This is a genomic window from Streptomyces sp. NPDC046727 (genome assembly GCF_040645635.1).
Taxonomy (GTDB): domain Bacteria; phylum Actinomycetota; class Actinomycetes; order Streptomycetales; family Streptomycetaceae; genus Streptomyces.
Window position 1 is genome coordinate 112966 of record NZ_JBEYYR010000007.1, and the last position, 109343, is coordinate 222308.

The following is a 109343-nucleotide window of genomic DNA, read 5'->3' on the forward strand; positions in this document are numbered from 1 at the left end:
TCCGCCGTCCGGGGAGAAGGCCGCGTCGGTGGCCCAGAGGTCGACGGGCGCGACCTGCTTGAAGACGTTCGCGCCGGACGTGGAGAGGGTGGCCGGGCCTTCGTACAGGTGCCCGCCGTCCTCCTTCTTGTCGATGATGTAGACGCGCCCGGTCTTCGGGTGGACCAGCAGCGACTCGGCGTCCCGCGGCCCGTCCGCGTACTTCACGACGTACTGCGTGGCCGTGACCGTCTGGTCCGTCAGCCGCTTCGGCTCGGGCAGCCGGTACAGCCACACGTACGGCCACTTGCCGCCGAAGTTGTCGCCGATGTCGCCGACGTAGATCTCGTTGTGCGGCCCGATGGAGATGGCCTCGACGTCGCGCGGGGAGCCGATGCCGCGCAGGGTGATCCGGGCGACCGTCCTGCCGGTGGCGCTGTCCACGGCGTACAGGTACGGCCCGTCGTCGCTGTCGTTGTGCGTCCAGTAGATACCGGGGTGCAGCCGGGAGGCGGCCAGGCCGCTGGACTCTGTGATCCGGGGGTCCTTGATGGTGAACCCCTGATCACCGGCACGGTCACCTCCGGCGGCGAAGGCGGGCAGCGCGCAGGCGCCGGTGAGCAGCACCCCGGCGAGGACGGCGAACGATCGACGCATGCCCCAAGCCTGCCATCCCCGCGGGCGGTTCAGCGGGCGTGGCGGGCTTCACACCCCACACGCGCGCGTGATCGTCCATCATGAGCGGATGCTCAGGTTCATGCCCGTAGGTGACTCCATGACGATCGGGAGCGCGGGCGAACACACCTGGCGTCACCGACTGTGGCGACACCTGTGCGAGACGTACGGCGGCCCGTTCACCTTCGTCGGCCCGCGCGAGGAACTGTACGACAAGGCCGCCGGGGCACCGACCTCGTACGCCTACGCCGACCCCGACTTCCCCCGCCGCCACCTGGCCGGCTGGGGCGAGGGCTGGCTGCACATGGCCCCACTGATCGGGGAGGCGGTGCGCGAGCACCGCGCGGACGTCCTGCTGGTCTCCCTCGGCCTGATCGACCTGGGCTTCTACACGAACGCCGAGCAGACGGCGGAGAACGTGCGGGCCTTCGTCGCCGGCGCCCGGGAGACCCGCCCGCGCATCCGCATGGTGCTGCTGCCGGTCATCCCGAACGTCCGGGCGGAGTCGGACGCGGCGTTCGCCGAGCAGGTGGACCGCTTCAACGTCCTGCTCGCCAAGGCGGTCGCCGACCTGGACGAACCCCGCTCGCCGATCCTGCTGGCCTCGCCGCCGGAGTCGTACGACATCCACCTCGACACCTACGACGGGACGCACCCCAACGCGAGCGGCGAGCACCGGATCGCGGGGGCGTTCGCGGGGGCGATGTGGGAGGCGTGGGGGATCGGACAGGCGTACGCGGCTGGAACAAGTTGACCGAAATCCGGCGTCTCCCGGCCGCGGTGCCTATCGTTGTACTGCGCGGCTGCACCTGTGCGTGGGGCAGCCGGGGAGGAGCGCCAAGTGACCGTCCTTGAAGACAGGATCGCGATGGCCGAGTACGACAACGAGAGCATGCTCGACGAGATGTTCGACCGGCTTGAGCCCGACCCCGAGGGATACAAGGTAGAGATCGTCGAGGGGACCGTCTACATGTCGCCGCAGCGGGATACCCACTGGGAAATCACCCTGGACATCATCCTGCAGTTGGGTTCCAAGTACCGCCGGCAACAGCTGAAGTCCGACGTCCGGATCGATTATCCGGGTCGCCTCAACGGTTTCGCCACAGATGTGACGCTCATCAGGGAGGGTGCGGTCAAGACCGAGAAGGGTCGCTGGCGCCACGAAGACGTCGAGTTCGTCGCCGAGGTCATCTCCAAGGGCACCGCTGCTAATGACTATGGTCCGAAGAAGGCCGCCTACGCCACCGCCGAAGTCCCCGTCTATGTCATCGCCGATCCGTACAAGGGCATGTGCTACGTCTACACCCAGCCCAAGGAAGGCGACTACATCACCAGGACAAAGGTCGAGTTCGGCACCGACATCGACCTCACCGGCACCGTCGTCGACCTCGTCCTCAAGACCGACGGCTTCCCCCGCGACTAGCCGCCCCCTCACCTGGACAGCGCCGTCTCCCGCCCGACCCGGGACAGCTTCTCCGGGTTGCGTACGGCGTACAGGCCGGTGACGCGGCCGTCGTCGATGCGCATCGCCACCACCGTGTCGATCTCGCCGTCGAGCCGGAGGATCAGCGCCGGGTAGCCGTTGACCTCGGCCGGCTCCAGCACCCCCGCGGCCCCGAACCGGGTCAGTCCGGCGGCCAGCGAGGCCACCCGCCCGGCCCCCACGATGGGCACCGGCGCCGCCTGGGCGAGACCACCGCCGTCCCCCAGGAACACCACGTCCGGCGCGAGGATGTCGAGCAGACGTTGCAGATCGCCCGTCTCGACCGCCCGGTGGAACGCGTCCAGCGCGGCCCGGGTCTCGGCCGGGGAAGCGCTCCCCCGCGGCCGGCGCGCGGCGACGTGGGACCGCGCCCGGTGGGCGATCTGGCGGACCGCGGCCGGGGCCTTGTCGACGGCCTCCGCGATCTCGTCGTAGCCGAGGTCGAACACCTCGCGCAGCACGAACACCGCCCGCTCCGTCGGCGTGAGCGTCTCCAGCACCAGCAGCATCGCCATCGACACGCTGTCCGCCAGCTCGACGTCCTCGGCCACGTCGGGCGAGGTCAGCAGCGGCTCGGGCAGCCACGGGCCGACGTAGGACTCCTTGCGCCGGGCGAGTGTGCGCAGCCGGGTCAGCGCCTGGCGGGTGGTGATCCGGACCAGATAGGCGCGCCGCTCCCGCACGGTGCCGAGGTCGACGCCCGACCAGCGCAGCCAGGTCTCCTGGAGGACGTCCTCCGCGTCCGCCGCCGAGCCGAGCATCTCGTAGGCGACCGTGAACAGCAGATCGCGGTGGGCCACGAACACCTCGGTGGCCGGGTCCGTACGGCCGTCCGGAGCGTGTGGCTCCGCCGTGTCCCGCGCCTGCTCACTCATCATCGGCTCCCGTCCGTCCTCGACCGTCCCTCACGCACAGGACGCCGGTCCCCGCCTCCTTGTGACACCCGGGGCGGGTGGCGCAGGTCACACGGACACGGCTGTCACACCGGCGGGCCGGCCGGCATCTCGTGGTCGTCACTCCGCGCCGGCGACCGGCGCGGGCACCGACTCCACGAATGAGGACCACGGCATGGAACCCCGTATCAACCTGATGACCAACGAACTCGGCGCCAAGCTCGGCAAGCGGTTCGGCAACCTCAGCCTGGCGATCGCGCAGTCGAGCCTGCCCAGGACCGTCCAGGAACTGGTGATGCTGCGCGCCAGCCAGATCAACGGCTGCGGCTTCTGCACCGACCTGCACACCAAGGAGGCGACGGCGGCCGGCGAGACCGCGGTCCGCCTCCATCTGGTGGCCACCTGGCGCCACACCACGGTGTTCACCGAGGCCGAGCGGGCCGCGCTGGCGCTCGCCGAGGAGGGCACCCGGCTCGCCGACGCCCAGCACGGCGTGTCCGACGAGACCTGGGACCTGGTGCGCAAGCACTACGACGACGACCAGACCGCGGCGCTGGTCTACCTGGTCGCCGTGATCAACGCGGCCAACCGGCTCGGCGTGATCGCGCGCAACCAGGGCGGCTCCTACGAGCCCGGCATGTTCGGCGATCTGTCGAGCTGACCGGCGTCACCCGCGCGCGCCCGGCCCGGCGCATCCGGCCGGCGCCGGGCGCGCAGGGCCGAAAGCCCTTGCCTGGAGCGCACTCCAAGCCGTTGGCTTGTGGACCATGGAGTACACGCAGCTCGGACGCACGGGACTCAAGGTCGGCCGCCTCGTCCTCGGGACGATGAACTTCGGCCCGCAGACCGACGAAGCCGACAGCCACGCGATCATGGACGCGGCGCTGGACGCCGGCATCAACTTCTTCGACACCGCCAACGTGTACGGCTGGGGCGAGAACAAGGGCCGGACCGAGTCCATCATCGGCAACTGGTTCGCCCAGGGCGGCGGCCGCCGCGACAAGGTCGTCATCGCCACCAAGGTGTACGGAAACATGGGCGCCGACGGCCAGGCCGCCTGGCCCAACGACGACAAGCTCTCCGCGCTGAACATCCGGCGCGCGGTGGACGCCAGCCTGAAGCGGCTGCAGACCGACCACATCGACCTCTACCAGTTCCACCACATCGACCGGAACACCCCGTTCGAGGAGATCTGGCAGGCGATCGACGTCCTCGTCCAGCAGGGCAAGATCCTCTACGCCGGCTCCAGCAACTTCCCCGGCTACAAGATCGCCCAGGCCAACGAGATCGCCGCCCGCCGCGGCGGCACGCTCGGCCTGGTCAGCGAGCAGTGCCTGTACAACCTGGCCGAGCGCCGCGCCGAGATGGAGGTCCTACCGGCCGCGCGGGAGTACGGCCTCGGGGTCATCCCCTGGTCGCCGCTGCACGGCGGTCTGCTCGGCGGGATCATCAAGAAGGAGGTCCAGGGCGGTCGCCGCGCCTCCGGCCGGGCCGCCGACGCCCTGAACGACCCGACGGCCCGCGCGCAGATCCAGGCGTACGAGGACCTGCTCGACAAGCACGGCCTGGAGCCCGGCGAGGTCGCGCTGGCCTGGCTGCTGACCCGCCCCGGCGTGACCGGCCCGATCGTCGGCCCGCGCACCGCCGAGCAGCTGGAGTCGGCGCTCAGGGCGATGGAACTGGAGCTGGGCGAGGAACTGCTGGGCGCCCTGGACGAGATCTTCCCGGGCCCGGGGCCGTCCCCGGAGGCCTTCGCCTGGTAGCCGAAGCCGCACGTGTCGGCGGCGGCCTACTTTCCGACCGCCGCCGACACGGCAACCACCACGAACATCAGCACAAGCACACCGGCCATGATCCGGTTCCGGGTTTTCGGTTCCACGTACCCGAGCCTAACCGGCCCCGCCGAACGCCCACCGCTCGACCGTCTCGTACCGGGGCTGCTCCCCGGGCGCGCCGGACTTCGGAAGGTGGCTGCGCACCAGAGCGAGGTCGGACACGGTCCAGGTCCGGCTGACGAACGAATCGAGCAGGTGGACGTACGGCCGTACGTTCACCGAGTCCCGACCGCGCGCCACGGTCAGATGGGCCAGATAGCGACGGTGCTCCGCCATCGCGACGCCGGACTTGCGCGCCGCCGCCTCCGTGCGGTCGGCCAGCAGCCGCATGGCCGGCAGGTCCCCGTCCGCGCCGACCCACAGCACCTGCCCGCGCCCGAACTGCCCGCCGCCCCGCAAGGCCAGCGGGAAAGGGGGCGTGCGACGGGCGGCGCGGCCCAGGCGGGCCGACAGGTCCGGTACGACGCCCTCGTCGACCTCCCCGTAGAACGCGAGCGTGAAGTGCCAGCCGGGACGGTTGGTCCAGCGCAGCCGCTCCGCGCCGGGCAGCTGCTTCAACTTCGCGACCTCGGCTGCCAGTTCATGGACGACGTCCTCCGGTGGCAGCACGGCGACGAAGAGTCTCATGCCTCCAGCTTGGCAGAACCTCGGCAGGCATGATGGGGCCATGACGATCACCATCCGAGAGGGCGGCCCCGCCGACCTCCCCGCGATACTCGGCATGCTCGACAGCAGTGTGGAGTGGCTGGTCTCACAGGGCCGCACCGTGCAGTGGGGCACCGAGCCGCTGTCGAAGCACGAGAAGGCGGTGGAGGCGGTCGGGCGTGCCATGGCCGAGGGCACCACGTACATCGCCGAGATCGACGGCGTGCCGGCCGCCACCCTCACCCTCACCGAAGGGCCCGGCTCCTACCTGTCCCACCTTCCGGCGCCCGGCGAGCCCGAGCGGTACATCCACTGGCTCGCCTCCGACCGCCGCTTCAAGGGGCGGGGCGCGGGCGCCGCGCTGCTCGCCCACGCCGCCGAGGTGACCCGGCGGGCGGGCGTCGGCCTGCTGCGGGTGGACTGCTACGCGGGCGGCGACCGCAGGCTGGTCGCCTACTACGAGGCCAATGGCTTCACCCCGACGCACACCTACACCCACGGCCCGGACGACTGGCCGGGGCAGGTGCTGGCCCGGAGGGTCGATTAGAACCCTCCGGGGACGCTCAGGCGGCCGTGGCCAGCTGCTCCCGCTCGCGCGGGACGAAGCGGACCCGCGGATGGCCGTGGTGCCAGCCCACCGACAGCCGCAGGCCGCCGATGCGGGCCAGGACCAGGCCGATCGCACCGGCCGCGAGCGCCGACACCACACCGCCGGCCGCGAAGCCCATCCGGGCGCCGTAGGTGTCGGTGATCCAGCCGACCACCGGGGCGCCCAGCGGCGTACCGCCCATGAACACCATCATGAACAGGGCCATCACCCGGCCGCGCATGGCCGGGTCGGTGCCCATCTGCACGGCGGTGTTCGCGGTGACGTTCACCGTCAGGCCGAAGATCCCGATCGGGACCATGAGCAGCGCGAACAGCCAGTACGACGGCGCCGCCGCGGCCACGGTCTCCAGCGCGCCGAAGGCGAACGCGGCGGCGATCAGGACCCGCAGCCGGGCCGTGCCGCGCCGGGCGGCCAGCAGGGCGCCGACCAGGGAGCCGACGGCCATCAGCGTGTTGAAGAGACTGTAGGCGCCGGCACCGGCGTCGAAGACGTCGTCCGCGTAGGCCGACAGCCACACCGGGAAGTTGAAGCCGAAGGTGCCGATGAAGCCGACCAGGACGATCGGCCAGATCAGCTCCGGCCGCTTCGCCACATAGCCGAGCCCCTCCCGCAGCTGGCCCTTGCCGCGCGGCGCGCGCTCGACCACGTGCAGTTCGCGGGCGCGCATCAGCAGCAGGCCGGCGATCGGCGCGGCGAAGGACAGGCCGTTGGCGAGGAACGCCCAGCCGGTGCCCACGCCGGTGATCATGAGGCCCGCGACGGCGGGGCCGACCAGCCGGGCGGACTGGAAGTTCGCCGAGTTCAGGCTGACCGCGTTCTGCAGCTGGTCGGGGCCGACCATCTCGGAGACGAAGGACTGCCGGGCCGGGTTGTCGATCACCGTGGCGAGGCCGACGGCGAACGCGGCGACGTAGACGTGCCAGACCTGGACATGGCCGGTGAGGGTCAGCGCGGCGAGCACGAGACCGGTGACGGCCATCGAGGACTGGGTGACCAGCAGGGCGGGCCGCTTGGGCAGGCGGTCCACGAGGACGCCGCCGTACAGGCCGAACAGCAGCATCGGCAGGAACTGCAGGGCCGTCGTGATGCCGACGGCCGCGGAGGAGCCGGTGAGGCCGAGGACCAGCCAGTCCTGGGCGATGCGTTGCATCCAGGTGCCGGTGTTGGAGACGGCCTGGCCGAGGAAGAAGAGGCGGTAGTTCCTGATCCTCAGCGAGCTGAACATCGAGGACCTACGGGAAACGGGGGTGGTAGGAGTGGTCGGTGCGGGGGCGGAAGGTATTCCGGGTCCCGTACTCAAAGGGGTTCGCCTCCTCGGTCAGCGGCTTACAGATGTGCGAGCTTCTCCAGCACGGGGGCGGCGGCGCGCAGGGCGGCCCACTCGTCCTCGTCGAGGCCCTCGACCAGGCCGGCCAGGAACGCGTTGCGCTTGCGGCGGCTCTCCTCGAGCATCGCCTCGGCCTGCTCGGTCTGCCTGACGACCTTCTGGCGCCGGTCCTCGGGGTGCGGCTCCAGCCGGACCAGCCCCTTGGCCTCGAGCAGCGCGACGATGCGGGTCATCGACGGCGGCTGGACGTGCTCCTTGCGGGCCAGTTCGCCCGGGGTGGCGGAGCCGCAGCGGAAGAGGGTGCCGAGCACCGACATCTCGGTGGGGCTCAGCGACTCGTCGACCCGCTGGTGCTTGAGCCGACGGGACAGCCGCATCACGGCGGAGCGGAGAGCGTTCACGGCGGCAGCGTCGTCGCCATGGGTAAGGTCCGGCATGTTCTTTAGAATAACTCATTACCCTGGCTAAAGACCACCGCGACGCGCCGCTTTGCCCGTGACGCCCGCCACTGAACCCTCCGATCACCCATATGAGTGAGACAGTTCCGGAATGTGACGCATGGGGCGGCCGGATATGACGACCCTCTAGCCATGGGGACCAGTGTGCTCAGCCTGCGGATAGACCGGGAACTGCTCGAAAGGCTCCGGCTCCACGCGGCGAAAAGAGGAATGAGCGTCCAGGACTATGTCGTCCGGACGCTCATTCGGGATGACTTCGACGAACGGTTCCAGACCGCCGTCGAGGAGACGGAGAAGTTCTACGGGGTCACGTGACGGCTCACGTGAGGCCCAGGGCCGGCATCAGGTAGTAGAAGGCGAAGACGGCCGAGACCACGTACATCGGCACCGGGATCTCCCGGGCCCGCCCGGCGGCCAGGCGCAGGATCACGAAGGTGATGAAGCCCATGCCGATGCCGTTCGTGATCGAGTAGGTGAACGGCATCATCAGCATCGTCACGAACGCCGGGATCGCGATCGTGTAGTCCGCCCAGTCGATCTCCTTGACGGAGTTCGACAGGATCAGGAAGCCGACCGCGACCAGCGCCGGGGTGGCCGCCTGGGACGGGACCATCGTGGCGACCGGGGTGAGGAACAGCGCCACGACGAAGAGGCCGCCCGTGACGACGTTCGCGAGACCGGTGCGGGCGCCCTCGCCGACGCCCGCCGTGGACTCCACGAAGGCGGTGGTGGCCGAGGAGGAGGTGGCACCGCCCGCGGCGACCGCGAGGCCGTCGACGAGCAGGACCTTGTTGATGCCGGGCATGTAGCCCTGGGCGTCGGTCAGCTTCGCCTCGTCGCTGATGCCCATGATCGTGCCCATCGCGTCGAAGAAGCACGACAGCAGGACCGTGAAGACGAAGAGGATGCCGGTCAGCACGCCGACCTTGGAGAAGCCGCCGAACAGGCTGACCTGGCCGACCAGGCCGAAGTCGGGGGTGGCGACCGGGTTGCCCGGCCACTTCGGGACGGTCAGGCCCCAGGACGGGATCGTGGCGACCGCGTTGACGATCACCGCGAGGACGGTCATGCCGACGATGGAGATGAGGATCGCGCCCGGCACCTTGCGGACGATCAGCGCGAAGGTGAGCAGCGCGCCCAGGATGAAGACCAGCACCGGCCAGCCGGTGAGGTGACCGCCGGTGCCCAGCTGGACCGGGACGGTGGTCTGGGCGACGTCCGGCATCCGGGTGACGAAGCCGGAGTCGACCAGGCCGATCAGCATGATGAACAGGCCGATACCGATCGAGATCGCCTTGCGCAGGCCGAACGGCACGGCGTTCATCACGCGCTCGCGCAGACCCGTGGCGACCAGCAGCATGACCACGAAACCGGCCAGCACGACCATGCCCATGGCGTCCGGCCAGGACATGCGCGGCGCGAGCTGGAGCGCGACGACCGAGTTCACGCCGAGGCCGGCGGCGAGCGCGATCGGCACGTTGCCGATGACACCCATCAGCAGCGTGGCGAACGCGGCCGTCAGCGCCGTCGCCGTCACCAGCTGACCGTTGTCCAGATGGTGTCCGTACATGTCCTTCGCGCTGCCGAGGATGATCGGGTTCAGCACGATGATGTACGCCATCGCGAAGAAGGTGGCGAAACCGCCGCGGACCTCACGAGCGAGGGAGCTGCCGCGCTCGGAGATCCTGAAGTAGCGGTCGAGAGGGCCGTAGGCGGGCGAACCGCCCGGCTTTTCGGGGGTGACCTTGGCGGGTGCCGAGGTGGACATGCGGGACCTCATCACCAACGGGGGTCCCCCGAGCCTCGTTGGAGTTTCGTACGAGCGGAAGTGGTCAGAGACAAACGGTTTCAGTATGAACGTATGAGACCGAGTTCGCTATCTCCGCGCGTAGAACTGATCAGGGTCCGATCGACTCGTAAGCTGTGCCCCATGGCTAAGTGGACCCCCAAGCACGAGGCGCCGGAGCCCCTGGAGGGCCCCGTGGTCGCCACCATCACCGGCGGCACGATCGTGTGGTTCGTCCTCTTCCTGGTCCAGCTCCCCTTCTACGGCTGGTTCGACGACCACGGCCACACCTGGTGGCTGTGGACCTGCCTGGCCGGCGGCGGGCTCGGGCTCATCGGCGTCTGGTACGTCCGCAAGCGGGACGCGGCGATCAAGCGGGACGCGGCGCTGCGGGCGGCCGGGGCGAAGTAGCCCGTACCGCCTCCGGAGGACCCCTCTCCTCCTCAGGTCGGACATCGGCTCCGCTCGGCAGGTGAACGGGCAGATCCGCACGTACCGTCGAATGCATGAGCCATATAGACGCGGGCGCCGAGCTCGACCCCGTCCACCCGGCGGCCCCGCCGGGAATCCGGCCGGCGGGGCTGACCGGCGCCGAAGTGGCCGAGCGGCGCTCGCGCGGGCAGGTCAACGACGTGCCGGTGCGCAACAGCCGGTCGCTGGGGGAGATCGTCCGGGCCAACGTCTTCACCCGGTTCAACGCGATCATCGGCGTGCTCTGGCTGATCATGCTGTTCGTCGCGCCGATCCAGGACAGCCTCTTCGGCTTCGTGATCCTCGCCAACACCGGCATCGGCATCGTCCAGGAATGGCGGGCCAAACAGACCCTGGACTCGCTCGCCGTCATCGGCGAGGCCCGGCCGACGGTACGGCGGGACGGCGTGGCCGCCGAGGTGGCCACCCACGAGATCGTCCTGGACGACCTCATCGAGATCGGCCCCGGCGACAAGATCGTGGTCGACGGGGTGTGCGCCGAGGCGGACGGGCTGGAGATCGACGAGTCGCTGCTCACCGGCGAGGCCGACCCCGTCGTCAAACGCCCCGGCGACCCGGTCATGTCCGGCAGCTTCGTCGTCGCGGGCGGCGGCGCCTTCCAGGCCACCAAGGTCGGCCGCGAGGCCTACGCCGCCCAGCTCGCCGAGGAGGCGTCCCGCTTCACGCTCGTCCACTCCGAGCTGCGCTCCGGCATCTCCACGATCCTCAAGTACGTCACCTGGATGATGGTCCCGGCGGCCGTCGGGCTCGTCATCACCCAGCTCGTCGTCAAGAACAACGACCTCAAGGACGCGGTGGCCCGCACGGTCGGCGGGATCGTGCCGATGGTCCCCGAGGGGCTGGTGCTGCTCACCTCCGTGGCCTTCGCGATCGGGGTGATCCGGCTGGGCCGCAAGCAGTGCCTGGTGCAGGAGCTGCCGGCCATCGAGGGCCTGGCCCGCGTCGACACCGTCTGCCTGGACAAGACCGGCACGCTCACCGAGGGCGGCATGGACGTCACCGAGCTACGGGCGCTGGACGGGGCGGACGAGACGTACATCCGCAAGGTGCTCGGCTCGCTCGGCGAGTCCGACCCGCGCCCGAACGCCTCCCTCCAGGCGATCATCGACGCCTACCCGGACAGCGTGGACTGGCGCTGCGTCGAGTCGCTGCCCTTCTCCTCCGCCCGCAAGTACAGCGGGGCCGCGTTCAGCGAGGGCGACGGCGAGACCAGCACCTGGCTGCTGGGCGCCCCGGACGTGCTCCTCGCCCCCGAGGACCCGGCCCTGGCCGAGACGGAGCGCCTCAACGAGCAGGGCCTGCGGGTCCTGCTGCTCGCCCGTGCGCGCCGCGACCTGGACGACGCCGAGCCGGCTCGCGGCGCCCGGCCCACCGCGCTCGTCGTCCTGGAGCAGCGGCTGCGGCCGGACGCCTCCGACACCCTGCGCTACTTCGCCGAGCAGGACGTCCGCGCCAAGGTCATCTCCGGGGACAACGCGGTGTCGGTCGGCGCGGTCGCCACGAAGCTGGGCCTGGAGGGCACGGCGGTGGACGCGCGGCAGCTGCCCGCCGACCGGTCCGGGATGGCGCGGGCCCTGGACGCGGGCACCGTCTTCGGGCGGGTCACCCCGCAGCAGAAGCGGGACATGGTCGGCGCGCTCCAGTCGCACGGGCACACGGTCGCGATGACCGGCGACGGTGTGAACGACGTGCTGGCGCTGAAGGACGCGGACATCGGGGTCGCCATGGGCTCCGGTTCGGAGGCGACCCGGGCGGTGGCCCAGATCGTGCTGCTGGACAACAGCTTCGCGAGCCTGCCCTCGGTGGTCGGCGAGGGCCGCCGGGTGATCGGCAACATCACGCGCGTGGCGACGCTGTTCCTGGTGAAGACGGTCTACTCGGTGCTGCTGGCGGTGCTGGTGGTGTGCTGGCAGGTGGAGTACCCGTTCCTGCCCCGGCACCTGACCCTGCTGTCCACGCTGACCATCGGCGTCCCGGCCTTCTTCCTGGCCCTCGCGCCCAACAAGGAGCGGGCGAAACCGCACTTCGTGCGCCGGGTGATGCGGTACTCGGTCCCCGGTGGCGTGGTGGCCGGCGCCGCGACCTTCGTGACGTATCTCCTCGCCCGGCACCAGTACACCGGGTCCGGCGCGCTGGCCGCCGAGACGAGTGCGGCCACCCTGACCCTGTTCCTGATCTCCATGTGGGTCCTGGCGATCATCGCCCGCCCCTACACCTGGTGGCGGGTGACCCTGGTGGCCGCGATGGGCGTGGCCTTCCTGCTCGTCCTGGCCGTGCCCGCGCTGCAGCGGTTCTTCGCGCTGAGGCTGGTCGGCATGACCATGCCGTGGACGGCGGTCGGCGTGGCGGCGGTGGCGGCGGCCGCCCTGGAGTTCCTGTGGAGAGGGGTCGACCGCCGCTTCCCGGACTAGGAGCTACTGCACGTCGACGTAGTCACCCGTGGCGCTGACGGCCGGGGTGGTCGAGGTGCCCGCGAAGCTGAAGCGCCAGTAGCCGTCGTAGTTCGCGGTGGTGGTGGTCTTCAGGTTGCCGGACGAGTCCGTGTACACGGTCTTCACGGTGGTGTAGGTGGTCGTGCCCGCCTTGCGGAACTGGAGCTTGACCGGCTGGCCGGAGTAGCCGTGGTACAGGTTGTCCTCCCAGTTGGCGCGGGTCAGCTTGCCGGTCACCGTGAGGGTCTTGCCCTTGCCGACCGGCTCGGGGCCGGCGTTGACCGTGAGCTGGGAGGCGCGCTGCACGAGGGTGCTGCCCAGGCCGCTCTGGTCCTTGTAGCCGACCTTGCTCATGTCGGCGGGGTTGCTCTGGTCCTGGCCGTTGAAGGCCACCGCCTCGGCGGCCACGTCCCAGGAGCCGGCCCAGGCGTTCTTGAGGTCGCCGTCGGCCGGGTAGATGTCGACGGTGCCCTTGCAGGTGGCCGTCGTCGCGGAGGTGGCCGTGCAGGTCGCCGGGTTGTCGCCGTACAGCTCGGCGGTCGAGTCGTCGTACGAGCCCTTGTAGAGGAAGGCGTCGGTGTAGAAGTCACTCGCGGTGATGTCCACGGCGGAGCCGTGCGTCAGCGTGTAGGTGTACGAGGCACTGACCTTGCTGGTGGTGCCGACCTTGATCGCCTTGGCGAGGGTGACGTTCGAGAAGCTGACGTCCAGGGTGTACGGCGTGCCCGAGTCACCGGTGGCGTGTGCGGCCGGGACTGCGAGGGCGGAGAGGGCCAGGGCGCCGGAGACGGCGGCCACGGTGGCACGAATGCGCATGTGGGTTCCCTTGGAGGGAGAAGTGATCGTGGAGTCGGTCGACTCACGCGATCAGATCCACGAGGCACACGGCGGGTTGTACGGCAAGAGCGCTTCCCGGCCAGATTTGGAGCGTGGATTACCAGCGCATGACACAAACGAGAGGAAACGTTCCGCTACTTCCCATGGCCGCCGTTGACCTCGGTGTGGGAGGAGGTGACGTCCAGGGCGCAGGGATCGCCGTGGCGGACCCGGGGTCCGGTACTCGTCCGGACCCCGGGTGGAGCGAGTGGGCTCAGCGCACGTCGACGAAGTCACCCGCGGCGCTGACCGCCGGGGTGGTCGTGGTGCCCGCGAAGGAGAAGCGGTAGTAGCCGTCGACCGTGGCCTTGGTCGTCGTCTTCAGGTTGCCCGTGGAGTCCGTCGTGACGGTCTTCAGCGTGGTGTAGCTGCTGGAGCCCTTCTTGCGGAACTGGAGCTTCACGGACTGGCCGGTGTAGCCGTGGTACTTGTGGTCCTCCCAGTTGGCGCGGGAGAGCTTGCCCGTCACGGTGAGGGTCTTGCCCTTCGCCACCGGCTCCGGGGAGGCGTTGACCGTCAGCGTGGAGTTGCGCTGGACCAGGGTGGTGCCCAGGTCGAACTGGACGGCGGTCTTCTCGCTGTCGAAGTCGATGGCGAGGGCCGCGCCGTGCCAGGTGCCGGCCTGGGAGTTGCGCAGCTTCGCCTCGGCGTCGGTCGTGCGCGGGTCGATGTCGATCGGGCCCTTGCAGGTGGCCGTCGTCGCCGAGGTGTCGACGCAGGTGGCCGGGTCCTGGCCGCCCTGGACGTTGTCCGGGTTCTCGGAGGAGCCGCGGTAGATGAGCGGGCCGGTCAGGACGTTGCTGTCGGTGACGTCCACGTCGGCGCCGTGGGTCAGCTTGTAGGTGACCCAGGTGGTGACCTTGCTGGTCGTACCGACCTTGATCGCCTTGGTGATCTTGAAGTCGGAGAAGGAGACGTTCAGGTCACCGATCGGCGCCGAGGTCGCGGTGAAGGCCGCCTTGCCCGAGCTGTGCTGGGCGAGGACCTTGGCGATGTCGGCGCGGAAGGACGAGCCCCCGTCCGCCGCGTGCGCGGCCGGCAGGGCGAGGGCGGAGAGGGCCAGGGCGCCGGAGACGGCGGCCACGGTGGCACGGATGCGCATGTGTTGTCCCTGAGTGGTGAGGGTGCTGTGGTTCGGGCCGCTTACTGCACGTCGATGGCGTCACCGGCGGCGCTGACCGCCGAGGTGCTCGTGTTGCCCGCGAAGGAGAAGCGGTAGGAGCCGTCGGCCGTGGCGGTCGTGGTGGTCTTCAGGTTGCCCTTGGAGTCCGCCTTGACGGTCTTCAGCGTGGTGTAGGCGCTGGCGCCCTTCTTCTTGAACTGGAGCTGCACGGACTGCGAGCCGTAGCCGCCGTACTTCAGCGACTCCCAGTTGGCGCGGGTGAGGGCACCGGTGACCGTGATGGTCCTGCCCTTCTTCACCGGCTCCGGGGAGGCGTTGACGGTGAGCTTGCCGGCGCGCTGGAAGGAGAAGGAGCCGGCCTTCTCCTTCCACAGGTAGTCGTCGTCGTTGGCGTTGACCCACGCGTCCACGTACCAGGTGCCGGCGCTCTTGTTGGTGAGGTAGTCCGTCTTCGGGTCGATCTTCACCGAGGCGGTGCAGGTGGACGTGGTGGCGTTGACCTTCGTGCAGGTGGGCTTGCCGGTCGTCGCGTACCCGTTGTCGGGGCCGTAGAGGTCGAACTCGTCGGCGCTCTTGATGCCCGAGTTGTCCGTGGCGGTCACGCTGACCTTGACGGTCACGGCGCTGCTGGTGCCGATGGACACCTTGTTGTCCCCGTCCACGACCACCTTGGTGATCTTGGTGTCGCCCTGGCTGCCGTCGGCCTGCGCGGCCGGAACGGCGAGAGCGGACAGGGCCAGAGCGCCGCCCACGACGGCGACAGAGGCACGGATGCGCATGTGTGGTCCCCACGTTGAGTTCAGGGGAGTCGGGTGACTCCGCAGATGTGACGTGGGGGCAAGGTGAAAGGTTGTACTACTGGTGAGATTTTCGTAGGAATCTCGCCGTGACGGGAACGGCCCTTGCGGAAATCCCGTCAGGGGGTCCGCAAGGGCCGTCCGGCGTCAGTCGAACCAGCGGTCCCGCGCCAGTTCCCCCGTCCGCGACGGGTCCTCCAGCAGCGCGGCCACCTCGAACCGCCGCGGCCACTGCCCCGCCGCCCAGGCCAGCCCCGCGGCCACGCCCTCCAGCGTCGCCGCGTGCAGCACCCCGTCGTCGGTCAGCCGCCAGTCGATCTCCACGCCGTCCACGACCAGTTCCTCGTGCTCGACGTACGTCCCGGGCGTCCGCGGCCCGAGCAGCACCCGCACCGGGTCCGGTACGTCGTGCTCGGCGCCGGCGGAGTGCACCTCGCCGGTGACGGACTCGCTCAGCCGCCGCACCTGGAACAGCTCGGCCAGCTCGGCGGCCCGCGCGGGCCGGACCGGCAGCAGCGGCACCCCGGAGGTGAACGGCAGCAGGTCCGGCGAGTCGACGACCACGGCCGCACCGGCGTCCACGACCTCCACCCGCCCGTCGACCACGGCCCGCAGCTCGTCCGGCAGGGTCACCTGCTCGGGATCCACCTCCGCCAACGCCCCGTACAGCCCGTGCAGTTGGGCCGACGTGACCGGGCGGTCCGGGTCGGCGAGCCGGTCCAGCAGCTCGGCGGCGCCACCGGGCTCGTCCAGCAGCGAGCCGACCGAGGTGCGCACGCCGAGCGCCCGCAGCACCTGCTCGTCCTCGAAGCCGGTGGCGTCGGCCTCGTCGTACAGCCCGCGCAGCAGCGGGTCCCCGCCGGCCACGAGCAGCCCGGCCGGGCGCCGGCCGTCGAGCACCGGGTGCCCGCGCAGCCACCACGCCGTGTACGGCCGTACGACCTCATGGGTGCCGTCGGGCAGCAGGATCCGGAGCGGCTGGGTGAGCGCGTCCCGCAGCGGCGGCCGGGCCAGCATGGCGAGCGCCTCGGGCCAGTGGTCGTCGTCCACCAGGTCCAGGTCGCGGACGGCGACGAGTTCGGTGGCGACGGGCGGCACCGGGCTGTCCGGGAACCGGTCGAGGATGTCCTCGCACCACACGTCCACGGCGTCCAGCAGCCCCGCGTCGTCGGGCTCGGCGTAGTCGCCCTCGCGGGGCTCCAGCTCGTCCGGATCGAGGACGACGTCCGTGGCGCGGACCAGCGCGAAGTCGGCGAGCACCCCGCACGCGGCGAGCGGCTGCTCCCCCCACCTCTCGGCCAGGTCCGCGTCCACCGCCGCCAGTTCACCCTCACGGATGACCCGGGCGAAGGGACTGCCCGGAAGCACCAGTTCACCGGCGGGGGCGAGTTCCCCGTCCTCGTCGGGCAGCGCGAGGGCGCCCAGCCAGGGCTCGTCCCCCGGCTCCAGACCCGCGTCCCGGACCAGGGCGAGCACCGTGTCGGCCAGCTCCTCGGCGTCCAGCGCGTCCTCCTCCCAGCCGAGGCCGCCGTCCTCTTCGAGGGAGCCCGCGACGGCCGCCCGCACCTGCGGAGTGGTCAGCACCGCGCGCGGGGCGGCCGGCAGCGCGCCCAGCTTCTCCAGCAGCGGATGCGCGGCATCGCCGTGGGCGACCTTCAGCCCGAGCCGGCCGAGCACGTCCGGATCGATCCGGGCCGCGTCCGGCGTGGGCAGCAGCACCTGCCGGGGCCCGATCGTGGTCCGCCCGTCGGCGAGCGGAACCGGCAGCCCGGACAGCCGCTCGGGATCGACCCCGGCGAGGCTGTCGTACAGCCGCCACCACCACTCCGGCTCCTTCTCCAGCCCCGCGAGCCGGTCGACGGCGTCGGCCAGCGGCAACCGGGCCACGCCGAGGGTCCGCAGCTCGACGCGCCGCTCCAGTCCCGCCGGGAGCAGGGTGGGCAGCACCTCGGCGAGCACCCGCACGGTCTCGGTCCCGGCGCCCTCCACGACCTCGGCCTCCCGGGGCCGCAGGGCCTCCGGCAGCTCGTCGTCGCCCTTCGCCTCCACGGCGGGCGGCAGGAAGGCGGTACGCGGCAGCCGCTCCAGCACGGCCTGCCGCAACGCCCCGTCCAGCTCCCCCTTGCCCAGCGGCCCGGGAACGAGATCGATGAGCCCCTCCGTGACGGGCCGCCAGGCGGCGAGCAGCTCGGCGTAGGCGTCGGCCGCCCGCTGCACCAGGAAGTCGGTGAGCGGCCCCCGCGCCGCGTGCCGGCGGGTGGTGTCGAGCGGGAAGGAGGCGATGAGCAGCGCGGGCACGCCGAGGGGCTCGTCGCTCGGGGTCGGAGCGTGCACGACGGCACTCGTACGGGGACGGACCGGGGCGCCGTACGCGTCGACGGGCACCGCCCACGTCACCGACCAGTGGGGACGCAGCCGCTCCTCCACCGGCCGGTCCGCGAGCAGGTCGGGCGTCAGCGGCCCGTACGCGGACGAGGTACGCCAGTTCGTGATGCCGTCCCGGGAGTCCTCCACGACCGTGAAGGGACCGTCGGTACGCCGGCTGAGGGTGCGCGGCGCCTCGCCATTGACCTCCACGACGACCTCGGCCAGCCCCGGCAGGGCCAGCAGCAGCGCGTCATCGATCCCGTCGAGCAGCCGCTCGGCGAGATCGGCGGCGGCGGTGTCGCGCAGGGGCAGGATGACGGCGGTGTCGTACGGCTCCGGAGCGGTGCCCTCGGCGGCGAAGGGCAACCGCAGCAACGGCACATGCCCGTCCCGGCGCCGCACCTCATCACCGAGCCCCGGGCTGTGCCGGGCGGTGTCGGCGGCCAGCTCCCGAGCCTCGGCCAGCGACCAGCGCACGCCGCCGTGCCGCCCCACGATCGCCGGCTCGTCGGTCACGGCGAGTACGGCGGCGAACCCGACCCCGAACCGGCCGACGGCACCGTGCGTCGCCTCGACGTCCCGTTTCGCCGAGGCCCGCAGCGTGGACAGCGACTCGACACCGGCCGCGTCCAGGGGGGCGCCGGTGTTCGCGGCGACGAGAACCCCGTCGCGGAGGGTGAGCCGCAACCGCCCCGGCACCTTCGCCCGCGCGGCGGCATCGGCGGCGTTCTGGGCCAACTCGACGACGAGCCGGTCCCGGTACCCACCGAGGACGAGATCCTCCTCCGCGTTGGCGTCCTCCCGGAACCGGGCGGGGCTGGTCGCCCAGGCGTCGAGAACCCCACGCCGCAGACGGGCGGTACCGAAGGGGTCGGCGCCCTCGGCCGCCGGCCGCACGAACTTGCTCACGTTCACTCTCCTCCTCCGCGTGATGACGAAGGTACAGCGCGAGGGGGGCGGGGGCCGAAGGGAGAGGTGGGGACGGGGAGAGGGCGTGGCCGTCGGCGGTGATGATTGCGTGACCGTCGGGACCGGAGAGGGCGGGGCGGTTGCCGGTGCGATGAAGTGACCGTTGGGCCGCTCGCTTCTCGGCCAGTGTCGGGCTTCCGCGAGGTGAGTCAAGGGCGCTCCCGTTCCGCTGCGCTCCACTCCCGCGTCGGCTCCGCCGATGGCCCTCCGGGCCACCCTTGACACACCTCGCTCCACCCCGGGCAAGAAGCGAGCGAGCGGCCCGAAAGAGCGGTGGCCCAGCCCGGCACCGGGCCCTGGGGTGGGCTGAGTGCGTGCCCTGGGCTGGGGGTGCGCGGTCGCGCCTCGCATGGACGCCGGGTCGACTCAGCGGCGAGCGATGGGTGGGTGGTGCGCGGTCTCGCCTCGCATGGACGCCGGGCCGGTTTGGCGGCGAGCGGCGGGTGGGTGGTGCGCGGTCGCGCCTCGCATGGACGCCGGGTCGACTCAGCGGCGAGCGGCGGGTGGTGGGTGCGCGGTCGCGCCTCGCCAGCACGCCGGGCCGGTTTGGCGGCTTACGGCCGTCGGGTGGGGCGCGGTCGCGCCTCGCCAGCACGCCGGGCCGGTTTGGCGGCTTACGGCCGTCGGGTGGGGCGCGGTCGGGCCTCGCATGGACGCCGGGCCGGTTTGGCGGCGAGCGGCGGGTGGTGGGTGCGCAGTCGCGCCTCGCATGGACGCCGGGCCGGTTTGGCGGCTTACGGCCGTCGGGTGGGGCGCGGTCGGGCCTCGCATGGACGCCGGGTGGGATCGGCGGCTCTCCCTCGTCGTCATGGGGCCTCACTGGCGCCTCCCATGGAGGGATTGGCGGATCTGGGCCAGCCGGGGGCGGCAATGTCCAAGGCAGGCGAGGAGGGATAGCCGATGAAGGTGGCCCAAGTCCGCCAATCACTGCTGTCGTGTGACGTGAGGGGCTGATGGGACGCCCCAAACAGGCCGCCAAGCCCGCCCGGCGTCCGTGCGAGGCGCGGTGGCGCACCCGCCCACCGGCCGCATGCCGCTAAGCCGACCCGGCGTGCAGGCCACCCGCGACCGCGCCCCACCCGCAGCCCGCAGCCGCCAAACCCACCCGGCGTGCTGGCGAGGCGCGAGCGCGCACCACCCACCGGCCGCATGCCGCTGAGCCGACCCGGCGTCCATGCGAGGCGCGGACGCGCCCCCTCCCCACGATGCGAACGCAGCCGACCCAAGGGGCCAACGGACCTCAGCCGGCCACTTTCCCCGGGCTGCCCGCTCGCTTCTCACCCGGGCTGGAGCGAGGTGTGTCAAGGGTGGCCCGGAGGGCCATCGCCGAAGGCGACGCGTAGCGCCCTTGACTCACCTCGCGGAAGCCCGACAATCGCGGAGAAGCGGGCGGCCCCACGGTCACCTATCAGCGCCGGGCGGCGTACGACACGAACTCCGTCCACGTTGAAGGGGCGACAGTGAGACGGGGGCCGTTGTTCTGCTTCGAGTCCCTGACGTGGATGGTGGAGGGGGTGGCAACGCCCCAGTCCAGGCCCACTTCGACGCAGGAGTCGCCTTCACTGCTGCTGCTGTAGCTGCTCTTGAACCAGCGGATCATGTTGCCCCCAGCAGGTGATCAATGAAGGTCGTCGACTCACGGGGAGTGAGTGCCTGCGCCCGGATGATGCCGTAGCGCAGCTCAAGGATACGGAGGTGCCTCAGGTCCTCGACCGGTCGGCCGTTGGCCACGGCAGGCGAGCGCCCAACAGCCGAGCCGTCCGCAAACTTCAGCACCTCGATGCCACCGGCCAACCCGGCATGTTCCTCGCGGTCCATCGGCATCACCTGCAGCTCGACGTTGCGCAACTGCCCTGTTGTAAGGAGGTGTTCCAACTGACGACGCAGCACTTCCCTGCCTCCGAGCGGTCGTCGTAGCGTCCACTCCTCCAGGACGAAGCTGATCTCGGGCGCCGGATCGCGTTCGAACACGACCTTACGGGCTACCCGCGCCGCGAGGTAACGCTCCACCTCTTCGTCACTGTACGCAGGGCGGCGCATCAGCAGCAGGGCGCGTGCGTACTCGGGCGTCTGCAACAGGCCATGGACGTTCAGCGGATCGTAGAGCTGAATCTCGACCGCCTTGGCCTCCCTGTCCGCCAAGTCCCGAACCTTCTTCGGATACCGAACCTTCTCCACGTCCTCCTTCATCGCGGAGAGCAACCCATCCGCGTCCAGAACCTTGTCCGCCTTGTCGAGGTACTCCGGCCTCGGGATCCGCTTCCCGGACTCGACTTTGTAGACCATGTCCTCGCTGTACCCGACGGTCTTGCCGAAGTCGGCCGCGCGCATCCCCCGTGCCTCGCGTCGCAGCTTCAACTGGCGTCCCACCGTGGCAATGACGGCCAAGCCCCACTCGTCATCCGGATCCACCTCCCACCCCGGCTCCTCCTCCTCACTCACACCGCACCCCCTTTCGTACAGCCCGGACACCACCGGACAGCCCCAAGACAGTGACCCTACGCAACCGCGCCGTCACTGTTCACAGGTAGCAGGCGTGGCCACTCTGAGTGATGTGAACCAGGAAATCTCCACCCCCATCCCGAACTTCACGGTGAAGCTGTCGCCGACACCTCGCGGGGCGCGGCTCGCCCGGCTGCTCGCTGTGGAGCAACTGCGGTCCTGGGGTGTCCCGTTGGATCCGGCGGCGCTGGTCGTGGCCGAACTCGCCGCGAACGCGGCCACGCACGGCCGGGTGGCCGGACGGGACTTCCGGCTGACCCTCTACGTCGTCGGGGACACCCTCCGTATCGAGGTGACCGACACCCGCGGTGACCGGCTGCCCCAGTGCACGCAGGCCGGCCTCGAGTGCGACGGTGGCCGGGGGCTGCTGCTCGTGGACGCGTTGGCCGAGCGGTGGGGTACCGCTGCGGGGCCCTCGCCGAAGAAGACCGTGTGGGCCGAGGTGCGGGTCGGGTCAGGGGACCTGAACGCGGTAGGTCTGGCGGGAGCCGCCCTCGGGGCCGGGGTCGGTCATCTCGGCGGGGGTGAAGCCGAGGCTCTCGTAGAACGCCCGCGCCCCGCTGGTCGTCGCGCCGGGGTGGTCCGGGCCGAAGGTGACCACCTCGATGGTGCCGGGGGCGTGGACGAAGCGGTGGATCGCGTCGGCCAGCAGGGCGCGGCCGACGCCTCGGCCGCGCGCCTGCTCCGCGACCACGAGCCAGTGGACGTGGTGGACCGGTGCCGTGGGCCCGAAGAGCAGGGCACCGAGCAGCTCGGACGGCTGCTCGTGCTCCTCCGCGACCAGTGCCGTGGCGCGGCGGACGGCGTCCAGCACGGCCTGGCTGAAGCCGGGGTCGTCCACCATCGGGCCGAACCAGTGCTCCACCTGGGCCGCCAGCCCGAGGAAGCCGGGGAGGTCCCGCTCCTGCGCCACTCTGACGATCATGGGGGCAGTGTGGCAGCGGAGGCCGGGGTTCAGGAGTGGCCCAGTTCCGCCGTCTCGTCGTCGCCCGTCTCCGGGACCGAGCCCGAGTCGCGGGCCGGGCGGAGCGGGAAGGGGTCGACCCGGGTCTCGTCGATGACCGGCGCGGCCGGCTGCGGGGGCTTCGGCATGACCGCCGCCTCCGAGTGGCCGCCGCAGCCGTAGGAGAGGGAGACCACCCGGCCGTCCGCGGGGGAGAACTCGTTGGCGCAGACGCCGAAGGCCTGGCCCAGGGAGCCGCCGATGGGGGCGAGGAAGCCGCAGCTCAGGCAGGTCGCGGGGGCCGCCTGGGCCATGGGGGTCTTCGCGCCGTACGCCTCTTCCCAGCGGTCGGCGGCGAGGTGCAGGCCGTAGCGGGACAGGACGCGGGCGCGGCGCATGCCGAGTTCCTCGGCGAGCGAGGCGATCGAGCCGCGGGACGGGGTCGTCGGCTGGGTGGCGGGGGCGCCGGGGGTGACGTCGGCGTCCTCGGCCTCCGCCAGTTCGCGCACCGGCTCGGACACCACCGAGTTCGGCGGCGGCTCCTCCTCGCCCGTGTAGCCGGGCTCCAGGCGCAGGTCGTCCTGGTCGGTGGGGAGGAGGTCGCCGGGGCCGAGGTCGCCGGGGCGCAGGCGTTCGCTCCAGGGGACCCACTCGGGGGCGAGGAGGGCGTCGGGGCCGGGGAGGAGGACGGCCTCGTCGAGGGTGACGATCTTGGCGCGGGAGGCGCGGGCCACTGTCACGGCCCAGCGCCAGCCGCGGTAGCCGAGTTCCTTGCACTCGAAGAAGTGCGTGACAACGCGGTCGCCCTCCGACACCAGGCCGGTGTGCTCGCCGACCACGCCGGGGGCGGCGGCCTCCTCGGCGGCGGACCGGGCGAGGTCGACGGCCTCGGCGCACAGGCGGTCGGGGGTGCGGCTTCGCGTTGTCGCTGCGCTCACGGGTATCGCTTCTCTCCTACGCCGTCTCGTCGAGTGCGGCTGCCTCCGGCGGTTTCGCCGACGGAGCGGACCTGGGGACCGCATCGACGTCTGCATCCGCGCGCCCGGGCGCACCTCTGCCATCCATTCTGCGTTATGGCTGAGATAGGCACGCTACACCGGACGGGATTCGTCGATTTTCCCACCTGCCTCCCACCGGCCCTCTCACCCGCCCACCTGCCCCGCCCGGCCGGAGGACGAAGCCCTGGTGAGGGGCGGTCGTACGCGGCCATACGCGCCGGTTCCGCACTAACCGGCCGGTTCTCGGGGCACTATGAACGTCGTGGCAGCCGCGGGCAAGGCGAGTGGTCGGGGCGGCGGTTCGGGCCGGGTGGGTGGTGCCGTCCGCGCGGTCGGCCGTGCCCTGCACTTTCCGGTCACCGGTACGGCGCGGGGCATCCGCAAGGCCACGCACGCGCACGGCGCGGGCGAGTCGGGTCTGGGCAAGCTGATCGAGTTGCACGCGGTGAACGGCGCCGGGGATGTCATGGTCACCGTGGCGCTCGCGTCCACGGTGTTCTTCTCCGTGCCGACCGACGAGGCGCGGGGGCGGGTCGCGCTCTACCTCGCCATCACCATGGCGCCCTTCACCGTCCTCGCCCCCGTGATCGGTCCGCTGCTCGACCGGCTGCCGCACGGGCGGCGCGCGGCGATGGCCGGGGCGATGCTGGCGCGGGCGCTGCTGGCGCTGATCATCTCGGGGGCGGTGGCGGGCGGCGGGCTGGAGCTGTATCCGGCCGCGCTGGGCGTGCTGGTGGCGTCGAAGGCGTACGGCGTGGTCCGCAGTGCCGTCGTGCCGCGGCTGCTGCCGCCGCGGTTCTCGCTCGTGAAGGCCAATTCCCGGGTGACCCTGGCGGGGCTGCTGGCCACCGGGGCCGCCGCGCCGGTCGCGGCGGGGCTGCACGCCCTCGGCGACCCGTGGCCGCTCTACGGCGCCTTCGTGATCTTCGTTGCCGGGACGTTTCTGTCGTTCTCCCTGCCGCCCAAGGTGGACTCGGCCAAGGGTGAGGACGTGGCGCTGCTCGCGGCCGACGAACAGCATCTGCACGGGCCGTACCGCAAGCAGGCCAAGCGGCCGGGGCTGCGCACGGTCGGGCCCGCGGTCACGCACGCGCTCGGCGCCAACGCCGCCCTGCGCTGCCTGTCCGGGTTCCTGATCTTCTTCCTCGCCTTCCTGCTGCGCGAGCACCCGCTGACCGGGCAGAGCGCGGTGGTGTCGCTGGGGATAGTGGGGGTCGCGGCGGGCGTGGGCAACGCCCTGGGGACGGCGGTGGGGTCCTGGCTGAGATCACGCGCTCCGGAGGTGATCATCGTGACCGTCGTGGCGGTGGTGCTCGGTGTCGCGGTGGTCGCCGGCGTGTTCTTCGGGGCGTTCCTGGTGGCCTGTCTGGCGGCGGTCGCCGGGTTCGCGCAGGCGCTGGCCAAGCTGGCGCTGGACGCGCTGATCCAGCGGGACGTGCCGGAGCTGGTGCGCACCTCGGCGTTCGCCCGCTCGGAGACGCTGCTCCAGATGGCGTGGGTGTTCGGCGGTGCGGTCGGCATCGTGATGCCGCTCAACGGCACGGTCGGGCTGCTGGTCGGCGCCGCGTTCGTGGCCGTCGGCTGGCTGACCACCCTGAGGGGGCTGCTCGCCTCGGCCCGGCACGGCGGCCGTACCCGCCCCAGGGTGGCGTAGGAGGGGTGCTCCGGGGCCGCGTGGCGTAACGAACCGGGCACGCCGCACCCCACGTGGGCGGAGGGCTCCGGGCGCCCGATAGCCTTCGGCCATGACCACGCTGCATTCCGTTGTGCGACGCCGCCGCGCCGTCGCCGTCGCCGGCGCCGTTTCCGCCGGACTGCTCGTCCTGTCGGCCTGCGACAAGCCGACGCCCGTCGCGACGATCACCGTCGGCGGAGACTCGGTCAACTCCGAGGCCATCTGCTACAACGACGGCAAGGCGCTGGACGCCAAGTCGCTGGAGGGATGCGTCAAGAAGGCCGCCGAGGCCGAGTCGATCAAGGTCGGCCAGGACGAGACCGTCCGTATCGGCGTCGACCCGAAGATCGCGGACGCGGGCTGGGTCGTGCTGGTCAACGGCCGCCAGTTCACGGACTCCAGCAAGGAGACCTACCGCACGATCCCGAGCAGCGCGTTCTTCAACGTCCAGTACGGCACGCAGGGCGAGAGCAACACGCTCACGATCCAGATGGGTGAGAAGGCCAAGAAGGGTTATTGGTCCTTCAAGCTGAAGAAGGCCTGATCACGCCTTCCGTGCCGGTCCTGGTCGCCACCGCGGTCCCCGTCGAGCGGGACGCGGTGGCCCGGGCGTTGCCCGCGCCGGCCGAGGAGGTACGGCTGCCGGGCGCGACCCTGAGCCGTACGGCCGCGGGCTGGGACCTGCTCGCCGCCGGTGTCGGACCGGCGCTCGCCGCGGCCTCCACCGCCACGGCTCTCACCGCCGCCGCGCTGGCCGGCCGCCCCTACGGCCTGGTCGTCTCGGCCGGGATCGGCGGCGGCTTCCTGCCCGGGGCGCCGGTCGGCTCGCTCGTGGTCGCCGACGCGATCACGGTGGCCGACCTGGGCGCCGAGACCGCCGACGGCTTTCTCCCGGTCACCGAACTCGGCTTCGGGACCGTCACGCACCGCCCGCCGGATTCACTCGTACGAGTCGTGTCCGAGGCCACCGGCGCCCCCGCCGGCACGATCCTGACCGTGTCCACGGTGACCGGCACCGCCGGCCGCGCCGCCGCCCTGCGTGCCCGGCATCCCGGCGCGCTCGCCGAGGGCATGGAGGGGTTCGGGGTGGCCGAGGCGGCCGCCGCGCACGGCGTGCCCGTGCTGGAGATCCGCGCGGTCTCCAACCCGGTCGGCCCCCGCGACCGCGCCGCCTGGCGCATCGGCGACGCCCTGGCCGCCCTCACCGAGGGCTTCGGGAAGCTCGCGCCCGCATTGGAGAGTTGGAACCCGCATGACAGTTGAGCCGCTGCAGATCGCGTACTCCCCCTGCCCGAACGACACCTTCGTCTTCGACGCCCTCGCCCACGGCCGCGTCCCCGGCGCGCCCGCGCTGGACGTGACCTTCGCCGACATCGACATCACCAACGGCATGGCCGAGCGCGGCGAGTTCGACGTGCTGAAGGTGTCGTACGCCGTGCTGCCGTACGTCCTCGACGAGTACGCGCTGCTGCCGTGCGGCGGTGCGCTGGGGCGGGGCTGCGGTCCGCTGGTGCTCACGCGGGAGCCGGGCACGGACTTGACGGGGCGTACGGTCGCGGTGCCGAGCGAGAAGTCGACGGCCTACCTGCTGTTCCGCCTCTGGGCGGCGGACACCCTGCCCGGCGGGGTCGGCGAGATCGTGGTCATGCCGTTCCACGAGATCATGCCGGCCGTGCGGGACGGCAGGGTGGACGCGGGCCTGGTCATCCACGAGGCCCGGTTCACCTACCAGAACTACGGGCTGCACAAGCTCGCCGACATGGGCGAGCACTGGGAGCGGACCACAGGGCTGCCGATCCCGCTGGGCGCGATCATCGCCAAGCGGTCGCTGGGCGCGGAGGCGCTGAAGCTGCTCGCCGACTCCGTCCGTACGTCGGTGAAGGCCGCCTGGGACGACCCGGAGGCCTCCCGGCCGTATGTCATGGCGCACGCCCAGGAGATGGATCCGGCCGTCGCCGACCAGCACATCGGGCTGTACGTCAACGAGTTCACCGCCGACCTGGGCGAGGACGGCTTCGCGGCGATCCGGGGGCTGCTCGCCCGTGCGGCGGCCGAGGGGCTCGTACCGCCCCTCGGCCCGGACGCTCTCGCGTTTCCCTGACGGATTCCCGGATTCCGGGCTCCGGTCGGGCCGCTCAGACGTCCAGTTGGTCGGCGACCGCGCGGAGCAGACCGGCGATCTTCTTGCCGGATGCCTTGTCCGGGTAGCGGCCCTTCTCCAGCATCGGCGTGATGTTCTCAAGAAGAGTCGTCAAATCCTGCACGATCGACGCCAACTCGTCCGGCTTCTTGCGCTGGGCGGCGGCGACCGACGGCGTCGGGTCGAGCACGATCACCGAGAGTGCCTGGTCACCGCGCTGACCGGCGACGACCCCGAACTCCACGCGCTGTCCCGGCTTGAGCGAATCGACTCCGGCGGGGAGAACCGAGGAATGGACGAAGACGTCACCGCCGTCGTCGCGGGAGAGAAAGCCGAAGCCCTTCTCGCTGTTGAACCACTTGACCTTGCCGGTAGGCACGTCTGTCCTCGTCCTCGTACTCGTTGGGAAAACTACTTCGGAAACGGCTCTTGATAGCACTAGAGCGGGTCGACCATGACCCGCCGATACCAAGCGCTCACAAGGCTAATGCTCTTCGGGCGGGTGACAAGACGTCCCCCGGTTGTTCTCTCGGGCAGGGAACTACCCTGGTCCGGTGCGTGACAAAACCCAAACGAATTCCGCCGCGCCCGGTGACCGACTGATCCGCGCCGGTGCCGTCGTCTTCTTCCTCGGGGCCGTGGCCACCCTCGTCACGGTCGCCCCGTTGTTCCTCGGCGCGAAGCCATTTCCGACGTACATGTTCGGACTGAGCATGCTCATGGGCGTCGGATTCCTCGTGGCCGGCGCCGGTGTGCTGCGGTCCGTCGCCGCCGGACGGCGTCAGGCGCGGGGCGCGGCGCCGGGCGCCTCGCGGTAGCCGCCGAGCCACTGCGGGAAGGCGGCCAGGTCGGCCAGGACGACGTCCGCGCCGGCCGCGCGCAGCTCGTCCGGCGGGCAGGGGCCGGTGGCCACGGCGACCGAAAACGCACCCGCCGCGCGGGCTCCGCGGACGTCTCCGACGTGGTCGCCGACGTACACGCCCGCGGCGTACTCGCGCAGTGCCGCCGCCTTCTGCTCGGCCCACAGGTCGCCGACGACCACGTCCGGCTCGATGCCGAGGTGGGCCAGGTGCAGCTTGGCGTTCGGTTCGTACTTGGCGGTCACCACCATCGTCCGCCCGCCGGCCGCCCGCACCGCGTCGATCGCCTCCCGGGCGCCGGCCATGGCGGGCGTCGCGGCGATGGCTATGGAGGGGTACATCTCCCGGTACAGATCGGCCATCGCCGGCACGTGCTCTGCCGGGAACCAGTGGATCAGCTCCTCCGCGAGCGGCGGCCCGAGCCGGGTCACCGCCAGGTCGGCGTCGATGAACGTCCCCGTCCGCTCGGCCAGGGCCACGTAGCAGGCGTGGATGCCGGGCCGGGAGTCGATGAGGGTCATGTCGAGGTCGAAACCGACGGTGAGGGTGGTGGAGGCCATGGGGGACATTCTGCCGGGTGACTGTGATCGTCCGGGTGCGGGTGGTGGTGGTGGGCTGGTCCCACCAGGGGCGCGGGGAACTGCGCGACCAGCCCACCACGGACCCGCGGCCGGACGCGGAGCGCGAGCGGCCCTCATCTGCTCCGCTGTGAGCGCCAGACCAGGTACGCGGCCGAGGCCAGTGCCGCTCCCCTGACGACCCACGGCCAGGTCTCGGACAGGGCCTCGTTCATGTGGCCCTCGGTGATCGGGGTGCCCCAGCGGCCCTCGTTGCGGCCCCACAGCCAGACCAGGCCGGCCGCGACCGCCGTGCCGGGCAGCACCATCACCGCCCACTTGGTCTCGGCGGGGGTCAGCCGCCGGGAGCCGTAGGCGATGGCCCAGCCCAGCAGGAGCGCGAACCAGTTGCCGAGCACGGCACCGGCGGTCAGCGCGGCGGCGGCCAGCAGCAGGAGCGGGTTGGACCAGCCGGAGAGGAGCCCGCGGGCCGGGGCGGCGGCCGGCGCGGCTTTCCGGGCCGGCCGCAGTCCGAGGAGGCGGCGGCGCGGCGCGGGCGCCGGAGCGGTGGGCTCGGCGGGGGCCGGGGCGGGCTCGGCCGGCTGGGCGGCAGCCTCCTGCGGGGGGCGTTTGAGCAGCTCGGGGATCTCCACGCCGCCGACGAACCCCGGCACCGGGTCGACGTCCGCCAGCGGGCTGCCGCCGGTGCTCACCCGCCACCAGTCCGGCGGTGTCGCGGCGTCCCCGAGTTCGTGTGCGGGGGCCAGGTGGGGCGGGGACGGCGTGTCCCGGGGGGCCGGCGGTTCGGGCTCGGCGGAGCGCGGGCGCGGTACGACCCGGCGCAGCCCCTTCGGCCGTTCCTGATCCGCCGGCTCCGGCCGCTGGGCGGGCGAGGGCTGGGCCGGTACCGCCGCGGCCCGCGGCTGCGGGGCACCGCCGGTGCCGCCCGCCGCCGCGACCACCTCGTCCGGGCTGCCCAGGCTCTCCAGGATGCGGCGGACGGCCGCGGGCGAGTCCACCGTCGCCTTCGCCCTGCTCCGGTCGATCTCGTTGCGCAGCTCCGACACGAGCCGCATCCGCGTCGCCGACGGCAGCTGCCGCTGCTGGGCGATGTCTCCGACGCGGCTCAGATACTCGTAGACGACCTGGTCGCTCTCGATCCCCACGGAACCCCTCCGGGGTGCGCCGACTGAAACCCCGTGAGGGACGGTACCGCTTCTTTCCGGCTGCCCCAGGCTCATTGATGTCCGCTACCGTTGGCCGGATGAGCCCCGAGGCCCACCCAGCCCCTCGGTCCCTCGCGGAGGCGCTCCGCGCGCGGGACGACGCCTCCCTGGCCGCGCTGCTGCGCAGCCGCCCGGACCTCATCACCCCCGTCCCCACCGATCTCACCCAGCTCGCCACCCGGGCCGGCACCCGGGCGTCGGTGCTGCGCGCCCTGGAGCGGCTGGACCGGTTCGCGCTGCAGACCGCGGAGGCGCTGGCCGTGGCCCCGGACCCGGCGTCGTACGACACCCTGCTCGGCCTGATGGCCGGGGACGCCGGGGACGAGACCGTCGCCGGGGCGCTGCCGCGGGCCGTCGGCACGCTGCGCGAGCAGGCGCTGGTGTGGGGCGCGGACGACCGGCTGCGGCTGGTGCGCACCGCCCGTGAGCTGCTCGCGCCCTCGGCGCAGCATCCGTCCCCGACCGGGCTCGGGCCCACCGTGCAGGAGGCCACCTCGGGCATGTCGCCGGGGCGGATCCAGGAGATCGTGACGACGGCCGGGCTGCCGTCGACCCACGACTCGGTGTCCGCCGTGGCCGCGCTGACGACGCTGTTCACGCACCGCAGGAAGATGGCGAAGCTGCTCGCCGGGGCCCCGGAGGCCGCCCGGGAGGTGCTGGCCAGGCTGGTGTGGGGGCCGCCGTACGGGCAGGTCACCGCGGATCCGGCGGCGCATCTGCGCTGGCTGCTGGACCGCGGCCTGCTGCTGCCGACCACCCCGGGCACGGTCGTGCTGCCCCGCGAGGTCGCCCTGCACCTGCGCGGGGGCCGCGCCCACCGCACGCCCGAGCCGCTGCCGCCCGCCGTGACACCGGCCGCGGCCCACAGCCCGCAGGTGGTGGACGCCACCGCGGCCGGGCAGGCGTACACCGCCCTCGCCACCGTGGAGGAGCTGCTGAAGGACTGGGACGAGGGCGGTCCCGCCGTGCTGCGGGCCGGCGGGCTGAGCGTCCGTGACCTGAAGCGGACCGCCGTCGCGCTGGACGTGTCCGAGCCGGTCGCCGCGTTCTGGACCGAGCTGGCCTACGCCGCCGGGCTGATCGCCTCCGACGGGGAGGCCGACGAGCGGTACGCGGCCACCCCCGCCTATGACGAGTGGCTGGAGCAGCCTCCCGCCGAGCGCTGGGCCCGCCTCGCCCAGGCGTGGCTGGCGGTCACCCGTACGCCGGGGCTGGTCGGCGGGCGGGACGCGAAGGACCGGACCCTGTCGGCGCTGGGCCCGGGGCTCGACCGGTCCGCCGCGCCCGAGGTACGGCACCGGGTGCTGTCCCTGCTGGCCGGGCTGCCGCAGGGCTCGGCCCCGGACCCCGAGTCGGTACTGGCCCGGCTGCACTGGGAACGGCCGCTGCGGGGCGCCCAGCGGGACGTGCAGCGGGAGGACGATCTGCGGTCCCGGCTGGCCCGCTGGACCCTGTCGGAGGCGGAGCAGCTGGGCGTGACCGGGCGGGGCGCGCTGTCGGCCCACGGGCGCGCGCTGCTCGGGGCACCCTCGTCCGCCGCCGGATCCGGCTCCGCACCGGCCGCCTCCGCCGGCCCCGGCGACAAGCTCCCGGTGCACCACCACCGCGCGCCCGAGCGGCTCGTGCCGCTCTCCGCCCCCGAGCAGGCCGTCGCGACCGCCGCCGCGGCCCGGCTGCTCGCTCCGCTGCTGCCCGAGCCGCTGGACCACGTGCTGCTCCAGGCCGACCTGACGGCGGTCGCGCCCGGCCCGCTGCGGCGCCCGCTCGCGGACATGCTGGGCGTGCTCGCGGACGTGGAGTCCAAGGGCGGCGCGACCGTGTACCGGTTCACGCCGGCCTCCGTCCGCCGTGCCCTGGACGCCGGCCGGACCGCGGCCGACCTGCACGCCTTCCTCACCGAGCACTCCCGCACCCCGGTGCCGCAGCCGCTCGCCTACCTGATCGACGACGTGGCCCGCAAACACGGCCACCTGCGGGTCGGCGCGGCCTCGGCGTACGTCCGCTGCGACGACGACACCCTGCTGAACGAGATCCTCGCCGACCGGCGCGCCGCCGCGCTGCGCCTGCGCCGGCTGGCCCCGACCGTGCTGGCCGCCCCGACCGATCCGGCGACGCTGCTGGAGGGGCTGCGCGCGATGGGGTACGCGCCCGCCGCCGAGTCCGCCGAGGGCGATGTGCTGATCACCCGCGCCCACGCCCACCGCACCCCGCCGCGCACCGCGCCCGAGCCGGTGCCGGACGGGCCGCCGGCGCCCGACGCCACGCTGCTCGCGGCGGCGATCCGCGCGATCCGGGCCGGTGACCTGGCCGCCACCGCCCCGCGCAAGCCCGCCGGCGAGCCCCTGGCGGGCGGCGAGCTGCCCCGGACCTCCTCCGCCGAGACCCTGGCCACCATGCAGGCCGCCGTCCTGACCGGCGACTCCGTGTGGATCGGCTACGTCAACGCCGAGGGCGCCGCCAGCCAGCGGGTCATCGCCCCCGTCCGGGTGGAGGGCGGTTACGTGACGGCGTACGACCACACGGCGGACGAGGTACGGACGTATCCGCTGCACCGGATCACGGGGGTCGCCGAACTGGCGGACGACTGACCGGGCGACCGGGTCGCGTTGGCCGGAAAGGGTTTTGATCCGTGGCAGGCCCACAACAACGATGGCTGTCATGGATCGGAGAGCGCTTGCGCTGAGGGAGTTACGGACCGCGGCGGATCTGAACACCGCGCTGCGTGAGCTGAAGGCGCGCTCCCGGCTGACCTACCGGCAACTGGAGGCGCGAGCGGCCCGGCAGGGCGAGCTGCTGCCGCGCAGCACGCTGGCCGACGTCCTGCGCAACGGCTCCCTGCCCCGGCAGGAGCTGCTGACGGCGTTCGTCCGCGCGTGCGGCGAGGGCGCCTACGTGGACGACTGGCTGGCCGCCCGCCAACGAGCCGCCCAGGCCCCGGCTCCGGGAGAGGGGCCGAGTGCACCCCAGGGCTCCCCGAGCCCGCTGACGAGCCTGATCCTCCGAATCCCGCCGATCCCCAGCTCCTGCGCTCCGGTGGCTCCGGGGAACCGCAGGCGGTCGCCTTCCCGTGGGGATCGTTGTGGCGGCTCGTGCGGGGGCGGCGTGGGCGGGTGGTCGGCGGGGTGGTTCTCGTCGTCGCGCTGGTCGTCGTCACCTGGTCCCTGCGGGGCTCCGGTGGCTCGGGGGAGGCGGAGGACTCGGCCTCCTCCGGGCCGGCTGCCGCGGTCACGCCGCTGCCGAGCGGGGCGGTGCTCCTGAGGCCGCTCGGCTCGCCCGGCCTGTGCGTGACGGACGGCAGGGTCGCGGACGGGCGGTACCGGTCCCTCGTCGCCGTACAGCGTCCCTGCGACGAGACGGCCCCGCAGACCACCGCCCTGGACCCGCTGGGCAAGGACGCCTACCGGATCGCCTGGCACCACCCCGACGAGGGCAAGGGCTGTCTGAAGGTGCTCGGCTCGGGGCCCGGCGCGGGGCTGCTCGAACCGTGGAACGCGTGCGCGCGGACCACCGTCTTCCACTTCGTCCCCACCGAGCCCGCGAAGGCCGGGAAGACCGGGAAATCCCGGAAGTCCGTCGGCCGGACCTATCTGATCAAGGCCGGCGCAGGGAAGTGCGTGGGGATCAGGGCCGCGAGCAGCGCCGTCGGCGCGGAAGCCGTGGTGGAGTCCTGCACCGGCGCGGACTCCCAGCTCTTCCTCGTGGAAGCCGCGCTGTGAGCCCGCTCCCAGGACCTCCTGGCAATCCACCTGGATGAGGCACACTGGACGTTTGGCCGTTGTGGAAAGGGTGTGCCGCGCGTGAATGGTCCTCTGATCGTCCAGTCCGACAAGACCCTGCTCCTGGAAGTGGACCACGAGCGGGCCGACGACTGCCGGCGCGCCATCGCGCCGTTCGCCGAGCTGGAGCGGGCGCCCGAGCACATCCACACGTACCGGGTGACCCCGCTCGGCCTGTGGAACGCGCGCGCCGCGGGGCACGACGCCGAGCAGGTCGTGGACGCCCTGGTGCAGTACAGCCGCTACCCCGTGCCGCACGCGCTGCTCGTGGACATCGCCGACACGATGGACCGCTACGGCCGCCTCACCCTCTCGAAGCACCCCGCGCACGGGCTGGTCCTCACCACCACCGACCGGCCGGTGCTGGAGGAGGTGCTGAAGTCCAAGCGGATCGCCCCGCTGGTCGGCGCGCGGATCGACCCGGACACGGTCGTCGTGCACCCCTCCGAGCGCGGGCAGATCAAGCAGACACTGCTCAAGCTGGGCTGGCCGGCCGAGGACCTCGCCGGGTACGTCGACGGCGAGGCGCACCCGATCGAGCTGCGGGAGGACGGCTGGACGCTCAGGCCGTACCAGAAGCAGGCCGTGGAGAACTTCTGGCACGGCGGCAGCGGTGTCGTCGTGCTGCCCTGCGGCGCCGGGAAGACGCTGGTCGGCGCCGGGTCCATGGCCCAGGCGAAGTCGACCACGCTGATCCTCGTCACCAACACCGTCTCCGCCCGGCAGTGGAAGCACGAGCTGGTGAAGCGGACCTCGCTGACCGAGGACGAGATCGGCGAGTACAGCGGGACGCGGAAGGAGATCCGCCCGGTCACCATCGCCACCTACCAGGTGCTGACGACCAAGCGGAAGGGCGTCTACCCGCACCTGGAGCTGTTCGACTCGCGGGACTGGGGGCTGATCGTCTACGACGAGGTGCATCTGCTGCCCGCGCCGGTCTTCAAGTTCACCGCCGACCTTCAGGCGCGCCGCCGGCTGGGGCTCACGGCCACCCTCGTGCGCGAGGACGGCCGGGAGTCGGACGTGTTCTCCCTCATCGGGCCCAAGCGGTTCGACGCGCCCTGGAAGGAGATCGAGGCGCAGGGCTACATCGCGCCCGCCGACTGCGTCGAGGTCCGGGTGAACCTGACCGAGTCCGAGCGGCTCGCGTACGCGACGGCCGAGACGGAGGAGAAGTACCGGTTCTGCGCGACGACGGACACCAAGCGGAAGGTGACCGAGGCGATCGTCCGCCGGTTCGCCGGGCAGCAGGTCCTCGTCATCGGGCAGTACATCGACCAGCTGGACGAGCTGGGCGAGCATCTGAACGCCCCGGTGATCAAGGGCGAGACGTCGAACGCGCAGCGGGAGAAGCTCTTCGACGCCTTCCGGCAGGGCGAGATCAGCGTGCTGGTGGTGTCGAAGGTCGCGAACTTCTCCATCGACCTGCCCGAGGCGACGGTCGCCATCCAGGTGTCCGGCACCTTCGGCTCCCGGCAGGAGGAGGCCCAGCGGCTCGGCCGGGTGCTGCGCCCCAAGGCCGACGGCCACCAGGCCCACTTCTACTCGGTCGTCGCCCGCGACACCATCGACCAGGACTTCGCCGCCCACCGGCAGCGCTTCCTGGCCGAGCAGGGCTACGCCTACCGCATCATGGACGCGGACGAGATCCTGGCCGACGGCTAGGCCGGTGCGGCCGGTCTAGAAGAACGCGTGGTACTCCATCCAGCCCTTGGTCCGGCCGGACTTGCCGTAGTACCAGTCGCCGCCCTTCGCGGTGCAGTACACGCGCACGCTGCTGCCCGCGAACACGGACTTCTTCACCTTGGACCGGAAGCTGGGGCTGGTGTACATGTCGGCGTGGTCCCACTGGACCACCTGCAGGGTCTGGTCCTTGATGTTCTTGGTGCACGCGGAGGAGCCGACGGCCGAGGCGCTGGGCGCGGCCAGGACGGTGGCGCCGAGGGCGAGCGCGGTGGCGGCGGTCAGTCCGCTCACCGCCTTGCGGAACGGAAGCTTCGAGATGGGCATGCTGGTGTCCCCGTTTGCTCGGTCGAAAGGATCGGACATCGGCTGATCATGCTGTCATACGAGATGAGCAGCCCGAGCGGCAGGAGCGGGTAAGCGGCTGCCAACGGCTGTTGCCACCACGGCAGTTCCAGGTCCAGGGCGCCCTCGTGGGGCACCAGCCACATCGTGCGGGCGGTGAAGACGAGGGCCGCCAGCACGGCCGTACGGGTGCGGCCCTCGGCCCACAGCACCGCGAGCAGCGGGACGCACCACACCCAGTGGTGGGTCCAGCTGATCGGGCAGACCAGCAGGGCCGTGAACGCGGTCAGCAGGATGCCGTGGCTCTCCCGGCGGGCCCGGCCGGCCAGCCCGAGGCCCGCCACCGCGACCACCGCCGCCGGGAGCGCCCAGGCGAGGCCCGGCGCGGGCTCGTGCAGCGCTCGTGCGACCAGCCCCTGGAGGGACTGGTTGTCCACGATCCACGCCTTGCCCACCCGGCCGGTCTCGTACAGCCGCCGGGTCCAGAAGTCCGTGCTCGCGGCGGGGAGCGGCAGGAACCCGGCCAGGACCGTGGCGGCGAAGCCGGCCGCCGCCGTGGCCGCCTGCCGGGTGCGTCCGCGCAGGAGCAGATAGACCACGAAGACGGCCGGGGTGAGCTTGATGCCGGTCGCGACGCCGACGGCCAGCCCCTTGGCGCGGGCGCCGGCCGGCCGGGTCAGGTCCCACAGGACCAGGCAGGCGACGGCCAGGTTGATCTGCCCGAACAGCAGCGTCTGGAAGACCGGCTCCAGCCAGAGGGCGAGGGCGGTGGCCGCGCAGAGCGCGGGCAGGGACAGGGTGCGGGACGCCAGGCGGGCGGAGAGGGCGACGAGCGCGGCGAGCAGGAGCGCGTTGCCCGCCAGGAACGCCGCTTTCAGGGCCGGTACGGGGAGCCAGGTCGCCGGGACGAACAGGATCGCCGCGAACGGCGGGTAGGTCGCCGGGAGGTGCCACTCGGTGACGGTGAAGCCGTACAGGTCGGTGCCGTGGGCCACGGCCTCGCCCTCGGCGCGGTAGACGAGGAGATCGGCCATGGGTGCGCCGCGCAGGGCGCACAGCGTGACGAAGGAGGCGAGGGAGAGGGCGAGGAGGAGCAGGGCTGGCAGGGAGGGCGGCACCGTCCGTTCGCGCACGGAGCGACCCTATGCCGCTACCTGCGGTGCACGCCCGTTTCCTCGCCGTACTCGCCGAGGATGACGACGCCGAAGGCCGCCTCCACGAACACCTTCACCGCCCGGAGGGCGTTGCCCAGCGGGTGGTGGTGGGCGCCACCGAGAGCCGTGGCGCCGGAGGGGGGCCGGACGGGGGCTGGTGTGAGGGACGCTGTGCTCATAAGTCCAGGGTCGCTCTCGCCGCCCTCATGTCCACCCCCTCCGGTGACCGGATTCGGATGCGCGGCCCCGTGACGCACAACGCCCGGCGGCGCCCCCGCCGCCCCTTGTCCCCGCCCGGCATCCGCTCGTTCGGTTGCTGAACAGAACACCAAGCGCGCATTTTTTCAGACAATACGACTGTCCTTTCTCCTCTTGTCGCGCCATCCGGATCCCGGGCTTCCTGGTGACAGCCGCCCTCGACGGGCGGACGACACGCACGACACCCCCGTAAGGAGAACAGGTCATGAAGAAGGCATACGAAGCGCCGACCCTGGTCCGTCTTGGTTCCTTCCGCAAGGAAACCGGGCTCCTGCAGCGCTCCGGCAACGACCGGCTCATCCTGAGCAAGAACTGAACAGGCGGACGAGCGACGGTCGCTGACATCACGTCATGACTGATCTGCACAGGAGTGCGGGGACGGGCCCCGGCAGCGCGCACTTCGCGGTCTTCACCGACCGCGCGGACGCGGCTGCCGTGGCCCGCTCCTTCGCCCGCCCCGGCACGCGCACCCTCGACCACGCCTCGGGCCGGCCGTGGCTCGTCGGCCACTGGGACGACCAGGAGATCGTCAGCGCACGTGTCGGCCCCGCCGCCCTCGCCCTCATCGGCTGCGTTCCCGTCGAGGCCGCGGAACTGGAGCGGGTGGCCCGCTCGCTGCGCGACCTCGCCGCCCTGGACGCGTGGGCGCGCTCCCTGCCCGGCAGCTTCCACCTCGTTGCCGCCCTCGACGGACGGATCCGGGTGCAGGGCACGGCCTCCGGGCTCCGGCTGGTCTTCCACGCCCGGCTCGACGGCGTCCGGGTCGCCGCGACCCGCGCCGACGTGCTCGCCGCCGCGCTCGGCGCCGAACCCGACCCGCGGCAGCTGGCGGTACGACTGCTGTGGCCGGTCCCGAACGCTCTGCTCGACGAGCCGCTGTGGCCCGGTGTCACCGCCGTGGCCCCGCACGACGCGCTGATCCTCGCACCGGACAGAGACGGCGTACGCCACTCCCGCTGGTGGACGCCCCCGGAACCCGTCGTCCCGCTGCGCACCGGCGCCCCCGTGGTCCGCGAGGTCCTCGCCGACGCCGTCGCCGCGCGCACCCGGCACGGCGGCGCGGTCAGCTGCGATCTCTCCGGCGGCCTGGACTCCACCTCGATCTGCTTCCTCGCCGACCGCTCACCGGCCCGGGTCATCGCCTCCACCTGGCCGGGACGCGACCCGGCCGACACCGACCTGCAGTGGGCGAAGCGGGCCGCCGCCGCGCTGCCCGACGTCGAGCACGTGGTCTGGGACGCCGAGGAGTCCCCCCTCGTCTACGACGGACTGCTCGGCATCGATGACGTACTGGACGAGCCCACCATCGGCGTCATGGACCGCGCCCGGGTCCTGCACCACCTGCCGGCCATGGCCCGGCGGGGCAGCCGGGTGCATCTGACGGGCATCGGCGGCGACCACGTGGCCTGGTGCTCCGAGGCGTACTACCACCGGCTGGCCCGGCGGCGCCCGCTGTTCGCCCTGGGCCGGCTGCGCGGTTTCAAGGCGCTGTGGCAGTGGCCGCTGCTGCCGATGCTGGGCGCCCTCGCGGACTCCCGGTCCTACGGCAGCTGGCTCGCCGACGCCGAGCACCGGCTGCGCGACCCGCTGCCCCCGACGGTGACCACCAGCCTCGGCTGGGGCATGACCCCCCGGCTGTTCGAGTGGGTGACCCCGGAGGCCGAGGACATGGCCCGTACGGCACTGCGCGCGGCCGGCCGGCAGGCGCGCCCCCTGCACCCCGACCGCGGCCTGCACGCCGACCTGGAGCAGATCCGCGACTGCACACGCATCATCCGGCAGTGGGACCACATGGCCGCCCGCCACGGGCTGCCGGTGGCGTCGCCGTTCCTGGACGACCGGGTCATCCAGACCTGCCTCGCCGTCCGCCCCGAGGACCGCGTCTCCCCCTGGCGGTACAAACCGCTGCTGACCGCGGCCATGCGCGGCGTCGTGCCCGAGGACTGCCTGCGGCGGGCCGACAAGGCGGCCGCCTCCATGGACGCGGCCGACGGACTGCGCCGGCACCGCGGCGACCTCATGGCGCTGTGGGAGGACTCGCGGCTGGCGCGGCTGGGGCTGGTCGACGGCGACGTCCTGCGCCGCCTGGCGGAGCGGCCCGCCACCCGCCACCTGCGGGAGGCCGTCCTCTACTCGACGATCGCCGTCGAGGTGTGGCTGCGCGCGCTCGACCGTACGCGGCACGAACTCCGCAAGTGAACACGTGAAGCCAGACGAAAGGAAAGCCGCCATGGCACTGCGGTTCGGAGCCGATGTCTGCACCGCGAAGACCGACTACGGCACCGTCCTGCTCGATCAGCGCTCCGGTGAGTACTGGGAGCTGAACCCCACCGCGACCCTGGTGATCGACACCCTCATGGCGGGCGGCGACGAGGCGGCCGCGGCGGCGGCGGTCACGGAGGTGTTCGACGTCACCGCGGACCAGGCGCGCGCCGACGTCGGCGCCCTGGTCGAGCAGCTGCGCGCCGGCGGGCTGGCCGTATGAGCACGCCCAGCGCCCTGGAGCGGCCGTCCGGTGTCCCGCTCGGCCGGCGGCTCGCCGCCCGCCTGGTCCTCCTGCCGGCCTTCGTCCTCTCCCTGCTGCCCCCGCACCGCATCCGCGCCGTCCTGCGGCTGCTGCGCCGGGGCGCCGCCCCCGCCACCGCGGCCCAGGCCCGGCTGGCTCGGGACGCCCTGTGCGCGGTGAGTCTGCGCTGCGCGGGCCCCAAGGGCTGCCTGCCCCGTTCCCTCGGCGCCGCCCTGCTCTGCCGGCTGGGCGGCAGCTGGCCGACCTGGTGCGCGGGAGCGAGCGTCGTACCGCCCTTCTCCGCGCACGCCTGGGTGGAGGCGGAGGGCCGCCCGGTGGGCGAGGACCTGCCCGACGGCTACTTCGCCCCGTTGATCTCCATCGGCCCGGTCCCCCGATGACGACAGGCCCGGAGGACACCGGCGGCGACCGGTCCACGCGTGCCACGGTGCTCGCCCTCTACCGGCTCACCGCCCGGCACCGCGGCGCGATGGCCCTGGCCGCCGTGCTGAGCCTGGCAGCCGCCGCGCTGGGGCTGGCGCAGCCGCTGCTGGCCAGGCGCGTGGTGGAGGCGAGCGGCGGGCAGCAGCCGCTGTGGCCGCCGCTGCTGCTGCTCACCGCCCTGTTCGCCGCGGAGGCGGCCACCGGCGCCGTCGGCCGCTTCCTGCTGGAGTGGACGGGCGAAGGTGTCGTACGGCGACTGCGCCACGACCTGGTGGGGCGGCTGCTGCGCCTGGAGATGCGGGAGTACGACCAGCAGCGCATCGGCGACCTGATCGCGCGCGTCACCGCCGACACCACCCTGTTGCGCGAGATGGTCGCCCAGGCGCTCGTGGATCTGGTCACCGGCGCCCTGGTGTCCGTGGGCGCGCTGGCCCTGATGGCATGGCTGGACCCGCTGCTGCTCCTGCTCGTCGTGGCGACCGTGGCCGCCGCGGCGGCCGTGGTCGCCCTCCTGCTCCGGGGCATCCGCGCCGCCGCCGAACGCATGCAGACCTCTGTCGGCGCCCTCGCCGCCGACCTGGAGCGCGCCCTGGGTGCCCTGCCCATGGTCCGGGTGTACCGGGCCGAGCAGCGGGAGGCGGAGCGTATCGGGGCGCGGGCGGACGGCGCCTGCGCCGCCGGTGTGCGCACCGCGGGGTTCGCCGCGGTCATGAGCAGCGCGGTCGAACTGGCCGTGCAGGGCTCCTTCCTCCTGGTCCTCGTCGTCGGCGGCCTGCGCGTGCACGCCCCGGGGCACTCCCTGGGCGACCTGGTCGCCTTCCTCCTGTACGCCTCCTACCTCGTCGTGCCCCTGTCCTCGGTGTTCCGCGCCGCCGGCCTGATCCAGCGGGGCATGGGTGCCCATCTGCGGGTCGAGCAGACCCTGGGCCTGCCGGTGGAGCCGAGCGGCCCGCCCGCCCTGCCCGCGGAGCCCGACGACCCGCCGGCCCCCGCCGCCGGCGTACCCGCCCTCGCGCTGCACGACGTCCACTTCGCCTACCGGCCCGGCCGGCCGGTGCTGCGGGGCGTCTCCTTCACCGTGCCGCAGCGGGGTCTGGTCGCCCTCGTCGGCCTCTCCGGCGCGGGCAAGAGCACGGTGTTCGCGCTGATCTCGCGGTTCTACGAGCCCGATGCCGGGGTCATCGGCTTCCACGGGCGCCCCGCCACGGAACTCGGCCGCGACGCCTGCCGGGCCCGGCTCGCCATCGTGGACCAGAGCAGTCATGTCGTGGCGGGCACGCTGCGCGACAACATCACCTACAGCCGTCCGGACGCCACGGACGACGAGGTGCGCCGGGCCGTCCGGCTGGCCCGCCTCGGCCGGGTGGCCGAGCGGCTGCCCGGTGGTCTGCACGGCGCCGTCGGCGAGCACGGCTCGCTGCTCTCTGGCGGTGAACGGCAGCGTGTCGCCCTGGCCCGGGCCCTGCTCGCCCGGCCCGCGCTGCTGCTGCTCGACGAGCCCACCTCCCACCTCGACGCCCTGAACGAGGCCGCGCTCACGGCCGCCCTGCGGGGCGTCGCCCGGGAGTGCGCGGTCCTCGTCATCGCGCACCGGCTGTCCACGGTCCAGCACGCCGACCGGATCGTCGTCCTGGAGGAGGGGCGGGTCACGGCGCAGGCGCGCCACGAGGACCTCCTGGCGACCAGTCCGGTGTACCGGCGGCTGGCGACCGCACAGATGCTCCGGCCGGCGAACCCGTCCGCGGACGGCGCCGGCAATTCGTTGGCCCGTCCCTGAGTGCCTCCTCTAGAATCTCCGCTCTTGCCCGCCTCCTCCGCGGAGAGCCGCCGCCCGGCCGGTAACCGGACGGCATCGTCGTCGTAGCCACGCAGCAGGCCCACCGGAGGCACCCCCTTGTCCACGCCCGCCCACGACCCGCTCGCCGACCCCCTCTCCCGAGAGCGCTCCCACCTCGCCGCGTCCCGGTCCGCCCTGCGGGCCATGCGCGAGGACGTGGAGGCCCTGGACATCCGTGACGTCACCGCGAACTGGGTCAACGCCGCGGTGCTCGCCCACCAGATCGACGAGCGGATCAAGGCGCTGGCCGACCTCAGCGACACCCCGCTGTTCTTCGGCCGCCTCGACTACCTGCACGCGCCGGGCGCGGAGCAGGCCGAGGGCGCCGAGGGCGAGCGGTTCTACATCGGGCGTCGGCACGTGCACGACCACGACGGCGACCCCATGGTCATCGACTGGCGTGCGCCGGTCTCGCAGCCGTTCTACCGGGCGTCCAAGAAGGACCCGATGGACATCGGGCTGCGCCGCCGCTTCGGCTACACCGGCGGGGACCTGACCGCGTACGAGGACGAGCACCTGTCCGACCCCGCCGAGACGGCCGCCACCAGCAAGCTCCTCCAGCAGGAGATCGAACGGCCGCGTGTCGGCCCGATGCGGGACATCGTCGCCACCATCCAGCCCGAGCAGGACGAGATCGTCCGGTCCGGCCTGTCCGGCACGGTCTGTGTCCAGGGAGGTCCGGGGACCGGGAAGACCGCCGTCGGTCTGCACCGGGTGGCGTATCTGCTCTACGCCCACCGGGAGCGGCTCGCCCGCACCGGCACGCTCGTCATCGGTCCGAACAAGTCCTTCCTCCACTACATCGAGCAGGTCCTCCCGGCCCTCGGCGAGCTGACCGTGCGGCAGGCGACTGTGGACGACCTGGTCGCGCACGTGGAGGTGCGCGGCGTGGACGAGGCCGCCGCCGCGATCGTCAAGGGCGACGCCCGGATGGCCGAGATCCTCAGGCGCGCCCTGTACTCCCACGTGACCATGCCCACCGAGCCGGTGGTCGTGGTGCGCGGCTCCCGGCGCTGGCGGGTGCCCGCGTACGAACTGGAGGAGCTGGTCGGCGAGTTGCTCGCCCGGGACATCCGCTACGGCGCGGCCCGCGAGGCCCTGCCGCAGCGCATCGCGCACGCGGTGCTGGTGCAGATGGAGCGGGCCGGGGAGGCCCCGGACGACCGGGTGCAGGACGCGGTCGCCCGCAACAGCGCGGTGAAGGCGGCCGTGAAGGAGGTCTGGCCGGCCGTGGACCCGGCCAAGCTCGTGCTGCGGCTGCTCACCGACGCCGGCTTCCTCGCCGAGCACGCCGACGGGATCCTGGACGAGGACGAGCAGAAGACGATCCTGTGGGCCAGGCCGGTGCGCAGCGTGAAGTCGGCGAAGTGGTCGGCGGCGGACACCGTGCTGATCGACGAGGCGGCCGACCTGATCCAGCGCACCCACTCGCTCGGCCATGTCGTCCTGGACGAGGCGCAGGACCTCTCCCCCATGCAGTACCGGGCCGTCGGCCGCCGCTGCACCACCGGCAGCGCGACCGTGCTGGGCGACCTCGCGCAGGGCACCACGCCGTGGGCGACCCGGAGCTGGGCCGAGGCGCTGGGTCATCTCGGCAAACCGGAGGGGGCCGTCGAGGAGCTGACCGCCGGTTTCCGCGTGCCGACGGACGTCATCACGTACGCCTCCCGCCTGCTGCCGCACATCGCCCCCGGCCTCACCCCGGTCGCCTCCGTCCGGGAGAACCCCGGCTTCTTCGAGGTCCGTCCGGCCACGGAGGCGGCCGAGGTCGTCGCCGCCTGCTCGGAGTTGCTGCGCAACGAGGGCTCGACCGGCCTGATCGCCGCCGACGCCCGCGTCCCGGCCCTCGCTGAAGCCCTGGCGGCGGCGGGCATCTCCTACCTGGCCCCGGGTGAGGAGACCACCCGCGAGACCCGCCTGACCCTCGTCCCGGCCTCGCTCGCCAAGGGCCTGGAGTACGACTACGTGGTCCTGGACGAGCCGCAGGCCGTGGTGGACGGCGAGCCGGACGAACGCACGGGCCTGCGGCGCCTGTACGTGGCACTGACCCGTGCGGTGTCGGGCCTGATCGTGACGCACGCGGCACCGCTGCCCGCGCAGCTCGCCCCGTAGGAAGGACCAGGGCCGGTCCCCGGACGCAGGCCGCCACCGGCCAGGATCCGCCGCTCGTACCCGGGCTCGCCGTCGTACCGTTCCGGCCCGTCCCGGAACGGCAGGCAGGAAACGTCGCCGCGCCCGCGCCCCGGGAAGGGCTAGGGCCGGTCCACCGCCGTGCGCCACTGGGCGACCGCGGCCGCCGAGACCGGTCCCCGCCAGCCGTCGGGACGGGCCGCCCCGCCGATGTGGAACGCGTCGACCCGACCGGCCCCCGCAGCCGCGGCACATGACCCAGACGCAGGCCGGAAACGTCGCCGCGCCCGCGCCCCGGGAAGGGCTAGGGCCGGTCCACCGCCGTGCGCCACTGGGCGACCGCGGCCGCCGAGACCGGCCCCCGCCAACCGTCGGGACGGGCCGCCCCGCCGATGTGGAACGCGTCGATCCGACCGGCCCGGAGGCGGGGTACATGGTCGAGACGCAGGCCGCCGCCGACGAGGATCCGCTGCTCGTACCCGGGCTCGCCGTCGTGTGCCGCCTCGGCGAGGAGCACGGGCAGGCCGTCGTCCACGCCCGCGGCGGAGCCGGCGGTGAGGTAGGTGTCCAGGCCGGGCAGGTCGGCGAGCTGCTTGCGCAGGGCGTCCCGGTCGGCGGCCCGGTCGATCGCCCGGTGGAAGGTCCACCGGCAGCCGCCGAGCGCGTCGACGACCCGCTCCACCGCGGCCAGGTCGACCTCGCCGTCCGCGGTGAGGAACCCGAGCACGAACTGGTCGGCGCCGGCCTGCCGCAGTTCGCCGGCCACGCCGACCAGCCGGTCCACGTCACCGGCCGCGAACCCGTCCGCGAGGCGGAGCATCACGCGCAGGTCGATGTCGACGGCGGCACGGATCGCGGCGACGGTGGCGGGCGCGGGGGTGAGCCCGTCGGCCGCCATCTCGGTGACCAGCTCCAGCCGGTCCGCGCCTCCGGCCTGGGCGGCGACCGCGTCCTCGACGTCGAGGGCGATCACCTCCAGGACTGCACGCTTGCTCATGGCACCCCATTCATCGGACGAGTACAGGTCTAGTCCAATTCAAGAGTACGCCGGTACCGGAGCGCCACAGGGCCACCACTCATCCGAAGATGTTCAGCTCACCCTCCCGCGCCCCGGCCAGCTCATAAGCCGCCCCCGTCACCGGCCGGCCCGCGTACAGCCGGACGAGCGTGGCGGCGTCGCCGATGTACCGGGCGGGCGGACCGCTCGGGACCGTCGCCCCGAACCGCAGCGGCTCGTCCAGGTCGTCGAGGTCGGCGTGCAGCGGAACGTGCCCCTTCTCCCGCGTGACCCGCGCCAGCAGGGTCAGCGCGTCCGGCAGCCCGGCCCCCGCGTACGCCCCCGGCGCCCCCAGGACGTCCCGCACATCCCCGGCGTGCACCCACTCCCCCAAGGCGAGGATGTCCAGCCGCCCGTCGCCCCGGGCGATCACCGGCCCGGCCTCGGTCATCCCGCGCTCCAGCTCGTCCACGACCCGCGCGTTCGTCCAGCCGGCCCGCTCGGCGATGTCCCGGTCGTTCGACTCGGGCGAGAACACGCCCTTCTCGAACCGGCTCTCCACCACCCGCATCAGCGCGGCGGAGCAGTGCGCCAGCACGTCCCGCACCGTCCACCCCGGACACGCGGCCGTCGGCAGCGCGAAGTCGGCGTCGGGCCGGGACCGCAGCAGCGGTACGAGGGCGTCGCGCTCCATGGCCAGCAGCCGTCCGGGGAGTTCGGGGTCGCGCGCTTCCAGGATGTCCGTCATGGGGGTCACGCTAGGGGCGCCACCGGGCGGCGTCACGCGGGAAGGCGACGGGCAGTTGCCACGGGGAGGACGGCACGAGGAAGGCCGGCCGGCGGTCGGCGCGGAAGAATGGGCCCATGGCCGATCTCGACGCCCTGCGCCTCCGTTTCGCCCGTGCCCTGGAAGCGGCCCGTGCCCCCGGCGGCGGCCCCGACCCCGCGCCCTACGCCGACAACCTGCTCGCCCGCTGGCAGGAGCCGCAGCGCCGGTACCACACGGTGGCCCACCTCACCGCCGTACTCGACCACGTCGACGTGCTGGAGCAGTACGCGGCCGACCCGGACGTGGTCCGCCTCGCGGCCTGGTTCCACGACGCCGTCTACCTTCCCGAGCGGTCCGAGAACGAGGAGCGGTCCGCGCGGCTGGCCGAGCGCGCCCTGCCCGAGGCCGGCGTACCGGACGCCAGGACGGCCGAGGTGGCCCGGCTGGTCCGGCTCACCGTCGGCCACGACCCGGCCGACGACGACCGCGACGGCCAGGTGCTGTGCGACGCCGACCTCGCGATCCTGGCCGCGCCCCCGTCGGCGTACGCCGTCTACACCGCCGAGGTCCGCGAGGAGTACCACTTCGTGCCGGGCGACGCCTTCCGCGAGGGCCGTTCGGCGATCCTGCGTCAGCTCCTCGGCCTGCCCCGCCTGTTCCACACCCCGTACGGCCGGGAGCACTGGGAGGCCACCGCCCGCTACAACCTCGCGAGCGAGCTGGAAATGCTGTCGACCTGAGGCGCGGCGCGCCCGTACTGTGCGCGCATGCGGACGATGAGCGGGGACCAGGTGGAGGCGGCCGTCGCGAGCTGCACGGCGACACTGCGCGCGGCACTGGACCGCGACTGGGACCAGGCCGACGCCGCCGGCCTGGACTGGAGCTGCCGCACCACGGCGTTCCACATCGCCGAGGACTTCCTCGCGTACGCGAGCCGCCTGGCCGGCCGCGCCCAGGCCCGCCTGCCGCTGGGCCTCACCCTCCCCGAGGGAACCGACAACGCCGGTCTGCTCCAGGTGATCGAGGCGACCGGCGCCCTGCTGGCCGCCGCCGTCCGCACCGCACCGCCCGGTGTGCGCGCCTTCCACGCCGAACCCTTCGGCAGCGCCGACCGCGAGGGCACCGCCGCCATGGGCGTCGCCGAGGCGCTGCTGCACACCCACGACATCGCCCAGGGCCTCGGCATCCCCCACGACCCGCCCGCCGACCTCGCCGAGTCCGTCCTGGCCTGGCTCTTCCCGCACGTCCAGCCCGGCCCCGCGCCCTGGCCGACCCTGCTGTGGGCGACCGGCCGCGGCGCGCTGCCCGGCCGCGCCCCGGTCACCGAGTGGACCTGGTACAACAACCTCGTCATCCCCGCCGAGCGCGTCACCCTCACCGGCATCCGTCCGGCCGCCGCCGACGATCTGCGCCTGGGCGGCACGGGCGGCTTCGACTGGATCGAGGACGGCCCGTTCGAGGGGACCCGCGAGGCCTGCAGCTATCTGATGAAGGCGTACGAAGCGGGTGTGCACCGCCCGGAGTTCGGCGTCTTCGCCCTCGTACGGCACGAGGACGGCCGGGCGGTCGGCGGCATCGGTTTCCACGGCGTCCCGGACGAGGAGCGCCGGGTGGAGATCGGCTACGACCTCGTCGCGGGCGCCCGCGGCAACGGCTACGCGACCGAGGCGCTGCGCACCCTGACCGAGTGGGCGCTGGCCCGGGACGACGTCGACACGGTCATCGCCACGATCGAGGGCGGCAACCTGCCCTCGCAGCGCGTGGTGTCCCGGGCGGGCTTCACCCGGGCGACCGTGGAGGAGGAGCGGCTCGCCCACGACGAGTACGACATGGACGCCGGGCTCCTGCTCTACGTCCGCCGCGGCTGACGCCCCTTGGGCCTGCGCAGTCCGGAGGCCGTCAGCAGCCGCACCACCTCGCGGCTGCTGACCTCCACCGCTCCCGCGGCCACCGCGTCCGCGTACCGGTGGGACGGCAGGTCGTAGTGGTCGCTGTCGAAGGCCCGCCGGGGCATGCCCAACGTCTCGGCGAACCGGTGCAGTTCGTCGTACGACACGTCGCTCACCAGGTGCGACCACATGCGCCCGTGACCGGGCCAGGTCGGCGGGTCGATGTACAGCGTCACGGGCGCCTCACGAGGTCGCCGCCCCGCCCGTGGAGGACCCCAGCGAGCCGACCGACGCGACCTTCACGCCCGCCTTGTGGCACACCCAGTGGGGATCGGGGCCCAGTTCCGGCTCCACGTCCAGCGCGTGCGGGTCGCCGGAGCCGCACACCGGGCACAGCGGCCAGCGGCCGTACCGCTCCAGCAGGGCGTCCTGCACGTCCTGGGCGACGAGACCGGCGACGAAGGCCATGCCGTCCGGCCACTGCTCGACCCACCAGCGCCGCTGGGCGATGGAGTCCTCCACCAGCGAGACCACGTCCGCCTCCGCGACCTCGCCGGCGACCAGATCGGCGAGCACCAGGGCGCGGGCCGCGTGCAACGCCTGCTCAAGGGGGCTGATGGGGTCCATAGTCCTTATTGTGCGCACTCTTGACCGCAACACCGAACCGAAAATATCTTTCACTCGTGACCCAGGACGTGAAGGAAATTTTCGGCGGTCCGGGCGGCTCGCTCGCCGCCAAGGTGCGCACCCTCGCCCCGTCCATGACCCGCTCCATGCAGCGCGTCGCCGAGGCCGTCGCGGGTGACCCGGCGGGCTGCGCCGCCCTCACGGTCACCGGGCTCGCCGAACTCACCGGCACCAGCGAGGCGACGGTCGTCCGGACCGCCCGGCTGCTCGGCTATCCGGGCTACCGCGACCTGCGCCTCGCCCTCGCCGGGCTCGCCGCCCAGCAGCAGTCCGGGCGCGCGCCCGTGATCACCACCGACATCGCGGTGGACGACCCCATCGCCGACGTCGTCACCAAGCTGGCCTACGAGGAGCAGCAGACCCTCGCCGACACGGCGGCCGGACTCGACACCGCCCAGCTGGGCGCGGCCGTCACCGCGCTGGCCGGCGCCCGGCGCACCGACGTGTACGGCATAGGGGCGTCCGGGCTGGTCGCCCAGGACCTCACCCAGAAGCTCCTGCGCATAGGCCTGATAGCCCACGCCCACAGCGATCCGCACCTCGCCGTGACCAACGCGGTGCAGCTCCGTTCGGGTGACGTGGCGATCGCCATCACCCATTCCGGGTCGACGGGGGACGTCATCGAGCCGCTGCGGGTCGCGTTCGAGCGCGGGGCGACGACGGTGGCCATCACCGGCCGCCCCGACTCACCGGTGACGCAGTACGCCGACCACGTCCTGACGACGTCCACCTCCCGGGAGACCGAGCTGCGGCCCGCCGCGATGTCCTCCCGGACGAGTCAGCTGCTGGTGGTGGACTGTCTGTTCGTGGGGGTGGCGCAGCAGACGTACGAGACCGCGGCGCCGGCGCTGGCCGCGTCCTACGAGGCGTTGGCCCATCGGCACCGGAGCGCCTCGCGCTAGACCGCAGGACCGCAGAACCCCCCACCGGAAAGAGCCACCCCCCTCATGACCTCTCACGACCTCCGCGCTCAGCTGGCCTCGCTGACCACCGAGGCATTCCGGCCCGAACTCGCCGAGATCGACCGGCTGCCCACCCTCGACATCGCCCGCCTGATGAACGGTGAGGACGCGGGTGTCCCCGCCGCCGTGGCACGCCAGTTGCCCCGCATCGCCGCCGCCGTCGACGCCACGGCCGAGCGGATGGGCCGTGGCGGACGGCTCGTCTACGCCGGTGCCGGTACCGCCGGACGGCTGGGCGTGCTGGACGCCTCCGAGTGCCCGCCCACCTTCAACACCGACCCCGACCAGGTCGTCGGCCTGATCGCAGGCGGCCCCGCGGCCATGGTCACCTCGGTGGAGGGCGCGGAGGACTCGGCGGAACTGGCCCGCCGGGACCTGGACGCGCTGAAACTCACCCCCGACGACACGGTGGTCGGCGTCTCCGCCTCCGGCCGCACCCCGTACGCCGTCGGGGCCGTCGAACACGCCCGCTCCCTCGGCGCGCTGACCGTCGGTCTGGCGTGCAACGAGCACAGCGCGCTGGCCGCGGCGGCCGAGCACGGCATCGAGGTCGTCGTCGGCCCGGAGCTGATCACCGGTTCGACGCGGCTGAAGGCGGGCACGGCGCAGAAGCTGGTGCTCAACATGCTGTCGACGATCACGATGATCCGGCTCGGCAAGACGTACGGGAACCTGATGGTCGACGTGCGCGCCTCCAACGACAAGCTCCGGGCCCGCTCCCACCGGATCGTCTCCCTGGCCACGGGCGCGGACGACCCCGAGATCGAGAAGGCCCTCACGGAGACCGGCGGCGAGGTGAAGCAAGCGATCCTGGTCCTGCTCGCCGGCATCGACGGCCCGACGGCCACCCGCCTCCTGGAGCAGTCCGACGGCCACCTGCGCGCCGCTCTGGAACACGCACGCCACTGACGGCCTGTGCGGGCGGGGCGTTCGTCGGCTTCCTCGCCATGCCGGGCGCCCGACCCGACCGGCTGAAGGCGCGTGACGCACCGCCGCGGACGGTCGTTTCCCGGGCATGACGAAGAAGCTCTTCCCCGGCACGCTGGTCACGGTCCTCGGTGCGGCCGTCCTCGGTGCCGCCCTGGCCGCGCCCGCGCACGCCGACGACCGCTGGACGGCCACCGACACCGCGGCCTGCGCCGCCGACCTCGCCGTACGCGTCGCCGACAAGGCCGTGTCGACACTGCCCCTGAAGGGCGCCCCCGCCGCGTGCGGCAAGCGCAGCCTCATCCAGCGCGGTCACTGACAGCGGTCCAGACGAGGGTGTAGCGCCAGAAGAGCCGGCGCCGCAGCCGGGCGCCGGGCAGCAGACGGCGGGCCTCCCGGGAGATCTCCGCGTAGGTCATCCCGGGGTCACGGGTCGGGGCGGTCATGGACTCCGGCCTGCGCGGTGCCCGTCGGCCCCGGTTCCTCACCCATCCCGTGAGCGCGTTGAGCGGTACGGCGACCAGGCCGAGCGCGTGGTCGGCGGGGCTCGCGGCCCGCGCACAGCCGACGACGACGAGGGTGCCGCCCGGCGCGAGTTCCCGCCGCAGACGGGTGAGGGTCTCGGCGAAGGGGAGGTGGTGGAGCACCGCGACACAGGTGATCACGTCGTAGGGGCCGGCGGGCAGCCCGTCGGGCGCGGCGGCGAGGGTGTAGGTGACGGGCGTGCCGGGGCCGGTCGACGCCCGCGCCCGCGCGAGGATACGGCGGTCGGCGTCCACCCCGAGGACCGACTCCGCCCGGACGGCCAGCCGCCGGGCCAGCTCGCCGCTGCCGCAGCCGACGTCCAGGGCCGCGCCGAAGCGGCGGGGCAACTGCCGCAGCAGCCATGGGTGGTAGTGCGCGTTGTGGTCCCAGGGGTGGGCCGCGTTGAAGCGGTCGAGGGCGGCGAGCAGGCGGTCCGTGAAGGTCGTCGTCACGCACCCCACTCCACCACGAGCCCGCCGGGCCCCCGTTCGCCCGGGCAGGGCACCATGGAGGGGAGGAGGCAACCGATCGCCATGAACCACGCCCAGCTCACCGCCCTCGGACGGGCTCTCCGGCTGCTCGGGGAGCACGGGGAGGCCCTGACCGCCGACACGCCGGACGCCCGGCTGCACGAGATCAGGGACGATCTGCGACGGGCCCTCGATCTGCTGGACGAGAGCGTCACCACCGGTGCGCCCGCCACCCGCTGCCCCGAGCACCCGCAGGGGCCCGTGGACGAGAGCGCCCCCGATCTGTGTCTGCTGTGCGAGACCCGGCGCCGGGCCGCCCGGCGCTCGGAGTTCCAGGGCAGCAGGCCCCGCCCGGGCGAACCGGCCCCCACCGCCCCCTCCCGGTACGGCGTCCGCGGTGACCGGCCGCAGCCCCAGCAGCGCTGGCTGCCGGAGCTGTGGAACGGCCAGGAGTGGCAGCTGTGCGGCACGCCCCGCCGGGACCGGCGCGAGGCCGAGGCGTATCTCGCCGCCCAGCGCCGCGGGTCCCGGCCCGCGATGGCGTACCGGCTCGTCCACGAGTTCACCGACTACGAGGTGCTCCGGGTGTGGGGGACACCGGTGCGGATCGACATCGAACCCATGGGCAACCTCTAGGCCGGTTCCGCCCGGTCAGCTGAGGGTGTTCACCGCCGACGCGTCGTACGGCTTCAGCTCGTCGAAGCGGTCGGCGAGCACCTTGGCCGCCCACTCGGGGTCCTGGAGCAGCGCGCGGCCGATGGCGACCATGTCGAACTCGTCGGACTCCAGCCGGTCCAGGAGGTTGTCGATGCCCTTGACCGGGGAGCCCTCGCCCGCGAAGGCGTTGATGAAGTCGCCGTCCAGGCCGACCGAGCCGACGGTGATGGTCTGCTTGCCGGTGAGCTTCTTCGTCCAGCCGGCCAGGTTGAGGTCGGAGCCGTCGAACTCGGGGAGCCAGTAGCGGCGCGTCGAGGCGTGGAAGACGTCGACGCCGGCCGCCGCGAGCGGGGTGAGGATGGCCTCCAGCTCCTCGGGGGTCTCGGCGAGGCGTGCGGTGTAGTCCTGCTGCTTCCACTGCGAGTAGCGGAAGAGGATCGGGAACTCGGGGGAGACGGCCGCGCGGACCGCGGCGACTATCTCCGCGGAGAATCTGGTGCGGGCCACCGGGTCGCCGCCGTAGGCGTCGGTGCGGCGGTTGGTGCCCGCCCACAGGAACTGGTCGAGCAGGTAGCCGTGGGCGCCGTGGATCTCCACGCCGTCGAAGCCGATGCGCTCGGCCGCGGCGGCGGCCTCGGCGAACGCGGCGATGACGTCGTCCAGGTCCTTCTGCGTCATCGTCTTGCCGGTGGGCTCGGCGCCGGCGGTGGCCAGGCCGGAGGGGCCGACGGCGGGGGCGTCCGCGAAGGGCGGCTGGCCCTGCTCGCGGACCATGCCGATGTGCCACAGCTGCGGGACGATCGTGCCGCCGGCCGCGTGCACGTCCTCGGCGACCTTCGCCCAGCCCGCCAGCTGCTCGTCGCCGTGGAAGCGCGGGACGCGGTTGCTCTGGCCGGCCGACTCGTGGCCCACGTAGGTGCCCTCGGTGACGATGAGGCCGACGCCGGCGGCGGCGCGGCGCGCGTAGTACGAGCGCACGTCCTCACCGGGAACGCCGCCCGGGGAGAACATGCGGGTCATCGGCGCCATCACGATCCGGTTCGGGACGGTGAGTCCGTTCAGCGTGATCGGGCGGGAGAGGACGCGGGCCGCGCGGGAGGCGGAGGGCGGGGGGACGGTCACGTGGGGGCTCCTCGCAACTTGACAGGGTCAACCGGCTGGTATGTGCGTGCGCATTGTTGCAGCTACTTAAGCAAATGTCCGCACGCGGCCCCGCATTCCCCGGTCCGGCCACGGGATCCGCGTGATGCCGGACACGCCCGAGGGCGGCACCCCCCGCCAGAGACAGGGGGTACCGCCCTCGGAAAGGACAGGTGATCCGCGAAGGATCAGAAGTCCATGTCACCGCCCGGCATGCCGCCGCCGGCCGGCGCGGCGGCCTTCTCCGGCTTGTCGGCGATGACGGCCTCGGTGGTGAGGAACAGCGCGGCGATGGAGGCGGCGTTCTGCAGCGCGGAACGGGTCACCTTCGCCGGGTCGATGATGCCCTCGGCGACCAGGTCGACGTACTCGCCGGTCGCGGCGTTCAGGCCGTGGCCCGGGGTCAGGTTGCGCACCTTCTCCACCACGACACCGCCCTCGAGGCCGGCGTTGACGGCGATCTGCTTCAGCGGGGCCTCCAGGGCGATGCGCACGGCGTTGGCGCCGGTCGCCTCGTCACCCTCCAGCTCCAGCTTCTCGAAGACCTGGGAGGCCTGCAGCAGGGCCACGCCACCACCGGCGACGATGCCCTCCTCGACGGCCGCCTTCGCGTTGCGGACGGCGTCCTCGATGCGGTGCTTGCGCTCCTTGAGCTCCACCTCGGTGGCGGCACCGGCCTTGATGACCGCGACACCGCCGGCGAGCTTCGCCAGGCGCTCCTGCAGCTTCTCGCGGTCGTAGTCCGAGTCGCTGTTCTCGATCTCGGCGCGGATCTGGTTGACCCGGCCGCCCACCTGCTCCGAGGAGCCGGCGCCGTCGACGATGGTGGTCTCGTCCTTGGTGATGACGACCTTGCGGGCGCGGCCCAGGAGGTCCAGGGTCGCGTTCTCCAGCTTGAGGCCGACCTCCTCGGAGATGACCTCGCCGCCCGTGAGGATGGCGATGTCGCCGAGCATGGCCTTGCGGCGGTCACCGAAGCCCGGGGCCTTGACGGCGACGGACTTGAAGGTGCCACGGATCTTGTTGACGACCAGGGTCGACAGGGCCTCGCCCTCGACGTCCTCGGCGATGATCAGCAGCGGCTTGCCCGACTGCATGACCTTCTCCAGCAGCGGGAGCAGGTCCTTGACCGAGGAGATCTTGGAGTTCGCGATGAGGATGTACGGGTCCTCCAGCGACGCCTCCATGCGCTCCATGTCGGTGGCGAAGTAGGCGGAGATGTAGCCCTTGTCGAAGCGCATGCCCTCGGTGAGCTCAAGCTCCAGACCGAAGGTGTTGCTCTCCTCGACGGTGATGACGCCTTCCTTGCCGACCTTGTCCATGGCCTCGGCGATCAGCTCGCCGATCTGGGTGTCGGCGGCGGAGATGGACGCGGTGGAGGCGATCTGCTCCTTGGTCTCGACGTCCTTCGCCTGCTCCAGCAGGGCGGCGGAGACGGCCTCGACGGCCTTCTCGATACCGCGCTTCAGGGCCATCGGGTTGGCGCCGGCGGCAACGTTGCGCAGGCCTTCCTTGACCAGGGCCTGGGCGAGGACGGTCGCGGTGGTCGTACCGTCGCCGGCGACGTCGTCCGTCTTCTTGGCGACTTCCTTGACCAGCTCGGCGCCGATCTTCTCGTACGGGTCCTCGAGCTCGATCTCCTTGGCGATGGAGACACCATCGTTGGTGATCGTGGGGGCGCCCCACTTCTTCTCGAGGACGACGTTGCGACCCTTGGGGCCGAGCGTCACCTTGACGGCGTCCGCGAGCTGGTTCATGCCGCGCTCGAGGCCGCGCCGCGCCTCCTCGTCGAACGCGATGATCTTGGCCATGTGAAGTGGTCCCTCCAGGACTGGGGGTGATTCCTTCGGACCGCGCCCGCGCCCGCGACGGACGGCTCGCGGACCCCGTGGTTCCTTGCCCCACTTGGCCTGCGGGCCTCACCGACCCGGTCCTTCGCTGTCACTCTCACCTTCAGAGTGCTAACGCCAATGATTAGCACTCGGCATGCTCGAGTGCAAGCGCCCCGACGGGTGTGGAGCGCCCGTCAGCCGCCCGCGAACACCGGAACCCGGACACGGCGAAGGGCCCGCACCCTCTGCGAGGTGCGGGCCCTTCGTACAAGAAACGTTCAGGCGGTGACGCGAACCATGTCGGCCTGCGGGCCCTTCTGGCCCTGCGAGATCTCGAACTCGACCCGCTGGCCCTCTTCCAGGGTGCGGTAGCCGTCCATCTGAATCGCGCTGTAGTGGACGAAGACGTCCGCACCACCGTCGACCGCGATGAAGCCGTACCCCTTCTCCGCGTTGAACCACTTGACGGTGCCCTGAGCCATGCCTAACTCCCCTATTACTGGCCCTTGCACAGATCCACACTTCGCGGACCCGGGTCAGACCTCACCCCCCATTGATCGGGGGCGTGCGCCGGAACGCGTCGACCGCGGCTGAATGTATCTGTCCAACTGCCGTCTGCAACAGGTCAATCGGACGAGAATTCTGGACGCAAGAGGTCCGGAAAGTGGTGAGGATTCACCCGACTTCAGGGCAAGTCGGGCCCCATAAAGGCCACAAAAGCCGCAAAGAACCCGCACACTTTGGCTACTTCTTGTCGGGCGTGCGGCATGAATGCAGGGCCCACGACCCGAGAGCCGCGACCGTGTTCCCCAACTCTACCGCGCTCAATCACGCAGAATTGCCCCCTCCGCTTCTCTCACGGAGGGGGCAATCGGTTGAACAATCGGTAACCGAAGTTACCGACGGTAATGAAGGGGCCGGATCAGCCGCCGGCGACCGCCGGGATGATCGAGACGCCGGCGCCGTCCGGGGTCGCCGTCTCAAGGCCCTGCTCGAAGCGCACGTCGTCGTCGTTCACGTACACGTTGACGAACCGGCGCAGCTTGCCCTGGTCGTCCAGGACGCGGGCGGCGATCCCGGTGTGGTTCTTCTCCAGGTCGGCGATGACCTCGCCGAGGGTCGCGCCGGCGGCGGTGACCTCGGCCTGCCCGCCGGTGTAGGTGCGCAGGATGGTGGGGATGCGAACGGTCACGCTCATGCGAGGCCAGCCTCTCGGAAGGAGTCCAGGGTCGGGCGGATGGTGGCGGTGAGGCCGGTCCCGGCCACCGCGTCGAGGGTCTTCAGGCCGTCTCCGGTGTTGAGGACGACCGTGGTCAGCGACGGGTCGAGCACGCCGTTCTCGATCAGCTTGCGCGTCACGCCGACCGTCACACCGCCCGCCGTCTCGGCGAAGATGCCCTCGGTGCGCGCGAGCAGCTTGATGGCGTCCACGACCTCCTCGTCCGTCACGTCCTCCACGGCACCGCCGGTGCGGCGCGCGATGTCCAGGACGTACGGCCCGTCGGCCGGGTTGCCGATGGCCAGGGACTTGGCGATGGTGTTCGGCTTCTGCGGGCGGACCACGTCGTGCCCGGCCTTGAAGGCGGTGGACACCGGGGAGCAGCCCTCGGCCTGCGCACCGAAGATCTTGTACGGCTTGTCCTCGACCAGACCGAGCTTGATCAGCTCCTGCAGACCCTTGTCGATCTTGGTGAGCTGGGAGCCGGAGGCGATCGGGATGACGATCTGGTCGGGCAGCCGCCAGCCGAGCTGCTCGCAGATCTCGTACGCCAGGGTCTTGGAGCCCTCCGCGTAGTACGGCCGGAGGTTGACGTTGACGAAGCCCCAGCCCTCGCCGGCCGGGTCGCCGATCAGCTCGGAGCAGAAGCGGTTCACGTCGTCGTAGTTGCCCTCGATGCCGACGAGTTCGCCGCCGTAGACCGCGGCCATGACGACCTTGCCCTGCTCCAGGTCGTGCGGGATGAACACGCAGGAGCGGAAGCCGGCGCGGGCGGCGGCGGCGCCGACGGCGCCGGCCAGGTTGCCGGTGGAGGAGCAGGAGAGCGTGGTGAAGCCGAAGGCGCGCGCGGCCTCCAGCGCCTGGGCGACCACGCGGTCCTTGAAGGAGTGCGTCGGGTTGCCGGAGTCGTCCTTCACGTACAAACCGCCGGTCACGCCCAGTTCGCGCGCCAGGTTGTCGGCCTTGACGAGCTTGGTCCAGCCCGGGTTGATGTTGGGCTTGCCGGCGACGTCCGCCGGGACCGGCAGCAGTGGCGCGTACCGCCAGATGTTCGCGGGGCCGGCCTCGATGCGGCGGCGCAGTTCCTCGGTGTCGTAGGCGGAGAAGTCGTAGGCGATCTCCAGCGGGCCGAAGCACTCCTCGCAGGCGAAGAGCGGGCCGAGCGGTACCCGGTGACCGCACTCGCGACAGCTCAGAGCGGCGGCGGGACCGAGATCGACGGTGGAGTCAGTGGTGGTTGCAACTGTCTGCACAGCCATGGAGGCGAGGCCCTTTCTCCTCATCTTCCTCACGACGCACTTCGCCGTGAGACGGATTTGGCACCTTCCCTAGCCGGGAGCCTCGCGGAGACGATCAGGACTGATCTACGAGTGCCGACTGGAGGGTTGCCGGGGCTTCATCGGGCCGTGTCCCTCTGCCCCTCTGGATGAGCGGTATTCGGTTGTGGACGCGCGCGACCCCCGACATGCGATGGTCATCGGCGTTGTTCAAGACTGTAACCGAAGGCCAGGACAGTTGAGATAGTCGTCCGAACCGCGAGATGGGTCACACGGTGACGTGTGGTCGTGACAGTGAGGAGCCGCAGACCGTGCTGCAAGAAGTCGAGCGCTGGCTGAGCACCCGCTCCTGGTCCGTGGCCGATCGCCCGCTGCACCAGGTCGTGGCCGCCAAGCAGCGCACCGGCCGGACGATCAGCGTCGTCCTGCCCGCGCTCAACGAGGAGGAGACGGTCGGCGACATCGTGGCGGTCATCCGGCACGACCTCGTGGAGCAGGTCCCGCTCGTCGACGAGATCGTGGTCGTGGACTCCGGCTCCACCGACCGCACCTCCGAGGTCGCCGCGCGCGCGGGCGCCCGGGTCGTCCACCGTGACGACATCCTGCCCCGCATCCCGGCCGTCCCCGGCAAGGGTGAAGTCCTGTGGCGTTCGCTGCTGGTCACCGGCGGGGACATCCTCTGCTTCGTCGACGCGGACCTGAAGGAGTTCTCCTCCGACTTCGTCACCGGGATCGTCGGCCCGCTGCTCACCGAGCCGGACGTCGACCTGGTCAAGGCCATGTACGACCGCCCCCTCGCCGGCGCTGCCGGGCAGGGCGGCCGGGTCACCGAGCTGATGGCGCGCCCGCTGCTGAACATGCACTGGCCGCAGCTGGCCGGGTTCGTGCAACCGCTGGGCGGCGAGTACGCGGCCCGCCGCTCCCTGCTGGAGCAGCTGCCGTTCCCCGTCGGCTACGGCGTGGAGCTGGGCATGCTGGTGGACGCGCTGCACCTGGTCGGCCTGGACGCGCTGGCCCAGGTCGACGTGGGCGTGCGCAGGCACCGGCACCAGGACGGGCAGGCCCTCGGCCGGATGGCCGCCGCCATCTACCGCACGGCCCAGCTCCGGCTGGCCCGCGGCCATCTGATCCGGCCCGCGCTGACCCAGTTCGAGCGGGGCGAGGACGGTTTCGAGCCGCGCACCTACTCGGTGGACACCGAGGAGCGCCCGCCCATGGTGGAGATCGCGGAGTACGCCGACCGGAAGGTGGCGTGAACCGGCCGTATACGGTCCCCTCCTGCGGCGGACCGTACGTTTGAGCGTTTCCGGGCCGGGCTAGGTTGAGGACCATGGCTTCCACGCAGGGTGCTGCCGAGAAGGCTCAGGTGCTGGTCGCGTCCAACCGCGGCCCGGTTTCGTATCAGGTGGGCGAGGACGGCGCGCTGACCGCCAGGCGGGGCGGCGGCGGGCTGGTCTCGGGACTGTCCGCCATCGGGTCGGACGCGGGCTCGGTGTGGGTGTGCGCCGCGCTGGGCGACGGCGACCGGGCGGCGGTCCGGCGGGCGGACGGCGGGCTGCTGCCGGCCGAGGAGACCGGCGGGCAGCGGGTGCGGATGCTCGACATCGACGCGTCCGTGCACGCCGAGGCGTACAACGGCATCGCGAACTCGGTGCTCTGGTTCGTCCACCACATGCTGTACCAGACCCCGTTGGAGCCCGTCTTCGACCGGGAGTTCCGGCGGCAGTGGGCGTCGTACGAGGCGTACAACCGCGCCTTCGCCGAGGCGCTGGCCCAGGAGGCGGCCGAGGGCGCGGCGGTGCTGATCCAGGACTACCACCTGGCGCTGGCCCCCCGGATGCTCCGGCAGCTCCGTCCCGACCTGCGCATCGGCCACTTCTCGCACACCCCGTGGGCCCCGCCGGACTACTTCCGTCTGCTGCCCGACGACATCGCGGCCGAGCTGCTCGGCGGCATCCTGGGCGCGGACCGGGCGGCGTTCCTCACCCGGCGGTGGGCGGACGCGTTCGTCGACTGCTGTCACGCGGTGCTCGGGCCCGGCATCCCGTCCGGCACCCGGATCGGGGTGCACGGGCTGGGCGCGGACGCGGACTTCCTGCGCGAGCGGGCGCACAAGCCGGACGTGGACACGTGGATGGCGGCGCTGCGCGAGGAGATCGGCCCGGGGCGGAAGGCGATCGTCCGGGTGGACCGCACCGAGCTGTCCAAGAACATCGCGCGCGGGCTGCTGGCGTACGAGCAGCTGCTGGAGGACCACCCGGAGTGGCGGGAGCGGGTCGTCCACGTGGCGTTCGCGTACCCGTCGCGGCAGGACCTCGCCGTGTACCGGGAGTACACCGCCGAGGTGCAGCGGGTCGCGGACGAGATCAACGAGCGGTACGGCACGGCGGACTGGACGCCGGTGGTGCTGCACGTGAAGGACGACTTCGCGCGGTCCCTGGCCGCGTACCGGCTGGCCGACGTGGCGCTGGTGAACCCCATCCGGGACGGCATGAACCTGGTCGCCAAGGAGGTCCCGGTCGTCTCGGACGAGGGCTGCGCGCTGGTGCTGTCCCGGGAGGCCGGGGCGTACGAGGAGCTGGGCGAGGACGCGTTCGTGGTGAACCCGTACGACATCGCGGGGACGGCGCGGGCGCTGCACGAGGCGCTGAGCCTGCAGGCGGGAGAACGCGCGGAGCGGTCGAAGCGGCTGGCCGCCGCCGCGACCGCGCTGCCGCCGGCCCGGTGGTTCCTGGATCAGCTGGAGGCGCTGACCGGTCAGCCGAGCTGAGCCGCCAGTGCCCTGAGCAGTTCCACGACCCCCTGCGGGCCGTCCACCACCAGGTCGGCCCGTTCCGCCAGTTCGGTGACCTCCGTGCTGCCGCTGCAGATCAGCAGGCCGGGGGTGCCGTTGGTGCGGAGCTTGTCGATCGCGGCGAAGGCGGGGAGGTCGCCCAGGTCGTCGCCGGCGTAGACGACGCATCCGGCGCCGGTGGCGCGGGCGTGGTCGAGCAGGGCCGCGCCCTTGTCCATGCCCGGCGGGCGGAGTTCCAGGACCAGCCGGCCGGGTTCGACGATGAGGCCGTGCCGGGTGGCGAGGTCGGCGAGAGGGGTGCGCAGGGACTCGAACGCGGCCTGCGGGTCGGCGGCGCGGCGGGTGTGGACCGCGAGGGCCCGGCCCTTCTCCTCGATCCACGTGCCCGGCCCGGCGCCGACGCGCTCCAGCAGGCGCGGCAGCTCGGCGCGGACGGCGGCCACGCCGGGGTGCGGGGGCGGCGCGGTGACCGTGCCGGTGGCCGCGTCCCAGCGTTCGGCGCCGTAGTGGCCGAGGACGGTGAGGTGCTCCAGGCCGGGGACGCCGGCGAAGCCGCCGTAGCGGACCGCGACCTCGGGCGGGCGGCCGGTGATCACGGCGACGGAGGCCACCTTCGGGGCGAGCGCGGCGAGCGCGGGTACGGCCTCGGGGTGGGCGCGGGCCTGCTCGGGGTCGTCGACGATCGGGGCCAGTGTGCCGTCGAAGTCCAGGCCGATCAGCGCGGTGCGGGGCCGGGCGAGCAGGGCGGCGAGTCCGTCACGGCCGGCCGGCGTCTGCGGGGTGGGCAGCGGGTGTGCGGGGTCCGTCGAGTCCGGTGTCTGGGTACCCATACGGCGACCCTATCCATGCGGGCAACCGTCCACTCCTCAGCGCTCGGAGCGCCGCGCCTGGCGGACCCGGCGCAGCCGGTTCACCGTCACCGGGTCGTGGGCCAGGGCCCGCTCGTCGTCCAGCAGGGCGTTGAGGAGCTGGTAGTAGCGGACCGGGGCCAGGCCCAGCTCCTCGCGGATCGCCCGTTCCTTCGCGCCGGCGCCGGCAAAGCCCCGGCGCTCCAGCGCGAGGATGGCCTTCTCCCGGCTGCCCAGTTCCATGCGAACCACCGTAGCGCCGCGCACCGACAGCCGGGTCAGCCGGCGCTGCTGCTGTCCGCCGCCGTGGCCGTCGCCTGGAGGCGGGTCAGGACGCCGGAGGGGCTGCCGCCGGGGGCGACCGCCTGGCCGATGTTCTGCTTCACGGCCGCGCTGACCGCCGCCCAGGAGGTCTTGCCGACCGGGTACAGCTCGGAGGTGGCCAGCTGGTCCAGGAAGGGGTGCAGGGCCTTGTCGGCGGGGGCGTCCGACGCGCTCATGGCGTTGGAGGCGGAGCCGGTGACCGGCAGCAGCCCGTACGTCCGGGAGAAGTCGAGGACGTTGTCCCGGGCGTAGACGAAGTCGAGGAAGTCGCCGATCTGGTCGGCGTGCCCGTTCTGCTTGAAGGCCATCATCCAGTCGGCGACGCCCATGGAGGCCCTGGCCTTGCCGGTGCGGCCCGGCATCGGCACCATGCCGAACTTCACGCCCTTCTTGGCGGCCTGCTGGATCAGCGTGGGGTGGCCGTTGACCATGCCGACCTGGCCGTCGGCGAAGGCGGCGAAGGCGTCGGCGCGGTTGAGCTTGCCGGGGGCGACCGGGCCGGTCAGGTCCTTGCCGACGAGGTCGTCCTTGAGCCAGGTGAAGGTCTCGACGTTCGCCGCGGAATCGATGGTGTAGGTGCCGACGTCGTCGGTGTAGCCGCTGCCGCCGTTGCCGCCGCTGAGCAGCCACTGCATGGTCTCGGCCTGGGCCTCCTCGGGGCCGAGCGGCAGCGCGTAGGGGTACTTCACGCCCTTGTCCTTGAGCGCCCTGGCGTCGGCGGCCAGCTCGTCCCAGGTGGTGGGCGGGGTGATGCCGGCCTTGGCGAAGAGGGTCTTGTTGTAGAAGAGCACGCGGGTGGAGGCGGCGAACGGGATGCCGTACTGCGTGTGCTTCCACTGGCCGGCGTCGGAGAGCTGGGAGAGGAAGTCGGCCTGGGTGCGGATGGAGAGCAGGTCCGAGGCCGGGTAGAGCTTGCCGGCGGCGGCGTAGTCGGCGTAGGCGCCGATCTGGGCCATGTCGGGGGCGTGGCCGGCGTCGACCATCTCCTTGACCTTGCGGTCGACGTCGTTCCAGGAGTAGACGCTGACCTCGACCTTCACCCCGGAGTGTTGCTTCTCGTACTCCTCGACCAGGGTGTCCCAGTACTTCTTGGAGCTGTGGGCGGCGGAGTCGCCGTAGTCGGCGGCGACGAGTCTGAGGGTCACGTCGGAGGAGCCCGTACTCCCGCAGCCGCCGAGGACCGCCGTCATGCCCAGTGCGGACACCACCGCGATCGTTCCTGCCGTACGCCGACGCACCCTCAAAACCCCAACCCTGCTGTCTGACCGTTCAACATATGGACACATAAGGTCTACACCACGCGAGTGGACTAGACCTCTCGCGGGTGGGAGGGTCACACTAGGCCCCGTGGTGAGACATGTCATCGCCCTCGACGTGGGCGGTACCGGGATGAAGGCCGCACTGGTCGGCGACGACGGTGCGCTCCTGCACCGCGCCCGCCGTGCCACCGGCCGCGAGCGCGGCCCCGAGGCGGTGCTCGCGGGCATCCTCGACTTCGCCGCCGAGCTGCGCGCGTACGGCGTCGAGCACTGCGGCGAGCCCGCCGGCGCGGCCGGCATCGCGGTCCCCGGCATCGTCGACGAGGCGACCGGCACCGCCGTCTACGCGGCCAACCTCGGCTGGCGGGACGTACCCCTGCGCGCCCTGCTCGCCGACCGGCTCGGGGTGCCCGTCGCCCTCGGACACGACGTCCGCACCGGCGGGCTCGCCGAGGGCCGGATCGGCGCGGGCCGGGGCGCGGACCGGTTCCTGTTCGTGCCGCTGGGCACCGGGATCGCCGGCGCCATCGGCCTGGACGGGCGGGTGGAGTCCGGCGCGCACGGCTTCGCGGGCGAGATCGGCCACATCGTCGTACGGCCCGGCGGCGTCCCCTGCCCCTGCGGGCAGCGCGGCTGTCTGGAGCGGTACGCCTCCGCGTCCGCCGTCAGCGAGGCCTGGGCGGCGGCGGGCGGGAAACCCGACGCGGCCGACTGCGCCGAAGCCGTCGCGTCCGGTGACCCGAACGCCGTCCGGGTCTGGCGGGACGCGGTGGACGCGCTCGCCGACGGACTGGTCACCGCGATCACCCTGCTGGACCCCCGCACCCTGATCATCGGTGGCGGGCTGGCCGAGGCGGGGGAAGTGTTGTTCCAACCGCTGCGGGACGCCGTCCGGCGGCGGGTCACCTTCCAGAAACTGCCCACCATCGTCCCCGCCGCCCTCGGCGACACGGCCGGCTGCCTGGGAGCGGGGCTCCTGGCCCGCGATCTCCTCGACACCACTGACCCCTCGGAGGTAACCGCCTGATGGCTTCCAGCTTGGTTCTCGCAGGTGCCCGGGTGGTCCTGCCCGGCGGAGTGAGGGACGACGGCCGGGTGTCCGTCGAGGGTACGAAGATCACGGCCGCGCCCGCCGAGGGCGCCGAGGTCGTCGACGTCACCGGCCACTGGCTGGTGCCCGGCTTCGTGGACATCCACAACCACGGCGGCGGCGGAGCCTCCTTCTCCGGCACCCAGGAGGAGATCCTCACCGCGGTCCGCACCCACCGCCTGCACGGCACCACCACGCTCGTCGCCTCCACCGTCACCGACGAGATGGACCTCCTGGTCCGTCAGGCCGGACTGCTGAGCGAGCTGGCCGAGCAGGGCGACATCGCCGGCATCCACTTCGAGGGGCCGTTCATCTCGCCGTGCCGCAAGGGCGCGCACTCCGAGGAGCTGCTGCGCGACCCGGAACCGGCCGAGGTCCGCAAGCTGATCGACGCCGCACGCGGCAAGGCGAAGATGGTCACCCTCGCGGCCGAGCTGCCGGGCGGCATCGACTCCGTACGGCTGCTCGCCGAGCACGGCGTGATCGCGGCGATCGGGCACACGGACGCCAGCTACGAGCAGACGGTGGAGGCGATCGACGCCGGCGCCACGGTCGCCACCCACCTCTTCAACGCCATGCCCGCCCTCGGCCACCGCGCCCCCGGCCCGATCGCCGCGCTCCTGGAGGACGAGCGGGTCACGGTCGAGCTGATCAACGACGGCACCCACCTGCACCCCGCCGCGCTGGAGCTGGCGTTCCATCACGCGGGCGCGGACCGGGTCGCGTTCATCACCGACGCGATGGACGCGGCCGGCATCGGCGACGGCCGCTACATGCTCGGCCCGCTGGAGGTCGAGGTCAGCGAGGGCGTGGCCCGGCTGGTGCACGGCGGTTCGATCGCGGGCTCCACGCTCACCCAGGACCGCGCGTTCCAGCGGGCCGTGACGGTCGACGGACTGTCGGTCGAGGACACGGTCGCCGCCCTCTCCGCCAACCCGGCCCGCCTGCTCGGCCTCTCCGACCGCATCGGTTCCCTGGAGCCCGGCAAGGACGCCGACCTCGTCCTGCTGGACGCCGACTTCGCACTGAAGGGCGTGATGCGGCACGGCGAGTGGGTCGTCGCGCCCCAACTGGCCTGATCCGTCCGGGTTTTCCCCACACGGCGGCCGACCCGAGACTGGGCCGGCCGCCGTCTCTTTGGCATGATCGAGGCCCCGGAAACCGATGACAGGCGCAGGGACTTCGAGGGAGGTCGGCCCGGGTGATCCTCACGGTCACGCTGAACACCGCTCTCGACATCACCTATCGCGTGCGGTCACTACGGCCGCACGCCTCGCACCGCGTCTCGGAGGTCGTCGAGCGGCCCGGCGGCAAGGGCGTGAACGTGGCCCGGGTGCTGGCCGCCCTCGGGCACGAGGTGACGGTCACCGGCTTCGCGGGCGGCCCGACCGGCCGGGTACTGCGGGAGCGGCTCGCGGACGGGATGCCGGGTGAGCGGTCCGCGGTCGGCGCCGGGGAGGTGGTGGACGCGCTGGTGCCGGTCTTCGGGGCGACCCGGCGCACCATCGCGGTCGTGGACGAGCTGACCGGCGACACCACCCAGCTGAACGAGCCGGGCCCGCAGATCACCCCGGCCGAGTGGGCCCTCTTCCTGGGCCGGTACACGGAGCTGGTGGCCGGCGCGTCCGCGGTGGCGCTGTGCGGCAGCCTGCCGCCGGGGGTGCCGGTGGGGGCGTACGCGAACCTGGTCCGCGCCGCCCGGTCGGCGGGCGTGCCGGTCCTGCTGGACACCAGCGGCGAGCCGCTGCGCCGGGGCGTCGCCGCCCGCCCGGACATCATCAAGCCGAACACCGACGAACTGGCCGAACTCACCGGCTCCCACGAGCCGTTGCGCGCCACCCAGGACGCCCGTCGGCGCGGGGCCCACGCGGTGGTCGCCTCGCTCGGCGCCGACGGCCTCCTCGCCGTCACCCCGGAGGGCCGCTGGCGCGCCGCCCCGCCGGCCCCCGTGCGCGGCAACCCGACCGGCGCGGGCGACTCGGCGGTGGCCGGCCTGCTGTCGGGCCTGGTGGAGCGCCTCCCCTGGCCGGCCCGCCTGACCCGCGCGGTCGCGCTGTCGACGGCAACCGTCCGGTCCACCACCGCGGGCGAGTTCGACCGCACGACGTACGAGGAGCTACTGAGCCGGGTGGCGGTGTCCGGGGAGTTCAGCGCCGCCTAGCTGTCCCGCTTGACGTGGCCCGGCTTGATGTAGAGCTTCTCGATCAGGACGTTGCACTTGTCGCCGGACTGGCAGGAGAGCGAGACCGTGTTGGAGCCCTTCTTCAGGGTCGGATACACGTAGGACGTGGTCCAGCCGTTGGCGAAGTCACCGTCGGCGGCGTGCCGGTAGTTCTCCAGACCCATCTTGCTGCCGAACTCGGTGCCGTTGACGGTCACCGACATCGACTGGTCCTCACCGGCCACGCTGTAGTCCGCGAACAGCGTGTACGGGCCGTCGGAGGGGATGTCGACCGTCCAGGTGACCGAGGCGCCGGCCTGGTTCAGCCCGCCGACATAGCTGCCGTCGGAGGAGTGCGCCCCCTTGACGTCCGACGCCTTCGTCGCGCCGCCCGCCAGCTGGAGGGCGTTCGAGGTCGTGTCGGCCTGCAGCGCACCGCCCGCCGGCGAGCTGCTGCCCGACGGGCTCGGGGAGTGGTCCTGGGTCTTGGTGGGGGCCGTCTGGACCTGGTCGCTGGGCTTGTCGTCGTCCGAGTCGCCGTTGAGCATCGCGACGCCGATACCGACGACGACGGCGGCGACCACCGCGATCGCGCCGATCAGCAGGCCCTTGGTGTTCGGGCCGCGGCGGCCGGTGTTCCCGGCGGGCGACGCCGGCCGGCGGGCGGACGGGGCGCCGCCGGGCAGCGTCTCCGGCGCCTGGTAGTGCGTGTTCGGCTGGCCGAAGGCGCCCTGCTGCTGCGGGACGGTGGGCTGCTGACCGTACGGCGCCTGCGGCTGGCCGTACTGGCGCTCGCCGACCGTGCGCACCCTGCTGACCGAGTTCGGGTAGCCGTAGCCACCGGACGGCGGCTGGGCTCCTCTGGCCTGGCCGTCTGCGTACAGGTAGCCGAACGGGTCGTCGTCCTCGGGCGTGCTCGCGCCGTTGTCGCCGGGCGTCATCCCTTGGTACTCCTCAACAGGTGCGGGCGGATGCGGTACGGGTTGGAATGGCGAGCCTACCCGCTCTCACTCGTCCAAACGGGTGACTCGGACCGCATCAACTCGCTGACCTGCGGATCAACCGGCGCGCCGGTGCTGTTTGGGACGAGATCGTTTCTCTACGTACATCCGCTCGTCAGCGGACTTCAACACCTCGTCCGCCGTCATCCCGCAGTGTGCCCAGCCGATGCCGAAGCTCGCGCCCACCCGGACGGCCCGGCCCTCGGCGCGGATCGGCTGGATGATCTCGTTCCGCAGCCGTACGGCGAGGTCCTGCGCGTCGGCCCGGCCGAGGCCGTCGGCGAGGATCACGAACTCGTCGCCACCGAGCCGGGCGACCGTGTCGCCGTCCCGGACACCGCGGGAGAGCCGGCCGGCGACCTCGATGAGGACCGCGTCGCCCGCGTTGTGCCCGAAGCGGTCGTTGATCGACTTGAAGCCGTCGAGGTCGCAGAAGAGGACCGCGAGGCCCTTGGTGCCGTCGTCGCGCTCGCCCTCGGGGGCGACGGTGTGGACGTGGTGGTCGTAGGCGTCGAAGCCCTCCGCGCCCGGCGTGAAGTCGAAGCCGTGGGCGTTGGGCGCGTCGAAGGCGGGGTGGCCGTAGGCCGCGTCCAGGGAGTCCGGGGTGCCGGCGTGGGCGGGGCGCTGACAGAGCCGGGCCGAGAGGCGCGAGCGCAGCTCGGCGGAGTTCGGCAGGCCGGTCAGCGAGTCGTGCGAGGCGCGGTGGGCGAGCTGCAGCTCGCGCCGCTTGCGCTCCTCTATGTCCTCGACGTGGGTGAGCAGGAAGCGGGGGCCGTCGGCGGCGTCCGCGACGACCGAGTTGCGCAGCGACACCCAGACGTAGCTGCCGTCGCGGCGGCCGAGGCGGAGTTCCGCGCGCCCGCCCTCCGCCGAGGTGCGCAGCAGGGTGCCGATGTCCTCGGGGTGGACGAGGTCGGCGAAGGAGTACCGGCGCATCGCGGAGGCGGGCCGGCCGAGCAGCCGGCACAGGGCGTCGTTGGTGCGCAGGATGCGGCCGTGCTGGTCGCCGCCCATCTCGGCGATGGCCATGCCGGAGGGCGCGTACTCGAAGGCCTGCCGGAAGGATTCCTCGCTGGCGCGCAGGACCTGCTGCTCGCGCTCCAGACGGACCAGGGCGCGCTGCATGTTCGCCCGCAGATGCGCGTTGCTGATCGCGATGGCGGCCTGGAAGGCGTACATCTGGAGGGCCTCGCGGCCCCAGGCGCCGGGGTGCCGGCCGTTGCGCGGCCGGTCGACGGATATGACGCCGAGCAGCTCGCCGGAGGAGCCGCCCTGTATGCCGGGCGTGTACATGGGCGCGAAGAGCCGGTCGGAGGGGTGCCACTCGTCCTCGAAGCGCGGCGCGGGCCCCTCCGTGAACCACTGCGGGACGTCGTCGTCGTCGAGGACCCAGCCCTCGGTGTGCGGTATGAAGACGAGGTCGCCCCAGCGCTCGCCCATGCCCAGCCGCCGCTCCCAGGACTCGCGGGAGCCGACCCGGCCGGTGATCAGGGCCTCGGCCGCGGAGTTGCCGGAGAAGGCGGCGACCACGAGATCGCCGTCGGGGCGTACGAGGTTGACGGCCGCCATCTCGTATCCGAGGGCGTTCACGGCGCCGTCGGCGACGGTCTGCAGTGTGTCCGCCAGGCTGCGTGCCGTGTTCATGTCGGCCATGACCTGGTGCAGCTGCCGCAGGGACGCAAGGCGGACATACGGCTCCGACTCGGTCTCCATGCTCGCCCTCCCCCCGAGATCTCGCAGCGAATGAAGGGTTGTCCCGCCACTGAATCACAGCGCGCTGCCCACTCGGTACACAGGGTCAACAATTCCTGCCTCTTGTGACTCAAGTCACAGGAGAACGTGAACAATTGAGTGGAGTTTCAGCGTTTTGCCTGTGCGTTTACTGAACACAAGGCGTATGACTGCGGCCCTGGTCCTAGGACCCGGCTCGGGCGGAGGGCCGATGCGGCCCGCGCCCGGCGAAGACTAGCGTTTCCGGCGTGCTGAAGACTCCCTCCCCCACCACCCCCCTGCCTTCCGGGCATGCTGAGGGGGTGAGCAACGACGAGTTCCGGGCCGCGATGTCCCGGCTGGCCGCGGGCGTGGTCCTGGTCACCGCGCAGGAACCGCCGCTGGCCCCGGACGACCCCGAGGCGCCCGGCGTGGAGGACGTCGGCATGACCGCCACCGCCTTCATGTCGGTCTCCCTCGACCCGCCGCTGGTGCTGGTCAGCCTGCGCGAGGGCGCCCGCATGGACGACCTGCTCGCCGAGCAGCCGCTGTGGGCGGTGTCGGTCCTCACCGAGAGCCAGCGGCACATCGCGGGCCGCTTCGCCATGAAGGGCCGCATCAGCGACCGGCTGCTGTTCGAGGACATCCCCTACGTCCGCGGCGAGGCCACCGGTGCCCCGCTGGTGGGGGGCGCGCTGGCCACCCTGGAGTGCCGCACCGAGCAGCGGGTGGCGGCCGGGGACCACACGCTGGTCATCGGCCGCGTCCTCACCGCGCGCGTGCCGAGCGCGGAAGGCGGCCCCCTGCTGTATTTCCGCGGCAGATACCGGCAGTTGGGCTGACCGGAACGGCGGGCGCGCCGAGCCGGGAATTCCTTGGCCCGGACGGGGCCCGCGTGCTTACCGTGCGCGAATGACACCTCGTCTGGAAGAAATCACCGCGGAGAACTTCGACACCGCCGTCGGCATTCGCGTCCGCCCCGAACAGGAACACACCGTCAGACCCGTCGTACGGTCCCTCGCCGAGGCCTATGTCCATCCCGGTGTCGCCTGGCCCCGCCTGATCGTCGACGACGATCGCGCGGTCGGCTTCCTGATGGCCTTCTTCGACATCGACTGGCACGGCGACGGCAGCGTGCACCGCTGTGGCCTGTGGCGGCTGAACATCGCCGCCGGCGAGCAGGGCAGGGGCTACGGCCGGTTCGCCGTCGACGCCGTGGCCGCCGAGATCCGCCGCCGTGGCGGCAAGGAGCTGTACGTCAGCTGGCACCCCGGCCCGCACGGACCCGAGGAGTTCTACCTCAGGCTGGGCTTCCGCCGGACCGGGGAGACGAGCGGGGACCAGACGGTGGGCGTGCTGGACCTGTGACCGCGCCGCGCCCGGTCAGACCTCCTCGACGGTGAGGTCCGCCAGGCGGGACGGGTCGGAGACGATGTCGATCACCGAGATGCGGTCGGCGACGAAGGCGAAGGCCAGGGCCCGCTCCAAGCGGCCGTCGGCGAACACGGCCAGGCCGGTCGCGCCGTCGATCAGCACCGGACGCGCGATGCCCGCCACGTGGGCGAAGCTCGCGGCACCGGCGGCGACCCGGGCCGCACCGCTGTTCACGCCGGCCTCGCTGCGGGCCACGACGTCCGGGTCGAGCACCGCGAGCAGCCCGTCGAAGTCGCCGCCCCGTGCCGCGGCCAGGAAGGCGTCCACCACCTCCCGCTGCCGGGCCAGGTCGGCCTCCGGCGCCTCGACGCCCCGCACCCGGCGCCTGGCCCGGCTGGCGAGCTGCCGGGCGGCGGCCGGGTTGCGCCCGAGGATGCCGCCGACCTCGTCGAAGGGCACCCCGAACAGGTCGTGCAGCACGAACGCCAGCCGCTCGGCCGGCGACAGCGTGTCCAGGACGACCAGGAGGGCCAGTCCGACGGAGTCGGCGAGCAGGGCGTTCTGCGCGGGGTCCGGTTCGGCGGACGGCGCCGGCTGCCAGGTCTCCAGCGGCTCCTCGCCCCGGGTACGGCGGGAGCGGAGCATGTCGAGGCAGACCCGGCCGACGACGGTGGTGAGCCAGCCGCCGAGGTTCTCCACCTCCCGGGTGTCGGACCGGCTCAGCCGGACCCACGCCTCCTGTACGGCGTCCTCGGCCTCGGCGGCGGAGCCGAGCATCCGGTAGGCGACGGCCCGCAGGTGCCCCCGGTACGTCTCGAACCGCTCGGCGAGAAACTCGTTGTCGGTCATGGGTGGATCCGGCCTCTCCGTCGTCATCCGCTGCACTCCTGCATCACCCTGACGACAGGGAACCCGGAGATGTGACAGTGCCCTCACCCGGCCTAACCCCAGTCGCGGCCCGTGCGCCCCCGCTTCGTCTCGGAGCGCTGCTTCTTCTCCCGCAGCCGGCGTTCGTTGATGCCGCGCGGGATGCGGGTCGGCTTGCGGGGCCTGGGCGGCGGCGCGGTGGCCTCCGCGAGGAGCGCGGCGAGGCGTACGGCGGCGGCCTCGCGGTTGCGCCACTGGGAACGGTGCTCGGAGGCCCGTACGGACACGACCCCGTCGGTGAGGCGGCCGGCCAGCCGCTGAAGCGCCCGCTCCTTCCACACCGGCGGGAGCGCCTCGGTGCGGGCGAGGTCGAAGCGCAGCTCCACCTGCGAGTCGCTGGTGTTGACGTGCTGTCCGCCGGGCCCGGACGACCTGGAGAAACGCCACATCAGCTCGGCCTCGGGAAGCGAGACCGAGCCACGGATGAGATAGGGCCCGGACATGCCTTTCATGTTCCCGGCCCGGCCCGCCTCACGTCACCTGGATTTCCGGTTGGTAAAAAAGGTAAAGGGATCCGGAACCATCGGGGCCCCCCTCGACGTTGTCCCGGGTGACGGTAGCTTCGTCGGCACAGATACCCAAAAGGGAAGGGACTCCCAATCATGGCTGTAAGCCTGTCCAAGGGTGGCAACGTCTCGCTCACCAAGGAGGCTCCGGGCCTGACCGCCGTCACCGTGGGCCTCGGCTGGGACGTCCGCACCACGACCGGCACGGACTTCGACCTGGACGCCTCCGCCATCGCGGTGAACACGCAGGGCAAGGTCTACTCGGACGCCCACTTCGTCTTCTTCAACAACAAGCAGACCCCGGACAACACGATCGTCCACACGGGCGACAACCGCACGGGCGAGGGCGCCGGCGACGACGAGGCGATCAACGTCAACCTGGCGGCGCTCCCGGCCGACATCGAGAAGGTCGTCTTCCCGGTCTCGATCTACGACGCGGAGAACCGCGGCCAGAACTTCGGCCAGGTCCGCAACGCCTACATCCGCATCGTCAACCAGGCCGGCGGCGCCGAGATCGCGCGCTACGACCTGTCGGAGGACGCGGCCACCGAGACGGCCATGATCTTCGGCGAGCTGTACCGCAACGGCGCGGAGTGGAAGTTCCGCGCGGTCGGCCAGGGCTACGCCTCGGGCCTGGTGGGCATCGCCCAGGACTTCGGCGTGAACGTCTGACAGGCACCACGGCGAGAACAGCGGACCCGCGCGAGAAGACCCCGGCTCACGTCCGGGGGGCTTCTCGCGTGGGCGTCCGTTACGGCACCCGCGGGAAGCGGGCCTGAAGCGTCCAGATCGCCGGGTTCTCCGCCAGGTCGTCGTGCAGGTCGGTGAGGTCCGCGAGCAGGTCGTGGAGGAAGTCGCGGGCCTCGCGGCGGAGTTCGGTGTGGGCGAAGGAGAGCGGGGGCTCCTCGGCCGGGCTCCAGTCGGAGGTGATGTCGACCCAGCCGAAGCGGCGCTCGAAGAGCATCCGGTCGGTGGACTCGGTGAAGTCCAGCTCCGCTCGCTGCGGCCGGGCGGCGCGGGAGCCCATCGGGTCGCGGTCCAGCCGTTCCACGATGTCGCACAGCGCCCACGCGAAGTCCAGCACCGGCACCCATCCCCAGGATGTGGACAGCTCCCGGTCGGTCTCGGTGTCCGCGAGATAGACGTCCCCGCAGAACAGGTCGTGCCGCAGCGCGTGCACGTCCGCGCGGCGGTAGTCGGTCTGCGGGGGGTCCGGGAACCGGTTGGAGAGGGCGTAGCCGATGTCGAGCACGGGGAGATGGTGTCACGCGGCCCTCCTCCGGTGCGCCGCGCCCGCCTAGGATCGCTGACATGTCCAGATCCGCGCGCCTTGTCCCGGCCGTCGCCGCGCTCCTCGCCCTCGCCCTCACCGCCACCGCGTGCGACGGCGGTGTGCGGGGCACCCCGGGCGGCTCCGGTGTGCGCGATCCGTACTTCCCGAAGGCGGGCAACGGCGGCTACGACGTCACGCACTACGCGCTGACCCTCGACTACACCCCGGCCACCCGCCACCTCACCGCCAAGGCGGTCATCACCGCCCGCGCCACCCAGGACCTGTCCGCCTTCGACCTCGACCTCGCCGGGCTGCACGTCGAGAAGGTCACCGTGGAGGGCAGGCAGGCCCGCTGGAACCGCGCCGGACAGGAACTCACCGTCCGCCCGCACGACGACCTCGGCAAGGGCGAGACCTTCAGCACGACCGTCCGCTACTCCGGCACCCCGCGCACCCTCACCGACCCCGACGGCTCCGAGGAGGGCTGGCTGCGCACCGCCGACGGCGCGCTCGGCCTCGGCGAGCCCGTCGGCTCCATGGCCTGGTTCCCCGGCAGCAACCACCCCTCGGACAAGGCGACGTACGACATCACCGTCACCGTCCCGAAGGGCCTCCAGGCCGTCTCCAACGGCGAGCTGACGGAGCAGACCGACAAGGGCGGCCGTACGGCCTACCACTGGCACACCGGCCAGCCCATGGCGAGCTACGTCGCCACCGTCGCCATCGGCCACTACGACATCACGCGCACCACCGGCCCGCACGGCCTGCCGGTCATCACCGCCGTCGATCCCACCCGGGCCAAGGCCAGTGCCAAGGCGCTCGCGAAGATCCCCGAGATCATCGACTGGGAGGAGACCAACTTCGGGCCGTACCCCTTCTCCTCCACCGGCGCGATCGTCGACCGCCCGGGCGATGCCGGCTACGCGCTGGAGACCCAGAACCGGCCCGTCTTCCCCGCCGACCAGTTCGACACCTCGACCCTCGTGCACGAACTCGCCCACCAGTGGTACGGCGACTCGGTCACCCCTCGGTCCTGGCGGGACATGTGGCTCAACGAGGGCTTCGCGACGTACGCGGAGTGGCTGTACGAGGAGGACTTCGGCGACAAGAGCGCCCAGGAGACCTTCACCGAGCTGTACGAGGACGACGACGAGGCCGTGTGGGCCTTCCCGCCGGCGAAGCCGTCCAGCGCCGCGCACATCTCCGACAGCCCCGTCTACCAGCGCGGCGCGATGGTTCTGCAGAAGATCCGCCAGAAGGTCGGCGACGACACCTTCTACGAGATCATCCAGGGCTGGGCCGCGGCCCACCGCCACTCCACCGCGAGCACCGCCGACTTCACCGCGTACGTGGAGAAGAAGGCCCCCGACAAGGACTTCTCCGGGATCTGGAAGGACTGGCTGTACGGCGACGGAAGGCCGGACCACCCGTGAGACGGGCGGCCCGGCCGGTGTACTGCCGCAGGGGTGCGCCTACTTGACGTTGACCGCCGTCCAGGCCGCCGCCACCGCGTTGTACTCCGCGCTGCCCGAGCCGTACAGGTCGGCCGCGGCCTGCAGGGTGCCGGCGCGGGCGCCCGCGTAGTTCGTGGTCGACGTGAAGTACGTGCTCAGCGCCTTGTACCAGATCTGGTCGGCCTTGGCCCGGCCGATGCCGGTGACCGTGGAGCCGTCGTAGGTCGGGGAGTTGTAGGAGACCCCGTTGATCGTCTTCGCGCCGCTGCCCTCGCTCAGCAGGTAGAAGAAGTGGTTCGCGACGCCCGACGAGTAGTGCACGTCCAGGCGGCCGACCGTCTTCGACCAGTAGTCGGCCGAGCCGCCGTCCTTGCTGGGCTTGTCCATGTAGCGCAGCGGGGTGCCGTCGCCGTTGATGTCGATCTTCTCGCCGATGAGGTAGTCACCGACATCGGAGGAGTTGTTCGCGAAGAACTCCACCGAGGTGCCGAAGATGTCGGAGGTGGCCTCGTTCAGGCCGCCGGACTCACGGCTGTAGTTGAGCTTCGCCGTGGCCGCGGTCAGGCCGTGGCTCATCTCGTGGCCGGCGACGTCGAGCGAGGTCAGCGGGTCGGCGTTGTTCGCGCCGTCGCCGTACGTCATGCAGAAGCAGCTGTCGTTCCAGAAGGCGTTGACGTAGGCGTTGCCGTAGTGGACCCGGGAGTAGGCGGCCTTGCCGTCGCCCGCGATGCCGTTGCGGTTGAACGCGGACTTGTAGAAGTCCCAGGTGACGGCGGCGCCGTAGGCGGCGTCGACACCGGCGGTCTGGCGGTTGTTCACGGTGCCGTCGCCCCAGGCGTCGTCGGCGTCGTGGAGGAGGGCGCCGGTGCCGCTGGTGCCGCCGTTCAGGTCGTACGTCTTGTGGCCGCCGCGGCCGCCGTCGACCAGGTCGTAGCCGCCCGAGGCGGAGGCGGTGGTGCCGAGGGGGACGGTGCCGCTGTACTGGCTGGTGCCCGTGCCGGTGTCGATCCCCTCGTAGGAGTAGATCTCCTTGCCGGTCCGCGCGTCGGTGATGACGTGCAGCTCGCTCGGGGTGCCGTCGTGCTGGAGGCCCTTGACGACGGACTCGTAGGCCAGGACCGGCTTGGCGCCGGCCGCCCAGACGACCTTGCGGGAGGTCGAGGCGGTGGCCCCGGCGGTGCCGGCGGCCTTGAGTGCCGTCTTCTTCGCGGCGGCCGCGGAGACGGCCGCGGTGGTGGTCGGCACGGATATCCGGGCCTTGTTCGCCTTGCTGACGCCCTTGAGCGAGCCGTTCTTCGCCACGTGGGTGACCAGGTCGCCGCCGAGGACGGGCAGACCGGCGTACGTGCGCTCGTAGCGGGTGTGGACGGTGCCGTCCGCGTCCTTGACCACGTCCCGGGCGATCAGCTTCTCCTTGGCGCCGAGCCCCAGCTCACGGGCCGCCGCGGCCGAGTGCTCCTGGGCCGTCCGCAGCGCGGCGGCGCGGGCCGGGGCGCTGAGCGCCACGGCCTGGGCGCCGGAGGGGTGCGGCGCGGGCGCGGCGGTCGCGGAGCCGTTCTGCAGGGCGAGGACGACCATCGCCGCCGAGCCGGCCAGGGCGGCGGCGCGCACGGCGGTGCTGCGGGGAGTACGGGAGGCGCCGGCGGTGTGGGGCTGCTGTCTCACTCGATCTCCTTCTGACTGGTCTCGTGGGGTGGAGACACAGGTGGGTCACAGGGGATGTGCAGAGTTGCGGCGGGCGAGGAGAGAGTGACACCGGAAGGGCGCCGTTTGACAGAGTGCCGTCAAGACTTTACGTGTTCGTATCCGAAAGCCGTACTACGAAATCCGTTATGCGGACGGGAGTGCAAGAATCAACTCCCCCTCTTTGCAGCGCACTTGAGACGTACGGCGTCACACCTCGCGTGTCCGCTCCGCCAGCACCTTGCGCAGCACGGCACAGGGCCGGCCGAGGGCGCGATCACGACGGTGGCCGATGACCTCGTAGCCGAGGGCGGTCCAGAAGGCCAGTCCCTTGGGGTTGCTCTCGAGAACGGCCAGCCGTACGGCCTGCCGCCCGGCACCCCGGAACCGCTCCTCGACCATCCCGGCGGCCCGCCTGCCGTACCCCTTGCCCTGCTCGGCCGCGTGGACCATCAGCAGCCCGATCCACGGGTCCGGGTCGTCCGGGTCGGGGTGACGGGCCAACGTGATCACCACGGCCACGAGCCGCCCCCCGGCGCGAGCCGGCAGCGTTTCGGTGCCCGGCTGACCCAGCCCGGCCGCCACCTGCTCGGGACGCACGTCATCCGGATCGGGGAAGTCCCCGCTGAGCGCGTGGAACGTCGTCACGGTGCTCACCCCCCTCATACATGGAGATCTCCTCAGCCCGCTCACACCACCCTGATGCCCAGTTCCGCCGCCAGCACCGGAGCCAGGTCCAGTAGCTGTCCGGTGCTGATCACCGCCCCGGACATGCGGTCCAGGCCCCGCGTGATCTCCAGCGGGGCGGCACCCCGCAGGTCCACGTCCTTCAACGTGGCGCCGCCGAAATCCGCCCCCTTCAGGGCGCAGTCGGTGAACTCGACGCGCTCCAGATGCGCGCCCGCGAAGTCCGGCTCGACCAGGACGCAGGACTCGAAGACGACGTCCTTGAGGCGGGCCTCGCGGAGGTTCAGGTAGTCGATCTTGCCGCCGCGGATCACGACCCGCTCCAGCACGGCACCGTGCATCTGGGTGCCGCCCAGGCGCGGGTCGACCAGCTCGACGTCCCGGAACGTGGACTCGGCGAGCCGGGTGCCGACGCCGCGCAGCCCGGTCAGGACCGAGTCCAGCACCCGGGCACGGCCCAGCGCCGTCTCGTCCACGGCGCAGCCCGTCAGCGCGCAGTCCATGAACCGGGCGCCCGCGCCGTCCTGCCCGGCCAGGTCCAGCTCCCGGAACTCCAGACCGTCGTAGTCCCCGTCCGGCTCCAACTCCCCCTCGGCCCAGGGTTCCAGGGGCGGCAGCCGCACCTCCGGCCGCCGCGCGCTCTTCACCGCCGCCCGGCCCTCCGGCCGGCTTCCCGTCGCTCGCCTCACCATGCGCCCATGCTGCACCCCGCCACTGACAATCCGTCCTGAGCTGGGAGGACGCCGGGATGTCACATTCCGCGGGGCCCGGTCCGTCGTAGTCGCGGAGCAGGTGAACCGACCCCAGGGAGACTCCATGCACCGCATCACCGTCATCGGCGGCGGCTTCGCCGGACTCACCGCCGCGATCACCGCCGCCGAGGCCGGCGCCAAGGTCACCGTGTACGAGGCCCACCACACCCTGGGCGGGCGGGCGCGGACGGCGCAGGGCCCGTACCGCACCAACGAGGGCCCGCACGCGCTCTACTCCGGCGGACCGCACTGGGCCTGGCTCCGGCAGCGGGACCTGATCGGCCCCCTCGCTCCCCTGCCGCCCCTGGAGGCCGCCCGGCTGCGGCTGCGCCACCACGGCGTGCTGCGCCGCACCCCGCCCTTCGCCCTGCTCAAGCTGCTCCGCCCGCGGCTCGGCCCGGCCCCCGTCGACGCCGACTTCCTCGGCTGGGCCACCGGCGTCGCCGGGGAGGAGGCCGCCCGCGCCGCGGCCAACTACGCGGCCGTGGCCCTCTTCCACCACGACCCGGGCAGCCTGTCCGCCGCCTTCGTGCAGGAGCGTCTGCGCCGGGCCACCAAGCTGCCTCCGGAGGCGCACTACCCGCGCGGCGGCTGGGGATCCGTCATCGACCGGATGGCCGCGCGGGCCTGGAACCTCGGCGTCCGGGTCGAGACCACGTCCCGTGTCGACACCCTGCCCACCGACACCCCCGTCGTCGTCGCCACCTCCCTGTCCGCCGCCCGGCGGCTGCTCCGCGACGACTCGCTGACCTGGCCCGGCGGCCGTACCGTCCTCGTCGACCTCGCGCTGCGCACCCGGCGCGGTGACGCCTTCGCCGTCTCCGACCTGGACGCCCCGGGCTGGATCGAGCGGTTCACCGCGCAGGATCCGTCCCTCGCACCCGCCGGGGAGCAGCTGATCCAGGGCCAGATCCCGGTCGGGCCCGGCGAGAGCCGGGCCGACGGCCTCGCCCGCGCCGAGCAGCTGCTCGACCTGGCGTTCCGCGGGTGGCGGGAGCGGGTGACCTGGCGGCGGGAGGCCGTGGCGGACGGCCGTACCGGGGCCGTGGACCTGCCGGGCCGCAGCTGGCGGGACCGGCCGGCCGTGGACCGCGGCGACGGGGTCTACCTCGCGGGCGACCACGTGGCGGCCCCGGGCGTGCTGTCGGAGGTGTCCTTCAACAGCGCGGTCACCGCCGTCTCCCTGATCCTCGGCCGGCCCGCCCTTGACCTCAAGCACGCTTGAGGTCGGAGGGTGGGGCACGAAGTGTCCGTCGGCGACGAGCCACCGCTCGGCGCCGTAGCCCCGGGGGGTCCCATGCACGCCGTCCGCCTGTACGCCTTCGGCCCGGCCGAGAACCTGACCTACGAGGAGGTGCCGGACCCGGTCCCGGGCCCCGGCCAGGTGCGGATCGCGGTCGCCGCCGCCGGGGTCCACCTGCTCGACGCGGCCCTGCGGGAGGGGCACCAGGGCCCGCTGCCCGAGCCGCCGAGCCTGCCGACCGTGCCCGGCCGGGAGGTCGCCGGGGTCGTCGACGCGCTCGGCGACGGCGTGCCCGGGAACTGGCTCGGCCGGCGGGTGGTGGCCCATCTCGGCACCGCGCCCGGCGGGTACGCCGAACGCGCCGTCACCGAGGTCGAGCGCCTGCACGACGTCCCGGAGACCCTGGACCTCGCCGCGGCCGTCGCCATGATCGGCACGGGCCGTACGACCCTCGGCATCACGCAGTTCGCCGAGCCGGGACCGGACGACGTGGTGGTCGTACCGGCCGCGGCGGGCGGCATCGGCACGCTCCTCGTGCAGTACGCCAAGAACGCCGGCGCGGCCGTGATCGGACTCGCGGGCGGCCCGGAGAAGACCGCCCGCGTGCGCGCGAACGGCGCCGACCTCGCCGTCGACTACACCGGCCCCGACTGGCCCGCCGAGGTCCGCGCCCACCTCGGCGGCCGGGCGGCCACGATCGTCTACGACGGCGTCGGCGGCGACGTCGCCCGGCAGGCCGTGGCCCTCCTCGGCCCCGGCGGCCGGCACCTCGTCTTCGGCTGGTCGGCGGAGGGCATCGGAGAGGGCCGGGCGTACCTCGTCGAAGGCGTCTCCGAGTCGGTGCTCGGCCCGGAGATGCTGCGGAGGGCGGGCGGCCTGCGCGCGCTGGAACTGCGCGCCCTCGCCGAGGCCGCCCGAGGCCGGCTGCGCCCCGCCGTCACCCGCTTCCCGCTCGCCCGGGCAGCCGACGCGCACCGGGCGCTGGAGCGGCGCGGCACGGTCGGCAAGGTGGTGCTGGAGCCGTGAGCGACCGGGTACCGGGTCAGTGCCGGCCCGCCACCCGGTCCGCCGCCTTCGCCAGCCGTGAGGACTCCGTGCCGGGGTGGAGGCGTTCGCGCCGGTCGGCGGTGCGGTAGGTGGCGTACATGGCCTGGACGCCCAGCCAGCGGAAGGGCTCCGGCTCCCACTTGCGGACCTTGTGGCCGACCCACGGCAGGCCGGTCAGCTCGGTCCGCCCGCCCTGGCCGGAGTCCTGCTGGACCAGGTCGCGCAGGGTGCGGGCGGCCAGGTTGGCGGTGGCGACACCGGAGCCGACGTAGCCGCCGGCCCAGCCGAGACCCGTGGAACGGTCGAGCGTCACCGTGGCGCACCAGTCGCGCGGGACGCCCAGCACACCCGACCAGGCGTGCTCCACCCGCACCCCCGCCAGGGACGGGAAGAAGCGGGTCAGGATCTCCCGGAGCGCCTCGACGGTCGCCTGCTGGGTGCGGCCGTCGTTGTCGGTGCGCGAGCCGAAGCGGTACGGCACCCCGCGCCCGCCGAGCGCGATCCGGCCGTCGGCCGTGCGCTGGGCGTACATGTAGGCGTGCGCCATGTCGCCGAGGGTCTCCCGGCCCGCCCAGCCGATCGCCGCCCACTGCTCCTCGGTGAGCGGCTCGGTGGCGATCATCGAGGAGTTCATCGGCAGCCAGGTCCGCTTCTGGCCCTTCAGGGACGCGGTGAAGCCCTCCGTGCAGCGCAGGACGTAGGGGGCGCGGACGGTGCCATAGGGGGTGACCGCGCGCTTGGGGCCGATCTCCGTCACCGGCGTCGACTCGTGGAGGGTGACGCCGAGTGCCTCCACGGCCGCCGCGAGCCCCTTGACCAGCTTCACCGGGTGCAGCCGGGCCCCGTGCGGGGTCCAGGTCGAGCCGACCGCGTCCGCGATCCGGATCCGCTCGGCCGTCTCCCGGGCGCCGTACAGCTCCCGGTCCTTCTCGCCGTACGCCAGCTCGTGCTCGTGGAACGCCTTCAGGCGGGACAGCTGGGCGGGTGTGGTGGCGACCTCCAGGACACCGCCGCGGTGGACGTCGGCGTCGATGCCCTCGGCCTCGGCGACCGCGATGACCTCGGCCACGGTGTCGTTCATCGCCTTCTGCAGCCGTACGGCGGCCTCGTGGCCGTGCAGTTTCGCGTACCGGTCCCGGCCCGCGATCCCGTTGTACAGCCAGCCGCCGTTGCGGCCCGAGGCGCCGTACCCGCAGAACTTCTGCTCCAGCACCGTGATCCGGAGGAAGGGCGCCGCCTTCTTCAGGTAGTACGCCGTCCACAGGCCCGTGTATCCGCCGCCGACGATGACGACATCGGCGGACGCGTCCCCGGACAGCGGCTCCCGCACCGCCGGAAGACCGTCGTCCGCGTACCAGTACGAGATGCCACCGTTGACGACACCGCTTGCCCAGCTGCTCATGGCCGGGACGTTAACCCCTGAGCCCGGCCAGTGTCTCCTTCGGATTCCATGCTTTTCCGCGCCCCCTGACCAGCGGATAGCAGGCGAGGCCGAGCAGCATGGCGACGAAGTGCCCGAAGTCGGTGAAGGCCGGTCCGGCGGCCAGCGGCAGCGCGAACACGGCCAGCACCACCAGCAGATACGCGTACCGCCAGGGTGCCGCGATCCGGTACCCGAGCACCGCGATCACCCCGGCCAGCGCGTAACTCACCCCGATGTCCAGGGTGTTGGCCGCCGCGTGCGGGGCCATGCCCTTGCGGATCGCCGCCAGCAGCATCGCCTCGCTGATCAGCGAGGCCAGGACATGGGCGAGCGCGCACACCGCCAGCCAGCGGGCCGTGCCCAGCCAGCGCTCGGCCCGTGCGTGGAACACCGAGTACAGGAAGGCGTACGGCACCCAGTGCCCGCCGTCGATCCACATCGCGCTCGCCACCAGCACCCGCACCGGGTTGCGGGACAGCTCGTGGATGTTCGTGGACCGCCGCAGCAGAAAGTGCTGCTCGAACTCCGGCGACATGTGGTGCAGCGCCACCGTCGTCACGAACAGGATCCCCAGCCACACGTAGGTGCCGGGAGCACGGCGGACGTACGCCCACACCCCGCTCGGACCCCGGACAATTCGCATGATCCGATTCACGCACGCGGGTATCGTCCGACGCGTGATCGACATCCCCGACGAGCTGGCCGAGGCACAGGAGACGTACAACGGCGCGGCGGGCCGGGCGTTCATCGCCGCGCTGCCGGACCTCGCGACGGGCTTCCTGGACCGCTGGCGGCTACGGCTCGACGGGCCGTCGATGAACGGCGTCAGCGCCCTGGTCCTGCCCGTCGTCCGCGCCGACGGCCTCCGCGCGGTCCTCAAGCTCCAGCTGCGGGACGAGGAGAGCGAGGGCGAACCCGTCGCCCTGCGGACCTGGGACGGCGACGGAGCGGTACGCCTCCTGGACCACGACCCGGACACCGGCACCATGCTCCTGGAGCGCCTGGACGAGTCCCGGATGCTGTCCGGCCTCGCCGACACCCGCGAGGCGGTCCTGGTCATCGCCCGGCTCCTGGCCCATCTGACCTCCTTCCCGGCCCCGCCCGGACTGCGCCGGCTCGGCGACATCGCCCAGGCCATGCTGGAGCGGACCCCCTGGGCACTGAAGCGCATCCCCGACCCCGCGACCCGCCGGACCGTCGCCGACTGCGCCGCCGCCGTCCGCGAGGTCGCGCACGAGCCCGGCGACCGGCTCCTGCACTGGGATCTGCACGACGAGAACGTCCTCGCCGCCGGCCGCGCCGACTGGCTCGCCATCGACCCCAAGCCGCTGGCCGGCGACCCCGGCTTCGAACTGTGGCCCGCCCTGGACAACCGCTTCGACGCGGCCGAGGTCCGCTGGCGCTTCGACGCGATGACCGACGTCCTCGGCCTGGACCGGGACCGGGCCCGCGCCTGGACCCTCGGCCGGCTGCTGCAGAACGCCCTGTGGGACGCGGAGGACGGCCGCCCGATCGAGGCCCGCCAGCTGGAGATCGCCCACAGGCTGGCATGAGAAAGCCCGGGCGGGACACGGTCCCGCCCGGGCGGCACGAGCCCCCTGTCGGATTCGAACCGACGACCTTCGCTTTACAAGAGCGGCGCTCTGACCAGCTGAGCTAAGGAGGCCTGTACGCGCGTGACGCGTACGTGCCTGTGCAGTGTACCCACGTCCCGGCGCGGCCCTGTCGAAAATTTCCGCGAAGTTCACCGTCGTCCAAGTGCTGACAGACGGGCTGAACGGCAGGTAGCGTCCTGACCCAGTTCACTCCGGTGGACTACACCAACCACCTTCCTACAACGGATCGTCCGGCACGTTCCTGCCGGTAGAAGGGGGCCCATTCACCATGGCCACTGTCACGTTCGACAAGGCGACCCGGATCTACCCGGGTTCCGACAAGCCCGCCGTCGACCAGCTCGACATCGCGATCGAGGACGGCGAGTTCCTCGTCCTGGTCGGCCCGTCCGGTTGCGGAAAGTCCACCTCCCTGCGGATGCTCGCGGGCCTGGAGGACGTCAACGGCGGCGCCATCCGCATCGGTGACCGCGACGTCACCCACCTGCCGCCCAAGGACCGGGACATCGCCATGGTGTTCCAGAACTACGCGCTCTACCCGCACATGACGGTCGCCGACAACATGGGCTTCGCGCTCAAGATCGCCGGCGTGCCGAAGGCGGAGATCCGGCAGAAGGTCGAGGAGGCCGCGAAGATCCTCGACCTCACCCCGTACCTGGACCGCAAGCCGAAGGCGCTCTCCGGCGGTCAGCGCCAGCGGGTCGCCATGGGCCGCGCGATCGTCCGTGAGCCGCAGGTCTTCCTCATGGACGAGCCGCTGTCCAACCTGGACGCCAAGCTCCGCGTGTCGACCCGTACGCAGATCGCGTCCCTCCAGCGCCGCCTCGGCATCACCACCGTCTACGTCACCCACGACCAGGTCGAGGCCATGACGATGGGCGACCGGGTGGCGGTCCTGAAGGACGGCCTGCTCCAGCAGGTCGACTCGCCGCGCAACATGTACGACAAGCCCGCGAACCTCTTCGTCGCCGGCTTCATCGGCTCCCCCGCCATGAACCTGGTGGAGGTCCCGATCACCGACGGCGGCGTGAAGTTCGGCAACAGCGTCGTCCCGGTCAACCGGGAGGCCCTGTCGGCCGCCGCCGACAAGGGTGACCGCACGGTGACGGTCGGCGTCCGGCCCGAGCACTTCGACGTGGTCGAGCTGGGCGGGGGTGCCGCCGCCTCCCTCACCAAGGACAGCGCGGACGCCCCGGCCGGTCTCGCCGTCTCCGTGAACGTCGTCGAGGAGCTGGGCGCCGACGGCTACGTCTACGGCACCGCCGAGGTCGGCGGCGAGGTCAAGGACCTGGTCGTGCGCGTCAACGGCCGCCAGGTCCCGGAGAAGGGCTCCACGCTGCACGTGGTGCCGCGGCCGGGCGAGACCCACGTGTTCTCCACCTCCACGGGCGAGCGGCTGTCCGACTGACCCCGTTCGACGACAGGGCCCCGCGGTCGGACCGCGGGGCCCTTCGCGTTGCGTGCAGATACCCCGGCACAGCGATCATTCCGGGCGGCGGGAGTCAACCCATTACCCAGAAAGCGGCGCCTTCTCATCCCCCATAAGAGTGACTCAATGTCTCCATGTCATTACCGGGCGCTACCCTCACACGCGTGAAGCACTCCACCACCCCTCAGACGCGACGCGGCCACCGAGGCGGCCCTGCCCGCCACATCGGCCGCACTCTCGCCCTCGTCCTGCCCGTCGTCCTGGTGCTCTCCGGGACCCTCGCGGTCACCCGGGTCAACTGGACGGGAAGCCCGTCCGGCTCGGTGCTGGCCGCCTCCGACGTCTCGTCGGCGGAAGCGCCCGCCAAGACGGTCACCCGCGCCCCGCAGGACGTGCTCCGCGACCAGCTGATGACCGAGCTGCAGAAGGAGAACCCGGGGGTGGTCCTCACCCACCTCCAGCAGGCTGTGAACGGCCACCCGTCGCTCGCCGAGCACTGCACCTCCATCGCCCGCGCCCTCGGCAGGGCCGCGGTGCGCATCTACGGCGCCTCGCGCGCCCAGTCGTACGCCCGCCCGGTGTGCGACACGGCCTTCGCCTCGGGCGTCCTGGCCGCGCACAGCTGAGTCCCGGTGGGAAGTCGGTAACGGCTCCCCCAGGAGCACATTGCCGCCGGCACACGGCGGCGGGGCGCCACGTACAGTGCGGGTCATGACCCATCCGAACGCCGCGTCGCGCCCCACTCAAGCCGTGGTCCTGGCCGGTGGCCAGGGCTCCCGGCTGCGTCCGTACACCGACGACCGGCCCAAGCCGATGGTCGAGATCCCCGGTACGGGCACTCCGATCATCGGCCACCAGCTCACCTGGCTCGCCGAGGAGGGCGTGACGGACGTGGTGGTCTCCTGCGGCCACCTCGCCGACGTCCTGCAGAACTGGCTGGACGCGGCCGACCTGCCCGTCTCCGTCACCACCGTCGTGGAGTCCGAGCCCCTCGGCCGCGGCGGTGGCCTGCGGTACGCCGCGGCCCATCTGCCCCACCCCGACCGGCCCTGGTACGCCACGAACGGGGACATCTGGACCCGGTTCTCGCTGCGCGACATGGCCGACTTCCACACCGAGCGGGGCGCCGTCGCGACCCTGGCACTGGCCCGGCCACGGATTCCGTGGGGCGCCGTGCAGACCGACGGGTTCGGGCACATCACCGACTTCATCGAGGCGCCGCCGTCGACGTTCGAGATCAACGCGGGCGTGTACGTCTTCTCGCCCGAGTTCTCCTCCCTGCTGCCCGAGCGCGGGGATCACGAGCGGACCACGTTTCCCCGGCTGGCCCGGGAACGGAAGCTGGCGGGGTTCCCCATTCCGCAGGGGGCGTACTGGCGGGCCATCGACACCGCCAAGGACCTGACCGAAGCGGCCAAGGAGCTGGCGGCTCTGGGGCGGTAGCCAGGAGCGTGGGAAGAGGCCCCGTACCAGGGAAGGTACGGGGCCTCTTCGATCGCGGGGCCGCGCTGTCAGCCCAGCAGGCCGCCCACCAGGCCCGGCTGGCCCGTGGACGTGCTGCCGCCGCCCGTGGACGTGCTGCCGCCGCCCGTCGTGGCGCCGCCGCTGGTGCTGGTGCCGCCGGTGCTGGTCGGGCCCGCCGTGGTGCTGGGGGCGCCGCCCGTGGGGGGCGCCTGGCGGGGCGGGATCTGGCCCGTGGTGCCCTGGGTCTGGCTGGGCGTCGTGGTGGTGGCGCCGACGGAGTGGCTCGCGCCCGGGGTCGTCGCCGCCCCGGAGGGGCTCGCGCCGGCCGTGGCGCCGCCCGTCGGCGAGGCGGGGGCCGCCGGGGTCTTCTTGTGCCGCTTGCCGGGCTCCTGCGGGAGCGCGGAGCCGGGGAGCTGGTTGCGCGGGGCCTCGCCGGGGCCGGGCACGACCACGCGGCTGGAGTCGCGGACCGCGCCGCCCAGCAGCGAGCCGATGAGGAGCGTGAGGCCGACGGTGACGACGGTGATCAGCGCGCCCCGGCGCAGGACGTACTGGCGCAGCTCCCAGATGTCGGCGCGGGGGCCGAGCCGCCGCCACGCGCTGCCCGCGAGGCGGCCGTCGATGGAGTAGACGGGGGCGCCGGCGATGATCAGCGGGGACCAGGCGGCGAGGTAGATGATGTCCGGCGCGTCGTAGACCGGGACGGTCTTCCAGCTGACGGTGACGATCAGGGCGGCCGAGAGCAGGGCGCCGACAACCGCGGCCACGCGCTGCCAGCAGCCCAGGACGGTCAGGACGCCGACGACGACCTGGAGGAAGGCGATGACCAGGCCGGAGCCGACCGGGTGGTGCAGGGCGAACTGGCGCAGCGGCTCGGCCACGTCCCAGGGGTGCAGCGTGTTGAGCCACGTGACCATCGAGCCGCGCTTGCCGCCGTCGAAGTAGACGGGGTCGCAGAGCTTGCCCATGCCGGCGTAGATCGAGATGAAGCCGAGGAAGACGCGCAGCGGGAGGAGGACGACGCCGAGGTTCAGCCGGCGGCCGGGGTAGTAGGCGTGCCGGGCCGGGTCGTCGCCCTGGCGTCTGACGGTGCGCGGGGGGTCGGCGTCGGGGTCGCCGGCGGCCGGGTAGGTGTCGTACGGCTCGTAGTCGGAGCCGGCGTAAGCCGGTTCGTCGTAGGCGCCGGAGACCGTGCGCATGTGCGGCAGGAGGCGGGTGCCGTCGGCCTCGGGGGCGGTGCGCTGGTGGCCGACGACGGGTGTCTCGACGGTCTGGTCGAGCTGGTCGTAGGTATCGGCGTAGCCGGTCTGGACGCGCGGGATGACCTGGGTGGCGCCGGCCTCGGGCTCGTCGGCGTGGCGGACGCTGCTGCCCCGCACGGCCTGGAGGAGCCGGTGGGCGCCGGTGTCGTCGGGGGCGGACTTGCCGCTCCACACGACGGGGCGGCGGCGGCCGGCGGCGCCGGCCCGGCCCGCCGTGCCCACGACGGGCATCCGGGCGGGGTCCTGGGTGGCGCTCAAGTGCCGGGCGATCCGCGCGGATTGGGTGCGCTTCGCCGACGCGCCCAGCTGCACGCGGAAGCTGGCGTGGTTGACGATGACCTGCGCCGGATCGCTCGGCACCTTCACCATGCTCAGCGCGGGAGCGTCGTCGGGCCCGGACTGGAATCCCGACGAGCGGTCCCCCGTGGGTGTGCGGGGTGTTCTGGTGTCCACACTCATCTAACCGAGTGACGTGGCGTTAGGACACTGCCCGGAGCGGGCGGATGTGTCCGGACCCCGTCAAAGCGGCCCCGAACGCCATATGGGCGCCCGAATTACCCCGCGAGGGTGAAGTTCCGGACGGGTGTTCAGGCCCGTCCGGACCGTGCCTCAGCTCCGCCTGCGCGCCGCTTCGTACAGCACGATGCCCGCCGCGACACCGGCGTTGAGCGACTCCGCGCCACCCGGCATCGGGATGCGGACCCGGAAGTCGCAGGTCTCGCCGACCAGGCGGGACAGGCCCTTGCCCTCGCTGCCGACGACGATGGCGACCGGGCCCTCCAGGGCCTCCAGGTCGCCGAGTTCGACCTCGCCGTCCGCCGCCAGGCCGACCACCGTGACGCCGGCCTTCTTGTAGGACTCCAGGGTCCGGGTGAGGTTGGTGGCGCGGGCGACCGGGGTGCGGGCTGCCGTACCGGCGGAGGTCTTCCAGGCGCCGGCGGTCATGCCGGCCGAGCGGCGCTCGGGCACGACCACGCCGTGGCCGCCGAAGGCGGAGACGGAGCGGACGACGGCGCCGAGGTTGCGCGGGTCGGTGACCCCGTCCAGGGCGACGACCAGCGGGTCCTCGCCCTCGTCGGCGGCGGCGTCGAGCAGGTCCTCCGGGTGGGCGTACTCGTACGGCGGGACCTGGAGGACCAGGCCCTGGTGGTTGAGCCCGTTCGTCATGCGGTCCAGCTCGGGGCGCGGGGCCTCCATCAGGTTGATGCCGCCGCGCTCGGCGGCGAGCTGGAGGGCCTCGCGGACGCGCTCGTCGTTGTCGATGAACTGCTGGACGTAGAGGGTCGAGGCGGGGACGCCCTCGCGGAGCGCCTCGACGACCGGGTTGCGGCCGACGACCAGCTCGGAGGCGGACTTGCCGCCGCCCCGGCGCTGCGGCGTGCGGCCCTGCGCGCGGCGGGCCTTCGCCGCGGCGGCGCGCTGCTTGGCGTGACCCTTGCGCATCTCGGCGGGCGGGGTCGGACCCTTGCCCTCCAGGCCCCGGCGCCGCTTGCCGCCGCTGCCGACCTGCGCGCCCTTCTTGCCGGACATGCGGCGGTTGTTCGCGGCCATGACCTACCTGTCTTCGTGAGCTGTCGTACGTACGTCTTATGCAGTGTGCCGCCCGGAGGGCCGGGCGGCACAATCGATCAAGCGCGGGCTAGCGCGGGCCGAGGCTCCAGCGCGGGCCCTGCGGGCTGTCCTCGATGACGAGTCCGGCCTGTCCCAGCTGGTCACGGATGGCGTCGGCGGTGGCCCAGTCCTTGCGGGCGCGGGCGGACTCGCGCTGGTCGAGGACGAGGCGGACGAGGCTGTCGACCACGCCGTTCAGGTCCTCGCTCCGGTCGCCGGACTCGCCGGCCCAGTGCGCGTCGAGCGGGTCCAGGCCGAGGACGCCGAGCATGGCCCGCACCTCGGCGAGCCGGGCGACGGCGGCTTCCTTGTCGTCGGCGGCCAGCGCGCTGTTGCCCTGCCGGACGGTGGTGTGCACGACGGCGAGGGCCTGCGGCACGCCCAGGTCGTCGTCCATCGCCTCGGCGAAGGCGGGCGGGACCTCGGCGGCCGGCTCGACGGTCTTCCCGGCCAGCTCGGTGACCCGCTGGACGAAGCCCTCGATGCGCGCGAACGCGGACTCGGCCTCGCGCAGCGACTCCTCGCTGTACTCGATCATCGAGCGGTAGTGCGGGGTGCCGAGGTAGTAGCGCAGGACGATCGGCCGCCACTGCTTGACCATCTCGCTGACCAGGACGCTGTTGCCGAGCGACTTGGACATCTTGTCGCCGGCCATGGTGACCCAGGCGTTGTGCACCCAGTACTGCGCGAAGTCGTCGCCGTAGGCCTTGGCCTGGGCGATCTCGTTCTCGTGGTGCGGGAAGATCAGGTCGAGGCCGCCGCCGTGGATGTCGAAGGCGGAGCCCAGGTACTTGTGGGCCATCGCCGAGCACTCCAGGTGCCAGCCGGGGCGGCCGGGGCCCCACGGGGTCGGCCAGGTCGGCTCGCCGGGCTTGGCGGACTTCCACAGGGCGAAGTCGCGGGGGTCGCGCTTGCCGGTCTCGCCCTCGCCGGACGGCTGGAGCAGGTTGTCCAGCTCCTGCCGGGACAGCTCCAGGTACCGCGGGAAGGAGCGCACGTCGAAGTAGACGTTGCCGTCGGCCTCGTAGGCGTGCCCGCGCTCGATGAGGCCCTGCATCATCTCGATCATCTCGGTGATGTGGCCGGTGGCGCGCGGCTCGTACGTCGGCGGCAGGCAACCGAGGGCGCCGTAGCCCTCGTTGAAGGCGCGCTCGTTCTCGTACCCGATCGACCACCAGGGCCGGTTCTGCTCGCGGCTCTTGGTGATGATCTTGTCGTCGATGTCGGTGACGTTGCGGACGAACGTCACCTCGTAGCCGCGGTACTCGAACCAGCGGCGCATGATGTCGAAGTTGAGGCCCGAGCGGATGTGACCGATATGGGGTGCCGCCTGCACGGTGGCACCGCACAGGTAGATCGAGACACAGCCCGGCTTGAGCGGGGCGAAGTCACGGATCTGCCGGGCGTTGGTGTCGTACAGGCGAATCGTCACCACTCCAGGGTAGTGGGCGCGGGGCAGTGCCATGCGCCCACTGGCGAGGAATGCCGTGTCTCACAGCCCGCCGGGTCTCACAGCCTGCCGACGACCTTCCGTGGCCGGATCCGTACGACCACACGCTGGGCGTCCTGGGCCGAGGCCGGGTTGAAGTCGGCGTAGTCCTTGCCGGTGTACTTGCGGCTCAGTTCGTCGATGAGCTGGGGGCCGCCGTCCGTCGTCGTCTCGGCGGTGCCGCGGATCTCGGCGTACTCGTACGGCTCGTCGGGGTTGAGGACGACGACCGTCACGCGGGGGTCGCGGTCCAGGTTCCGGTACTTGCGCCGGTCGACCGTGGTGGAGAAGAGGAGGTCGTCACCGTCGCGTTTCACCCAGACCGGGGACAGCTGCGGGCTGCCGTCGGGCTGGAGGGTGCCGACGACGATGAACACCTTGCCGTCGAGCACGGACTTGAGGCGGTCGGACAGTACGGCGGACATGGGTACCCTCCGGAGTCCAGGGATCACTGCTCGTGTGGGTACCCTCGCACGCGCTCAGCTCACCCGCACCACGAGTGCCGTCGCCACCGCCATCAGGCCCTCCTCGCGGCCGGGGAACCCGAGGCCGTCGGTGGTCGCGCCGGAGACCGTCACCGGGGCGCCGGCCGCCTCGGAGAGGATCTTCTGGGCCTCGGTGCGCCGCTTGCCGATCTTCGGGCGGGGGCCGATCACCTGGACGGCGATGTTGCCGATGGTGAAGCCCGCCGCGCGGACGATCCGGGCGGCCTCGCCCAGCAGCCTGACCCCGGAGGCGCCCGACCACTCGGGCCGGCCGGTGCCGAAGTGCTGCCCCAGGTCACCGAGTCCGGCGGCGGAGAAGAGGGCGTTGCAGGCGGCGTGCGCGACGACGTCGGCGTCGGAGTGACCGGCCAGACCGGGTCCCTCGCCCTCCCACTTCAGGCCCGCGCACCACAGCTCGCGGCCCTCCTCGAAGGCGTGGATGTCGGTGCCGATGCCGACCTGGGGCAGGGGCAGCACGAAGCCGGCCTCAGAATCCATCGTTCAGCCTCCGGCGAGCCAGGACCGCCTCGGCGAGGACCAGGTCCAGGGGGCGGGTGACCTTGAAGGCCTCCTCGTGGCCGGGGACGGCCACGACGGTCAGCCCCAGCTGCTCCACCATGCTCGCGTCGTCGGTGACGTTCTCGGTGACGGTCTCGTGGGCGCGGACCAGGGTCGCCCGGTCGAAGCCCTGCGGGGTCTGGACGGCGCGCAGCCGGGCCCGCTCGGGGGTGGCGACGACCGGCTCCGGCTCGCCGGCCTCGGCCGCGGGCTCGACCTCCTTGACGGTGTCGGCCAGCGGCAGCGCGGGCACCACGGCGGGGGCGCCGTCGCGTACGGCCTCGATGACCGCGTCGACCGTGTCGACCGGGACGAGCGGCCGGGCCGCGTCGTGGACCAGGACGATCCCGTACTGCGGCGGGAGGGCGTCCAGGCCGAGCCGCACCGACTCCTGGCGGGACTCGCCGCCGGGGACGACGAGGAAGTCCGTCCTCTCGGGCAGCGCGTGCGCGTCGAGCAGGGACTTGACCTCGGCGGCGCCGTCCGGCGGGGCCACGACGATCACCAGCGAGACATGGCGGGACGCCGCGAGGGCGCGGACCGCGTGGATGAGCATGGGCGTGCCGTTCAGCGCGCGGAGCGCCTTGGGTGCGCCCGGACCGAGGCGCACGCCCCGGCCGGCGGCGGGAATCACGGCGGCGACGGGAGTCTGCGCGGGTGTAGGACGTGATTCGTCAGACATCGGATCCTGTCAGGTTTGTGTGCTCGACCTACGTGGGTATGGCCTGAGGAGTGCCGGGCGCGACGCCTTGACCGGACCCTTTCCGTGACCCTGGTCGAGCCATCCGCCCGGGCCCGGCACGTCAAGTATCGGGGGGTCGATCCAAGGTTTCCCGTAAAGCACCCGCTGCGGGGACGAACATGCCGCAGCGCCCGGCGACAGAATGAGTGTCATCGGGCACCGCGGCATTTCACTGTGCTGAGCGTGCCGGAAGCGATGGTTCGCTGCCGCTGCGCGTCAGGAGGCGAGCACCTCGTCGAGCAGGGCCTCGGCCTTGTCCTCGTTCGTGTTCTCCGCGAGGGCCAGCTCGCTCACCAGGATCTGGCGAGCCTTGGCGAGCATGCGCTTCTCACCGGCGGAGAGACCGCGCTCGCGCTCGCGACGCCACAGGTCACGCACGACTTCCGCGACCTTGATGACATCGCCGGAGGCGAGCTTCTCCAGGTTTGCCTTGTAGCGACGGGACCAGTTCGTGGGCTCCTCGGCGTACGGTGCGCGCAGCACCTCGAAGACCCGGTCCAGCCCGTCCTGACCGACCACATCACGCACGCCGACGAACTCCGCATTGTCCGCTGGCACACGTACCGTCAGGTCACCCTGGGCGACCTTCAGCACCAAGTAGGTCTTGTCCACGCCTTTGATCTGGCGAGTTTCGATGGCCTCGATCAGCGCGGCCCCGTGATGGGGATAGACCACGGTGTCGCCAACCTTGAACGTCATGTGACAGGTACCCCTTCCGTGGCTATCCAGGGTAACACGGATACGGCGTCTTCTGAATGGCGTTTTCGCAGGTCAGGGCATATCTCGGGGCTTGACAACAGCAACCGGAACGTGCTGCGGGGAGTCCGCGGAAGCGGGTATTCGCAGGTCGGAGGGGCTCTCTGGGCGGGGTGAAACGCGTACGTTACAGACCCTGGAAGGCCGCTCCAAGTGGAGGAACGTCCCGATATGTCTGGTCTCAAGCGTACGACTTCCGCTACTCCGTTCGGTGAGCGGAGGTCGATGTGAGCCGAATCCGAAATTGATCAACGACTGCCGGACGGGTGCGCCGTGATCAATATCGAGGAGGCTCGCGCATTCCTTCCGGCACATTTCGCGAGTGGCGTCGAGAGAGGGCCCAGAGGGCGCCACCGCCGCGTTATGTGAATGACGGACGAGGGGCCCCGCAATGTGACCGCGGCGTCACTTGCGCCCTGCCGGGGTACCCCCACCTGGAGGGAAGCCCGGGCCCGGGGGAGGGTCGGGTGCGATGGCGCCGGAACGGCTCGGTAACCTAAGGCCGCTGACAGACACTTAGGGTGGCTTTATCAGGGGAGCCGCCCGCGCGTTCAAGGAGTTGCCGCCGCCGTGAGCAGCAGCCTTCGACGCGGCGCCCTCGCCGCCTCCGCCATCGTCTTCTCGATCGCCTCGCTCGCCGCCTGCGGCGCCGGCAACGACTCCCAGACGCTGGAGATCAAGCCGGACAACGCGGCGACCAGCGTCGGGGACATCAAGATCCAGAACGCCGTGGTCATCACCCAGCCCGACCTGAAGGCGACGGGTCCCGCGGTCATCTCCGCGACCCTGTTCAACTCGGGCCGCAGCGACCAGACCCTCCAGTCGATCACCGTCGACGAGAGCGGTACGTCCGCCCAGCTGAAGCCCGCCAAGGGCCAGAGCCTGACGGTCCCGGCCGGCGGCTCGCTGGTCATCGGCGGCAAGAACAACGCGTCCGCGCTGCTGCCCAGCGGCCGTGAGGCCGTCCAGGACGGCAACGCCCAGAAGATCACCTTCACCTTCAGCAAGACCGGCAAGGTGACCCTGGGCGCCTTCGTGGTCCCGGCCACCAGCTACTTCGACAAGTGGGGCCCGTCCGAGATCCCGTCCGCCTCGGCGTCGGCCTCCGCCACGGGCGCCCCCGGCGCCTCCGCCTCCAGCAGCGGCAAGCCGGAGAAGGGCGGCCACGAGACGACCCCGTCGGACTCCGCCTCCGGCCAGGCCGTCACCCCGAGCGACTCCGCGTCGCAGTCGGCCTCCGAGCACTGACGAGCCGTACGCCGAAGGGCGGCACCCCCTCACGGGGTGCCGCCCTTCGGCGTGGCTGCGCGTGCGGTCGTACGGCTTACGGCTCGAACTTGTAGCCCAGACCCCGCACCGTCACCAGGTACCGCGGCGCGCCGGGATCCGGCTCGATCTTGGCGCGGAGGCGCTTGACGTGGACGTCGAGGGTCTTGGTGTCGCCGACGTAGTCGGCCCCCCAGACCCGGTCGATGAGCTGCATACGGGTCAGGACACGGCCCGCGTTGCGCAGCAGCATCTCCAGGAGGTCGAACTCCTTCAGCGGGAGGTCGACCTTGGAGCCGCCGACGGTGACCACGTGACGGTCGACGTCCATGCGGACCGGGCCGGCCTCCAGCGCGGCCGGGGTGACCTCCTCCGGCTCGCCGCGGCGGCGCAGGACGGCCCGGATGCGGGCGACCAGCTCGCGCGAGGAGAACGGCTTGGTGACGTAGTCATCGGCTCCTATCTCGAGACCGACGACCTTGTCGATCTCGCTGTCCTTCGCGGTCACCATGATCACGGGGACGTTCGAGCGGCCGCGCAGCTGGCGGCAGACCTCGGTGCCGGGCAGGCCCGGCAGCATCAGGTCGAGGAGGACCAGGTCGGCGCCGTTGCGCTCGAACTCGTCCAGGCCGTCGGGGCCGGTCGCCGCGATGGCGACCTCGAAGCCCTCCTTGCGGAGCATGTACGACAGGGCGTCGGAGAAGGACTCCTCGTCCTCGACGACGAGCACTCGGGTCACGGAAGGACCTCCGGGGCGGGAAGCGGTTCGTACGGGGATGAGTCGGCGGGGCCCGCCTCGTCTTCGAGGTCGGGGTGCTGCTGTGCGCGGTCGCGGGCCGCGCCCGCCTCCGGCAGTCTGAGGGTGAAGGTGGAGCCCTGGCCTTCGGCGCTCCAGACCGTGACCTCCCCGCCGTGCGAGGCGACCACGTGCTTGACGATCGCGAGACCCAGACCGGTGCCGCCGGTGGCCCGCGAGCGGGCCGGGTCGACGCGGTAGAAGCGCTCGAAGATGCGCTCCTTGTCCTTGTCGGAGATGCCGATGCCCTGGTCGGTCACGGCCAGCTCGATCATGTCGCCGCCGGGCGCGGAGACCCGGCGGGCGGCTATGCCCACGCGGGTGCGGGCCGGTGAGTAGTTGACGGCGTTCTCGACCAGGTTGCCGAGGGCCGCGGCCAGCTGGCCCCGGTTGCCCCAGACGTGCAGGTCGGCCGTGCCGCCGGCGGCCATGGTGATCTGCTTCGTACCGGCCTGGTGGCGGCAGCGGTCGATGGCCTCGGCGACCAGCTCGTCCACGCGGACGGGCTCGGCGTCCTCCAGCGGGTCGTCGTTCTGCACCCGGGAGAGGTCGATCAGCTCCTGGACCAGGTTGGTCAGCCGGGTCGCCTCGATCTGCATCCGGCCGGCGAAGCGCTGGACCGCCTCGGGATCGTCGGAGGCGTCCATGACGGCCTCGGAGAGGAGGGACAGCGCGCCGACGGGCGTCTTCAGCTCATGGCTGACGTTCGCCACGAAGTCGCGCCGGACCGCCTCGATCCTGCGGGCCTCCGTCAGGTCCTCGACCAGCAGCAGGACCAGGCGGGAGCCGAGCGGGGCCACCCGCGCGGAGACCGCGAGGGCCTCGCCGCGTCCGGTGCCGCGCCGGGGGAGATCCAGCTCGACCTGGCGTATCTCTCCGTCACGTCTGGTGTCGCGGGCCATCTGGAGCATCGGCTCGATGGAGAGCTTGCCGCCGCGCACCAGCCCGAGGGCGTAGGCGGCGGAGCTGGCCTTGACCACGGCGTCGGCCTCGTCGAGGACGACGGCGGAGGAGCGCAGCACCGAGAGCACGGTGTCCACGCCGGGCGGGAGTACAGGGTCGGTGTGCAAGGAAGTCCTGGTGGGTCGCTTCTGGTCGCGTTCGCTCCAGCGGAACGCCAGCATGGCGATGACACCGGTGAGCACCCCGGCGATCGCTGCCGCTGCGGCGACCGCCGCGTTCACGTCCATGCATCCAGGTTAGGCATGCCCTGCGACATGCCCACAGCCGTCGAGGTGCGAGCTCCGACACTCGTCGCCCAGAGTTCACCTTGCAGCCAGTATTGATTCATTTGGGGTGGCGGAAACAGACGCGTACGGGGCACAGCGTGGAAGCGTGGGGTTCGTACCGCCGGTTTCGCCAGGGGGCGCACGCGTGATGTGGACGGCCCCCGAAACCCCCTAACGAATACCCGGACGATGACGCACGAGAGGGAACCCTGATGCGGGACGCGTACCACGAGGAACTGGACTCGATCGGCGACGGACTGGTGGAGATGGCCCGGCTGGTCGGATCGGCGATCGGGCGCGCCACGACCGCCATCCTCGACGCCGATCTGAAGCTGGCCGAGAGCGTGATCGAGGCCGACCAGAAGGTCGACGAACTCCAGCACGACCTGGAGGCCCGGGCGATAGCCCTGCTGGCCCGGCAGCAGCCGGTGGCGACGGACCTGCGGATAGTGGTCACGTCGCTCCGTATGTCCGCCGACCTGGAGCGCTCCGGCGACCTCGCCCAGCACGTGGCCAAGCTGACCCGGCTGCGCTTCCCGGAGCGGGCTGTTCCGCACGACCTGCACGCCACCATCCTCGAGATGGGCCAGCTCGCGCAGCGCCTGATGGCCAAGGCCGCCGAGGTGATCGTGACCAAGGACGTCGACCTCGCCCTGCAGCTGGAGCAGGACGACGACGAGATGGACCTCCTCCACCGCACCCTCTTCCAGCACCTGATCGACGAGCGCTGGAAGCACGGCATCGAGACGGCCGTCGACGTCACCCTGCTGGGCCGCTACTACGAGCGGTACGCCGACCACGCCGTGGCCGTCGCCAAGCGCGTGGTCTACCTGGTCACCGGCGAGCACGCGGACGAGCTGCAGCCGGACATCCAGCCGGTGACGGGCGTCGAGGGCGCGTGACCCCCGCGGGGGAGGGCCGGGGCCCGGCCACCCGGACGGGGCGCTTCCGGTGCGGTCGCGCGCCGCTCGTTCCGCCGGGCGCCTCCGTGCGCCGTTGATGCGCCCGGCACAACGGGCATGACATGGGCGAGGGCACCCCTGCCCACAGGTCTAGGAGGGACCCATGGCCGAATCCCCCGGCACCACGCCCGACCCCACGCAGCAGCGCGAGTCCGAGCAGCCCGCCGAGATCAAGAGCCTTCCGTTGTTCGGCGCGTGCGGCTGCGGCTCGGGATGCGGCTGCGGGTGCCAGTCGGGCAACCCCTGCCAGTGCGGCTGAACACCGACCGGGGCCGGTGCGAACGGGGTTCGCGCCGGCCCTTCGGCGTACCGGGCGCCGTAGCGGATGCCCATCCCGGCCGCCGGGCGCAGCATGGACGTGAGCGGGCGGGAAGGACAGCCGGGAAGGAGGTGTGAGGTCATGCCCAAGTTCATGGACGTACACCGCGGGATGCAGGGGATCACGGCCGATCAGCTGCTGGAGGCGCACCGGGCCGACCTCGCCGTCGAGAAGGAGGAGGGCGTGCACTTCGAGAGCGCCTGGGCGGACCCGGAGTCCGGCATCGTCTACTGCCTCTCCGAGGGTCCGTCGGCCGACGCCGTCCAGCGCGTCCACGAACGCGCCGGGCACCGCGCGGACGAGGTGCATCCGGTACCGCTGCACGTCTGAGCCCCTCGGCGAGCCGCTAACGGACGTCGCCGTCGTGCGCCTCCGGCCGGAAGGTCAGCCGACGGGCCAGGACGTCCCGGGCCGCCTGGCTGACGGTGTGCCCCTCGGCGTAGGCGCGGGCCCGCAGCCGGTCCAGGGCCTGCTCGGGGTCGATGTCCAGCTGCACCATCACCATGCCGACCGCCTGGTAGACCTCGGTGTGGTCCGCCTCGGAGGCCGCCACCCAGGACGCCACCCCGCCCTCCGCGTCGGCGTCCTCCTGGAGGTTCATCAGGGAGCAGGTGACCGCGTCCCGCACGCACAGCGCGGTCCGCAGATCCGGCTCCGTGATCCCGCCGGCCCGGTCGCGGTGCAGGTCGAGCGTGCCGATGGCGGCGCCGTTGACGCCGAGCGGCAGGGAGAACACGGCGCGGACGCCGAGGCCCACCGCCTCGTGCGCGAAGATCGGCCAGCGGCCGACGTCGGGGCCCTGCGTGAGGTCGGCCGCGATGACCGGGGCGCCGTCGTCGAGGGCGGTCTGACAGGGGCCGTCGCCCACGGTGTACTGCAACTCGGCCAGCCGGGCGGCGACCCGGTCGCTGGCGCACCAGGTCACGCGGACGCCGGTGCCGCCGGAGATCGACACCGAGGCGCCGGTGACCGGCAGCAGCCGTACGCAGGCCGCGCACAGTGCGCCGGGCACGGCCTGCGGGTCATCGGCGCCCCGTACGGCGGCGGCCAGCGTCTCACTGACCCGTAGCCGCACCTCCGCGTCGGGCGGCATGCCGTGACCGGGGGACGTCCCGGATTCCTCGGGCCGCATGCTCATCACCCCACGGCGCAGTCTCGACCGGCGTGATCCATCCATGTCTGACTACCGAGTTTCCCGGGCTGGGGAAAGTAACTGCCGTTTTGCACATCCACGGGATCCACGGGATCCACGGGCATCCACCGGCTGTCCGTTCACGGGCACCGGCGGCCCGGCGTCACGGGATGTCGGCCGGCGGGTCGCTGCGCGTCGCGTGCCGGGGGCGGCTCCGGGGCGGGAGCTGGCCGACGAGTTCCCAGAAACACACCAGCGCGGTGACCGGTGGGATTCCGACGATCACTAACGACAGCAGGGCATGGGAGGAGTGGCTGACGCACAGCGCCACGGCCATCGCGGAGGCGGCCACCACGATGCCCCAGGACCGCCGGGCGCTCCGGCGCTGGGCGGTGGCCCGCAGAACGGAGAGCGCCGCCACGAACCACGGGCCGTACACCGTCATCGGCCAGTACTGCGCCAGCCTCGGCGGCAGCACCGAGCAGGCGATCCCGCGGAGCTGGCCGTACGAGTAGCAGACGGACCAGCCCAGCATGCACACCGCGCACAGCGAGACCGTCGCGATCAGCAGCGTGATGTGCGTGACGCGCCGGCCGCCGTCGAGCAGATGGTCCTGACGGGGCCGTCGGCGGCTGCCCCGGCGCTGGGTCGGCACGGCCGGCGGGACGACGGGAGCGGGGTTCGCGACGTTCGGCGTGGACAGTATCTGGGCCAGTTCTTCGACCGGGTCCCAGTCGGTCGGCTCGATGTCCGGTTCCGGGATGCTCCAGGTGTGGTCGTAGAGCCCGGTGTCGTAATGAATCCTGTCCATCGGTAAACCTCCGCGCCCGGCCTCAGGATGCTCGGTACAGATCCGCCATCGCCCGCCAATATTCATTTTCCATCGTGTTGATTCTCGTCAGAAAATCATCGAGAAGGTCCGAGCACGATGTGCGGTCCACCTCGCCGTACGGGCGGAGCAGCGTCGTCGGGTGATCTTCGGCCGGGAGCCAGTCCAATCGCGTCACGGTCAGCTAACGACGGTCACCGGACGCGGGGTTTGGAGCATTCGGGGGAATGCGGGTCACCTGTTAGGAGGGTTTCCGGGCCCCTGCGGACAGATGATTGAAAAAATGCTGAATGCACAGGCAATTGCATTTCGTGAATATTGGAATCAAATGGTCGACCGACTCGCCGACGGTATGCGCGCCCTTCAGGCCGTACGGACCTCGGTCCCCGCGTCGGCCTTCGGGGCGGCGGTGGCCGGCTCTTCCCTCGGCAGCCTTCGCATGAGGACCGCGTACCCGAGCCCCGCCGCCGTTCCGGTCGCCGCGCACATGCCCCACAGCCACTCCGCGCCCAGGTGGTCGATGACCGCGCCCGACATCAGGGGCGCGACCAGGGCGGCGACGGACCAGGACAGGGTGTACATGCCCTGGTAGCGCCCGCGGCCGTGCACCGGGGAGAGGCGGACGACCAGGCCGGTCTGGGTCGGGGCGTTGACGATCTCGGCGAGGGTCCACACGCACACGGTGACCATGAAGACGCCGACGGATCCGGCGAAGGCGGTGAGCCCGAAGCCGTATCCGGCGAGGATCGAGGAGGCGATCAGGAGCGTGCGTGGGTCGCGGTGTTCGATGAACCGGGTGACGGGGATCTGGAGTGCGACGATCAGGATGCCGTTGACGGCGATGGCCAGGCCGTAGTCGGCGGGCGAGAAGCCGGCCCGGCCCATGGCCACCGGCAGCCCGACCGAGCCCTGCTGGAAGATCAGGGCGACGAGGAAGGACAGCCCGACGACGGCCATGTACCGGCCGTCCCGCAGCACCGTGCCGAGGCTGACGTCCGCGTCCGCCTGCCGGGCCGTGGCCGTGGGCCGGGACTCCGGGATCCTGGCGAAGACGACGACCGCGCAGGCCAGGGTCATGCCGGCCTCGATCAGGAACCCGGCGAGATAGCTGACCTCGGCGATGAACCCGGCCCCCATGGACGACACGGCGAACCCGAGGTTGATGGCCCAGTAGTTGAGCGAGAACGCCCGCACCCGGTCCTCGGGCCGCACGATGTCGGCCATCATCGCCTGCACGGCCGGCCGGGAGGCGTTGGAGGCCATGCCGACGAGGAAGGCGACGGCGGCGATGGCGGCGGGCTGGGTCATGAAGCCGAGCAGGGCGACGGAGGCGGCGGTGCCGGTCTGGGCGATCAGGAGGGTGGGCCGCCTGCCGAGCCGGTCGGCCATCACCCCGCCGGCCAGCGAGGAGACGACCCCGCCGAGCCCGTGCAGGGAGGCGACGAGACCGGCGTACGAGGCGGAGTAGCCGCGGTCGAGTGTGAGATAGAGAGCCATGAACGTGGCCACGAAGGCGCCGAGCCGGTTGACGAGGGTGCTGGTCCACAGCCACCAGAACTCCCGGGGCAGCCCGGAGACGGATTCCCGGACGGCACGTCTCACACTGGCTGATGGCATCGAGAATCCCCCACGGCGGTAAGTGCCCCAAACGGCGGTCACACCTTACGAACGGGGGCGCCGGCAACGCCACTCAATTAACAGACGCCGTCAATCGTCACGGGACCGGTGGGTGGGGGCGGGCGGCGCCGGCCGGGGTGCGGTCAGCGGGTGGCGTCGATCGAGCCGTGGGGTGCGCGGTGCCGGGTCGGGTACGCGGTGGTTCGCGTCGCCCGCTCGAAGCGGCTCTGGAACGGGTACTTCCGCTCCAGGAAGGCGCGGATGGCCGTCTGGGCCGCCGCCCGGTCCGCCGGGGCGGTGTCCACGTCGTTGAGGCAGAAGAAGTCCACGTCCTCGCCGGCCGCGAGGCGGGCCAGCCGCCGCCGCATGTCCGGCGTGCCCAGCTGCACGTACCGGAACCGGTAGTCGGCCGGCACGGCCCGGCCCGTCGCGATCGCCCAGTGGTGGTGGAGCGTGGACGCCGGAGCGACATCGGCGGTGGACCGGAACCGTGAGTACGCCGTCCGCTCCAGCTCCTCGATGCCGAGGCTCTCCATCTCCCGCATGACGGACATCAGTTGGGGGTGCGGGGTGTGCAGCGACTTGTGCGTGACGTACCGCCCGTGGAAGCGCCGGATCACCTCACGGGCGTTCTTCCCGGCGGAGTTGGGCGCGGGCTCCAGCGGGTGCGGGGCACCCACCCCGAGCTTGAGCGGGGACAGCGGGATGCGGGCGATGCCGTTGCCGTGGAAGAAGTGCTCCGCCCGCACGGCGCGGTTGATGAAGACGTCGTCGTTGAAGTACAGGTAGTGCTCGGACAGGCCCGGGATGTGGTGCAGCCGGCTCTCTATCGCGTGCGAGTTGAAGACGGGCAGCGCGTCGGCCGGGAGGATGTCCCGGTGGTCGACCACGGTCAGGCCCGGCGCGTCCGGGTCCAGCCAGGCCGGGATCTGGGAGTCGGTGACGAGGTAGACGTGCCGGACGAAGCCGGCGTACATCTCCAGCGACCGCAGCGCGTACTTCAGCTCGTCATGGCTGGTGTAGCGGGAGGCGCCGGTCTCGCGCGGGGCGATGACGTTGTCGGAGAGCACCTGGTGGGCGCGGCGCTTCACGGCCATCGCCGGGTCGTCGCCGTCGACCCAGGTGTAAACGGCGTCGACGGGGAAGCACACCTGGTCGATGCCGGGCTCGGCGAACGCCGCGAACGTGGGCACGCCGCGCCGCCGCTCGGCGACCGCGGCCGACGGCGGCTCCGCCGGCACCGTGGGGCATTGCTCCGCCGACACCTCCGACCACTGCCCGGCCGCCACCCCCGACTCCGCCCCCGGCTGCTGTCCCGCCCCCGGTACCGCCGCCTGCCACGCCGTGGCCGGCAGCACCTCCGAGACGGCATTGCGGCGCGGAGCGACCAGCGCGGGCCCGAAGTCGTCCTGCAGCCTGGTGCCGGGCACGGTGAGATACGCGGGATCCCCGCCCAGCTCACGGCCGTACCGCCAGAACTCGATGTCGCAGCCCGACTCCGGACCGCCGAGCACCTGCCCGCCGGGCCCCAGCCGCAGCACACCGGTCCGCAGCACCGGGGCCCCGCGCAGCGCCCGCGGCAGCTTCCCGTCGGCCCACAGCACCGCCCGTGTCACAGCACCGTCCGGGCCCACCGCACCGACGTACCCGGCACTGCGGGCGAAGTGCTGCCGGGCCCGGGCGAGGACCGCGCCACGGTACGACTCCTCCACCCCGACCACCGGCCGCGGCACCCCGGGCCCCTGCTCGGCGGGAACCAGGAAGTAAGGGACCCCGGCCGCCTCCAGCAGTCCGCAGACCAGCTCCAGGTCGGCGGCGGCGGCATCCGCGGCGGTGTACCCGGCGACCGTACGCCCGTACAGCCGGACCGGCCCGCAGGCCACCCGGCGCAGACCCGGGACGGCGGCGCGCAGCCGGCGCCGGGCCGGGGCCGCGCGCAGCGCCCAGAGCCGGGCCGACAGCCACAGCCGCAGGCGCAGCAGCAGGCCCCGGACGGCCCGCAGGCCCGGCGGCGCCGCCGCGAACCGGTGACGGATGTCGATGGCCATGGCCGCGGCCCGTCAGCTCTGCTTCTCGAAGGGGCTCGGGAAGGGGAAGTAGTTCTCGAGGAACTCGTGCATCCGGACGCTGACCTGCTCCCGCTCCTCCGGCGGCACGTCGACGTCGTTGAGGCAGAAGAAGTCGAAGCGGCGGTTGCGGCGCAGGTCGGCCAGGCGCCGCCCGGCGTCCGGCCGGCTGATGTTCACGTACCGGAAGCTGAACTTGCCGGGCACGCCACGGCCGGTCATCAGCGCGTACTGGTAGAGCAGCGGCGCCGTCATGGCGATGTCGGTCGGCGAGCGGAAGCGCGACGCGGTGGTGTGGGCGATGTCCTGCGGGAACAGCTCCTCCAGCGCCCGCAGCGCGCCGCGCTGCTGCGGCAGCGGGGTGTGCATGAAGTTGTTCGTGGTCATCCGCCCGAACTTCTCCAGCAGCAGCCGCCGTACGTTCTTGCTGGCGGAGTTGGTGGCCGTCTCCTCGGCGTGCGGCTTGCCGACGCCGATCTTGAGCGGGGACACCGGGATCTTCATCAGGCCGCTGCCGAAGAAGAAGTGCTCCGGGGTGATGCGGCGGCCGACGAAGACGTCGTCGTTGAAGTAGAGGTAGTGCTCGGACAGGCCGGGTATGTGGTGCAGCCGGGTCTCGATCGCGTGCGAGTTGAAGACGGGCAGCACGTCCGCCGGGAAGATGTCACGGTGGTCGACGACCGTGATCCCGGGGGCGGTGTCGTCGAGCCAGTGCGGCTTCTGGCCGTCGGTGACGATGTAGATGTGCCGGACGAAGTCGGCGTACATCGCGAGCGAGCGCAGCGAGTACTTCAGCTCGTCGTGGCTGGTGTAGCGGGAGGCGTTGGTCTCCTTGTCCAGGATCTCGGCGATGCCCCGGTCCTGGTAGCGGGCGCGCTTGGCCCGCATCGCCGGCTCCTCGCCGTCCACCCACGTGTAGACGACGTCCACGGGGAAGGTCACCTGGTTCACCGTCGGCAGGGTGAGCGGGACGAAGCTCGGCAGCTCCCGCTCGCCGACCCGCACGGTGGCCGGCTTCTGCTCGCTCACCGGCAGCACGTCGGTCACGCCGTTGTTACGGGGCGTGACGAGCGACTCGGCGAAGACGTCGGCCGATGCCTGCGGCTGCACCTTGGCCAGCCGCCGGGGGCCGTCGGCGGAGGCGAGCAGCTCGGCCCCGTCCTCCCAGAACTCGACGTCGCACGCCAGCTCCGGCCCGGCGAGCAGCTGGCCGGCGGGGCCGAGGTGGTTCTCGCCGACGCGCAGCACGGGGGCCGTGCGCAGGGCGGCGGGCAGGACGCCGTCCAGGAACAGGGCGGGGTGCTTGAGCTGGCCGCCGGGCAGGGGCCGGCCGATGAACACGGCCGTACCCGCGTGGCGCGCCTCCAGCGCGGCGAGGAACCGCTCGCGGTCGACGGCGTTCACGCCCACCGTGTGCCGGGTGCGGGAGGACACCAGGAAGTAGGGGATCCCCTCCTGCTCCAGCGCGGCGACGACGAGATCGAGGTTCTCGGCGGCTGCCTCGGCCGCGCTGAACCGGTCCACGACCCGGCCGTAGAACTGCTGGCCGCGGACCGCGACCGGGCGCAGCTCCGGATCCGTGACCGCAGCCTTGCGCCGCCGCCGCATGGTGCGCAGCTGCCATACCCGCTCGGCGGCCTTCCGCTCGACCCGCGGTCGCATCCGCCGCGCAAAGGAACGCACGGTCACGTTCTGTGCTCCTCTTCCTGACGCCTGAACCTTCCTGGCGATAACCAGACGGATGGATGTGGCGAAAGGTTGTAGAAGAGTTAACCGGAATTTAGCGGACGGAAGGGTGGGGCCACAGCCGGCGCACGGCCGGGCGTGCTATGGCCCCCGGTCCGGCGCGGCCCCGAGGTTCCTTAGGTAGGCTCAGGACCATGGCCGACGCACCGTACAAGCTGATCCTCCTCCGCCACGGCGAGAGCGAGTGGAACGCGAAGAACCTGTTCACCGGCTGGGTGGACGTGAACCTGAACGAGAAGGGCGAGAAGGAGGCAGTCCGCGGTGGCGAGCTCCTGAAGGACGCCGATCTTCTCCCCGACGTGGTCCACACGTCCCTCCAGAAGCGCGCGATCCGCACCGCGCAGCTGGCGCTGGAGGCGGCGGACCGCCACTGGATCCCGGTCCACCGCTCCTGGCGGCTGAACGAGCGCCACTACGGCGCCCTCCAGGGCAAGGACAAGGCGGCGACGCTGGCCGAGTTCGGCGAGGAGCAGTTCATGCTCTGGCGCCGCTCGTACGACACCCCGCCCCCGCCGCTGTCGGACGACTCCGAGTTCTCGCAGGCCCACGACGCCCGCTACGCGACGATCCCGCCGGAGCTGCGCCCGCGCACCGAGTGCCTCAAGGACGTCGTCGTCCGCATGCTCCCCTACTGGTACGACGGCATCGTCCCCGACCTGCTGGCCGGCCGCACGGTCCTGGTCGCCGCCCACGGCAACAGCCTGCGCGCCCTGGTCAAGCACCTCGACGGCATCTCCGACGCCGACATCGCGGGCCTGAACATCCCGACGGGCATCCCGCTCTCCTACGAACTGGACGCCGACTTCAAGCCGCTCACCCCGGGCGGCACGTACCTGGACCCGGAGGCGGCGGCAGCCGCGATCGAGGCGGTCAAGAACCAGGGCAAGAAGAAGTAAGCGCCCCCGAGTAAGCCCCCTACCTGCGGTTTCTCCGCGGGGAGGGGGCTTTTCTCTCGCCCTGCCGTCTCTGGGCCGTCAGGGCGAGGGGGCCGTGCGCTCTCCGGGCTCCGGCTCCTGTCTCCACTCCGCTCTGGCGCCGGCGCTCTGGAGCACAGCGACAGCGGACTGGGCCCTGTACGCGGACAGCCCCTCAAGGAGGGTGACGGGCGCTTGGCGCGCCAGGGCCCTGCTGTGCCACAAGCTCTGCCCGGTCACCTTGCGCACTGCCAGGATCACATCCATCTCGCGGGGCCCACAGTCGACGAGCACCACCTCGTGGGACGGGTCGTCGCAGAGCAGCGTGTAGTACTCGGCGGACTCCTCGTCGGACATCTCGCCCTCCTGCCTCAGTGAACGGGAGCGTATGCGCCCTCGAAAACGGCAGCCACGGCTTTTCGGGTGCGCTCCTGGCTGGACGGCATGAGGTGTGCGTACACGCGGAGGGTCAGACCCGGGTCCGAGTGGCCGAGGTACTCGGCGAGGGCCCAGCACTGCTGGCATCGTTCGACGCGTACTCGACACCCGAGGCTGACCGCTGGGTAGCGGTCGCGCTCCGAATCCGCATACGCGATCTTCCGAACTAGCTATGCGGGTTCGATTCCTGCCGCCCGCTCTGAACGCCGAAGGCCCAAGCAAGAGGTTGTTTCCCTCCCCTTGGGCGCTTCAGCCGGTCCTGGGGCGGATTCAAGCCTGTGGCAGCGCTCTCAGCGTTTGAAGGAACCCTTGGCCTGTTCCTTCCTGCCCCGCATCTTGCCTCGTGCTTCGAGAGCGGCCCCCTTCGCCGCGAGGGTTTCCTTGTGCATCGCGTGGGCCGCCGTCCGCACGGTCTTTCCGACGATCTGTTCGGCCTTTGCCTTGGCCCGTTCTCCGGCACTCATCTCGGTACCTCCGTGGGTCTCACTGGCCATGTGCCCCTTAAGGCAAAGGGTGAAGCCACCCTTGTGGGCCGCGTTGGTAAGGGGCGGCCGAGGTCCCCACGGGCCCGACGCGGAGTGTGTTCCAGGTCCGCTCTCACCCGGATGATCGCCTCGATGCCTTCATGGCGGCGGCGCGTATCGCCATGGACGGTCTGCTTCGCGTGAGGGGATCGGAACGATGACAGTGGCAGCTCAGTCGGGGACAACCGCCGAGGTGCCGGCTTCGCTGACCCAGAGCTAGCCGGACCAGCAGGTCACAAGCGCCCTCATTGGTTGCTGTACATCCACCTTGCAACGACCCACCGCCGAAGGGGGTCGGAACCAACAGGCCGTGCCGGCTGCGTGCCAGATCGTACGGGGAACCATGGGGAACAGCCGGGAACCAACCAGCTTCCCAAGCTGAGGGCGCGAGGGATGCCGGCGGCCAGTGCTCAGCCGATGACCAGACCTGCGATGCCGAAGACGAGCGTGAGGACGAAGCAGATCAGACTCACCGCCGTTGCAAGGCGCGGGACCTCGTGCGTGCGACGGAAGTTGGACATGACGCCGTTAGACCAGAAGGAGCAGATCGCGACGATCACGGCTGGGACGAAGAGCGGCGTTCCGTGACACACGTATGCGGCACCCACAGCCAACCCAATGAGAACGACCAGCACTTTGACCCCCTGCATCTGCGGCGGCTCCCCAACCCCGCGTGGTGGCCACAGAGTAGAGAAATACCAGGCAGTAGTGACCGGCTTCTGGCAGACGTTCGCGAGATCGATTTCGTCCGGGCCGTCTCTGGGCCGTCCGAGGACGCTCGACAGTGGCTAACGATGACCAATGACGACCACTCGGCCGCTCATGAATACCGCTCTGAGCAGTGAAAACGCAGGTGACCAAGATCCCCGGCAAGACCCAGGGCAAGGAGCAACCCAGCATGATCAAGGCCCCTACCTGCGGTTCAGCCCGCTGGTGGGGGCCTTTGTGCTTGTTGTCAGGCGCGTACGATCTGCCCCTTCCCGCCGGCGACGCCAAGGCCACCGGAGATACCGCCTCCGGCGAACGAGCCGATGTATTCGCCGCTCATGCCCCACCAGTTGACGTTGACCGTTGACGCGCCGATGTTCGCCTCGAAGCGGAACTCCCAGCCGACGAGGGTCTCCGGCGGGTAGTTCAGCCACGCAGAGCCCCAGGTGTCGCCCCCGCCGATGATGAGGCCGCCGCCTCCGCCCTTGAACTCGATCGCCGTCGGCGACTTGACGTTCGTGAGGAAGGCGAAGCCGAGGCCGCCGAAGAGGCTCGTCTGGGCGTCGTACCTGGTGGCCGAGGCCCGCTCGGCCGCCGCAAGCGGCTCCGCCGGTTCCGTCGTGTCCCCGAAGTCCAACCGGCCGCGTGCGTTGTGCAGGTCGAAATGAGCACGGGCGATCTTCGCGTAGTAGTCGGACAGTTCCTCCGGACTGACCTGATTGGTCGGAGTGATCAGCTGTGTCACGCCTGCCTCCAGAATTTCGTGGTCGCAAAGGACCTCTTGCCTGCTCCCCGAGCCTGTAGGGCCATGAATATCGCGTCCTCTGCATAAGCAAACGAGGCATGCCTCCGACGGGGCTACACCGTGGAGGCCCCGGCGCGGGCCGGGGCCTCCCGTCCGGTCAGGGCCTAGTCAGCCGGCTCGTACGTCACCGTCGTGCCCGGGCAGGCCTCCGCCAGTTGGTCGAGGGCCTCCAGTTCGGTGGCGTCGGCCGTGAGGCCCCAGCGGAGCTTCGTGCCGACCCATTCCGAGACGTAGCGGCAGGTGACCTCGACCGTCGGGGGCAGCCACTCGGCCGGGTCCTGGTCGGCCTTGCTGCGGTTCGAGGCCGCCGAGACGGCGACGAGGGAGGTCGGGGCGTCGAGGTCGTTGGCGTAGGCCTCGCGCCGCGCCGCCGTCCACTGCGACGCCCCGGAGTCCCAGGCCTCGGCCAGCGGCACCATGTGGTCGACGTCCAGGGCGGAGGCCGAGGTGATCCACTTCGAGTCGTAGTACGACCACCAGCGCCCTCCGGACAGCTTGCAGCCGGGGAGGATCTCGGGCGGGTCGACCGCCTCGGAGAGAAGTACCTCGGCTCGGGTGTTGCAGCCGTCGGTCGGGTCCTGGCCCGCGTTCCAGTGCTTGAAGCTCGTGCGCTGATAGCCCTCCCGCACCTCGGCGGCGACCGGGAGTGCGGAGACCGCCGCCGCGAGGGGGAAGGTGTACGCCCGCGCGGAGCGCTCCCGCGCCTGGGCCGGAGCAGCTGCCGTGAAGATGACGACGAGGAGTGCGGCCGCTGGGGCGGCCCACCTGAGGTTCTTGATCACGTCAAGCAGGGTTGACGTGGGGTACCTCGTTCGAGGGGTTCGACTCGAACTAGTGCACCATATGGGCGTCTCGGTTCACCGGAAAGAGGTGACCATGAGTGTGGCCCAGGCCATACGCCGTCGTGTCACATTCCGGCGAGCGCATCCGTCAGAGAGGTGTCAGCAGCCGCAACCACGCAGGAGCAGATCATGGACGCTCGGCTCAACCTCTTCACCAACCCCGTCGTCGGCAAGCTCTTCAAGCACTTCAACGCCGCGGGCAAGGTGATCTCGGACTCCACGCTGCCGGCCGCCACCCAGGAGCTGGTGAAGATCCGCGCCAGCCAGATCAACGGGTGCGCCTTCTGCACCGACATGCACACCAAGGACGCCACCGCGGCCGGCGAGACCGCCACGCGGCTGCACCTCGTCGCCGCCTGGCGCGAGGCCACCGTGTTCTCCGACGCCGAGCGGGCCGCCCTGGAGCTGGCCGAGCAGGGCACCCGGATCGCCGACGCGGCCGGCGGGGTCACGGACGAGGCCTGGGCGAACGCCGCCAAGCACTACGACGAGGAGCAGCTCGCCGCCCTGGTCGCCCTCATCGCCCTGATCAACGCGTACAACCGCGCGAACGTCATCGTCCAGCAGCCCGCCGGTGACTACGTGCCCGGCATGTTCGGATAGGCGACGGCAGCGGTCACGGGTGCATGCGGGCGCCCTTCAGGGTCTTGTCCACGCCGTTCCGCGGGCCGTACACCGCCAGCCCCACCAGGTCCAGCTCGGCCGTCGGGACGGACCGGACCGCCGCGCGGTTGTCGCGGTCGTTGCCCGTGGCGAACAGGTCCGCCGTGAACACCGCGCAGGGCAGGGCACGGGTCAGTGCCCTGCCGTGGGCCGCCTTCAGGGTCTCCTTCGTGCCCTCGAAGACCAGCACCGGCTGGCGGAACATGGGCAGGTACCGCACCCCGTCCGCGTCCTCGTAGGGCTCGCCGATCACCTCGGGGGCCGTCGCGCCGAGGCCGCTGACCAGGAACGCGGTGACGTTCAGGCGCTGCCAGGGCTCCAGGTCCTCGCGCAGCAGGACGGCGATCTTCGTGTCGAAGCGGATGGGTTCCGTGTTCATGGACTGAGACT

Annotated in this window: 111 protein-coding genes, 1 tRNA gene, 4 pseudogenes and 1 riboswitch (2 of these 117 only partly in view); of the genes and pseudogenes, 51 read left to right on the plus strand and 65 right to left on the minus strand. The window is 72.0% G+C overall.

Going from position 1 to position 109343, the window contains the following annotated elements:
- Window positions 1-636: the 5' portion of a WD40 repeat domain-containing protein gene (locus ABZ937_RS10965; RefSeq protein ID WP_361688887.1), read on the minus strand. The gene continues 345 nt to the left of window position 1, outside the view; only the first 636 of its 981 coding nucleotides appear in the window; it begins with the start codon at window positions 634-636; the stop codon falls past the left edge of the window.
- An 88-nt stretch (window positions 637-724) separates the two neighbouring features.
- Between ABZ937_RS10965 and ABZ937_RS10970 the strand changes: the two genes are divergently transcribed.
- Window positions 725-1408, plus strand: a complete 684-nt coding sequence (locus ABZ937_RS10970) for an SGNH/GDSL hydrolase family protein (RefSeq protein ID WP_361688890.1) — start codon at window positions 725-727, stop codon at window positions 1406-1408.
- An 87-nt stretch (window positions 1409-1495) separates the two neighbouring features.
- Window positions 1496-2077 carry a Uma2 family endonuclease gene (locus tag ABZ937_RS10975; protein ID WP_361688893.1) on the plus strand — a complete coding sequence of 194 codons (582 nt, stop codon included), beginning with the start codon at window positions 1496-1498 and terminating at the stop codon, window positions 2075-2077.
- An 8-nt stretch (window positions 2078-2085) separates the two neighbouring features.
- Here ABZ937_RS10975 and ABZ937_RS10980 read toward each other — a convergent pair whose 3' ends face one another.
- Window positions 2086-3012 (minus strand): RNA polymerase sigma-70 factor, encoded by a 927-nt coding sequence (locus ABZ937_RS10980; protein WP_361689448.1) that lies wholly within the window; start codon window positions 3010-3012, stop codon window positions 2086-2088.
- A 193-nt stretch (window positions 3013-3205) separates the two neighbouring features.
- On the opposite strand from ABZ937_RS10980, the gene ABZ937_RS10985 reads away from it, so the two are divergent.
- Window positions 3206-3691, plus strand: a complete 486-nt coding sequence (locus ABZ937_RS10985; protein WP_361688896.1) for a carboxymuconolactone decarboxylase family protein — start codon at window positions 3206-3208, stop codon at window positions 3689-3691.
- Between the two features lie 106 nt (window positions 3692-3797).
- Window positions 3798-4793: an aldo/keto reductase gene (locus tag ABZ937_RS10990; protein ID WP_361688899.1), complete on the plus strand. Its 996-nt coding sequence runs from the start codon at window positions 3798-3800 to the stop codon at window positions 4791-4793.
- 126 nt (window positions 4794-4919) lie between these two features.
- Here ABZ937_RS10990 and thpR read toward each other — a convergent pair whose 3' ends face one another.
- A complete protein-coding gene (gene thpR, locus ABZ937_RS10995) occupies window positions 4920-5492 on the minus strand; it encodes an RNA 2',3'-cyclic phosphodiesterase (RefSeq protein ID WP_361688902.1) in 573 nt (190 codons plus the stop codon).
- Between the two features lie 40 nt (window positions 5493-5532).
- On the opposite strand from thpR, the gene ABZ937_RS11000 reads away from it, so the two are divergent.
- Window positions 5533-6057 carry a GNAT family N-acetyltransferase gene (locus tag ABZ937_RS11000; protein WP_361688905.1) on the plus strand — a complete coding sequence of 175 codons (525 nt, stop codon included), beginning with the start codon at window positions 5533-5535 and terminating at the stop codon, window positions 6055-6057.
- A 16-nt stretch (window positions 6058-6073) separates the two neighbouring features.
- Here the strand turns inward: ABZ937_RS11000 and ABZ937_RS11005 are convergent, their stop codons facing one another.
- Both ABZ937_RS11005 and ABZ937_RS11010 read right to left on the minus strand, forming a co-directional pair.
- Complete coding sequence (locus ABZ937_RS11005) at window positions 6074-7345, minus strand: MFS transporter (protein WP_361688908.1); 1272 nt, start codon at window positions 7343-7345, stop codon at window positions 6074-6076.
- 101 nt (window positions 7346-7446) lie between these two features.
- Window positions 7447-7884: a MarR family transcriptional regulator gene (locus ABZ937_RS11010; protein ID WP_361688911.1), complete on the minus strand. Its 438-nt coding sequence runs from the start codon at window positions 7882-7884 to the stop codon at window positions 7447-7449.
- 153 nt (window positions 7885-8037) lie between these two features.
- Here ABZ937_RS11010 and ABZ937_RS11015 point away from each other — a divergent pair, with 153 nt between their 5' ends.
- Window positions 8038-8220, plus strand: a complete 183-nt coding sequence (locus ABZ937_RS11015) for a ribbon-helix-helix protein, CopG family (protein WP_361688914.1) — start codon at window positions 8038-8040, stop codon at window positions 8218-8220.
- Window positions 8221-8224: 4 nt separating this feature from the next.
- Here ABZ937_RS11015 and ABZ937_RS11020 read toward each other — a convergent pair whose 3' ends face one another.
- On the minus strand, window positions 8225-9673 hold the full coding sequence (locus ABZ937_RS11020; RefSeq protein ID WP_361688917.1) for an NCS2 family permease: 1449 nt from the start codon (window positions 9671-9673) through the stop codon (window positions 8225-8227).
- A gap of 162 nt (window positions 9674-9835) precedes the next feature.
- On the opposite strand from ABZ937_RS11020, the gene ABZ937_RS11025 reads away from it, so the two are divergent.
- Entirely contained in the window at window positions 9836-10102 is a 267-nt protein-coding gene (locus tag ABZ937_RS11025; RefSeq protein WP_361688920.1) for a DUF2530 domain-containing protein, read from the plus strand.
- A gap of 95 nt (window positions 10103-10197) precedes the next feature.
- Window positions 10198-12594: an HAD-IC family P-type ATPase gene (locus ABZ937_RS11030; RefSeq protein WP_361688923.1), complete on the plus strand. Its 2397-nt coding sequence runs from the start codon at window positions 10198-10200 to the stop codon at window positions 12592-12594.
- 3 nt (window positions 12595-12597) lie between these two features.
- On the opposite strand, the gene ABZ937_RS11035 is transcribed toward ABZ937_RS11030, so the two are convergent.
- The 6 genes from ABZ937_RS11035 to ABZ937_RS11060 all read right to left on the minus strand — a co-directional run bounded on the left by ABZ937_RS11035 (window position 12598) and on the right by ABZ937_RS11060 (window position 21189).
- On the minus strand, window positions 12598-13431 hold the full coding sequence (locus ABZ937_RS11035; RefSeq protein WP_361688926.1) for a hypothetical protein: 834 nt from the start codon (window positions 13429-13431) through the stop codon (window positions 12598-12600).
- 274 nt (window positions 13432-13705) lie between these two features.
- The gene (locus tag ABZ937_RS11040) at window positions 13706-14593 is read right to left on the minus strand and encodes a hypothetical protein (protein ID WP_361688929.1); all 888 of its coding nucleotides are present in this window, start codon (window positions 14591-14593) and stop codon (window positions 13706-13708) included.
- A 41-nt stretch (window positions 14594-14634) separates the two neighbouring features.
- The gene (locus tag ABZ937_RS11045; RefSeq protein WP_361688932.1) at window positions 14635-15393 is read right to left on the minus strand and encodes a calcium-binding protein; all 759 of its coding nucleotides are present in this window, start codon (window positions 15391-15393) and stop codon (window positions 14635-14637) included.
- Window positions 15394-15558: 165 nt separating this feature from the next.
- Complete coding sequence (locus tag ABZ937_RS11050) at window positions 15559-18687, minus strand: molecular chaperone Hsp90 (protein ID WP_361688935.1); 3129 nt, start codon at window positions 18685-18687, stop codon at window positions 15559-15561.
- A 1468-nt stretch (window positions 18688-20155) separates the two neighbouring features.
- Window positions 20156-20347 (minus strand): DUF397 domain-containing protein, encoded by a 192-nt coding sequence (locus ABZ937_RS11055; protein WP_361688938.1) that lies wholly within the window; start codon window positions 20345-20347, stop codon window positions 20156-20158.
- Window positions 20344-21189: a helix-turn-helix transcriptional regulator gene (locus ABZ937_RS11060; protein ID WP_361688941.1), complete on the minus strand. Its 846-nt coding sequence runs from the start codon at window positions 21187-21189 to the stop codon at window positions 20344-20346. Before ABZ937_RS11060 ends, ABZ937_RS11055 begins: the two co-directional genes overlap by 4 nt.
- Before the next feature lie 112 nt (window positions 21190-21301).
- On the opposite strand from ABZ937_RS11060, the pseudogene ABZ937_RS11065 reads away from it, so the two are divergent.
- Window positions 21302-21697: pseudogene (locus ABZ937_RS11065) on the plus strand (ATP-binding protein); the annotation flags it as partial.
- Between the two features lie 6 nt (window positions 21698-21703).
- On the opposite strand, the gene ABZ937_RS11070 reads toward ABZ937_RS11065, so the two are convergent.
- On the minus strand, window positions 21704-22174 hold the full coding sequence (locus ABZ937_RS11070; protein ID WP_361688944.1) for a GNAT family N-acetyltransferase: 471 nt from the start codon (window positions 22172-22174) through the stop codon (window positions 21704-21706).
- Between the two features lie 29 nt (window positions 22175-22203).
- Window positions 22204-23130, minus strand: a complete 927-nt coding sequence (locus tag ABZ937_RS11075) for a DUF3027 domain-containing protein (RefSeq protein WP_361688947.1) — start codon at window positions 23128-23130, stop codon at window positions 22204-22206.
- A 313-nt stretch (window positions 23131-23443) separates the two neighbouring features.
- Between ABZ937_RS11075 and ABZ937_RS11080 the strand changes: the two genes are divergently transcribed.
- The 4 genes from ABZ937_RS11080 (at window position 23444) to ABZ937_RS11095 (ending at window position 26966) form a co-directional block, all read left to right on the plus strand.
- Window positions 23444-24844: an MFS transporter gene (locus tag ABZ937_RS11080; protein ID WP_361688950.1), complete on the plus strand. Its 1401-nt coding sequence runs from the start codon at window positions 23444-23446 to the stop codon at window positions 24842-24844.
- A gap of 91 nt (window positions 24845-24935) precedes the next feature.
- Window positions 24936-25409, plus strand: coding sequence for a DUF2771 domain-containing protein (locus tag ABZ937_RS11085; protein ID WP_361688953.1), 474 nt, complete (start codon window positions 24936-24938; stop codon window positions 25407-25409).
- Between the two features lie 11 nt (window positions 25410-25420).
- Window positions 25421-26128: a futalosine hydrolase gene (locus ABZ937_RS11090; protein ID WP_361688956.1), complete on the plus strand. Its 708-nt coding sequence runs from the start codon at window positions 25421-25423 to the stop codon at window positions 26126-26128.
- Window positions 26118-26966 carry a 1,4-dihydroxy-6-naphthoate synthase gene (locus ABZ937_RS11095; RefSeq protein WP_361688959.1) on the plus strand — a complete coding sequence of 283 codons (849 nt, stop codon included), beginning with the start codon at window positions 26118-26120 and terminating at the stop codon, window positions 26964-26966. The genes ABZ937_RS11090 and ABZ937_RS11095 overlap by 11 nt, the downstream gene beginning before the upstream one ends.
- 34 nt (window positions 26967-27000) lie before the next feature.
- Here the strand turns inward: ABZ937_RS11095 and ABZ937_RS11100 are convergent, their stop codons facing one another.
- On the minus strand, window positions 27001-27384 hold the full coding sequence (locus ABZ937_RS11100) for a cold-shock protein (RefSeq protein WP_030643007.1): 384 nt from the start codon (window positions 27382-27384) through the stop codon (window positions 27001-27003).
- 175 nt (window positions 27385-27559) lie between these two features.
- On the opposite strand from ABZ937_RS11100, the gene ABZ937_RS11105 reads away from it, so the two are divergent.
- Window positions 27560-27823, plus strand: coding sequence for a hypothetical protein (locus ABZ937_RS11105; RefSeq protein WP_361688962.1), 264 nt, complete (start codon window positions 27560-27562; stop codon window positions 27821-27823).
- On the opposite strand, the gene ABZ937_RS11110 is transcribed toward ABZ937_RS11105, so the two are convergent.
- Window positions 27787-28425, minus strand: coding sequence for an HAD family hydrolase (locus tag ABZ937_RS11110; RefSeq protein WP_361688965.1), 639 nt, complete (start codon window positions 28423-28425; stop codon window positions 27787-27789). The two genes, ABZ937_RS11105 and ABZ937_RS11110, sit on opposite strands and share 37 nt — an antisense overlap.
- A gap of 17 nt (window positions 28426-28442) precedes the next feature.
- Here ABZ937_RS11110 and ABZ937_RS11115 point away from each other — a divergent pair, with 17 nt between their 5' ends.
- Window positions 28443-28577, plus strand: a complete 135-nt coding sequence (locus tag ABZ937_RS11115) for a hypothetical protein (protein WP_361688968.1) — start codon at window positions 28443-28445, stop codon at window positions 28575-28577.
- Here ABZ937_RS11115 and ABZ937_RS11120 read toward each other — a convergent pair.
- Complete coding sequence (locus ABZ937_RS11120; protein WP_361688971.1) at window positions 28560-29588, minus strand: hypothetical protein; 1029 nt, start codon at window positions 29586-29588, stop codon at window positions 28560-28562. The genes ABZ937_RS11115 and ABZ937_RS11120 overlap by 18 nt on opposite strands.
- A 98-nt stretch (window positions 29589-29686) precedes the next feature.
- Between ABZ937_RS11120 and ABZ937_RS11125 the strand changes: the two genes are divergently transcribed.
- From ABZ937_RS11125 to ABZ937_RS11135, 3 genes are all read left to right on the plus strand, one after another.
- Complete coding sequence (locus tag ABZ937_RS11125) at window positions 29687-32236, plus strand: helicase C-terminal domain-containing protein (RefSeq protein WP_361688974.1); 2550 nt, start codon at window positions 29687-29689, stop codon at window positions 32234-32236.
- A gap of 534 nt (window positions 32237-32770) precedes the next feature.
- Window positions 32771-33364, plus strand: a complete 594-nt coding sequence (locus ABZ937_RS11130) for a hypothetical protein (RefSeq protein WP_361688977.1) — start codon at window positions 32771-32773, stop codon at window positions 33362-33364.
- Between the two features lie 81 nt (window positions 33365-33445).
- Window positions 33446-35089, plus strand: a complete 1644-nt coding sequence (locus ABZ937_RS11135; RefSeq protein ID WP_361688980.1) for a DNA repair helicase XPB — start codon at window positions 33446-33448, stop codon at window positions 35087-35089.
- A 15-nt stretch (window positions 35090-35104) separates the two neighbouring features.
- On the opposite strand, the gene ABZ937_RS11140 is transcribed toward ABZ937_RS11135, so the two are convergent.
- The 3 genes from ABZ937_RS11140 to ABZ937_RS11150 are packed head-to-tail and all read right to left on the minus strand — an operon-like array spanning window position 35105 to window position 36785.
- The gene (locus tag ABZ937_RS11140) at window positions 35105-35434 is read right to left on the minus strand and encodes a hypothetical protein (protein WP_361688983.1); all 330 of its coding nucleotides are present in this window, start codon (window positions 35432-35434) and stop codon (window positions 35105-35107) included.
- The gene (locus ABZ937_RS11145; RefSeq protein WP_361689451.1) at window positions 35398-36570 is read right to left on the minus strand and encodes a glycosyltransferase 87 family protein; all 1173 of its coding nucleotides are present in this window, start codon (window positions 36568-36570) and stop codon (window positions 35398-35400) included. The genes ABZ937_RS11140 and ABZ937_RS11145 overlap by 37 nt, the downstream gene beginning before the upstream one ends.
- A 32-nt stretch (window positions 36571-36602) precedes the next feature.
- Window positions 36603-36785 (minus strand): hypothetical protein, encoded by a 183-nt coding sequence (locus ABZ937_RS11150; RefSeq protein WP_361688986.1) that lies wholly within the window; start codon window positions 36783-36785, stop codon window positions 36603-36605.
- A gap of 284 nt (window positions 36786-37069) precedes the next feature.
- Between ABZ937_RS11150 and ABZ937_RS11155 the strand changes: the two genes are divergently transcribed.
- From ABZ937_RS11155 to ABZ937_RS11180, 6 genes are all read left to right on the plus strand, one after another.
- A complete protein-coding gene (locus tag ABZ937_RS11155) occupies window positions 37070-37180 on the plus strand; it encodes a keywimysin-related RiPP (protein WP_184966700.1) in 111 nt (36 codons plus the stop codon).
- Window positions 37181-37215: 35 nt separating this feature from the next.
- Complete coding sequence (locus tag ABZ937_RS11160) at window positions 37216-39063, plus strand: lasso peptide isopeptide bond-forming cyclase (RefSeq protein ID WP_361688989.1); 1848 nt, start codon at window positions 37216-37218, stop codon at window positions 39061-39063.
- 31 nt (window positions 39064-39094) lie between these two features.
- Window positions 39095-39349 carry a lasso peptide biosynthesis PqqD family chaperone gene (locus tag ABZ937_RS11165; protein ID WP_361688992.1) on the plus strand — a complete coding sequence of 85 codons (255 nt, stop codon included), beginning with the start codon at window positions 39095-39097 and terminating at the stop codon, window positions 39347-39349.
- Window positions 39346-39771 (plus strand): lasso peptide biosynthesis B2 protein, encoded by a 426-nt coding sequence (locus tag ABZ937_RS11170; RefSeq protein WP_361688995.1) that lies wholly within the window; start codon window positions 39346-39348, stop codon window positions 39769-39771. The genes ABZ937_RS11165 and ABZ937_RS11170 overlap by 4 nt, the downstream gene beginning before the upstream one ends.
- Window positions 39768-41591 carry an ABC transporter ATP-binding protein gene (locus ABZ937_RS11175; RefSeq protein ID WP_361688998.1) on the plus strand — a complete coding sequence of 608 codons (1824 nt, stop codon included), beginning with the start codon at window positions 39768-39770 and terminating at the stop codon, window positions 41589-41591. Before ABZ937_RS11170 ends, ABZ937_RS11175 begins: the two co-directional genes overlap by 4 nt.
- Window positions 41592-41708: 117 nt before the next feature.
- Entirely contained in the window at window positions 41709-43763 is a 2055-nt protein-coding gene (locus tag ABZ937_RS11180) for a UvrD-helicase domain-containing protein (RefSeq protein ID WP_361689001.1), read from the plus strand.
- 140 nt (window positions 43764-43903) lie between these two features.
- On the opposite strand, the pseudogene ABZ937_RS11185 reads toward ABZ937_RS11180, so the two are convergent.
- From ABZ937_RS11185 to ABZ937_RS11195, 3 genes and pseudogenes are all read right to left on the minus strand, one after another.
- Window positions 43904-44052 (minus strand): annotated as a pseudogene (locus tag ABZ937_RS11185) (copper homeostasis protein CutC); the annotation flags it as partial.
- A gap of 33 nt (window positions 44053-44085) precedes the next feature.
- Entirely contained in the window at window positions 44086-44778 is a 693-nt protein-coding gene (locus ABZ937_RS11190) for a copper homeostasis protein CutC (protein WP_361689004.1), read from the minus strand.
- A 79-nt stretch (window positions 44779-44857) separates the two neighbouring features.
- On the minus strand, window positions 44858-45526 hold the full coding sequence (locus ABZ937_RS11195) for a maleylpyruvate isomerase family mycothiol-dependent enzyme (RefSeq protein WP_361689007.1): 669 nt from the start codon (window positions 45524-45526) through the stop codon (window positions 44858-44860).
- A 116-nt stretch (window positions 45527-45642) separates the two neighbouring features.
- Here ABZ937_RS11195 and ABZ937_RS11200 point away from each other — a divergent pair, with 116 nt between their 5' ends.
- Both ABZ937_RS11200 and ABZ937_RS11205 read left to right on the plus strand, forming a co-directional pair.
- On the plus strand, window positions 45643-46287 hold the full coding sequence (locus ABZ937_RS11200) for a hypothetical protein (protein ID WP_361689010.1): 645 nt from the start codon (window positions 45643-45645) through the stop codon (window positions 46285-46287).
- A 36-nt stretch (window positions 46288-46323) separates the two neighbouring features.
- Entirely contained in the window at window positions 46324-47415 is a 1092-nt protein-coding gene (locus tag ABZ937_RS11205; protein ID WP_361689454.1) for a GNAT family N-acetyltransferase, read from the plus strand.
- Here the strand turns inward: ABZ937_RS11205 and ABZ937_RS11210 are convergent.
- Entirely contained in the window at window positions 47397-47672 is a 276-nt protein-coding gene (locus tag ABZ937_RS11210) for a DUF4031 domain-containing protein (RefSeq protein ID WP_361689013.1), read from the minus strand. The two genes, ABZ937_RS11205 and ABZ937_RS11210, sit on opposite strands and share 19 nt — an antisense overlap.
- Window positions 47673-47679: 7 nt before the next feature.
- Entirely contained in the window at window positions 47680-48063 is a 384-nt protein-coding gene (locus ABZ937_RS11215; RefSeq protein WP_361689016.1) for a hypothetical protein, read from the minus strand.
- 56 nt (window positions 48064-48119) lie between these two features.
- Here ABZ937_RS11215 and ABZ937_RS11220 point away from each other — a divergent pair, with 56 nt between their 5' ends.
- The 3 genes from ABZ937_RS11220 (at window position 48120) to ABZ937_RS11230 (ending at window position 50331) form a co-directional block, all read left to right on the plus strand.
- Window positions 48120-49025: a MurR/RpiR family transcriptional regulator gene (locus ABZ937_RS11220; protein WP_361689019.1), complete on the plus strand. Its 906-nt coding sequence runs from the start codon at window positions 48120-48122 to the stop codon at window positions 49023-49025.
- A 45-nt stretch (window positions 49026-49070) separates the two neighbouring features.
- Complete coding sequence (murQ, locus tag ABZ937_RS11225; RefSeq protein WP_361689022.1) at window positions 49071-49994, plus strand: N-acetylmuramic acid 6-phosphate etherase; 924 nt, start codon at window positions 49071-49073, stop codon at window positions 49992-49994.
- A 106-nt stretch (window positions 49995-50100) separates the two neighbouring features.
- Window positions 50101-50331 (plus strand): hypothetical protein, encoded by a 231-nt coding sequence (locus ABZ937_RS11230; RefSeq protein ID WP_361689025.1) that lies wholly within the window; start codon window positions 50101-50103, stop codon window positions 50329-50331.
- Here ABZ937_RS11230 and ABZ937_RS11235 read toward each other — a convergent pair.
- Complete coding sequence (locus tag ABZ937_RS11235; RefSeq protein ID WP_361689028.1) at window positions 50312-50989, minus strand: class I SAM-dependent methyltransferase; 678 nt, start codon at window positions 50987-50989, stop codon at window positions 50312-50314. The genes ABZ937_RS11230 and ABZ937_RS11235 overlap by 20 nt on opposite strands.
- A gap of 81 nt (window positions 50990-51070) precedes the next feature.
- Here ABZ937_RS11235 and ABZ937_RS11240 point away from each other — a divergent pair, with 81 nt between their 5' ends.
- Complete coding sequence (locus tag ABZ937_RS11240; protein WP_361689031.1) at window positions 51071-51643, plus strand: hypothetical protein; 573 nt, start codon at window positions 51071-51073, stop codon at window positions 51641-51643.
- A 15-nt stretch (window positions 51644-51658) separates the two neighbouring features.
- Here ABZ937_RS11240 and ABZ937_RS11245 read toward each other — a convergent pair whose 3' ends face one another.
- From ABZ937_RS11245 to thrC, 5 genes are all read right to left on the minus strand, one after another.
- Entirely contained in the window at window positions 51659-52786 is a 1128-nt protein-coding gene (locus ABZ937_RS11245) for an NADH:flavin oxidoreductase (RefSeq protein ID WP_361689034.1), read from the minus strand.
- Between the two features lie 206 nt (window positions 52787-52992).
- Window positions 52993-54615 (minus strand): chaperonin GroEL, encoded by a 1623-nt coding sequence (groL, locus tag ABZ937_RS11250; protein ID WP_361689037.1) that lies wholly within the window; start codon window positions 54613-54615, stop codon window positions 52993-52995.
- Between the two features lie 299 nt (window positions 54616-54914).
- On the minus strand, window positions 54915-55118 hold the full coding sequence (locus ABZ937_RS11255) for a cold-shock protein (RefSeq protein ID WP_004986573.1): 204 nt from the start codon (window positions 55116-55118) through the stop codon (window positions 54915-54917).
- Between the two features lie 440 nt (window positions 55119-55558).
- Complete coding sequence (locus tag ABZ937_RS11260) at window positions 55559-55834, minus strand: MoaD/ThiS family protein (protein ID WP_361689040.1); 276 nt, start codon at window positions 55832-55834, stop codon at window positions 55559-55561.
- On the minus strand, window positions 55831-57114 hold the full coding sequence (gene thrC / locus ABZ937_RS11265; protein WP_361689043.1) for a threonine synthase: 1284 nt from the start codon (window positions 57112-57114) through the stop codon (window positions 55831-55833). The genes ABZ937_RS11260 and thrC overlap by 4 nt, the downstream gene beginning before the upstream one ends.
- 17 nt (window positions 57115-57131) lie before the next feature.
- A riboswitch (SAM riboswitch) is annotated at window positions 57132-57288 on the minus strand.
- A gap of 155 nt (window positions 57289-57443) precedes the next feature.
- Between thrC and ABZ937_RS11270 the strand changes: the two genes are divergently transcribed.
- Both ABZ937_RS11270 and ABZ937_RS11275 read left to right on the plus strand, forming a co-directional pair.
- Window positions 57444-58388, plus strand: coding sequence for a glucosyl-3-phosphoglycerate synthase (locus ABZ937_RS11270; RefSeq protein WP_361689046.1), 945 nt, complete (start codon window positions 57444-57446; stop codon window positions 58386-58388).
- A 74-nt stretch (window positions 58389-58462) separates the two neighbouring features.
- On the plus strand, window positions 58463-59902 hold the full coding sequence (locus ABZ937_RS11275; protein ID WP_361689049.1) for a trehalose-6-phosphate synthase: 1440 nt from the start codon (window positions 58463-58465) through the stop codon (window positions 59900-59902).
- Here ABZ937_RS11275 and otsB read toward each other — a convergent pair.
- The 3 genes from otsB to ABZ937_RS11290 are packed head-to-tail and all read right to left on the minus strand — an operon-like array spanning window position 59890 to window position 62306.
- Window positions 59890-60756 (minus strand): trehalose-phosphatase, encoded by an 867-nt coding sequence (otsB, locus tag ABZ937_RS11280; protein ID WP_361689052.1) that lies wholly within the window; start codon window positions 60754-60756, stop codon window positions 59890-59892. The genes ABZ937_RS11275 and otsB overlap by 13 nt on opposite strands.
- A gap of 36 nt (window positions 60757-60792) precedes the next feature.
- A complete protein-coding gene (locus ABZ937_RS11285) occupies window positions 60793-61017 on the minus strand; it encodes a DUF3263 domain-containing protein (RefSeq protein ID WP_361689055.1) in 225 nt (74 codons plus the stop codon).
- A 35-nt stretch (window positions 61018-61052) separates the two neighbouring features.
- A complete protein-coding gene (locus ABZ937_RS11290; protein WP_361689058.1) occupies window positions 61053-62306 on the minus strand; it encodes an extracellular solute-binding protein in 1254 nt (417 codons plus the stop codon).
- Between the two features lie 142 nt (window positions 62307-62448).
- Here ABZ937_RS11290 and ABZ937_RS11295 point away from each other — a divergent pair, with 142 nt between their 5' ends.
- From ABZ937_RS11295 to ABZ937_RS11305, 3 genes are all read left to right on the plus strand, one after another.
- Window positions 62449-63384, plus strand: coding sequence for an ROK family protein (locus tag ABZ937_RS11295; RefSeq protein ID WP_361689457.1), 936 nt, complete (start codon window positions 62449-62451; stop codon window positions 63382-63384).
- A complete protein-coding gene (gene nagA / locus ABZ937_RS11300; protein ID WP_361689061.1) occupies window positions 63384-64526 on the plus strand; it encodes an N-acetylglucosamine-6-phosphate deacetylase in 1143 nt (380 codons plus the stop codon). Before ABZ937_RS11295 ends, nagA begins: the two co-directional genes overlap by 1 nt.
- Window positions 64527-64648: 122 nt before the next feature.
- Entirely contained in the window at window positions 64649-65608 is a 960-nt protein-coding gene (locus ABZ937_RS11305; RefSeq protein ID WP_361689064.1) for a 1-phosphofructokinase family hexose kinase, read from the plus strand.
- Here ABZ937_RS11305 and ABZ937_RS11310 read toward each other — a convergent pair.
- Both ABZ937_RS11310 and cdgB read right to left on the minus strand, forming a co-directional pair.
- Window positions 65605-66549 carry a carbohydrate-binding protein gene (locus ABZ937_RS11310; RefSeq protein WP_361689070.1) on the minus strand — a complete coding sequence of 315 codons (945 nt, stop codon included), beginning with the start codon at window positions 66547-66549 and terminating at the stop codon, window positions 65605-65607. The genes ABZ937_RS11305 and ABZ937_RS11310 overlap by 4 nt on opposite strands.
- Window positions 66550-66666: 117 nt before the next feature.
- On the minus strand, window positions 66667-68322 hold the full coding sequence (gene cdgB / locus ABZ937_RS11315; protein ID WP_361689073.1) for a diguanylate cyclase CdgB: 1656 nt from the start codon (window positions 68320-68322) through the stop codon (window positions 66667-66669).
- Window positions 68323-68588: 266 nt separating this feature from the next.
- Here cdgB and ABZ937_RS11320 point away from each other — a divergent pair, with 266 nt between their 5' ends.
- The gene (locus ABZ937_RS11320) at window positions 68589-69161 is read left to right on the plus strand and encodes a flavin reductase family protein (protein WP_361689076.1); all 573 of its coding nucleotides are present in this window, start codon (window positions 68589-68591) and stop codon (window positions 69159-69161) included.
- Between the two features lie 70 nt (window positions 69162-69231).
- Complete coding sequence (locus tag ABZ937_RS11325; RefSeq protein ID WP_361689079.1) at window positions 69232-69687, plus strand: GNAT family N-acetyltransferase; 456 nt, start codon at window positions 69232-69234, stop codon at window positions 69685-69687.
- Window positions 69688-69702: 15 nt separating this feature from the next.
- Here ABZ937_RS11325 and ABZ937_RS11330 read toward each other — a convergent pair whose 3' ends face one another.
- Both ABZ937_RS11330 and arfB read right to left on the minus strand, forming a co-directional pair.
- Complete coding sequence (locus ABZ937_RS11330) at window positions 69703-70542, minus strand: sigma-70 family RNA polymerase sigma factor (protein ID WP_361689082.1); 840 nt, start codon at window positions 70540-70542, stop codon at window positions 69703-69705.
- A 92-nt stretch (window positions 70543-70634) separates the two neighbouring features.
- The gene (arfB, locus tag ABZ937_RS11335; protein ID WP_361689085.1) at window positions 70635-71072 is read right to left on the minus strand and encodes an alternative ribosome rescue aminoacyl-tRNA hydrolase ArfB; all 438 of its coding nucleotides are present in this window, start codon (window positions 71070-71072) and stop codon (window positions 70635-70637) included.
- Window positions 71073-71222: 150 nt separating this feature from the next.
- Between arfB and ABZ937_RS11340 the strand changes: the two genes are divergently transcribed.
- Window positions 71223-71798, plus strand: coding sequence for a TerD family protein (locus tag ABZ937_RS11340; protein WP_361689088.1), 576 nt, complete (start codon window positions 71223-71225; stop codon window positions 71796-71798).
- 79 nt (window positions 71799-71877) lie between these two features.
- Here ABZ937_RS11340 and ABZ937_RS11345 read toward each other — a convergent pair whose 3' ends face one another.
- Window positions 71878-72378 (minus strand): hypothetical protein, encoded by a 501-nt coding sequence (locus tag ABZ937_RS11345; protein ID WP_361689091.1) that lies wholly within the window; start codon window positions 72376-72378, stop codon window positions 71878-71880.
- A 59-nt stretch (window positions 72379-72437) separates the two neighbouring features.
- On the opposite strand from ABZ937_RS11345, the gene ABZ937_RS11350 reads away from it, so the two are divergent.
- On the plus strand, window positions 72438-73832 hold the full coding sequence (locus ABZ937_RS11350; protein WP_361689094.1) for a M1 family metallopeptidase: 1395 nt from the start codon (window positions 72438-72440) through the stop codon (window positions 73830-73832).
- 39 nt (window positions 73833-73871) lie between these two features.
- On the opposite strand, the gene ABZ937_RS11355 is transcribed toward ABZ937_RS11350, so the two are convergent.
- From ABZ937_RS11355 to ABZ937_RS11365, 3 genes and pseudogenes are all read right to left on the minus strand, one after another.
- Window positions 73872-75431, minus strand: coding sequence for a M4 family metallopeptidase (locus tag ABZ937_RS11355; protein WP_361689460.1), 1560 nt, complete (start codon window positions 75429-75431; stop codon window positions 73872-73874).
- Window positions 75432-75770: 339 nt separating this feature from the next.
- Window positions 75771-76175: pseudogene (locus ABZ937_RS11360) on the minus strand (GNAT family N-acetyltransferase); the annotation flags it as partial.
- 50 nt (window positions 76176-76225) lie between these two features.
- On the minus strand, window positions 76226-76915 hold the full coding sequence (locus ABZ937_RS11365) for a pentapeptide repeat-containing protein (protein WP_361689097.1): 690 nt from the start codon (window positions 76913-76915) through the stop codon (window positions 76226-76228).
- Between the two features lie 124 nt (window positions 76916-77039).
- Between ABZ937_RS11365 and ABZ937_RS11370 the strand changes: the two genes are divergently transcribed.
- On the plus strand, window positions 77040-78200 hold the full coding sequence (locus ABZ937_RS11370; RefSeq protein ID WP_361689100.1) for an FAD-dependent oxidoreductase: 1161 nt from the start codon (window positions 77040-77042) through the stop codon (window positions 78198-78200).
- A 72-nt stretch (window positions 78201-78272) separates the two neighbouring features.
- Window positions 78273-79244 carry a zinc-binding dehydrogenase gene (locus ABZ937_RS11375; protein WP_361689103.1) on the plus strand — a complete coding sequence of 324 codons (972 nt, stop codon included), beginning with the start codon at window positions 78273-78275 and terminating at the stop codon, window positions 79242-79244.
- Window positions 79245-79260: 16 nt separating this feature from the next.
- Here the strand turns inward: ABZ937_RS11375 and ABZ937_RS11380 are convergent, their stop codons facing one another.
- Both ABZ937_RS11380 and ABZ937_RS11385 read right to left on the minus strand, forming a co-directional pair.
- Entirely contained in the window at window positions 79261-80667 is a 1407-nt protein-coding gene (locus tag ABZ937_RS11380; protein ID WP_361689106.1) for an FAD-binding oxidoreductase, read from the minus strand.
- Between the two features lie 10 nt (window positions 80668-80677).
- Entirely contained in the window at window positions 80678-81331 is a 654-nt protein-coding gene (locus ABZ937_RS11385; protein WP_361689109.1) for a rhomboid-like protein, read from the minus strand.
- On the opposite strand from ABZ937_RS11385, the gene ABZ937_RS11390 reads away from it, so the two are divergent.
- Window positions 81330-82241 (plus strand): aminoglycoside phosphotransferase family protein, encoded by a 912-nt coding sequence (locus ABZ937_RS11390; RefSeq protein ID WP_361689112.1) that lies wholly within the window; start codon window positions 81330-81332, stop codon window positions 82239-82241. The genes ABZ937_RS11385 and ABZ937_RS11390 overlap by 2 nt on opposite strands.
- Before the next feature lie 39 nt (window positions 82242-82280).
- Here ABZ937_RS11390 and ABZ937_RS11395 read toward each other — a convergent pair.
- A tRNA-Thr gene (locus ABZ937_RS11395) sits at window positions 82281-82354 on the minus strand.
- Window positions 82355-82572: 218 nt separating this feature from the next.
- On the opposite strand from ABZ937_RS11395, the gene ugpC reads away from it, so the two are divergent.
- From ugpC to ABZ937_RS11410, 3 genes are all read left to right on the plus strand, one after another.
- Window positions 82573-83709: a sn-glycerol-3-phosphate ABC transporter ATP-binding protein UgpC gene (ugpC, locus tag ABZ937_RS11400; RefSeq protein ID WP_361689115.1), complete on the plus strand. Its 1137-nt coding sequence runs from the start codon at window positions 82573-82575 to the stop codon at window positions 83707-83709.
- 185 nt (window positions 83710-83894) lie between these two features.
- Window positions 83895-84356, plus strand: coding sequence for a hypothetical protein (locus ABZ937_RS11405; protein WP_361689118.1), 462 nt, complete (start codon window positions 83895-83897; stop codon window positions 84354-84356).
- 85 nt (window positions 84357-84441) lie between these two features.
- Entirely contained in the window at window positions 84442-85173 is a 732-nt protein-coding gene (locus ABZ937_RS11410; RefSeq protein ID WP_361689121.1) for a nucleotidyltransferase family protein, read from the plus strand.
- Between the two features lie 68 nt (window positions 85174-85241).
- Here ABZ937_RS11410 and ABZ937_RS11415 read toward each other — a convergent pair whose 3' ends face one another.
- From ABZ937_RS11415 to ABZ937_RS11445, 7 genes are all read right to left on the minus strand, one after another.
- Complete coding sequence (locus ABZ937_RS11415; RefSeq protein WP_361689124.1) at window positions 85242-86915, minus strand: DoxX family membrane protein; 1674 nt, start codon at window positions 86913-86915, stop codon at window positions 85242-85244.
- 150 nt (window positions 86916-87065) lie between these two features.
- Complete coding sequence (rlmB, locus tag ABZ937_RS11420) at window positions 87066-88007, minus strand: 23S rRNA (guanosine(2251)-2'-O)-methyltransferase RlmB (RefSeq protein ID WP_361689127.1); 942 nt, start codon at window positions 88005-88007, stop codon at window positions 87066-87068.
- Window positions 88008-88095: 88 nt separating this feature from the next.
- Window positions 88096-89499 (minus strand): cysteine--tRNA ligase, encoded by a 1404-nt coding sequence (cysS, locus tag ABZ937_RS11425; RefSeq protein WP_361689130.1) that lies wholly within the window; start codon window positions 89497-89499, stop codon window positions 88096-88098.
- Between the two features lie 77 nt (window positions 89500-89576).
- Window positions 89577-89981, minus strand: coding sequence for a PPOX class F420-dependent oxidoreductase (locus ABZ937_RS11430; RefSeq protein WP_361689133.1), 405 nt, complete (start codon window positions 89979-89981; stop codon window positions 89577-89579).
- Between the two features lie 54 nt (window positions 89982-90035).
- Window positions 90036-90539, minus strand: a complete 504-nt coding sequence (gene ispF, locus ABZ937_RS11435) for a 2-C-methyl-D-erythritol 2,4-cyclodiphosphate synthase (RefSeq protein WP_361689136.1) — start codon at window positions 90537-90539, stop codon at window positions 90036-90038.
- Window positions 90529-91281, minus strand: a complete 753-nt coding sequence (ispD, locus tag ABZ937_RS11440) for a 2-C-methyl-D-erythritol 4-phosphate cytidylyltransferase (protein WP_361689139.1) — start codon at window positions 91279-91281, stop codon at window positions 90529-90531. Before ispD ends, ispF begins: the two co-directional genes overlap by 11 nt.
- A gap of 276 nt (window positions 91282-91557) precedes the next feature.
- A complete protein-coding gene (locus ABZ937_RS11445) occupies window positions 91558-92040 on the minus strand; it encodes a CarD family transcriptional regulator (RefSeq protein ID WP_003953493.1) in 483 nt (160 codons plus the stop codon).
- Between the two features lie 627 nt (window positions 92041-92667).
- Between ABZ937_RS11445 and ABZ937_RS11450 the strand changes: the two genes are divergently transcribed.
- The gene (locus ABZ937_RS11450; protein WP_361689142.1) at window positions 92668-93345 is read left to right on the plus strand and encodes a DUF461 domain-containing protein; all 678 of its coding nucleotides are present in this window, start codon (window positions 92668-92670) and stop codon (window positions 93343-93345) included.
- 76 nt (window positions 93346-93421) lie between these two features.
- Here ABZ937_RS11450 and ABZ937_RS11455 read toward each other — a convergent pair whose 3' ends face one another.
- The gene (locus ABZ937_RS11455; RefSeq protein WP_161695606.1) at window positions 93422-94102 is read right to left on the minus strand and encodes a response regulator transcription factor; all 681 of its coding nucleotides are present in this window, start codon (window positions 94100-94102) and stop codon (window positions 93422-93424) included.
- The gene (locus ABZ937_RS11460) at window positions 94099-95349 is read right to left on the minus strand and encodes an ATP-binding protein (RefSeq protein WP_361689146.1); all 1251 of its coding nucleotides are present in this window, start codon (window positions 95347-95349) and stop codon (window positions 94099-94101) included. Before ABZ937_RS11460 ends, ABZ937_RS11455 begins: the two co-directional genes overlap by 4 nt.
- A gap of 251 nt (window positions 95350-95600) precedes the next feature.
- Between ABZ937_RS11460 and phoU the strand changes: the two genes are divergently transcribed.
- The 3 genes from phoU to ABZ937_RS11475 all read left to right on the plus strand — a co-directional run bounded on the left by phoU (window position 95601) and on the right by ABZ937_RS11475 (window position 96999).
- Window positions 95601-96290 (plus strand): phosphate signaling complex protein PhoU, encoded by a 690-nt coding sequence (gene phoU, locus ABZ937_RS11465; protein ID WP_361689149.1) that lies wholly within the window; start codon window positions 95601-95603, stop codon window positions 96288-96290.
- Window positions 96291-96453: 163 nt separating this feature from the next.
- Entirely contained in the window at window positions 96454-96609 is a 156-nt protein-coding gene (locus ABZ937_RS11470; RefSeq protein WP_361689152.1) for a hypothetical protein, read from the plus strand.
- 141 nt (window positions 96610-96750) lie between these two features.
- Complete coding sequence (locus ABZ937_RS11475; protein WP_361689155.1) at window positions 96751-96999, plus strand: SCO4226 family nickel-binding protein; 249 nt, start codon at window positions 96751-96753, stop codon at window positions 96997-96999.
- A 16-nt stretch (window positions 97000-97015) separates the two neighbouring features.
- Here the strand turns inward: ABZ937_RS11475 and ABZ937_RS11480 are convergent, their stop codons facing one another.
- From ABZ937_RS11480 to ABZ937_RS11500, 5 genes are all read right to left on the minus strand, one after another.
- Complete coding sequence (locus tag ABZ937_RS11480; RefSeq protein ID WP_361689158.1) at window positions 97016-97801, minus strand: GAF and ANTAR domain-containing protein; 786 nt, start codon at window positions 97799-97801, stop codon at window positions 97016-97018.
- A gap of 163 nt (window positions 97802-97964) precedes the next feature.
- Window positions 97965-98612 (minus strand): DUF2637 domain-containing protein, encoded by a 648-nt coding sequence (locus ABZ937_RS11485; protein ID WP_361689161.1) that lies wholly within the window; start codon window positions 98610-98612, stop codon window positions 97965-97967.
- A gap of 381 nt (window positions 98613-98993) precedes the next feature.
- Entirely contained in the window at window positions 98994-100247 is a 1254-nt protein-coding gene (locus tag ABZ937_RS11490) for an MFS transporter (RefSeq protein ID WP_361689163.1), read from the minus strand.
- A gap of 143 nt (window positions 100248-100390) precedes the next feature.
- Window positions 100391-102295, minus strand: coding sequence for a stealth family protein (locus ABZ937_RS11495; RefSeq protein WP_361689166.1), 1905 nt, complete (start codon window positions 102293-102295; stop codon window positions 100391-100393).
- Between the two features lie 12 nt (window positions 102296-102307).
- Entirely contained in the window at window positions 102308-104002 is a 1695-nt protein-coding gene (locus ABZ937_RS11500) for a stealth family protein (RefSeq protein WP_361689169.1), read from the minus strand.
- A gap of 191 nt (window positions 104003-104193) precedes the next feature.
- Here ABZ937_RS11500 and ABZ937_RS11505 point away from each other — a divergent pair, with 191 nt between their 5' ends.
- Entirely contained in the window at window positions 104194-104955 is a 762-nt protein-coding gene (locus ABZ937_RS11505) for a phosphoglyceromutase (RefSeq protein WP_361689172.1), read from the plus strand.
- A gap of 78 nt (window positions 104956-105033) precedes the next feature.
- On the opposite strand, the gene ABZ937_RS11510 is transcribed toward ABZ937_RS11505, so the two are convergent.
- The 5 genes and pseudogenes from ABZ937_RS11510 to ABZ937_RS11530 all read right to left on the minus strand — a co-directional run bounded on the left by ABZ937_RS11510 (window position 105034) and on the right by ABZ937_RS11530 (window position 108230).
- Window positions 105034-105330, minus strand: a complete 297-nt coding sequence (locus tag ABZ937_RS11510) for a ribosomal protein L7/L12 (RefSeq protein ID WP_361689175.1) — start codon at window positions 105328-105330, stop codon at window positions 105034-105036.
- A 14-nt stretch (window positions 105331-105344) separates the two neighbouring features.
- Window positions 105345-105482 (minus strand): annotated as a pseudogene (locus ABZ937_RS11515) (site-specific integrase); the annotation flags it as partial.
- 219 nt (window positions 105483-105701) lie between these two features.
- The gene (locus tag ABZ937_RS11520) at window positions 105702-105905 is read right to left on the minus strand and encodes a hypothetical protein (RefSeq protein ID WP_361689466.1); all 204 of its coding nucleotides are present in this window, start codon (window positions 105903-105905) and stop codon (window positions 105702-105704) included.
- 985 nt (window positions 105906-106890) lie between these two features.
- Window positions 106891-107388: a hypothetical protein gene (locus ABZ937_RS11525; protein ID WP_361689178.1), complete on the minus strand. Its 498-nt coding sequence runs from the start codon at window positions 107386-107388 to the stop codon at window positions 106891-106893.
- A 164-nt stretch (window positions 107389-107552) separates the two neighbouring features.
- The gene (locus ABZ937_RS11530; protein WP_361689181.1) at window positions 107553-108230 is read right to left on the minus strand and encodes an HNH endonuclease family protein; all 678 of its coding nucleotides are present in this window, start codon (window positions 108228-108230) and stop codon (window positions 107553-107555) included.
- 189 nt (window positions 108231-108419) lie between these two features.
- Here ABZ937_RS11530 and ABZ937_RS11535 point away from each other — a divergent pair, with 189 nt between their 5' ends.
- Complete coding sequence (locus ABZ937_RS11535; RefSeq protein WP_361689184.1) at window positions 108420-108893, plus strand: carboxymuconolactone decarboxylase family protein; 474 nt, start codon at window positions 108420-108422, stop codon at window positions 108891-108893.
- Window positions 108894-108906: 13 nt separating this feature from the next.
- On the opposite strand, the gene ABZ937_RS11540 is transcribed toward ABZ937_RS11535, so the two are convergent.
- On the minus strand, window positions 108907-109343 hold the 3' portion of the coding sequence (locus ABZ937_RS11540) for a DUF2000 domain-containing protein (RefSeq protein ID WP_361689187.1). The gene runs 40 nt beyond the window's last position; the window shows 437 of its 477 coding nt (coding positions 41-477); its start codon lies off the right edge, out of view; the stop codon is at window positions 108907-108909.

Bases quoted from the DNA above. Each gene is read 5' to 3' on its own strand.
- ABZ937_RS11330 (WP_361689082.1), bottom strand. From the start codon at position 70,542: ATGACCGACAACGAGTTTCTCGCCGAGCGGTTCGAGACGTACCGGGGG.
- ABZ937_RS11480 (WP_361689158.1), bottom strand. From the start codon at position 97,801: ATGCGGCCCGAGGAATCCGGGACGTCCCCCGGTCACGGCATGCCGCCC.
- ugpC (WP_361689115.1), top strand. From the start codon at position 82,573: ATGGCCACTGTCACGTTCGACAAGGCGACCCGGATCTACCCGGGTTCC.
- ABZ937_RS11200 (WP_361689010.1), top strand. From the start codon at position 45,643: ATGGCCGATCTCGACGCCCTGCGCCTCCGTTTCGCCCGTGCCCTGGAA.
- ABZ937_RS11490 (WP_361689163.1), bottom strand. From the start codon at position 100,247: ATGCCATCAGCCAGTGTGAGACGTGCCGTCCGGGAATCCGTCTCCGGG.
- ABZ937_RS11325 (WP_361689079.1), top strand. From the start codon at position 69,232: ATGACACCTCGTCTGGAAGAAATCACCGCGGAGAACTTCGACACCGCC.
- ABZ937_RS11415 (WP_361689124.1), bottom strand. From the start codon at position 86,915: ATGAGTGTGGACACCAGAACACCCCGCACACCCACGGGGGACCGCTCG.
- ABZ937_RS11240 (WP_361689031.1), top strand. From the start codon at position 51,071: ATGAACCACGCCCAGCTCACCGCCCTCGGACGGGCTCTCCGGCTGCTC.
- ABZ937_RS10985 (WP_361688896.1), top strand. From the start codon at position 3,206: ATGGAACCCCGTATCAACCTGATGACCAACGAACTCGGCGCCAAGCTC.
- ABZ937_RS11055 (WP_361688938.1), bottom strand. From the start codon at position 20,347: ATGATCCGCTGGTTCAAGAGCAGCTACAGCAGCAGCAGTGAAGGCGAC.
- ABZ937_RS11030 (WP_361688923.1), top strand. From the start codon at position 10,198: ATGAGCCATATAGACGCGGGCGCCGAGCTCGACCCCGTCCACCCGGCG.
- thpR (WP_361688902.1), bottom strand. From the start codon at position 5,492: ATGAGACTCTTCGTCGCCGTGCTGCCACCGGAGGACGTCGTCCATGAA.
- ABZ937_RS11355 (WP_361689460.1), bottom strand. From the start codon at position 75,431: ATGGTCGTCCTCGCCCTGCAGAACGGCTCCGCGACCGCCGCGCCCGCG.
- nagA (WP_361689061.1), top strand. From the start codon at position 63,384: ATGGCTTCCAGCTTGGTTCTCGCAGGTGCCCGGGTGGTCCTGCCCGGC.
- ABZ937_RS11205 (WP_361689454.1), top strand. From the start codon at position 46,324: ATGAGCGGGGACCAGGTGGAGGCGGCCGTCGCGAGCTGCACGGCGACA.
- ABZ937_RS10990 (WP_361688899.1), top strand. From the start codon at position 3,798: ATGGAGTACACGCAGCTCGGACGCACGGGACTCAAGGTCGGCCGCCTC.
- thrC (WP_361689043.1), bottom strand. From the start codon at position 57,114: ATGGCTGTGCAGACAGTTGCAACCACCACTGACTCCACCGTCGATCTC.
- ABZ937_RS11000 (WP_361688905.1), top strand. From the start codon at position 5,533: ATGACGATCACCATCCGAGAGGGCGGCCCCGCCGACCTCCCCGCGATA.
- ABZ937_RS11080 (WP_361688950.1), top strand. From the start codon at position 23,444: ATGAACGTCGTGGCAGCCGCGGGCAAGGCGAGTGGTCGGGGCGGCGGT.
- murQ (WP_361689022.1), top strand. From the start codon at position 49,071: ATGACCTCTCACGACCTCCGCGCTCAGCTGGCCTCGCTGACCACCGAG.
- ABZ937_RS11340 (WP_361689088.1), top strand. From the start codon at position 71,223: ATGGCTGTAAGCCTGTCCAAGGGTGGCAACGTCTCGCTCACCAAGGAG.
- ABZ937_RS11495 (WP_361689166.1), bottom strand. From the start codon at position 102,295: ATGGCCATCGACATCCGTCACCGGTTCGCGGCGGCGCCGCCGGGCCTG.
- ABZ937_RS11070 (WP_361688944.1), bottom strand. From the start codon at position 22,174: ATGATCGTCAGAGTGGCGCAGGAGCGGGACCTCCCCGGCTTCCTCGGG.
- otsB (WP_361689052.1), bottom strand. From the start codon at position 60,756: ATGGGTACCCAGACACCGGACTCGACGGACCCCGCACACCCGCTGCCC.
- ABZ937_RS11275 (WP_361689049.1), top strand. From the start codon at position 58,463: ATGGCTTCCACGCAGGGTGCTGCCGAGAAGGCTCAGGTGCTGGTCGCG.
- ABZ937_RS11285 (WP_361689055.1), bottom strand. From the start codon at position 61,017: ATGGAACTGGGCAGCCGGGAGAAGGCCATCCTCGCGCTGGAGCGCCGG.
- ABZ937_RS11535 (WP_361689184.1), top strand. From the start codon at position 108,420: ATGGACGCTCGGCTCAACCTCTTCACCAACCCCGTCGTCGGCAAGCTC.
- phoU (WP_361689149.1), top strand. From the start codon at position 95,601: ATGCGGGACGCGTACCACGAGGAACTGGACTCGATCGGCGACGGACTG.
- ABZ937_RS11015 (WP_361688914.1), top strand. From the start codon at position 8,038: ATGGGGACCAGTGTGCTCAGCCTGCGGATAGACCGGGAACTGCTCGAA.
- ABZ937_RS11370 (WP_361689100.1), top strand. From the start codon at position 77,040: ATGCACCGCATCACCGTCATCGGCGGCGGCTTCGCCGGACTCACCGCC.
- ABZ937_RS11025 (WP_361688920.1), top strand. From the start codon at position 9,836: ATGGCTAAGTGGACCCCCAAGCACGAGGCGCCGGAGCCCCTGGAGGGC.
- ABZ937_RS11085 (WP_361688953.1), top strand. From the start codon at position 24,936: ATGACCACGCTGCATTCCGTTGTGCGACGCCGCCGCGCCGTCGCCGTC.
- cdgB (WP_361689073.1), bottom strand. From the start codon at position 68,322: ATGGAGACCGAGTCGGAGCCGTATGTCCGCCTTGCGTCCCTGCGGCAG.
- ABZ937_RS10980 (WP_361689448.1), bottom strand. From the start codon at position 3,012: ATGAGTGAGCAGGCGCGGGACACGGCGGAGCCACACGCTCCGGACGGC.
- ABZ937_RS11010 (WP_361688911.1), bottom strand. From the start codon at position 7,884: ATGCCGGACCTTACCCATGGCGACGACGCTGCCGCCGTGAACGCTCTC.
- ABZ937_RS11510 (WP_361689175.1), bottom strand. From the start codon at position 105,330: ATGTCCGACGAGGAGTCCGCCGAGTACTACACGCTGCTCTGCGACGAC.
- ABZ937_RS11505 (WP_361689172.1), top strand. From the start codon at position 104,194: ATGGCCGACGCACCGTACAAGCTGATCCTCCTCCGCCACGGCGAGAGC.
- ABZ937_RS11155 (WP_184966700.1), top strand. From the start codon at position 37,070: ATGAAGAAGGCATACGAAGCGCCGACCCTGGTCCGTCTTGGTTCCTTC.
- ABZ937_RS11460 (WP_361689146.1), bottom strand. From the start codon at position 95,349: ATGGACGTGAACGCGGCGGTCGCCGCAGCGGCAGCGATCGCCGGGGTG.
- ABZ937_RS11150 (WP_361688986.1), bottom strand. From the start codon at position 36,785: ATGAGCACAGCGTCCCTCACACCAGCCCCCGTCCGGCCCCCCTCCGGC.
- ABZ937_RS11410 (WP_361689121.1), top strand. From the start codon at position 84,442: ATGACCCATCCGAACGCCGCGTCGCGCCCCACTCAAGCCGTGGTCCTG.
- ABZ937_RS11045 (WP_361688932.1), bottom strand. From the start codon at position 15,393: ATGCGCATCCGTGCCTCTGTCGCCGTCGTGGGCGGCGCTCTGGCCCTG.
- groL (WP_361689037.1), bottom strand. From the start codon at position 54,615: ATGGCCAAGATCATCGCGTTCGACGAGGAGGCGCGGCGCGGCCTCGAG.
- ABZ937_RS11165 (WP_361688992.1), top strand. From the start codon at position 39,095: ATGGCACTGCGGTTCGGAGCCGATGTCTGCACCGCGAAGACCGACTAC.
- ABZ937_RS11140 (WP_361688983.1), bottom strand. From the start codon at position 35,434: ATGCCCATCTCGAAGCTTCCGTTCCGCAAGGCGGTGAGCGGACTGACC.
- ABZ937_RS11485 (WP_361689161.1), bottom strand. From the start codon at position 98,612: ATGGACAGGATTCATTACGACACCGGGCTCTACGACCACACCTGGAGC.
- ABZ937_RS11215 (WP_361689016.1), bottom strand. From the start codon at position 48,063: ATGGACCCCATCAGCCCCCTTGAGCAGGCGTTGCACGCGGCCCGCGCC.
- ABZ937_RS11260 (WP_361689040.1), bottom strand. From the start codon at position 55,834: ATGAGCGTGACCGTTCGCATCCCCACCATCCTGCGCACCTACACCGGC.
- ABZ937_RS11430 (WP_361689133.1), bottom strand. From the start codon at position 89,981: ATGTCCGCCGTACTGTCCGACCGCCTCAAGTCCGTGCTCGACGGCAAG.
- ABZ937_RS11390 (WP_361689112.1), top strand. From the start codon at position 81,330: ATGATCCGATTCACGCACGCGGGTATCGTCCGACGCGTGATCGACATC.
- arfB (WP_361689085.1), bottom strand. From the start codon at position 71,072: ATGAAAGGCATGTCCGGGCCCTATCTCATCCGTGGCTCGGTCTCGCTT.
- ABZ937_RS11040 (WP_361688929.1), bottom strand. From the start codon at position 14,593: ATGCGCATCCGTGCCACCGTGGCCGCCGTCTCCGGCGCCCTGGCCCTC.
- ispF (WP_361689136.1), bottom strand. From the start codon at position 90,539: ATGGATTCTGAGGCCGGCTTCGTGCTGCCCCTGCCCCAGGTCGGCATC.
- ispD (WP_361689139.1), bottom strand. From the start codon at position 91,281: ATGTCTGACGAATCACGTCCTACACCCGCGCAGACTCCCGTCGCCGCC.
- ABZ937_RS11380 (WP_361689106.1), bottom strand. From the start codon at position 80,667: ATGAGCAGCTGGGCAAGCGGTGTCGTCAACGGTGGCATCTCGTACTGG.
- ABZ937_RS11470 (WP_361689152.1), top strand. From the start codon at position 96,454: ATGGCCGAATCCCCCGGCACCACGCCCGACCCCACGCAGCAGCGCGAG.
- ABZ937_RS11020 (WP_361688917.1), bottom strand. From the start codon at position 9,673: ATGTCCACCTCGGCACCCGCCAAGGTCACCCCCGAAAAGCCGGGCGGT.
- ABZ937_RS11375 (WP_361689103.1), top strand. From the start codon at position 78,273: ATGCACGCCGTCCGCCTGTACGCCTTCGGCCCGGCCGAGAACCTGACC.
- ABZ937_RS11255 (WP_004986573.1), bottom strand. From the start codon at position 55,118: ATGGCTCAGGGCACCGTCAAGTGGTTCAACGCGGAGAAGGGGTACGGC.
- ABZ937_RS11110 (WP_361688965.1), bottom strand. From the start codon at position 28,425: ATGGCCTCCACCACCCTCACCGTCGGTTTCGACCTCGACATGACCCTC.
- ABZ937_RS11170 (WP_361688995.1), top strand. From the start codon at position 39,346: ATGAGCACGCCCAGCGCCCTGGAGCGGCCGTCCGGTGTCCCGCTCGGC.
- ABZ937_RS11520 (WP_361689466.1), bottom strand. From the start codon at position 105,905: ATGGCCAGTGAGACCCACGGAGGTACCGAGATGAGTGCCGGAGAACGG.
- ABZ937_RS11005 (WP_361688908.1), bottom strand. From the start codon at position 7,345: ATGTTCAGCTCGCTGAGGATCAGGAACTACCGCCTCTTCTTCCTCGGC.
- ABZ937_RS11190 (WP_361689004.1), bottom strand. From the start codon at position 44,778: ATGAGCAAGCGTGCAGTCCTGGAGGTGATCGCCCTCGACGTCGAGGAC.
- ABZ937_RS11035 (WP_361688926.1), bottom strand. From the start codon at position 13,431: ATGCGCATTCGTGCCACCGTGGCCGCCGTCTCCGGCGCCCTGGCCCTC.
- ABZ937_RS11195 (WP_361689007.1), bottom strand. From the start codon at position 45,526: ATGACGGACATCCTGGAAGCGCGCGACCCCGAACTCCCCGGACGGCTG.
- ABZ937_RS11365 (WP_361689097.1), bottom strand. From the start codon at position 76,915: ATGGTGAGGCGAGCGACGGGAAGCCGGCCGGAGGGCCGGGCGGCGGTG.
- ABZ937_RS11160 (WP_361688989.1), top strand. From the start codon at position 37,216: ATGACTGATCTGCACAGGAGTGCGGGGACGGGCCCCGGCAGCGCGCAC.
- rlmB (WP_361689127.1), bottom strand. From the start codon at position 88,007: ATGGCCGCGAACAACCGCCGCATGTCCGGCAAGAAGGGCGCGCAGGTC.
- ABZ937_RS11350 (WP_361689094.1), top strand. From the start codon at position 72,438: ATGTCCAGATCCGCGCGCCTTGTCCCGGCCGTCGCCGCGCTCCTCGCC.
- ABZ937_RS11310 (WP_361689070.1), bottom strand. From the start codon at position 66,549: ATGACGCCCGGCGACAACGGCGCGAGCACGCCCGAGGACGACGACCCG.
- ABZ937_RS11385 (WP_361689109.1), bottom strand. From the start codon at position 81,331: ATGCGAATTGTCCGGGGTCCGAGCGGGGTGTGGGCGTACGTCCGCCGT.
- ABZ937_RS11095 (WP_361688959.1), top strand. From the start codon at position 26,118: ATGACAGTTGAGCCGCTGCAGATCGCGTACTCCCCCTGCCCGAACGAC.
- ABZ937_RS11175 (WP_361688998.1), top strand. From the start codon at position 39,768: ATGACGACAGGCCCGGAGGACACCGGCGGCGACCGGTCCACGCGTGCC.
- ABZ937_RS10970 (WP_361688890.1), top strand. From the start codon at position 725: ATGCTCAGGTTCATGCCCGTAGGTGACTCCATGACGATCGGGAGCGCG.
- ABZ937_RS11125 (WP_361688974.1), top strand. From the start codon at position 29,687: ATGAGCCCCGAGGCCCACCCAGCCCCTCGGTCCCTCGCGGAGGCGCTC.
- ABZ937_RS11475 (WP_361689155.1), top strand. From the start codon at position 96,751: ATGCCCAAGTTCATGGACGTACACCGCGGGATGCAGGGGATCACGGCC.
- ABZ937_RS11230 (WP_361689025.1), top strand. From the start codon at position 50,101: ATGACGAAGAAGCTCTTCCCCGGCACGCTGGTCACGGTCCTCGGTGCG.
- ABZ937_RS11445 (WP_003953493.1), bottom strand. From the start codon at position 92,040: ATGACGTTCAAGGTTGGCGACACCGTGGTCTATCCCCATCACGGGGCC.